Origin of the sequence: Paramixta manurensis (assembly GCF_013285385.1) — a bacterium.
Lineage (GTDB): Bacteria > Pseudomonadota > Gammaproteobacteria > Enterobacterales > Enterobacteriaceae > Paramixta > Paramixta manurensis.
Genome location: NZ_CP054212.1, coordinates 744,586 through 859,928 on the forward strand (window position 1 = coordinate 744,586; position 115,343 = coordinate 859,928).

The 115,343-nt window shown below is 52.7% G+C and carries 102 protein-coding genes, 2 pseudogenes and 1 other annotated feature (2 of these 105 only partly in view); of the genes and pseudogenes, 73 read left to right on the forward strand and 31 right to left on the reverse strand.

Going from position 1 to position 115,343, the window contains the following annotated elements:
• The 25 genes and pseudogenes from tssE to PMPD1_RS03800 form a co-directional block, all read left to right on the forward strand.
• A protein-coding gene (gene tssE / locus PMPD1_RS03680; protein ID WP_173632761.1) for a type VI secretion system baseplate subunit TssE crosses the window boundary here: on the forward strand, positions 1-293 show its 3' portion. Its footprint begins 286 nt before the window's first position; only the last 293 of its 579 coding nucleotides appear in the window; its start codon lies off the left edge, out of view; it ends in the stop codon at positions 291-293.
• 2 nt (positions 294-295) lie between these two features.
• Positions 296-2,170, forward strand: a complete 1,875-nt coding sequence (tssF, locus tag PMPD1_RS03685) for a type VI secretion system baseplate subunit TssF (protein WP_173632762.1) — start codon at positions 296-298, stop codon at positions 2,168-2,170.
• Positions 2,167-3,228, forward strand: a complete 1,062-nt coding sequence (gene tssG, locus PMPD1_RS03690) for a type VI secretion system baseplate subunit TssG (protein WP_173632763.1) — start codon at positions 2,167-2,169, stop codon at positions 3,226-3,228. The genes tssF and tssG overlap by 4 nt, the downstream gene beginning before the upstream one ends.
• A 123-nt stretch (positions 3,229-3,351) precedes the next feature.
• Complete coding sequence (tssH, locus tag PMPD1_RS03695; protein ID WP_173632764.1) at positions 3,352-5,967, forward strand: type VI secretion system ATPase TssH; 2,616 nt, start codon at positions 3,352-3,354, stop codon at positions 5,965-5,967.
• A gap of 29 nt (positions 5,968-5,996) precedes the next feature.
• On the forward strand, positions 5,997-7,481 hold the full coding sequence (locus PMPD1_RS03700) for a serine/threonine protein kinase (RefSeq protein ID WP_173632765.1): 1,485 nt from the start codon (positions 5,997-5,999) through the stop codon (positions 7,479-7,481).
• A gap of 50 nt (positions 7,482-7,531) precedes the next feature.
• Positions 7,532-10,003: a type VI secretion system tip protein TssI/VgrG gene (gene tssI / locus PMPD1_RS03705; RefSeq protein ID WP_173632766.1), complete on the forward strand. Its 2,472-nt coding sequence runs from the start codon at positions 7,532-7,534 to the stop codon at positions 10,001-10,003.
• Positions 10,004-10,015: 12 nt separating this feature from the next.
• Positions 10,016-10,399: a hypothetical protein gene (locus PMPD1_RS03710; RefSeq protein WP_173632767.1), complete on the forward strand. Its 384-nt coding sequence runs from the start codon at positions 10,016-10,018 to the stop codon at positions 10,397-10,399.
• A 369-nt stretch (positions 10,400-10,768) separates the two neighbouring features.
• Positions 10,769-11,134: an immunity protein Tsi6 family protein gene (locus tag PMPD1_RS03715; protein ID WP_173632768.1), complete on the forward strand. Its 366-nt coding sequence runs from the start codon at positions 10,769-10,771 to the stop codon at positions 11,132-11,134.
• A gap of 54 nt (positions 11,135-11,188) precedes the next feature.
• On the forward strand, positions 11,189-11,473 hold the full coding sequence (locus tag PMPD1_RS03720; protein WP_173632769.1) for a hypothetical protein: 285 nt from the start codon (positions 11,189-11,191) through the stop codon (positions 11,471-11,473).
• Positions 11,427-11,960, forward strand: a complete 534-nt coding sequence (locus PMPD1_RS03725) for a hypothetical protein (protein WP_173632770.1) — start codon at positions 11,427-11,429, stop codon at positions 11,958-11,960. Before PMPD1_RS03720 ends, PMPD1_RS03725 begins: the two co-directional genes overlap by 47 nt.
• 42 nt (positions 11,961-12,002) lie before the next feature.
• Positions 12,003-12,356 carry a hypothetical protein gene (locus PMPD1_RS03730; RefSeq protein WP_173632771.1) on the forward strand — a complete coding sequence of 118 codons (354 nt, stop codon included), beginning with the start codon at positions 12,003-12,005 and terminating at the stop codon, positions 12,354-12,356.
• A gap of 176 nt (positions 12,357-12,532) precedes the next feature.
• Entirely contained in the window at positions 12,533-13,306 is a 774-nt protein-coding gene (locus PMPD1_RS03735; protein ID WP_354292777.1) for an Ivy family c-type lysozyme inhibitor, read from the forward strand.
• Between the two features lie 408 nt (positions 13,307-13,714).
• A complete protein-coding gene (locus PMPD1_RS03740; RefSeq protein ID WP_173632772.1) occupies positions 13,715-14,185 on the forward strand; it encodes a hypothetical protein in 471 nt (156 codons plus the stop codon).
• Positions 14,151-14,411 carry a hypothetical protein gene (locus PMPD1_RS03745; RefSeq protein WP_173632773.1) on the forward strand — a complete coding sequence of 87 codons (261 nt, stop codon included), beginning with the start codon at positions 14,151-14,153 and terminating at the stop codon, positions 14,409-14,411. Before PMPD1_RS03740 ends, PMPD1_RS03745 begins: the two co-directional genes overlap by 35 nt.
• A 32-nt stretch (positions 14,412-14,443) precedes the next feature.
• Positions 14,444-14,983, forward strand: coding sequence for a hypothetical protein (locus PMPD1_RS03750; protein ID WP_173632774.1), 540 nt, complete (start codon positions 14,444-14,446; stop codon positions 14,981-14,983).
• A 148-nt stretch (positions 14,984-15,131) separates the two neighbouring features.
• Complete coding sequence (locus PMPD1_RS03755; RefSeq protein WP_173632775.1) at positions 15,132-15,572, forward strand: DcrB-related protein; 441 nt, start codon at positions 15,132-15,134, stop codon at positions 15,570-15,572.
• A gap of 3 nt (positions 15,573-15,575) precedes the next feature.
• Positions 15,576-19,988, forward strand: a complete 4,413-nt coding sequence (locus PMPD1_RS03760; RefSeq protein ID WP_354292779.1) for an RHS repeat-associated core domain-containing protein — start codon at positions 15,576-15,578, stop codon at positions 19,986-19,988.
• A 34-nt stretch (positions 19,989-20,022) separates the two neighbouring features.
• Positions 20,023-20,385 (forward strand): SMI1/KNR4 family protein, encoded by a 363-nt coding sequence (locus PMPD1_RS03765; protein WP_173632776.1) that lies wholly within the window; start codon positions 20,023-20,025, stop codon positions 20,383-20,385.
• A gap of 229 nt (positions 20,386-20,614) precedes the next feature.
• A pseudogene (locus tag PMPD1_RS22850) lies at positions 20,615-21,603 on the forward strand (RHS repeat domain-containing protein); the annotation flags it as partial.
• Positions 21,600-21,986 carry a hypothetical protein gene (locus PMPD1_RS03775; RefSeq protein ID WP_173632777.1) on the forward strand — a complete coding sequence of 129 codons (387 nt, stop codon included), beginning with the start codon at positions 21,600-21,602 and terminating at the stop codon, positions 21,984-21,986. The pseudogene PMPD1_RS22850 and the gene PMPD1_RS03775, both read left to right, overlap by 4 nt.
• Before the next feature lie 502 nt (positions 21,987-22,488).
• Positions 22,489-22,704 (forward strand): hypothetical protein, encoded by a 216-nt coding sequence (locus PMPD1_RS03780; RefSeq protein WP_173632778.1) that lies wholly within the window; start codon positions 22,489-22,491, stop codon positions 22,702-22,704.
• A 390-nt stretch (positions 22,705-23,094) separates the two neighbouring features.
• The gene (locus tag PMPD1_RS03785; RefSeq protein WP_173632779.1) at positions 23,095-23,376 is read left to right on the forward strand and encodes a hypothetical protein; all 282 of its coding nucleotides are present in this window, start codon (positions 23,095-23,097) and stop codon (positions 23,374-23,376) included.
• A gap of 285 nt (positions 23,377-23,661) precedes the next feature.
• Entirely contained in the window at positions 23,662-23,889 is a 228-nt protein-coding gene (locus tag PMPD1_RS03790; protein ID WP_173632780.1) for an Imm74 family immunity protein, read from the forward strand.
• 106 nt (positions 23,890-23,995) lie between these two features.
• Positions 23,996-25,063 carry an ADP-ribosylarginine hydrolase Tri1 gene (gene tri1 / locus PMPD1_RS03795; protein WP_173632781.1) on the forward strand — a complete coding sequence of 356 codons (1,068 nt, stop codon included), beginning with the start codon at positions 23,996-23,998 and terminating at the stop codon, positions 25,061-25,063.
• Positions 25,064-25,233: 170 nt separating this feature from the next.
• Positions 25,234-25,494, forward strand: coding sequence for a hypothetical protein (locus PMPD1_RS03800; RefSeq protein WP_173632782.1), 261 nt, complete (start codon positions 25,234-25,236; stop codon positions 25,492-25,494).
• A 236-nt stretch (positions 25,495-25,730) separates the two neighbouring features.
• On the opposite strand, the gene PMPD1_RS03805 is transcribed toward PMPD1_RS03800, so the two are convergent.
• Positions 25,731-26,839 (reverse strand): IS3 family transposase gene (locus tag PMPD1_RS03805; RefSeq protein ID WP_173632783.1). Its coding sequence is split into 2 segments (ribosomal slippage): positions 25,731-26,578 and positions 26,578-26,839, totalling 1,110 coding nucleotides; the frame shifts between segments, so codons are not numbered across the junction.
• A gap of 147 nt (positions 26,840-26,986) precedes the next feature.
• On the opposite strand from PMPD1_RS03805, the gene tri1 (PMPD1_RS03810) reads away from it, so the two are divergent.
• Both tri1 (PMPD1_RS03810) and PMPD1_RS22855 read left to right on the forward strand, forming a co-directional pair.
• Positions 26,987-28,084, forward strand: a complete 1,098-nt coding sequence (tri1, locus tag PMPD1_RS03810) for an ADP-ribosylarginine hydrolase Tri1 (RefSeq protein WP_173632784.1) — start codon at positions 26,987-26,989, stop codon at positions 28,082-28,084.
• Between the two features lie 98 nt (positions 28,085-28,182).
• Positions 28,183-28,374 (forward strand): annotated as a pseudogene (locus PMPD1_RS22855) (hypothetical protein); the annotation flags it as partial.
• A gap of 137 nt (positions 28,375-28,511) precedes the next feature.
• On the opposite strand, the gene PMPD1_RS03815 reads toward PMPD1_RS22855, so the two are convergent.
• Both PMPD1_RS03815 and PMPD1_RS03820 read right to left on the reverse strand, forming a co-directional pair.
• Positions 28,512-29,390 carry an MBL fold metallo-hydrolase gene (locus PMPD1_RS03815; RefSeq protein WP_173632785.1) on the reverse strand — a complete coding sequence of 293 codons (879 nt, stop codon included), beginning with the start codon at positions 29,388-29,390 and terminating at the stop codon, positions 28,512-28,514.
• A gap of 92 nt (positions 29,391-29,482) precedes the next feature.
• On the reverse strand, positions 29,483-29,911 hold the full coding sequence (locus PMPD1_RS03820; protein ID WP_173632786.1) for a TOBE domain-containing protein: 429 nt from the start codon (positions 29,909-29,911) through the stop codon (positions 29,483-29,485).
• 470 nt (positions 29,912-30,381) lie between these two features.
• Between PMPD1_RS03820 and PMPD1_RS03825 the strand changes: the two genes are divergently transcribed.
• The 11 genes from PMPD1_RS03825 to deoD all read left to right on the forward strand — a co-directional run bounded on the left by PMPD1_RS03825 (position 30,382) and on the right by deoD (position 40,560).
• The gene (locus PMPD1_RS03825; protein ID WP_173632787.1) at positions 30,382-30,810 is read left to right on the forward strand and encodes a lipoprotein; all 429 of its coding nucleotides are present in this window, start codon (positions 30,382-30,384) and stop codon (positions 30,808-30,810) included.
• Between the two features lie 187 nt (positions 30,811-30,997).
• Positions 30,998-32,587, forward strand: a complete 1,590-nt coding sequence (gene prfC / locus PMPD1_RS03830; protein ID WP_173632788.1) for a peptide chain release factor 3 — start codon at positions 30,998-31,000, stop codon at positions 32,585-32,587.
• Positions 32,588-32,857: 270 nt separating this feature from the next.
• On the forward strand, positions 32,858-33,472 hold the full coding sequence (osmY, locus tag PMPD1_RS03835; protein ID WP_173632789.1) for a molecular chaperone OsmY: 615 nt from the start codon (positions 32,858-32,860) through the stop codon (positions 33,470-33,472).
• A 132-nt stretch (positions 33,473-33,604) separates the two neighbouring features.
• Positions 33,605-33,766, forward strand: a complete 162-nt coding sequence (locus PMPD1_RS03840) for a DUF1328 domain-containing protein (protein WP_173632790.1) — start codon at positions 33,605-33,607, stop codon at positions 33,764-33,766.
• 41 nt (positions 33,767-33,807) lie between these two features.
• Positions 33,808-33,993 carry a CsbD family protein gene (locus tag PMPD1_RS03845; RefSeq protein WP_173632791.1) on the forward strand — a complete coding sequence of 62 codons (186 nt, stop codon included), beginning with the start codon at positions 33,808-33,810 and terminating at the stop codon, positions 33,991-33,993.
• A 10-nt stretch (positions 33,994-34,003) separates the two neighbouring features.
• Positions 34,004-35,074: a patatin-like phospholipase family protein gene (locus PMPD1_RS03850; RefSeq protein ID WP_173632792.1), complete on the forward strand. Its 1,071-nt coding sequence runs from the start codon at positions 34,004-34,006 to the stop codon at positions 35,072-35,074.
• Positions 35,071-35,841: a TatD family hydrolase gene (locus PMPD1_RS03855; protein ID WP_173632793.1), complete on the forward strand. Its 771-nt coding sequence runs from the start codon at positions 35,071-35,073 to the stop codon at positions 35,839-35,841. Before PMPD1_RS03850 ends, PMPD1_RS03855 begins: the two co-directional genes overlap by 4 nt.
• Before the next feature lie 379 nt (positions 35,842-36,220).
• A complete protein-coding gene (deoC, locus tag PMPD1_RS03860; protein ID WP_173632794.1) occupies positions 36,221-37,000 on the forward strand; it encodes a deoxyribose-phosphate aldolase in 780 nt (259 codons plus the stop codon).
• 99 nt (positions 37,001-37,099) lie between these two features.
• A complete protein-coding gene (gene deoA / locus PMPD1_RS03865; RefSeq protein WP_173632795.1) occupies positions 37,100-38,422 on the forward strand; it encodes a thymidine phosphorylase in 1,323 nt (440 codons plus the stop codon).
• A gap of 118 nt (positions 38,423-38,540) precedes the next feature.
• Positions 38,541-39,764, forward strand: coding sequence for a phosphopentomutase (gene deoB, locus PMPD1_RS03870; protein WP_173632796.1), 1,224 nt, complete (start codon positions 38,541-38,543; stop codon positions 39,762-39,764).
• Positions 39,765-39,834: 70 nt separating this feature from the next.
• Positions 39,835-40,560: a purine-nucleoside phosphorylase gene (gene deoD, locus PMPD1_RS03875; RefSeq protein WP_173632797.1), complete on the forward strand. Its 726-nt coding sequence runs from the start codon at positions 39,835-39,837 to the stop codon at positions 40,558-40,560.
• Between the two features lie 78 nt (positions 40,561-40,638).
• On the opposite strand, the gene PMPD1_RS03880 is transcribed toward deoD, so the two are convergent.
• On the reverse strand, positions 40,639-41,292 hold the full coding sequence (locus PMPD1_RS03880) for a YtjB family periplasmic protein (RefSeq protein ID WP_173632798.1): 654 nt from the start codon (positions 41,290-41,292) through the stop codon (positions 40,639-40,641).
• 128 nt (positions 41,293-41,420) lie between these two features.
• On the opposite strand from PMPD1_RS03880, the gene serB reads away from it, so the two are divergent.
• From serB to nadR, 3 genes are read left to right on the forward strand one after another with little or no spacing between them, the layout of a single operon-like run.
• Positions 41,421-42,398, forward strand: a complete 978-nt coding sequence (gene serB / locus PMPD1_RS03885) for a phosphoserine phosphatase (RefSeq protein WP_173632799.1) — start codon at positions 41,421-41,423, stop codon at positions 42,396-42,398.
• 13 nt (positions 42,399-42,411) lie between these two features.
• On the forward strand, positions 42,412-43,794 hold the full coding sequence (gene radA / locus PMPD1_RS03890) for a DNA repair protein RadA (RefSeq protein ID WP_173632800.1): 1,383 nt from the start codon (positions 42,412-42,414) through the stop codon (positions 43,792-43,794).
• Positions 43,795-43,819: 25 nt separating this feature from the next.
• A complete protein-coding gene (gene nadR / locus PMPD1_RS03895) occupies positions 43,820-45,052 on the forward strand; it encodes a multifunctional transcriptional regulator/nicotinamide-nucleotide adenylyltransferase/ribosylnicotinamide kinase NadR (protein ID WP_173632801.1) in 1,233 nt (410 codons plus the stop codon).
• A 40-nt stretch (positions 45,053-45,092) separates the two neighbouring features.
• On the opposite strand, the gene PMPD1_RS03900 is transcribed toward nadR, so the two are convergent.
• Positions 45,093-46,094 carry a zinc-binding alcohol dehydrogenase family protein gene (locus PMPD1_RS03900; protein ID WP_173632802.1) on the reverse strand — a complete coding sequence of 334 codons (1,002 nt, stop codon included), beginning with the start codon at positions 46,092-46,094 and terminating at the stop codon, positions 45,093-45,095.
• A 98-nt stretch (positions 46,095-46,192) separates the two neighbouring features.
• On the opposite strand from PMPD1_RS03900, the gene PMPD1_RS03905 reads away from it, so the two are divergent.
• Positions 46,193-47,086 (forward strand): LysR family transcriptional regulator, encoded by an 894-nt coding sequence (locus tag PMPD1_RS03905; RefSeq protein ID WP_435529710.1) that lies wholly within the window; start codon positions 46,193-46,195, stop codon positions 47,084-47,086.
• Between the two features lie 49 nt (positions 47,087-47,135).
• Here PMPD1_RS03905 and ettA read toward each other — a convergent pair whose 3' ends face one another.
• The gene (gene ettA, locus PMPD1_RS03910; RefSeq protein ID WP_173632803.1) at positions 47,136-48,803 is read right to left on the reverse strand and encodes an energy-dependent translational throttle protein EttA; all 1,668 of its coding nucleotides are present in this window, start codon (positions 48,801-48,803) and stop codon (positions 47,136-47,138) included.
• Between the two features lie 204 nt (positions 48,804-49,007).
• Between ettA and PMPD1_RS03915 the strand changes: the two genes are divergently transcribed.
• Positions 49,008-49,955 (forward strand): 2-hydroxyacid dehydrogenase, encoded by a 948-nt coding sequence (locus PMPD1_RS03915; protein ID WP_173632804.1) that lies wholly within the window; start codon positions 49,008-49,010, stop codon positions 49,953-49,955.
• Between the two features lie 15 nt (positions 49,956-49,970).
• Here the strand turns inward: PMPD1_RS03915 and deoR are convergent, their stop codons facing one another.
• Entirely contained in the window at positions 49,971-50,738 is a 768-nt protein-coding gene (gene deoR / locus PMPD1_RS03920) for a DNA-binding transcriptional repressor DeoR (protein ID WP_173632805.1), read from the reverse strand.
• Between the two features lie 270 nt (positions 50,739-51,008).
• Here deoR and rbsK point away from each other — a divergent pair, with 270 nt between their 5' ends.
• Genes rbsK through PMPD1_RS03935 form a run of 3 tightly spaced genes read left to right on the forward strand, consistent with a single transcriptional unit; the run spans position 51,009 to position 54,276 of the window.
• A complete protein-coding gene (gene rbsK, locus PMPD1_RS03925; protein ID WP_173632806.1) occupies positions 51,009-51,923 on the forward strand; it encodes a ribokinase in 915 nt (304 codons plus the stop codon).
• A 14-nt stretch (positions 51,924-51,937) separates the two neighbouring features.
• The gene (gene fucP, locus PMPD1_RS03930; RefSeq protein WP_173632807.1) at positions 51,938-53,263 is read left to right on the forward strand and encodes an L-fucose:H+ symporter permease; all 1,326 of its coding nucleotides are present in this window, start codon (positions 51,938-51,940) and stop codon (positions 53,261-53,263) included.
• The gene (locus tag PMPD1_RS03935; RefSeq protein ID WP_173632808.1) at positions 53,260-54,276 is read left to right on the forward strand and encodes an aldose 1-epimerase family protein; all 1,017 of its coding nucleotides are present in this window, start codon (positions 53,260-53,262) and stop codon (positions 54,274-54,276) included. Before fucP ends, PMPD1_RS03935 begins: the two co-directional genes overlap by 4 nt.
• Before the next feature lie 372 nt (positions 54,277-54,648).
• On the opposite strand, the gene urtE is transcribed toward PMPD1_RS03935, so the two are convergent.
• From urtE to atzF, 8 genes are all read right to left on the reverse strand, one after another.
• Positions 54,649-55,347 (reverse strand): urea ABC transporter ATP-binding subunit UrtE, encoded by a 699-nt coding sequence (gene urtE, locus PMPD1_RS03940; protein ID WP_173632809.1) that lies wholly within the window; start codon positions 55,345-55,347, stop codon positions 54,649-54,651.
• Positions 55,348-55,349: 2 nt separating this feature from the next.
• The gene (gene urtD, locus PMPD1_RS03945) at positions 55,350-56,141 is read right to left on the reverse strand and encodes an urea ABC transporter ATP-binding protein UrtD (RefSeq protein WP_173632810.1); all 792 of its coding nucleotides are present in this window, start codon (positions 56,139-56,141) and stop codon (positions 55,350-55,352) included.
• Positions 56,134-57,210, reverse strand: coding sequence for an urea ABC transporter permease subunit UrtC (gene urtC / locus PMPD1_RS03950; protein WP_173632811.1), 1,077 nt, complete (start codon positions 57,208-57,210; stop codon positions 56,134-56,136). The genes urtD and urtC overlap by 8 nt, the downstream gene beginning before the upstream one ends.
• Entirely contained in the window at positions 57,210-58,775 is a 1,566-nt protein-coding gene (gene urtB, locus PMPD1_RS03955; protein WP_173632812.1) for an urea ABC transporter permease subunit UrtB, read from the reverse strand. The genes urtC and urtB overlap by 1 nt, the downstream gene beginning before the upstream one ends.
• A 66-nt stretch (positions 58,776-58,841) precedes the next feature.
• Positions 58,842-60,110: an urea ABC transporter substrate-binding protein gene (gene urtA, locus PMPD1_RS03960; RefSeq protein ID WP_173632813.1), complete on the reverse strand. Its 1,269-nt coding sequence runs from the start codon at positions 60,108-60,110 to the stop codon at positions 58,842-58,844.
• A gap of 29 nt (positions 60,111-60,139) precedes the next feature.
• Positions 60,140-60,850 carry a GntR family transcriptional regulator gene (locus tag PMPD1_RS03965; RefSeq protein ID WP_173632814.1) on the reverse strand — a complete coding sequence of 237 codons (711 nt, stop codon included), beginning with the start codon at positions 60,848-60,850 and terminating at the stop codon, positions 60,140-60,142.
• A 10-nt stretch (positions 60,851-60,860) separates the two neighbouring features.
• Positions 60,861-64,478 (reverse strand): urea carboxylase, encoded by a 3,618-nt coding sequence (gene uca, locus PMPD1_RS03970; protein WP_173632815.1) that lies wholly within the window; start codon positions 64,476-64,478, stop codon positions 60,861-60,863.
• Complete coding sequence (gene atzF, locus PMPD1_RS03975) at positions 64,471-66,270, reverse strand: allophanate hydrolase (protein ID WP_173632816.1); 1,800 nt, start codon at positions 66,268-66,270, stop codon at positions 64,471-64,473. Before atzF ends, uca begins: the two co-directional genes overlap by 8 nt.
• Before the next feature lie 289 nt (positions 66,271-66,559).
• Between atzF and sltY the strand changes: the two genes are divergently transcribed.
• Both sltY and trpR read left to right on the forward strand, forming a co-directional pair.
• A complete protein-coding gene (gene sltY, locus PMPD1_RS03980) occupies positions 66,560-68,479 on the forward strand; it encodes a murein transglycosylase (protein WP_173636109.1) in 1,920 nt (639 codons plus the stop codon).
• Positions 68,480-68,522: 43 nt separating this feature from the next.
• Positions 68,523-68,855 (forward strand): trp operon repressor, encoded by a 333-nt coding sequence (gene trpR, locus PMPD1_RS03985; RefSeq protein ID WP_173632817.1) that lies wholly within the window; start codon positions 68,523-68,525, stop codon positions 68,853-68,855.
• A 3-nt stretch (positions 68,856-68,858) separates the two neighbouring features.
• Here trpR and yjjX read toward each other — a convergent pair whose 3' ends face one another.
• The gene (gene yjjX / locus PMPD1_RS03990) at positions 68,859-69,398 is read right to left on the reverse strand and encodes an inosine/xanthosine triphosphatase (protein WP_173632818.1); all 540 of its coding nucleotides are present in this window, start codon (positions 69,396-69,398) and stop codon (positions 68,859-68,861) included.
• Between the two features lie 50 nt (positions 69,399-69,448).
• On the opposite strand from yjjX, the gene gpmB reads away from it, so the two are divergent.
• Positions 69,449-70,096, forward strand: coding sequence for a 2,3-diphosphoglycerate-dependent phosphoglycerate mutase GpmB (gpmB, locus tag PMPD1_RS03995; RefSeq protein ID WP_173632819.1), 648 nt, complete (start codon positions 69,449-69,451; stop codon positions 70,094-70,096).
• A 60-nt stretch (positions 70,097-70,156) separates the two neighbouring features.
• On the opposite strand, the gene robA is transcribed toward gpmB, so the two are convergent.
• Entirely contained in the window at positions 70,157-71,041 is an 885-nt protein-coding gene (gene robA, locus PMPD1_RS04000; RefSeq protein WP_173632820.1) for an MDR efflux pump AcrAB transcriptional activator RobA, read from the reverse strand.
• 204 nt (positions 71,042-71,245) lie between these two features.
• Here robA and creA point away from each other — a divergent pair, with 204 nt between their 5' ends.
• Entirely contained in the window at positions 71,246-71,716 is a 471-nt protein-coding gene (creA, locus tag PMPD1_RS04005; protein WP_173632821.1) for a protein CreA, read from the forward strand.
• Positions 71,717-71,781: 65 nt separating this feature from the next.
• On the opposite strand, the gene arcA is transcribed toward creA, so the two are convergent.
• Entirely contained in the window at positions 71,782-72,498 is a 717-nt protein-coding gene (gene arcA / locus PMPD1_RS04010; protein ID WP_173632822.1) for a two-component system response regulator ArcA, read from the reverse strand.
• A 619-nt stretch (positions 72,499-73,117) separates the two neighbouring features.
• Here arcA and PMPD1_RS04015 point away from each other — a divergent pair.
• The 5 genes from PMPD1_RS04015 (at position 73,118) to thrC (ending at position 78,849) form a co-directional block, all read left to right on the forward strand.
• Positions 73,118-73,816 (forward strand): tRNA/rRNA methyltransferase, encoded by a 699-nt coding sequence (locus PMPD1_RS04015; RefSeq protein ID WP_173632823.1) that lies wholly within the window; start codon positions 73,118-73,120, stop codon positions 73,814-73,816.
• A 193-nt stretch (positions 73,817-74,009) separates the two neighbouring features.
• On the forward strand, positions 74,010-74,081 hold the full coding sequence (thrL, locus tag PMPD1_RS22680) for a thr operon leader peptide (protein ID WP_354292873.1): 72 nt from the start codon (positions 74,010-74,012) through the stop codon (positions 74,079-74,081).
• Positions 74,017-74,139, forward strand: a sequence feature (Thr leader region). It overlaps the preceding gene by 65 nt.
• Positions 74,140-74,165: 26 nt before the next feature.
• Positions 74,166-76,628: a bifunctional aspartate kinase/homoserine dehydrogenase I gene (thrA, locus tag PMPD1_RS04025; protein ID WP_173632825.1), complete on the forward strand. Its 2,463-nt coding sequence runs from the start codon at positions 74,166-74,168 to the stop codon at positions 76,626-76,628.
• 2 nt (positions 76,629-76,630) lie between these two features.
• Positions 76,631-77,566 carry a homoserine kinase gene (thrB, locus tag PMPD1_RS04030; protein WP_173636110.1) on the forward strand — a complete coding sequence of 312 codons (936 nt, stop codon included), beginning with the start codon at positions 76,631-76,633 and terminating at the stop codon, positions 77,564-77,566.
• Positions 77,563-78,849 (forward strand): threonine synthase, encoded by a 1,287-nt coding sequence (gene thrC, locus PMPD1_RS04035; RefSeq protein WP_173632826.1) that lies wholly within the window; start codon positions 77,563-77,565, stop codon positions 78,847-78,849. The genes thrB and thrC overlap by 4 nt, the downstream gene beginning before the upstream one ends.
• Before the next feature lie 60 nt (positions 78,850-78,909).
• On the opposite strand, the gene PMPD1_RS04040 is transcribed toward thrC, so the two are convergent.
• The 3 genes from PMPD1_RS04040 to yaaA form a co-directional block, all read right to left on the reverse strand.
• Positions 78,910-80,436 (reverse strand): hypothetical protein, encoded by a 1,527-nt coding sequence (locus PMPD1_RS04040; RefSeq protein WP_173632827.1) that lies wholly within the window; start codon positions 80,434-80,436, stop codon positions 78,910-78,912.
• Positions 80,437-80,439: 3 nt separating this feature from the next.
• Complete coding sequence (locus PMPD1_RS04045) at positions 80,440-81,405, reverse strand: CesT family type III secretion system chaperone (RefSeq protein ID WP_173632828.1); 966 nt, start codon at positions 81,403-81,405, stop codon at positions 80,440-80,442.
• 231 nt (positions 81,406-81,636) lie between these two features.
• Complete coding sequence (gene yaaA / locus PMPD1_RS04050) at positions 81,637-82,413, reverse strand: peroxide stress protein YaaA (protein WP_173632829.1); 777 nt, start codon at positions 82,411-82,413, stop codon at positions 81,637-81,639.
• Between the two features lie 213 nt (positions 82,414-82,626).
• Here yaaA and tal point away from each other — a divergent pair, with 213 nt between their 5' ends.
• The 6 genes from tal (at position 82,627) to nhaA (ending at position 90,341) form a co-directional block, all read left to right on the forward strand.
• Positions 82,627-83,580, forward strand: coding sequence for a transaldolase (gene tal, locus PMPD1_RS04055; protein ID WP_173632830.1), 954 nt, complete (start codon positions 82,627-82,629; stop codon positions 83,578-83,580).
• Positions 83,581-83,719: 139 nt separating this feature from the next.
• Positions 83,720-84,307, forward strand: a complete 588-nt coding sequence (gene mog, locus PMPD1_RS04060) for a molybdopterin adenylyltransferase (protein ID WP_173632831.1) — start codon at positions 83,720-83,722, stop codon at positions 84,305-84,307.
• A gap of 51 nt (positions 84,308-84,358) precedes the next feature.
• Positions 84,359-85,660 carry an MFS transporter gene (locus tag PMPD1_RS04065; RefSeq protein ID WP_173632832.1) on the forward strand — a complete coding sequence of 434 codons (1,302 nt, stop codon included), beginning with the start codon at positions 84,359-84,361 and terminating at the stop codon, positions 85,658-85,660.
• Positions 85,661-85,837: 177 nt separating this feature from the next.
• Positions 85,838-87,751, forward strand: a complete 1,914-nt coding sequence (gene dnaK, locus PMPD1_RS04070; protein WP_173632833.1) for a molecular chaperone DnaK — start codon at positions 85,838-85,840, stop codon at positions 87,749-87,751.
• Between the two features lie 106 nt (positions 87,752-87,857).
• Positions 87,858-89,000, forward strand: coding sequence for a molecular chaperone DnaJ (dnaJ, locus tag PMPD1_RS04075; RefSeq protein ID WP_173632834.1), 1,143 nt, complete (start codon positions 87,858-87,860; stop codon positions 88,998-89,000).
• Positions 89,001-89,180: 180 nt separating this feature from the next.
• Positions 89,181-90,341 (forward strand): Na+/H+ antiporter NhaA, encoded by a 1,161-nt coding sequence (gene nhaA / locus PMPD1_RS04080; RefSeq protein ID WP_173632835.1) that lies wholly within the window; start codon positions 89,181-89,183, stop codon positions 90,339-90,341.
• A 100-nt stretch (positions 90,342-90,441) separates the two neighbouring features.
• Here nhaA and rpsT read toward each other — a convergent pair whose 3' ends face one another.
• Entirely contained in the window at positions 90,442-90,705 is a 264-nt protein-coding gene (rpsT, locus tag PMPD1_RS04085; protein WP_173632836.1) for a 30S ribosomal protein S20, read from the reverse strand.
• A gap of 319 nt (positions 90,706-91,024) precedes the next feature.
• On the opposite strand from rpsT, the gene ribF reads away from it, so the two are divergent.
• The 9 genes from ribF to carB all read left to right on the forward strand — a co-directional run bounded on the left by ribF (position 91,025) and on the right by carB (position 103,157).
• Positions 91,025-91,963, forward strand: a complete 939-nt coding sequence (gene ribF / locus PMPD1_RS04090; RefSeq protein WP_173632837.1) for a bifunctional riboflavin kinase/FAD synthetase — start codon at positions 91,025-91,027, stop codon at positions 91,961-91,963.
• A gap of 27 nt (positions 91,964-91,990) precedes the next feature.
• Positions 91,991-94,807, forward strand: coding sequence for an isoleucine--tRNA ligase (gene ileS, locus PMPD1_RS04095; protein ID WP_173632838.1), 2,817 nt, complete (start codon positions 91,991-91,993; stop codon positions 94,805-94,807).
• Positions 94,807-95,313, forward strand: coding sequence for a signal peptidase II (lspA, locus tag PMPD1_RS04100; protein WP_173632839.1), 507 nt, complete (start codon positions 94,807-94,809; stop codon positions 95,311-95,313). The genes ileS and lspA overlap by 1 nt, the downstream gene beginning before the upstream one ends.
• A 3-nt stretch (positions 95,314-95,316) precedes the next feature.
• On the forward strand, positions 95,317-95,787 hold the full coding sequence (fkpB, locus tag PMPD1_RS04105; RefSeq protein ID WP_173632840.1) for an FKBP-type peptidyl-prolyl cis-trans isomerase: 471 nt from the start codon (positions 95,317-95,319) through the stop codon (positions 95,785-95,787).
• Entirely contained in the window at positions 95,768-96,721 is a 954-nt protein-coding gene (ispH, locus tag PMPD1_RS04110; protein WP_173632841.1) for a 4-hydroxy-3-methylbut-2-enyl diphosphate reductase, read from the forward strand. The genes fkpB and ispH overlap by 20 nt, the downstream gene beginning before the upstream one ends.
• A 280-nt stretch (positions 96,722-97,001) precedes the next feature.
• Positions 97,002-97,277, forward strand: a complete 276-nt coding sequence (locus PMPD1_RS04115) for a hypothetical protein (RefSeq protein ID WP_173632842.1) — start codon at positions 97,002-97,004, stop codon at positions 97,275-97,277.
• Positions 97,278-97,487: 210 nt separating this feature from the next.
• Positions 97,488-98,300: a 4-hydroxy-tetrahydrodipicolinate reductase gene (gene dapB / locus PMPD1_RS04120; protein ID WP_173632843.1), complete on the forward strand. Its 813-nt coding sequence runs from the start codon at positions 97,488-97,490 to the stop codon at positions 98,298-98,300.
• Positions 98,301-98,769: 469 nt separating this feature from the next.
• Complete coding sequence (gene carA / locus PMPD1_RS04125) at positions 98,770-99,918, forward strand: glutamine-hydrolyzing carbamoyl-phosphate synthase small subunit (RefSeq protein ID WP_173632844.1); 1,149 nt, start codon at positions 98,770-98,772, stop codon at positions 99,916-99,918.
• 14 nt (positions 99,919-99,932) lie between these two features.
• On the forward strand, positions 99,933-103,157 hold the full coding sequence (gene carB / locus PMPD1_RS04130) for a carbamoyl-phosphate synthase large subunit (RefSeq protein WP_173632845.1): 3,225 nt from the start codon (positions 99,933-99,935) through the stop codon (positions 103,155-103,157).
• A gap of 44 nt (positions 103,158-103,201) precedes the next feature.
• Here the strand turns inward: carB and PMPD1_RS04135 are convergent, their stop codons facing one another.
• Complete coding sequence (locus PMPD1_RS04135; RefSeq protein WP_173632846.1) at positions 103,202-104,404, reverse strand: ROK family protein; 1,203 nt, start codon at positions 104,402-104,404, stop codon at positions 103,202-103,204.
• A 154-nt stretch (positions 104,405-104,558) separates the two neighbouring features.
• Here PMPD1_RS04135 and PMPD1_RS04140 point away from each other — a divergent pair, with 154 nt between their 5' ends.
• Positions 104,559-106,007 carry a sugar porter family MFS transporter gene (locus PMPD1_RS04140; RefSeq protein ID WP_354292782.1) on the forward strand — a complete coding sequence of 483 codons (1,449 nt, stop codon included), beginning with the start codon at positions 104,559-104,561 and terminating at the stop codon, positions 106,005-106,007.
• 46 nt (positions 106,008-106,053) lie between these two features.
• Here the strand turns inward: PMPD1_RS04140 and PMPD1_RS04145 are convergent, their stop codons facing one another.
• Positions 106,054-106,668 (reverse strand): LysE family translocator, encoded by a 615-nt coding sequence (locus tag PMPD1_RS04145; RefSeq protein WP_173632848.1) that lies wholly within the window; start codon positions 106,666-106,668, stop codon positions 106,054-106,056.
• Between the two features lie 190 nt (positions 106,669-106,858).
• Between PMPD1_RS04145 and folA the strand changes: the two genes are divergently transcribed.
• The gene (folA, locus tag PMPD1_RS04150) at positions 106,859-107,341 is read left to right on the forward strand and encodes a type 3 dihydrofolate reductase (protein WP_173632849.1); all 483 of its coding nucleotides are present in this window, start codon (positions 106,859-106,861) and stop codon (positions 107,339-107,341) included.
• Positions 107,342-107,369: 28 nt separating this feature from the next.
• On the opposite strand, the gene apaH is transcribed toward folA, so the two are convergent.
• From apaH to lptD, 6 genes are read right to left on the reverse strand one after another with little or no spacing between them, the layout of a single operon-like run.
• Positions 107,370-108,203: a bis(5'-nucleosyl)-tetraphosphatase (symmetrical) ApaH gene (gene apaH, locus PMPD1_RS04155; RefSeq protein WP_173632850.1), complete on the reverse strand. Its 834-nt coding sequence runs from the start codon at positions 108,201-108,203 to the stop codon at positions 107,370-107,372.
• A gap of 51 nt (positions 108,204-108,254) precedes the next feature.
• On the reverse strand, positions 108,255-108,632 hold the full coding sequence (gene apaG, locus PMPD1_RS04160) for a Co2+/Mg2+ efflux facilitator ApaG/CorD (protein WP_173632851.1): 378 nt from the start codon (positions 108,630-108,632) through the stop codon (positions 108,255-108,257).
• Positions 108,633-108,635: 3 nt separating this feature from the next.
• A complete protein-coding gene (gene rsmA / locus PMPD1_RS04165) occupies positions 108,636-109,457 on the reverse strand; it encodes a 16S rRNA (adenine(1518)-N(6)/adenine(1519)-N(6))-dimethyltransferase RsmA (RefSeq protein WP_173632852.1) in 822 nt (273 codons plus the stop codon).
• On the reverse strand, positions 109,450-110,442 hold the full coding sequence (gene pdxA, locus PMPD1_RS04170; RefSeq protein WP_173632853.1) for a 4-hydroxythreonine-4-phosphate dehydrogenase PdxA: 993 nt from the start codon (positions 110,440-110,442) through the stop codon (positions 109,450-109,452). Before pdxA ends, rsmA begins: the two co-directional genes overlap by 8 nt.
• A complete protein-coding gene (gene surA / locus PMPD1_RS04175; RefSeq protein ID WP_173632854.1) occupies positions 110,432-111,727 on the reverse strand; it encodes a peptidylprolyl isomerase SurA in 1,296 nt (431 codons plus the stop codon). Before surA ends, pdxA begins: the two co-directional genes overlap by 11 nt.
• A gap of 54 nt (positions 111,728-111,781) precedes the next feature.
• Positions 111,782-114,205 (reverse strand): LPS assembly protein LptD, encoded by a 2,424-nt coding sequence (gene lptD / locus PMPD1_RS04180; protein WP_173632855.1) that lies wholly within the window; start codon positions 114,203-114,205, stop codon positions 111,782-111,784.
• 204 nt (positions 114,206-114,409) lie between these two features.
• Here lptD and djlA point away from each other — a divergent pair, with 204 nt between their 5' ends.
• Positions 114,410-115,237 carry a co-chaperone DjlA gene (gene djlA, locus PMPD1_RS04185; protein ID WP_173632856.1) on the forward strand — a complete coding sequence of 276 codons (828 nt, stop codon included), beginning with the start codon at positions 114,410-114,412 and terminating at the stop codon, positions 115,235-115,237.
• 41 nt (positions 115,238-115,278) lie between these two features.
• Here the strand turns inward: djlA and rluA are convergent, their stop codons facing one another.
• Positions 115,279-115,343, reverse strand: partial view of a bifunctional tRNA pseudouridine(32) synthase/23S rRNA pseudouridine(746) synthase RluA gene (gene rluA / locus PMPD1_RS04190; RefSeq protein WP_173632857.1) — the end only. 589 nt of this gene lie beyond the right edge of the window; 65 of the gene's 654 nt are visible here — the last part of the coding sequence; its start codon lies off the right edge, out of view — the gene reads right to left on this strand; its stop codon occupies positions 115,279-115,281.

The window sequence follows — 115,343 nt, forward strand, 5'->3', positions numbered from 1 at the left end:
GTTCGGCATGGAATTTTGGTGTCGCGCCGCTGGCTGGTCAGCGTATGTCCGACATTGAATGGCAAGACATTCAGCGTAAGTTGACCGAGGCGATTATCAATTTCGAGCCACGTATTTTGCCGCAAGGGTTACAGGTCCGCTGTGTTTCTGACACCGGTTCGCTGGAACTGCATAACGTGTTATCCATTGAAATCAAAGGCCGCCTGTGGTGTGTACCGTATCCACTGGAATTTCTGTTCCGCACCGACGTTGACCTGGAAAACGGTCACTTTGAGCTAAAAGAAGTAGGTTAAGCATGGACAGTAAACTGCTCGATTATTACAACCGTGAACTGGCGTATCTGCGCGAGATGGGCGCGGAGTTTGCCGAGCGCTATCCCAAAGTGGCAGGGCGTTTGGGCATGCGAGGGATTGAGGTTGCCGATCCGTACGTTGAGCGGCTAATGGAAGGCGTTGCCTTTTTGACCTCACGCGTGCAGCTCAAAATGGATGCCGAGTTCCCGCGTTTTTCGCAGCGCTTACTGGAAATGATCGCGCCAAATTACCTGGCGCCGACGCCATCAATGGCGATTGCCGAGATTCATCCAGACAGCAATAAAGGGGATATTACCCAAGGGTTTGTGGTTCCGCGCGGCACCATGATGGATAGCCAAACGCTGAAAAAAAATGGTGTGACCTGTAGCTACACCACCGCGCACGATGTCACTTTGCTGCCGCTGAGCATTAAGCAAGTGGAGTTGGGCGGCGTCCCGGCTGATATTCCATTGGGCCAGCTTGGGCTAAGCCAGCGTGGCGCGGTGAGCGCGCTACGTATCCGCCTGACATGTGATGATTCCACGACGCTTGATCATGTTGATTTCGACCAACTGGTGTTCTTCCTCAGTGGCCCGGATATTCAGGCGCTGAAGTTGTTGGAATTGGTGATGGAACATCAGGTTGGCATCTTCTGCCAGACGGTTAATAAACAGCCGCGTCGGGTGGTATTGCCGGATGGCGCGCTCAGGCAAGAGGGGTTCGAACCGGAGCAGGCGCTGTTACCGGACGATTTGCGTAATTTCGATGGCTATCGTCTATTGCAAGAGTATTTCGCTTTCCCGGCCCGTTTTCAGTTCCTGAGCATTAGCCAACTGCGCCCGATCCTCAAACAGGCGCAGGGCATTCGGGAGTTTGAAATCATCGTGCTGCTGGATAAGACCGACGCCGCGCTGGAACGTGTGGTGGATGCCAGCCATTTAGCCTTGCATTGCACGCCGGTGATTAACCTGTTCCCCAAAGTGGCGGAACGGAAAAAAATTAGCGCCAGCCAACACGAATACCATCTGGTGGTCGACAATATTCGCCCACTCGATTACGAAATTTTCTCGGTACAAAAACTGTATGCCAGTAGCGACGAACGCCGCGAAGAGCAGGTGTTTCGCCCCTTCTGGAGCACTTTTAGCCGCGATGGCGGTGATTTCGGCGCCTATTTTTCGGTTCGACGCGAACAGCGTACGCTCTCGGAACATGCGCAGCGGTATGGTACGCGCACCGGTTATATCGGTTCCGAAGTGTTTCTCTCGCTGGTGGATGAACGCCATTCACCGTGGCAGGAAGAGTTGCGCTATTTAACCGCCGATGTCATGTGCACCAGCCGCGACCTGCCGTTAATGCTGTTACAGCAAGAGCAAGGTAACTTTCTGCTACCGGACTCGGTGCCCTCCAGCAAGCTGACGATGCGTAAAGGCCCAACGCCACCGCGTCCTGCGCTGGCGGAAGGATTAACAACGTGGCGGTTGATCAGCCAGTTGCAAATGAACTACTTAAGCCTGATGGACGGTGACGATGGCAGCGGTGCCGCCGCATTGCGCCAGCTTCTTGGGTTGTATGCTAACCTCGCCGAAGCGCCGGTCGCCCGGCAGATTGAGGGGATCAGGCATTGCGTACTCAAACCGGTTCATCGTCGGGTGCCGGAGCCTGGGCCGATTGTGTTCGCGCGCGGGATTGGTATTGAGCTAAACGTGGATGAGCAGGCTTTCTCTGGTTCCAGTCCGTGGTTACTGGGCAGCGTGCTGGAGCGGGTGTTTTCACGTTTGGTGGCGGCAAACTCGTTTACTGAAATGACGCTAACCAGCCAGCAACGTGGCGATGTCGGTTACTGGCCGCCGCGGATGGGCAAAAGGGCGCTGATATGAGTGAAACCGTCAGCCATCAACAATGGCAAGTGCGCGCCTTAAAACGTTTACCGGATGCCTTTTGGCTGGCGTTAAAAGAGACGCCGTGGCGCTATGATCTGTTCCAACTGTTACGCCGTATTGATGCGCAGGGCGGAGAAAAATATCCGCTCGGTCGCGCGCCACAGCCACGTCATGAGCCGTTACGCCTGGGACAAGAGCCTTCGCTGGCTTTTGCGCCCTCGACGCTTGCCAGCGTGCGGCAGCGCGAAAACAGCCCGCTGCACGAGGTGTCGATTTTTAGTTTTGGCTTGTTCGGGCCGAATGGGCCGCTGCCGATCCATATGACCGAGTATGCGCGTGAGCGTATTTATCATCATCAGGATACCAGCCTGACGGCGTTTGCCGATCTGTTTCATCATCGCTTAACGCTGCTGTTTTATCGCGCCTGGGCCGATGCGCAGCCCACGGTCTCGCTTGATCGTGCCGATGGTCAGCGTTTTGACCACTATCTGGCTAGCCTGATTGGCATGGGGCAACCGGGTCAACTGGCAAAGGGCAGCCTGAGCGAGCACGCACGCTTTATGTTGGCGGGTCACTTAACCCGCCATGGCCGCGATGCGGAAGGATTGCAAAAAATTTTGCGGCACTATTTCAAGGTGCCGGTAACGTTAGTGGAAAACGTCCCGCAATGGCTGCCGCTGAGCAGCCGCGAACGCGCCCGTTTAGGTGCCGGACGTCGGATGCCGCGTTTGGGTGAATCATCATTTCTTGGCGTAGCGGTACGCGATATCCAGCATAAATTACGCATTGAACTGGGGCCGCTCTCCGGCGCGAACTACCGTCGCTTCCTGCCCGGCCAACCGTGGGCTGAACAGCTACGTGATTGGGTGCGGCAATATTTAGGCATTGAGTATGTTTGGGAAGTGCGGCTGGTATTGGATGCCGATGATGTACAGGGCGTTAAGTTAGGCGGCGATGCGCAACTGGGGTTTAGCAGCTGGCTCGGCACCCAGCCGATACCGCAACCGCGTAGTGACTTAACCTTTAGCCCGGAACCGCGTGAAACACTGCAATAATCGTCGCTCAGGCTTTGCTACCGACGGTTTTATTTCTCTAACCCTTGTTTTCCTCTGTCTATTATTTCGTTATTAATCAGATATTTTTAGGCGCCCTTAACGCTAACTTCAACGAGATCAACCATGTCAGAAATCAGCCGCGCCGTACTCTTCGGCAAATTGGACACGCTGTTATTTACTTCTCTGGAAAGCGCGACGGCCTTTTGTAAGCTGCGCGGTAATCCGTATGTTGAATTGGTTCACTGGTTACACCAACTGATGCAGCAACAGGATGGCGATCTTCAGCACCTCATCCGCCATTTTTCGCTGGATGAAGAAGCGCTAACGCGCGACATTGTTGCGGCGCTCGATCGCCTGCCGCGCGGTGCCAGCGCGGTATCCGATCTCTCTGAACATATTGATAGCGCGGTGGAGCGTGCATGGGTATACGGCTCGTTGAAATTTGGCGTCGGGCAGATCCGTGGCGGTCATTTACTGATTGGTATCCTGAAAACCTTCAATTTGGCGAACGTCCTGAAAGGGATCTCTGGTCAGTTCAACCGGATTAGCGCCGACGCATTGCTGGAACAATTTGATACCGTGTTCGGCAACAGCAAAGAAGCGCAGCAGGTGAGCGGGCAACCGGCAGAAAACCCTTCGGCCGCGCCGCAGCAAAAAGGCACGCTGGCGCAATATGCGCAGGATCTCACCGCGCGGGCGCGGGCAGGCAAAATTGATCCGGTAGCCGGACGCGACGAAGAGATTCGCCAGATGGTGGATATTTTGATGCGCCGTCGGCAAAACAACCCTTTGCTGACTGGTGAAGCTGGCGTCGGCAAAACCGCGGTGGTGGAAGGGCTAGCGCTGCGCATCGCGGCAGGCGATGTGCCTGCGCCGTTGCAGGAGGTACAGCTCTGGCTACTGGATATTGGGATGTTACAAGCCGGTGCTGGCATGAAGGGCGAGTTTGAAGCGCGGCTACAGGCGTTGATCAACGAAGTGCAGTCCAGCCCGATCCCGATCATCCTGTTTATTGATGAAATCCATACGCTGGTCGGCGCGGGCGGCCAGCAGGGAACCGGCGACGCCGCCAACCTGCTTAAACCGGCGCTGGCGCGCGGGCAGTTACGCACCATCGGCGCCACCACATGGGCGGAGTACAAAAAGTACATTGAAAAGGATCCGGCATTAACGCGCCGCTTCCAGACGGTACAAGTGCACGAGCCTGACGAAGATAAAGCGTTGCTAATGCTCCGGAGCACCGTCAGCCCGTTAGAAACACATCACCGCGTGCTGCTGTTGGATGAAGCGGTAAGCGCGGCGGTAAAACTCTCTCATCGTTACATTCCTGCCCGTCAGTTACCGGATAAAGCGGTCGCGTTGTTGGATACCGCCTGCGCCCGCGTGGCGGTTAGCCAGAGCGCACAGCCGCCGCAACTGGAAGATTGCTTGCACCGGATTGCCGCGCTGGAAATTGAGTTGGGCATTGCCGAGCGTGAAGCAAAAGTGGCGATTGGCGACCCTGCCCGTGTAGAAGCCATTAACGCGCAACTGACCGCCCTGGCGACGGAGCGTGATGCATTAACCGCTCGCTGGCAACAGGAACGTGAACTGGTGGATGGCATTATTGCCCTGCGCGCGCAATTGCACGACGAACAGGTTGATGACCCGGCGACGGTGCATCAGGCGCTGGCGGAAAAACAGCAGCAATTGAGCCAATTGCAGGGCGAAGCGCCCTTATTGTTTGCCGCCGTGGATGCCAACGTGGTAGCGGCAGTGGTCTCCGACTGGACCGGCATTCCGCTGGGACGCATGGTGAAAAATGAAATCGATGCGGTGCTCAGCCTGGCCGATACGCTAAATGAGCGGGTTATTGGTCAGCGCCACGGTCTGGACCTGATCGCGAAACGGGTGCGCACCTCACGGGCGCGGCTGGATGATCCGAACAAGCCGGTTGGCGTGTTTATGCTGTGCGGCCCTTCCGGCGTTGGGAAAACCGAAACCGCATTAGCATTGGCGGAAACCCTGTATGGCGGCGAGCAGAACATCATTACCATTAATATGAGCGAATTCCAGGAAGCACATACCGTTTCTACCCTGAAAGGGGCGCCGCCGGGCTACGTTGGCTATGGTGAAGGCGGCGTGTTAACCGAGGCGGTACGCCGTCGCCCTTATAGCGTGGTGTTACTGGATGAGATCGAGAAAGCGCACCCGGACGTGCATGAAATTTTCTTCCAGGTGTTTGATAAAGGCTGGATGGAGGATGGCGAAGGGCGCCATATCGATTTCCGCAATACCATCATCATTCTTACTTCGAATGTTGGTACGCAATTAATCAGCGCCATGTGTGCTGACCCGGAATTAATGCCGGAGCCGGAAGCGTTAACCACTGCGCTACGTCCGCCATTGTTGGAGGTCTTCCCGCCAGCTTTGTTGGGGCGTTTGTTAGTGGTGCCTTATTACCCATTAAGCGATACGGTGCTGGCAAATATTGTGCGTCTCCAGTTGCGACGTGTGCAGCGCCGCCTGGAAGAAAACCACGGTATCGTATCGGAAGTGGACGAAAGCGTGATTGCGCAAATCGTCCAACGCTGTACCGAAGTGGAGTCGGGCGGACGTATGGTCGACGCCATTCTTACTAATACCCTGCTGCCGCAAATGAGCCAGATGCTGCTTTCCGCCAGCGCGCGTGACGAAAAATATCGCCGCCTGCGTGTGACGTTGGAGCAGGGTGAGTTTCAGTGTCAGTTTGAGGCGTGAAGCCATTAGCTATCAGAGAGTTGTCCATCATGTCGGAACACGATAACAATCGGACTGTCCCCAACGCGTTACCGGTTGGGTACCGTTTCAATGAATTTGAAATTAAGGAAGTGATTGGTGGCGGCGGTTTCGGGATCGTTTATCGCGCCTGGGATCATCAACTGGAACGGACTATTGCGATCAAAGAGTTCATGCCGGCTTCGCTGGCGGTGCGCAATGACGATCTGACGCTGGTTCTGCGCAGTGAGCGTTTTAGCAAAACGTTCCACGCCGGGCTGAACAGCTTTATTCAGGAGGCGCGTCTGCTGGCGCGTTTTAACCATCCTAATCTGCTGCATGTGCTGCGTTTCTGGGTACAGAATGACACCGCCTATATGGGGACGGTGTTTTACAGCGGCACTACGTTATCCAATTTACAGCAACAACATCCTGAATTAATTGATGAAACCTGGATTCGGCGGCTGCTACCGCCGCTGTTTGGCGCCATCAATATTATCCATCAGGAAGGCTATCTCCACCGCGATATTTCGCTGGATAATATCCAAATCCAGGATAATGGCATTCCGGTTCTATTGGATTTCGGCTCCGCGCGTCAGACGATTGGTAACTTGTCTGATGAAACCGAAACCATGCTGCGGCCGGGGTTTGCGCCGATTGAGCAATATAGCGATAACAATGAGAACGAGCAGGGGCCATGGACCGATATCTATGCCCTCGGCGCAGTGTTACATACGCTGATTACCGGCGCGCCGCCACCGGTAAGTGTGGTGCGCAGTATTGAAGATAACTATAAACCGTTAGCGGAACTGCGCCCGACCGGCTATTCGTTACCGCTGTTGCACGCGGTTGATCGCGCCCTGGCGTTGAAACCGGAAGATCGCCCGCAATCCGTTGATGCCCTGGCGGCGTTAATGGAGCTTTCACCCTCCGATCTGAACGATATTTTGCATATCAAAGTGGATGGCCCTGGCACCATGTTGGTGCCGGTTGAACCGGAATCGTCGGTAACGGAAGGGGCTAAGCCCTCCACGCTGAAACGCTTTATGTTACCAGGGCTGGTGGCCGCCGGTGTACTGGTTGGCGTGGGCGTTGGCGCGTTGATTGCCGGTGGCGATAGCGGCGAAGAAGGGAAGACGGCAGAGGTTGCAACCGCACCGGCTGAAAACCCGGTAGCGCAATCCAGCGCGCCGGCACAGAGTGCGTCGAACGCACCGGCAGCCAGCCAAACGCAGGAGACCGCCTCTCAACCGGTATCCACGGCACAGCAGCCGCCGAAAGAGGCGCCGCCGCCGCCGCCCGCTCCGATCGCGCAGGTTTATGTAAAACTGCACCCCGGGGATGAAATGTCGTTAAACGGCAATCAGCAAGCGGCGGTTCCGGCCCCTAACGGGTTCGCGTCATTGCAACTGCCGCCGGGCGAATACCAATTTACCATCTCGAACCAGGGCCAGACGCGGGAACAAAAAATCAATATTGACCGCGAAGGGGTGTGGCTAATCAATCCACACGGTTAGTCATCAGTGCCCGGCATTACGCCGGGCCTTTTTGATCATGGACATTAGATATGTTTTCACGCATCACAGCACAGCTTCCGGTCGACGGGCTGCTTTTCTGGAAACTGGAGGGCACCGAGTCGCTCTCGGCCCCGTACGCCCTGACGGTTACCCTGCTGGGCAGCGACGCGCGCATTGAGCGTAAGGCGCTGCTCGGCCAGCCGGTCACCCTGACCATCCCCACGCAGTCGCTGCTCAGCGAACGCTACCTTAACGGCAAAATCACCCGCGTGGCGGTCAGCAGCCGTGAGCTCTCCGGCACGCGCTACGCGGTGTACGAGCTGACGGTGGAGCCGGACGTGTGGCCGATGCTGCGCGACCGCAACCTGCGCATCTTCCAGGGCCAGACGGTGCCGCAAATCATCAAAACGCTGCTCGGGGAGTATAACGTCACGGTGGAGGACCGGCTGACCGGGCAGTACCGCCTGTGGGAGTACTGCGTGCAGTACCAGGAGAGCAGCTTCGCGTTTATCAGCCGGCTGATGGAGCTGGAGGGGATTTACTACTTCTTCCGCCATGAGCAGGAGCGTAACGTGATGGTGCTGGCGGATTCGGCGCAGCAGCACCGTCCGTTTGCCGGTTACGAAAGCATTCCTTACCACGTGACGCCGTCGGGCGGAACGACGGATGAGGAGGGCATCGGGCGGTGGTCGCCGGAGGACCGGGTGACGCCGGGGATTTACAGCCTCGACGACTATGACTTCCGCAAGCCGAACGCGTGGATGCTGCAGGCGCGGCAGAACCCGGCGTCGCCACAGCCGGGGCAGATAGACGTGTACGACTGGCCGGGGCGTTTCACCGAGCACGGTCACGGCGAGTTTTACGCGCGGATACGGCAGGAGCAGTGGCAGGCGGAGCATCAGCAAATCAGCGGCGTGGGCACCGCCATGGGCCTGGCGCCGGGGCACACCTTCACGCTGGTGAACGCGCCGTACCCGGGCGACAACGGCGAGTACCTGATAACCTCGGCGACCTACGGGTTTGAGGAGAACCGCTACGCCAGCGGCGGGGAGGGGACGACGGCGCACGAAACGACGTTTACGGTTATCCCGTCGGAGGTGACCTTCCGGGCGGCGGCGGCGACGCCGTGGCCGAAGACGCACGGCCCGCAGACGGCGAAGGTGGTGGGGCCGCAGGGGGAATCCATCTGGACGGACAAATACGGTCGCATCAAGGTGAAGTTTCACTGGGACCGTCTGGCGAAGGGTGACGACACCAGTTCGTGCTGGGTGCGGGTGTCAAGCGCGTGGGCGGGCCAGGGTTTCGGCGGGGTGCAGATACCGCGGGTGAACGATGAGGTGGTGATAGACTTCATCAACGGCGACCCGGACCGTCCGCTGGTGACGGGGCGGGTGTACAACGAGGCGAGCATGCCGCCGTGGTCGCTGCCGGCGGCGGCGACGCAGATGGGTTTTCTGAGCCGGTCGAAGGACGGAACGCCGGAGAACGCCAACGCGCTGCGCTTTGAGGACAGGAAGGGGGCGGAGCAGGTGTGGGTGCAGGCGGAGCGGAACCTGGACACGCAGGTGAAGCACGACGCCAGCCGCAGCATCGGGAACAACCACACGCACTTTGTCGGCGCGAATGAAGAGCAGCGGGTGGTGGCAAATCAGATGCAGGCGGTGAAGGGCGGTCGCGAAATTCTGACCGGTCGGGGCAAGCTGGACGCGGCGGTGGAGGAGTACGTGCTGGCGTCGGGCACCACGCTGCGGCTGGTGTGCGGCAGGAGCGCGATAGAGCTGCAGGCGGGCGGTCAGATAAACCTGGTGGGGACCGGCTTTAACCTGTTTGTGGAGGGGGACGGGCATATCACCACCAGCGGCGGCAGGCTGCACCTGAACACGGCGGGGGCGAAGCCGGGGACCGGGGCGCCGGGCGACGGTCATAAAGGGGATATTCAGGCGGCGGTGGCGTCAAAGTTTACCCCGGAGAAGGCGGGGAAAGCGGTAGCGGCTCCTGCGCCGGCGGCAGCGCCTGCTCCGCAGAAAGCACAAGCGGCGTCCGTCGGTAATCTCCAGGCTGGAGAACGGAAGCGACCAAAACACGTGCAAAAGTTTATTGATGATAACCTTGAAGCTGCTAAAAAAACTCAAGCGGATTGGGGAGTGCCTGTATCTGTTACCTTGGCACAATCAGCGCAGGAAACAGGCTGGGGTAAACATGTTAAAAATAATGCTTGGTTTGGTATTAAAGGTAAATCCCCAATGGGAAATAGTAGTGCGTTTAAAACATCAGAAGTTATTGATGGGAAGAGAATATCAATAACTGATAACTTTCGAGCATATAAGGATTATGCTGAATCGGCAGATGATTATGGGCGATTTTTAAATGGTAATCCACGTTATAAAGCAGCCTTTGATCATCTTACTGAACCCAATAGATTTGTCGATGAAGTAGCTAAAGCCGGGTATGCTACCGATCCTAATTATGCTAGAAGTCTTAAAGGTATAATTAGCTCACAACATTTAACAGATTTTGATTGATGGAGGCAGTTGATGTCAAAAAGAATTTTTTTTGGTTTTTTCTTCGTGATGCTATATTTATTTAATACACCCACCTATAGTGACACTGGAAAAAATTCTGTACTATCGTCAAATCAGCAAAGCCGGGAAGATGCTGTGGTGCTGGCAGTACACCAGGCAATTCGCGATAACAAACTCACCACCTTGCGAGATCACTGTCTGGCTTATGATTATGATGATGTTTCTGATATGGAATTTTACTTTGTCGATGTACGAGAGGATAAGCGGTATGCTATTTGTGGCGGCGATCCTGATGTCTCAGTTCATTTATTCAGATTTAAAGTTTCCAGAAATGATTATACATTATTTACCGATGCCGGTTCGGTGGACGGAACTTTCCATGCAATTGATAAGTAATACCTGGCAGGGACTTTGACGAGTTGAAAGATATGATGTGAAAGTTTTCTTTTAACTTTTTTAGTAGGACAGATTTCGATTGTTTTATTCAATGTGAGTGATAAGGGAAATACATTTTATACCCTAAATAATTCGAGTTACAGGAAGGCAGTAAGAGAAAGAGTCCTGATAAGCTTATTGAGGTCATGTAATTCGGGTGAGTAACTGCGGCTAATACACCTGCAGCTTGAAGAATGGTAGGTTTAGATATGCATGAATAGGATTTTAATAACCCATTGACTATAAAGGCATGATGAAATCATAATTACTAATGCCAGTTCTTATGTTGTTTTGGATAAAAATGGTTGAAAAATAGAGGTCAATGAAGAAATGATTGTTAGAGAGGTCATTGCAGAGGGAAATTATACCGCAATTGACTATGTTAATGATGCTATCGATGTGCTTCAGAGTCGCCTGGTAAAAAAACCTACCTTTGCATTATATATAATGGCATTCGAACAAGTAAAGTGCGTTAAAAATATCTTATTGGAAGTTGAAAAGGATAAGTCCAAACTTCATACCATGAATCTTGGTGTTTTAGCATCAAAAGAATTTGACACCACCGATCCTGAACTTGCACAGAGCTTATCAAATGTTAATTACATAGCATCGCAAGTGGGACAAGGGCTGAAAGTTATCCTTCCTCATCAGATAGATCCTGAATATAAAAAGAGAAAGAAGAGATGTAGTAAATAATGCTTTTCAGCTTTGAAAATAAAAAGATCGTCATTAACATCGAAAGATTCCTTTTTGGATAGTGCATCAAGTGATGAAGGTGCTGCTACGTTGAATAATATTAAAGTACAGAGAGAGATTTTGAAAAATGGAGGTGCAGACATTGGGACTGCAGGTAACCCAGCGAATCAACCTTCCTATAACAGAATTTTTAATGCACTAGAATATGAGAAAATTAGTGAGGTTCAGGCACGGTCAAAAATAGGGAGAATCTTTGGGAAGGGGGAATTAACCTCTAATACAGGACAGTACTATGAAGATTATTATAGCGGATGGTATGATAAGCACTATGCGAAATAGTTTTTTATTATTTTGTTGTTTTTTCTTTACAGGCTATGCTGAGGGGGATCGCATGAAAGGCTTTAATATATGGTCGTTTATTGAGGGAATGCAAACCAGAGCCACTGAGCTGGATGGTGATAGTATCAAAAAGCTTCCCTTTCCTATCTTTTTAGATCATGAAAATAAATATACCGCCTTCTATAAAGGAAAGGATTTTAAACTAGACGATGGAAATAATATATCTTCAATAGATATTCGGCTGTCTAAAGAGAAAAGTGAAACACCAGCTTTTATTGCATTTGAAATATCGGGTGAGTGTATTACTCTCGATGAACTAAAAAAGAAGTATAAGCCATTAGAGCTTAGTTCCTATCCCAGCGGGAATTCAAATGATGAGGTTACTGCTTACACTTACCATAAAAATGAAAAACAAACGCTCTCGTTTGGATTTAAGCAAACTGATCCTTCGTGTCTGCATACAGTGGTGATTGATAGTGACGAGTAAGACTGCGTTTTTATTTATATTAAGGTGTAAAGGCTGGTATGAATGAGAATATTTGTAGTATTAACGACTTTTTTATTGGTTTCTTTTAATTGCTTTTCGCAAACTCAGTGTGAAGAAAAAGATAATCTTGCGCAGCAAAAAGGAGTCCGCTTCGATAGTTATAATAATGGCTTCAGTGTCACTGGTCATGGACGGCTCTACTTTTACTCAGCACCTGATGTTGCATGCAAAAATAAAGATACATTTATTGTGCCTGGAGACGTGGTTAACGCGTATCTTGATTTTAATGGCTATTATTCTGTTATGTATTTCAGGGGGGATGGTAGTCAGGTTGAGGGATGGGTTAAGAGCAGCAGGTTAAAAGAGAATGGTACCGGAAATGGTCCAAAGCAGTAATTGTTATTTTTATTGAACGTGCAGATGAAGCCTTTTCTTTATTCCTTTTTTCTGGTGTTTAATGTATTAGTTAACGTAAATGAGCGACGATTTATTTTAATGCCTCTCTACTCTCCATGCCCGGTGTGAGAATCAGAGAATGGGATCTTTTTTTTTGTTGATGATTAACAATCGATATGACTAAATTTCTTATCAGGATGTTTGTTATTTATTTTTTTATGCTACCTTTTTCCTCTTGGGCTGCGGGGGAAGATACATTAGCAAAGTACAATTCTTTTGATACCGTCTCCGGACTATTAGAAAATAATCAATATAAAAAGCAGCTGCAAGCACTACTTGGCGCAGATTTCAGTACTTTTTATAATAATTTTGATGTAATCGCTGCCCCTCATGAGACTACCGGGAAAGGGTTATTTGTTGAAGGGTGGCTGCAAGACCTACGGTTGGAAAATGCTTCTGCGATGGTGATTCAGCCTGACGGTAAACTTTATACTGCGTGGGTTGTGCCTGGAAATGAAAAAATTGAATACCGAACCAATGATAGTCAATCAAAAGGGATTCAGTCTGACCTTTTAGCATGGTCAAAACGGTTTACGAATTTGACTTTTAATGAAAAAACGTATCCTGCAGGGTTTATAGATAAAGAACCCAAAACTCGCCATCTTGATACGGCAAAATTTAATGTTAAGGTGACGCTGCAGTGTAATGTTGATAATAAAGTGTGCGATCGGGCTGTGTATGAAGGAACACGAAAGTCAGATGGTGCAAAGCTAATATTGAAGGGTAAGGTTATTCGTGCGACCTGTGATGAAGTCATTTGCCCGATAAATTCTTATGAGTTTAAAAATAAAAATACAACCTATATGCTGGAAACGGTATCACCCGCACTGGTGGTTATTGTAAACAATAAAATGGTACTTAACGAAAAAGGCTCCTGGTCAGATAACTAAATTAAACATCACTCAGGGGACTTTTTTTAAATTTTTTCAGAAAAAATGGTTTTCACATGATTAAAGTTTTATTTTTATCCTAATTAAATTTTTATTTTCCCACTTCTGCATGGAATCAATAAGAACAGTGATGGTAAATAAAAAGTGAGATATGTTTTCTTTGTGAAGATATGAAAGGATAGGTGTAACAACCTGATCGGTAAGAATAAGCCGCGTGTGGCGATGGTGCCGAAGTCTACTTCTTCGAAGGAAGAGAACAGCAGTAGCAATTTTAACGTCTCTAATCGCATTGAATGATGCTCTCAAGTGATGTTGAAATGATGATAATGAAAAAAATCCAAATATCTCCGCTATGTTTATTCTGGATGGCAGGACTAAAAAATTAGAATGAACAAGAGGATGTTGAATATGAGTAAAAAAGGACGAGCCTTGATGGTGAAAAAGAACGTTTGTTATTTTTTACTTTTATTTGTAATGTCCTGTGTACAAGCAAAAGAAGTTTATCATTTCGAACCTGAAATAGTTACGGTTGTTGGAACGGTAACTTTGAAAAAATTTCCAGGTCCACCTAACTATGGAGAAGGGCCAGATGATAAGAAAGTAGATGTACCTATTCTTTTGCTACCACAGGCTATTGATGTTGTCGCTCGTCCTGACGCTACGGATGATAACCCTGACAGCGAAACTGAGAAAAATGTAGGCGAGATGCAAATTATACTTCCCGATCAGCCTGTTAGGCTAAAGGGTTGCATTGCATTGACCGGAACATTGATGCATCAAGTGACTGCCGGGCACTATACGTCGGTGCTTATCGTAATGAAGTCAGCAAAACCAGGAAGACGCTGTGGTACTAGCAGTACACCAGGCCATTCGCGATAACAAACTCACCACCTTGCGCGACCATTGTCTGGCTTATGATTATGATGATGTGTCTGATAAATTATTTTACCTTGTCGATGTACGAGAAAATAAGCGCTACGCTATTTGCGGTGGCGCGCCTGATGTCTCGGTTCATTTATTCAGGTTTAAAGTTTCCAAAAGGGATTATGCATTATCTACTGATGCCGGTTCGGTAGATGGAACTCTTCATACAGTTAAGCAGTAATATCTGGCTGGGGCTTCGAAACGTTGAATAATATGAAATGTTTTATTTTATCACTGATGATGGGATTCACCCCGGTCATCGTTAGTGCCGCTACGCCTGCGCTTTCCGGGGATGATTTCAGCGTTAGTATTAATAAACATATTTTTGCTTTGGGTGAACAGTGGGATGAAAAATCGGGCACGCTTGCAGGTCAGGAAGTGAATAGCAACTTCATTGGTGAAATGCCCGTTGGTGAGAGTGTTTACAGATTTTATCAACATAATTATGCACACTTTTCATTATACAGCTCCAATCTCTATTGGGATAAAGAGAAAAGAAGCATCGACGATTATATTCTTTCACAGATAACACTTCTGTCTGCAGACGTTAAGACCTTTAGAGATGTGGCTATCGGCTCATCTGCAGAATCGTTGATGCGTAAATATGGGCAAGGAAAAATTGATAAAAGTGATGGTGAGTATTGGATTGAATACGTACATCAAGATAAGCAGATTTCTTTTCAAATAGAAAATGGACGGGTTGTCAGTATTATAATGATCATATTAATCGATGATGTTACGCCTTCTGAATAAAGAATAAGTTGCACATGTAAAAATAGGCTTTATTTCCTGCTGTTTATTCGAACAGGCTGGATTTCAAAATTTTAATTTACCGGCGAGCGAACAGATGTTTACCGCCGCCTGAATAACTTTCCCGACGACTTTTTATGACGAGCACACTATGAAATATACCCTCCAGGAAGGATCTTTCTCCCTTTATCAAAGCGACTGGCTAGATAACAGTATGAATATTCTGCGTGACGATGCTAACGGTATTTCCGTGGTTATCAGCCGTGGACCAATCCCTGCTGACAGCGATTTCGAACAAGAATTCCACCGACAGTGGGATACGCTACGTCCGCAGATGGGGCAATTAAAACAATCTCCGTTCGAGCGCGTGAGTGTGGGAGAAAACCACCAGACTCGCGGCGTCGAAGTGACCAGCGAATATCAGCGCAACGGGCAGCAACTATTTCAGCATCAGTTAGCGGTACAAGCAATTGATAAGCCCTACATGCTGGTTTTTACTTACTCCGCGCTGCGTCCGTTTAATGATGAAGACGCACAACGTTGGCAAAACCTGAAAGATTCTTTGGCATTGGTACCGGTGCAGGACGTTTAATCCATGGATAATCACGCGGCGCGTAAGGATGACGACCTCATCCATTCCAGTATTTTCGCGGACATCACCAGCATTGTAGCGGAAGGTGCGGCCTATGCGGTTATCGGCGCTGCCGTGGGCGCAGCGGCGGCGGCTGCCGCACCGTTAGCCGGTGCCGGTGCCGTGGCTGCCGGTCTGGCCGCCGTGGGCTCCAGTTGCTTACTCAGCGGCATTATCGGCGGCGTGCTGGCGAACCTGACCGGCGTGGCGGATGACATTTCCGCTGCTGCTTCCGGGCTTGGCAACTTCCTCTTCCCACCGTCGGTCAGCGGCAAGATAACCAGCGGAGCGGTTAATGTATTAACCAACGGTAAACAGGCTGCGCGGGCGGCGGGTAAAGCGCCGGATGCCAGAACGCCGCCGCCGGAACCACAATCCCCGCTCAGTTTTCTCGACTACGGACGTGAACTGTTGGGCGCCGCCGGGCAGATAGCCAGTTCCTTCTGGCAACCGGTGGTCGCCGGTCCGGCGGCGGGCGCCTCGCCACTGCAGCAGGACACCATTTCCTGTGAAAAACACTCTGGCCCGCAGTATCTGGCGGAAGGTTCGTCAACGGTGTTGATTAACGGACAGCCAGCGGTGCGCGCCAGGGATCGCTCTACCTGTGAAGCGACGGTATCAGACGAGGTTTCGCCGGACGTGGTTATTGGCGGCAATGCGGTGGTGGTGCGTGAGATAAAAAGCGGCAAAACGCCGGGGCTGGCACTGGCGATGATGATATTGCCGCTGCTGCGTGGTCGACCGGGGCAGGTGCTGAAAAATATGCCCTGCGCGCTGGCAGGCGCCATCGGCGGTATGGCGGCGGACATGGCCGTCAACGCGGCATTTTCCTCGTTCTACCCGGTTCATGCCGCCACCGGCGTTAAGGTGCTGAATGATGATAACGATCTCGACTTCAGCCTGCCGGGGCGTTTTCCGCTGCGCTGGCAGCGCAACTACAACAGCCTGACGACGCGCGAAGGGTTGTTTGGTCGCGGCTGGGCGACGCTGTTCGATACTTACCTGGAACTGAATGGCGACGAAGCCACGCTGTACGACGAGACCGGGCGCGAACTGCGTTTTCAGCTCCCGGAGGTACGCGAGCCGCTATACAGCCTGAGTGAAGGGCTGATTATCCGGCGCGGGCCGGACGGCGCGCTGGTGATTGCCGACGATGATGGCAGCCGCTGGTGCCTCTATCGCCCAACGCGACATAACCCAGCGGTGCTGCGACTGGCTTCGGTCAGCGATGAGTATGCCAACGGGCTGGAACTGTCGTATGACGAAGCGGGGCGTCTGGTACGTCTCCATGATGCGCCCTGCGCCATTGACGTCACGCTGCACTACGAAGACACCCGCCATCCGCGCTGCGTGACCGCGCTGTCGCACTTTGACGGTGAGCGGCACTGGCCGCTAATGCGTTACGGCTATGACGGACACGGCCAACTGGCGACGGTCACCGATGCGGCGGAGGTGACCACCCGCGCGTTTCGTTACAACGATCAGCAACTGATGGTCTGGCACCGACTACCGGGCGGGCTGGAGAGCGAGTACCGCTGGGCGCATTTCGACCACTGGCGGGTAATCGAAAACCGCACCAGTACCGGTGACGGCTGCCGCATGGATTATGACCTTGATGCCGGGCTAACCACTGTCACCACTTATGATGGTGAAACCCGCCAGCATTATCAGAACGCGCAGGCACTGGTTACGCGCTTCGTTGACGAGCGCGGTGCAAGCTGGCTGTTTGACTGGGATGAGAACGAACAGCTTATCGCCACCACCGACCCACTCGGTAATACCGTACGCTACCGCTACGATGACGCCGGAAATCGCGTTGAGGAAATCGACGCAGACCATAACACCCGCGCCACGCAATGGCTGGCGCACCGTGCGTTACCCACGGCCGTAACGGAGGCCGATGGGGCCACCACACGTTTTTATTACGACGAGCGCCATGCGCTTTCACAGGTGGTACTGCCGGGTGGCGGCAGCGAACGCTTTGAGCGTGATGAATATGGTCAGGTCACGGCGCAGACCGATGCGGCGGGCGGCGTTCGCCGCCTGGAGTACAACGAGGCGGGGCAGGTGATCCGCGCCACAGATTGTTCCGGTTATACCACGCGCTACCGCTATCATCCGCTGGGCTGGCTGCTGGCAGAAATTACCGCCAACGGCGAGGAAACGCGCTATGAGTATGACGCCGCCGGTCGTCCGGTCGCGTTGTACCGGCCCGAGAACTGGCAGGAGACGCTGGAGTGGAGCCCACAGGGATTGCCGCTGGCGCACCATGCGGCGGACGGCAGGCGCAGCGAGTTCCGCTATGATGCCGCCGGTCGCCTGACCGCCACCCGCAATCCGCAGGGGCATGAGGTGCAGCGCGAGTACGACAATCGTGGACGCATGACGGCGCTGGTCAATGAAAACGGCGAGCGCTACGGTTTTAACTGGGGTAAGGGGTCGTTGCTGGAAGTGGAGACCGGGCTGGATGGTACGGTGACCCACTACGGATATGATGCCTGTGGGCGCACCGTCAGCCGTACCTTTGCTTACGGCACGCCGGACGCTTTCAGTCATCATTTTCGCTACGATCCACGCGGTATTTTGATCGCCCGCGCCACGCCGGAGGCGGAGACACGCTGGCAGGTTTCGGCAACCGGGCAACTGCTGCAGGCCTCGGTGCATCCGGCACTGGGCGACGGCGTCTACACCCGTGCGGCAGATCAGACGGTTCGGTTTGAGTATGATCCTTCCGGCGCGCTTATTGCCGAAGAAGGGGAGAACGGGCGCGTCGGGTATCAGTATGATGCGCTGGGCAACCGCACCGCCGTCACACTGCCAGACGGCCGACAGTTAAAGCAGCTTTACTATGGCAGCGGGCATCTGCTGAGCATTGCGCTGGACGGCCTGCCGGTCAGCGACTTTACCCGGGATACCCTGCACCGCGAGCTGAGCCGCAGCCAGGGTACGTTAACCAGCCGCAGCGGCTATGACCGGCTGGGGCGTTTACAGCAGCGCGATGTGTTCGCCGGACAGGCGCAGCGTCCGGCGCCGCGTCACTGGTCACGGCACTGGGACTACGACTATCGCAATAACCTGATACGGGAAGAGCAGGACGATAACCCGTTTAGCTGGCGGCGCTGGCAGTACGACAGCGCCGGGCGGCTGCTGAAGCAGGACGGGGCGCAACCGGACCATGAACAGTGGTCGTGGGACGCGGCTTCCAATCCGCAGGATGGAGGCGTGGCGCCGGTACGGCACAACCGGGTGACGCGGCTGAACGGCATTCACTGGCGTTATGACGCCTTCGGACGCGTTGCGGAGAAGGATAACGGGCGGGAGACGTGGCATTACCGCTATGACAGCGAGCACCGGCTGAGCGAGGTGGTGCACCGCACGCGTGGACGCGACCGGCCAGAGACCCACGTCAGCTTCCGCTACGACCCGCTGGGACGGCGCATCAGTAAAAGTCGCTGGCAGGCGCAGCACGGTCAGCGTCAGGGACGGGTACGCACCACGCGGTTCGTGTGGGAAGGGATGCGGCTGCTGCAGGAGATTCATGATGAGGTGCCGCTGACCTACGTGTATGCGGACCAGGGCAGCTATGAGCCGCTGGCGCGGATTGACGGCGTGAGCCAGCCGGAGATTTACTGGTTCCACTGTGCGCCGAACGGCATGCCGGAGCGGCTGACGGACACAGAGGGAGAGGTTCGGTGGCACGGCCACAACAGCGCGTGGGGCAAACTGCTGCGCGAGGAGCGGCTGAATGGCCCCGGTTACGCACAGAACCTGCGCATGCAGGGACAGTACCTGGACCGTGAGACCGGGTTACATTACAATTTATTCCGTTATTACGACCCGGACTGTGGGCGCTTCACGCAGCCGGACCCGATAGGGCTGGCGGGCGGGATAAATCTGTACCAGTATGCGCCGAATGCGCTGGGCTGGGTGGACCCGTGGGGGTTGATGAAATGTAGTGCTCCAAATGGTTACAAAAGTGGAGATGTCGATCCTCACGGAAAACTATCTCCGGGAGTTAATCGTGCAGTAGGGCATAAAAACAGTAAAGCTGATGGTTTTGTTCAAAGTCACCACCCTATTCAGGACGCATGGGCCAAGAAAAGAATTAATGATTATCAAAGAAATTCTGCTCCTGCAACGCTACTAAAATCGTCATCTGGTAGCCCGCATGCAGCTATCAGTACTGCACAGCGTGCCCGAAGAGCTGCAACTGGTGGCTGGGATACAACCCTGAAGCAAGAATTTAATATTAGCTATAAAGAAATGTTAGACGCTGGCGTGCCTACTAATCAGGCCCGTAAATCTCTCGGTGATGCATTTAAATATTTTGATAGACTCAGAGAAAGCAACATGGGCAATCCGTTCTTTGACATTTGATATGCTGTCGCATGAAATCAAGAGGTAACTAGTTGTGAATAAAAATGAAATTTTAGATGAGCTTAAGGTTGTCGAGAATAGTCTTAATATCAAGCTTCCAAATAAATACAAACAGTTCTCATCTGAGGAAGTAAAAGATATAGATGCTTACGAAATCCAGACAAGTCAGGGAAATACTGTATATATTTATAATTACAAAGACCTTTTAGAACGAAACGAAACATACACCATACAAGATGTTGAACCAGATTATTTATTAATAGGCCAAGATGGTGACCTTGGTTATTTTATAAATGTGAAAGATAATAGTGAACTCATCTATAGCTTAGATCTGGGCGCTCTTGGAAGTCTGGATATGGATGAAGAAGCTAAAGATATTTATGATTTAAGATCCTGATCCCAATAAAATATGATAAATAAAAGCCGGAAGCGATCCTAATGATATTGTCGGCTTTTTTACTTTTAACCGTCAGTTGTGTCTATACCACAATCAGTAGCAGACAACCTTCTTTGACCGTCACCGGACCATCGATGTTAAATTCCGCTTCCCTGAGCAAGTCGCCCTTAAAATGCAGGTCGGTATATTGCGGTCACTTTTTAAACGCCCGCACTGCGCCGTAGGTGGAGACCCGCTGGAACGGCGCATCAGTAAAAGTCGCTGGCAGGCGCAGCACGGTCAGCGTCAGGGGCGGGTACGCACCACGCGGTTCGTATGGGAAGGGATGCGGCTGCTGCAGGAGATTCATGATGAGGTGCCGCTGACCTACGTGTATACGGACCAGGGCAGCTATGAGCCGCTGGCGCGGATTGACGGCGTGAGCCAGCCGGAGATTTACTGGTTTCACTGTGCGCCGAACGGTATGCCGGAGCGGCTGACGGACGCGGAGGGTGAGGTTCGCTGGCACGGCCACAACAGTGCGTGGGGCAAACTGCTGCGCGAGGAGCGGCTGAACGGCCCCGGTTACGCACAGAACCAGCGCATGCTGGGACAGTACCTGGACCGTGACAAATTTGTCTGGAACAAATTTGAACAGCGCATAAGCGCTGGCCCCGAAGGGGTGAGCCTCATGGATGAGGCGAGTATTCCGGGTTACATTACAATTTATTCCGTTATTACGACCCGGACTGTGGGCGCTTCACGCAGCCGGACCCGATAGGGCTGGCAGGCGGGATCAACCTGTACCAGTATGCGCCGAATGCGTTGGGCTGGGTGGATCCTTGGGGGTTGATGAAGTGTGAAAGCAGCAGACCAACTAAACGCTTGCCTCCACATGTTGAAGGTGAATATTTATACAGGGGAATTCATCGAGGCCATCCAGACGAAGCTAATGCTCTTAAGGGACGTGTTACTCCTGGTAATATAAAGTCAAAAATTACTGAAGAAGAGCACAACACTGGCGAATTATCAGCAAACAGTCCTTTTACGTCATGGACAAGGGATCCTGATATTGCCAGAAAATTTGCTAAAGATGATGGTGTGATCTTAAGGGTCAGGACTGGTGCGCCTAAAGAAGGGGCTGGTTGGTCATGGGCATGGTCACCAGATAAATACTACGAGCAAGAAGTCCTCCTTAGAGGGCCTCGAAGCGGAGATATTGAGGTGTTCTTGCCATGAAAAAAAACACTTATGAACAATCAATTTTGTATTCCATATCACCAAGTCTTCTACGGCAATATATTGTATTAGATGATGTAAAAAATTTGCGTCTAATAGAAAAAGATCGCAGAAGGGCTATTGAAGAAATAGATATTCATATTGAGAATGTCCGAAAGAATAATAGTGATATAATTGGTTACTCACTACTTAAAAAAAATCTTGAATCTAGTTCTGATGAAACTGTTTATATTTTAAGTGGTTATGACATGAAATACGGATTTGATTTATATTTGGATAAATCAAAGTCACATCCTATTGGTGTTGCAATAATAAAACTTAGAATAAAAAGTGAAGAAGAGTTGAAATGGGAAAGAGAGGTGCTAGGTATTAAGCATTCCTGAATTAGAGCTGGAAGCGATCCCCATGATCCTTCCGGCTTTTGTTTCAGCTGCCAGCCCGGGACCGCAGCGACAGTTATTGGATCTGCTCAATCCCCCGCTCCTGCTGTTCAAGCCAAGTCTACTCCTGTCGCCGCCGGATCCACGGAAAAAAACGACGGGTAGATCAGCTGAGGGTACCGCTACGACAGCGAACATCGTTGACGGAAGTGACCGGTCAGTCTCGGGACCGCAACAAACCTCACACACAGGTGAGCTTCCGCTACGATCCACAGAGATGCTGCATCAGTAACCTCGGGAGATTTAGGGGATCTGTCAGTAAGGATTGACATATCTAATCCGCAAGGACTAAGGATGCTTTCAGGAAACGACCCCGGGGCAAATGAATTTTGGTTGCCCGAAAGGAAAACGTCCGGTGGAATACCTGAAGCGGTTATTAATCAAACTTCTGTAACTGATGCTGTGATTCAACCCATTGTGAAAAAGTAACGTATAAAGATCATGTATGGTTAAGGTGATATTTAGTGGCTATGGAATTGACATAATAGAAAATAATGGCATTTTTTATATTAAATATGACGATGGTGGTTTAATTAGTAAAGATATTGAATCAGAGATTATAAAAGAAGAAGCTATTAAAGCTCAATTGAGTTCTAAAGATGCTTCTGAAATAATTATTTTAACTCAAAAAAGAGACAAAATTAATCTGCCAAAAATTTAGATATATACTGATTATGAGAAATCCCTGCTCTGTATATGCGTTTGAGGACTGGCGGGCGGGATAAATCTGTACCAGTATGCGCCGAATGCGCTGGGGTTCGTGAGGAGGGGAATTGTAAGAATATCTGGAATGATTTCCAGAGTAGATCAAATAACATTCTCAAAGGAAGATCGGATTGTCGCTATGGCGGAGGCGTTTTTTGAGCACGCACCTATTTATACTTAATATCGTGGCAGAGGAGAAGGTACTTCTTAGATGTTATTGCGGAGCAACTAATAGTTTAGCGCTATTAACAAATAATCGGTTATCTACGGCTCAATGGATTATTGTGATAGCAGAGAAATAAAATATTAAATCGAAACTCATTAATATTACTTGAGGACAATGATTATGTCTGGATTAGAACAATATTACGCCGGAGATAAAAAATGGAAAAGTTATGTGGATTTTTATGCTGAAGATTATTTAGATGATAATGCTCGCTTACTTTCTGAAAAGCTAAATGGACATTTGGATCTGGCCATCATTATCTACGGTAAAAGAGGGATTAAAGAAGCTTTTTGGTGGATAGAGCAAGAGGTTCCGGCATTAGAAGGCATTAAGCCACTCGATTGTCTTCAGACTCCCGAATTACTCAACCGTCTTCGCGAATGTGTAATGCGTATGCCATAAATCTGATAAAAAACCGGAAGCGATCCCCGTGATCCTCCTGGCTTTTATTTTAGCCACCAGCCTGAGCCAATAACACCAGCGCCTGCTGCCGGGTGTGCTCAATCTCCCGCTTCTATTGTTCAAGCCGTTCCTGCTCCTGTCTCAGTTGGGTCTCCTCGCAACTGTCGGGGATCAGCATCAGACAGCCGTCCAGCACCTTCAGGCTCACATTATTTCCGTTTCATCCCATGCAAAAAGTTTCTGTCTATGGATTACGATGTAAGTGATATGCAATAGAAGGTTAAAATGAAAATTACTGGTACCCGTTCTTATATTGTCCTGGATGAAAATGGACGAAAAATCAAGGTGAAAGGTGAAATGATTGTTGGCGGATTTATTGCAGATGTTTCATCCATGAAAAAGTTTGAGCCGCCTTATGAAAATGAAGTGCTGACAGAGGGGATAAAGCGTGATTATATTGATAAGACCATCAAAAAAACTACTGGGACTCATATGGTTATTACATTTGAATAAAATTTGTTGATAAAAATTATCAGCAGAAGGTTCGTTAAGATTAGTCTAAAGTACGTTAATGTATTGATGAAGATAGCATGAAAGTAATTTATTTTAAGGGATTGTAATGATTGATCTACATACAGATGACAGCATTATCAATCGGTATGCAGAGCGTTATCATCATCTTTTACCCGTCAGTACCAGAAAACAGCAGCGCAGTATTGATGGAAATGAGAACGAAATCCCTTCATTTCGTTGGGACGCAAGTGTGTTGCAAATTAACGCTAAAGAAGATGCATTGAATAAAGCTAAGGGAAGCTTTTTGGGGTTAGCTGTCGGCGATGCGATTGGTACAACTTTAGAATTCACAGAAAGAGATAGTCATCACGTTTCTGACATGGTTGGTGGAGGACCTTTTCGCTTGAAGGCTGGCGAATGGACAGATGATACCTCAATGGCGATATGTTTAGCTGAGGCATGCCTGGAATCTGGCCGAATGGACGTCACTTCATTTAGGAAGAAATTAGTTGAATGGTATAAAAAAGGCGTAAATAGTGTCAATGGTCGCTGTTTTGATATTGGAATGACAACGCGTTATGCGTTAGAACAATATTTACTCCATGGTGAGTCATGGTTTGGGAACACAGAAAAAAGTACGGCGGGTAACGCAGGGATTATCAGGCAATCACCTGTCGTTATTTTTAATTGGCGTTCTCTTGAACGAATTTATTTCGATACCAAAGCGCAGAGTATGGCTACACATTGTGCAGCAGAGTCTATTTCTTCCTGCAATTATTTAGGCCTTTTATTGCATATGTTAATCAATGGTTATTCGAAAAATGATACTTTCTCTCCTCATGTATTTCCCTCCACGGCTAGGGTGCTAATTATTAATGCTGGTGAGTATAAAGAAAAGAAAAGGAATGAAATAAGATCAAGCGGGTATGTAATTGACACACTGGAAGCTGCAATATGGGCTGTCTGGAATACGAATAATTTTCGTGACGCGATTTTACTGGCAGCAAACTTAGGTGATGACGCTGATAGCGTTGCTGCAACTGCGGGTCAGTTAGCGGGAGCGCTTTATGGAATGTCTGGTATCCCTGAAGAATGGTTAAACAAACTAGCAGAAAAAGAACGATTAGAGTTACTTGCTAATAAATTATTTGTACAAGGCGAAAATAGAATATAAGCATGGTGCCGGGATGAAGTTCTGCTTTCTTCATTCTTGTGGTCTATATGTGATAGAAAGATATAAAAAAATTGGTAAGCATGAATACCTTGCTTGGTAATGATGATGGGAACACTTTATACTCATGGTTATCAGTAAAGATCATATACTTGTAGTAAGTGAAGGTCATCATGAAGCTGAAGAAAATAATTGTTAACCCATGGGGTTTCACACTTTATAAAAGAGATGACAATAGCTATATTTTAAAAGTAATGTTTAGTGAAGGAGATTATAAGGTTGATGTTGCCAGATACTTCATTATCAAAGCTGATGAGATTGGTCATACTGAAGATTTGGATAATGTAAAAAAATTATCAGAGCGTATCAGAAATGATTACGAATCCAATAAGGATAGAGAAATTAGTAAGGAAAAGTTTAATATCATGACTTGATTTTTTAAAAGTAACGAAAGCTATAAATAAAATCAAGGTGAAATGTAATTAAATTTTTTTAGGCGTGATAGATAGTTGCGCCTACTATTGTTATACGATCGTCTGAGTTGCAGTGCGGGAATGTATAAAATAACGCTATAGGAATGTACTTTTTTTCATACCAACTATATTACTCATCAGAGAGAGCCTGACCCTGACCCCGAATATGTTCCAGTCATAATCAGGAATAACCGGCCTCATGTTGGTTGCATATTCTGGCAACCGGTAGATTTCTCGGCGAATTCAGATGGCGTCATCCAGCCCAGCGCAGAATGAGGACGCCTCTGGTTATAGTGTATGCGCCAGGCTTCGATTTTGCACCGTGCATCCTCCAGCGACATGAACCAGTTTTCGTTCAGGCACTCCTGTCGCAGCCTGCCGTTGAACGACTCCACTGTGGCATTATCCGTTGGCGTTCCCGGTCGTGAGAAGTCTATACGGATCCCTCGCTCATATACCCACTTGTCCAGCATTTTTCCTGCAAATTCAGAGCCGTTATCGGTTTTCAGCACCTGTGGTAAAGGACGTCTGAGCGCAATGGTGTTCAGCATTTCTGCCACTTCTGTTGAACGCAAATTCTGGCCCACGCAGATCCCCAGACATTCGCGCGTGTAGAGATCGATTACCGTCAGCAGGCGCAGCCGCCGACCGTCAAACAACGCATCGGAGACAAAATCCATACCCCATACGTGGTTGGGATACAGCCCCTGCGGCTGGGGCTGACGTTTCAGCGCAGATTTATTGCGGCGGGGGCGTTTTAGTCGCAGCGACAGCCCCTGCTCACGGTAGAGCCGGTAGATGCGCTTGTGATTATCGCGCCAGCCTTCCCGCCTGAGCATCACGTGAACCCTGCGGTAGCCATAGTGGACCCGGGTTTCGGTGATCTCCCTGATACGAAGGCGGAGCGCGCTGTCGTCTGCCGCCACAGAGCGGTAGCGGAAAGAGCTGCGGCTGATCCGTAGCGCAAAACAGACCTGCCGCTCGCTGGCCCCGTAACGTGCCTGCAGGTCACGGACCCATTCGCGCAGACGCGACAGCGTCAGTTCTTTTTTGCCAGCACATCCTGCAGCATGGCCTTGTCGAGGCTGAGATCGGCAACCAGCTTCTTCAGCCTGAGATTCTCTTCTTCAAGCTGCCGCATGTGCTTCAGCTCAGAAGGGGAAATCCCGCCGTATTTTTTTCGCCAGGTGTAAAACGTGGCATCGGAGATGCCCAACTTACGGCAGACTTCGGGCACGCTCGTACCCAGTTCGGCCTGTTTCAGGGCAAAGACAATCTGCTCTTCGGTGAATCGTGACTTTTTCATCGGCACAACCTCCGCTCAGGGGAGTCATTATCATGCCGGAATTCTGTTTCTGAATGGAGCAGGATTTTGGGTCAGGGTCAAGCCTGAATATGAAAAGAAAAGGAGATATAGTAAATAATCTTTTGCAACTTTAAAAATGAGAGTCAAATGATCGATTTACGTACTGATGAATATCAATTAGAGATCTACGCAGAAAAATATAAGCATCTAATTCCTGTAACCTCCGACGAGGTACAGAAAAGAATGGAGTTTGATTATACTGTTCCCGTGTCTCAGCCTACGTTTGAACAACAACAAAAACGAGCAACCTGGGACCAGTCATTGAGTCAGATTATAAGTGACACAAAGGCTATGGATAAAGCCAAAGGCGCTTTAGTGGGGCTGGCAATTGGCGATGCTGTGGGCACAACCCTCGAGTTTCTTCCGCGAGATAAAGCATATGTTAATGATATGGTGGGGGGAGGGCCATTTAATTTGCAGCCGGGCGAGTGGACTGATGATACTTCGATGGCCCTTTGCCTTGCTGAAACCTATCTTGAATCTGGCCGTATGAGTACTCCCTTATTCCGGAGAAAACTGGTTCGTTGGTATAAACAGGGCGAAAACAGCTCTAATGGCGTTTGTTTTGATATAGGTAATACCACTTGTCATGCATTGCATGAATTTTTAGCAAAGGGTGATGCCTGGTATGGAAATACCGGAGCAGAAACGGCAGGTAATGCGGGCATTATAAGACAAGCACCTGTTTCTATTTTCAGAAGAAAATCATTTTACAGAACCTTTCGGGAATCGAAGTCCCAAAGTATGGCAACACATTGCGCTGCTGAATCAATGAGCAGTTGTCAATATCTTGGCTTGTTATTACACTATTTATTAAACGGTTATACGAAAGAAGAGACGTTTTCCCCCCATGTGTTTCCTTCGCCAGTAAGATTATTACTCATTAACGCTGGAGAATATAAACAGAAGTCGCGCGATCAAATTAGATCGAGCGGATATGTAATCGACACCCTCGAAGCGGCATTATGGGCTGTATGGCATACCGACAACTTTCGTGATGCTATTTTACTTGCAGCTAATTTAGCCGATGATGCTGACAGCGTTGCTGCGACGGCCGGTCAGTTAGCCGGAGCATTATATGGTTACTCGGCTATTCCACATGAATGGCTGCGTAAACTTGTTCAGCAAGAGCGAATTTCATCTTTGGCGGAGCAGTTATTTAAACTGGCTCCTGAGGACGATTGATTTTTTTGGATTAGATCTATTTAATTATTTTCTAAGAAGGTGTGGTTATTACTTAATAGATCCAATTGGCGTAAGTCAGAGCTTTTTAAATTAATCAGCAAGCGGCGGTTCCGGCCCCTAACGGGTTCGCGTCATTGCAACTGCCGCCGGGCGAATACCAATTTACCCTCTCGAACCAGGGCCAGGCGCCTTCAGCAGTTATGGCGCATTTGAAAGAGCAAGAAAAAATAAATTTCCCCTACCAGGTAATTAAGTGGCGCTCGCTACATGATTATGACGTACTCCATTAGGGGTAAAACGCTTTTATTGAACGTTACGCACAAGCGTGTTTGGCTGAGTATGACTGATCTCTTCCCTTTAAACTGTGCCAGCGTAATCGCCCGATGAGACGATTACGCCATACCCTTTCCGACAAAAAACTCTACCACTACTCCGCAGCCTGAAAGGCGTAATGGTCGCCTTTAGCCACAATATAGCCGACACCCGGGAAAGGGAAATGCGGAGCAAAAATCAGCTCATGGTCTGCCGCCAGTTTTGCCAGCAGCGCTTTACGGTTAGCAATCCCTTCAGCGCGATCATTATCATAAGCAATCGCCCACTCTGGTTTCGCAAGAGAAACGATGGCGCTGTGCGCCGAATCACCAATATCTAACAGGCGCGCTTTACCGGAAGTAACCTGGTAACCAACGTGTCCTGGCGTATGGCCCGGCAGGGAAACCGATTTGATGCCTGGCAGCACCTGGTCACCCGGCTGGAAGGTTTTAACCTGTGGCTGAATAATTTTTACTAACGCAGCCATTTTGGGCATGGTTTGCAGCCAAGCCCAATCCGGTGCCGAGATCTGTACCGTAGCATTGGCAAATGCTTGCTTGCCATCCGCCGTCACCAGCCCGCCGATATGGTCGCCGTGAACATGCGTGATCAGAACATCGGTAATCTGCTCAGGCTGGTAGCCCGCTTTCTCCAGGCTTGTTACCAACTGACCATGAACGGCAGGCCCAAGACCGGTATCCAGCAGAATATTTTTTTGGCCGTCTTTAATCAGCAAACCATCCACGCTGAGTTTAATACTCTCTGTCGGTGCGCCAGCGTTCGACAAGACATCCGCTACCGCCTTTTCCCCCACGCTCACGCCCACCACTTTGGCATCATTGGCAAGAAAGTTGTCCTTATCATGGAGCGCCGTTACCTGCAGTTTACCCACTTGAAAGGTTTTGAATGCCGGGGCATTGGCCGCCACGCTATCTGCCAGCGCGAAGGAGCAGTAACAGGCCGCAAGAAGGCCCGACACAATCAATTTTTTCATTATCAACGCTCTCCTGAATTAACCTGCAATGCGTGTTTTTAGTGCCTTATTAGCCTGCAAAATGGTGTTTGGTGAACAGGTAAACAACGGTATCACTTTTTAACTGCGACCATAACGGAAGAGGCTTTCACCAGCGCCACCAGGCGGCTCCCCGCCTTAAGCGCCATCTCCTCAGCCGCTTCATTTGTGACCCCTGCGGTTAACTCAAAACCGGCATCGGTTTGAACCTGTACGGTGGTATTAACCGCGCCTTCCTGAACCGTTTTAACCGTGCCTGGAAACTGGTTGCGGGCTGAGAACTGGTAACCGCACTCCTCACTCGCCAGAATGACCCACGGCGCTTTAATCAGGGCGATAGCCTGTTTGCCATTGACCAACCCCAACGCCTCTTTACTGGTGCGGGTGACAACGGCAACCAGCTTGCCTCCACCGTTTAGCGTTAATTCTATTTCGTCATTAACTGCGCCATCCGTGACGTTGCTGATGATACCGGCTAACTGATTACGAGCTGAAATGGTCATAGCGCTTCCTGTTGTGGCTTAAAAATAAAAGAGTATGTCAAACATAGGGCGAGTCGCTATGGTTTCCTGGTAATTTTCTGAGGTGTATTCGAATACCTTGGCTGATGCGAATAAATAGGCCGCGTTTGATAACCATTGGTTTGCACTATAAGCCGGAGGCTATCCGCATTTTCAAGGCAATTGATTAATTAACTCCATCATTAATCAACGCTTTTTCGCTTTCACCGTTTCGAACGCAGATGAAACCCCTATTATTCCCGTTATTCTCTGCCGTTCTCATTAAGACCGGTCTGACGTAATCTTTACACTTAATTCAAAACTATTTCTTAATAATCAGTGGGTAACAAACAACCGTTTTTTGCCACGAGATAAAGTGTTGGCGAATGTTAGTTTATGTGTTAAATATTTGTTTTATTCGTCGTCGTCTGGCTACGGTATCAGAACTAACTCTATAAAAAATCGAGGAAAAAATGAAAAAAGTCATATTGGGGTTGTTAATGGTGCTCACGCTTTCCGCCTGTTCCGGCGGTATGATGGGCGGAGAAGATAAATACAGCACAACGTATATCAAGTCACATATTGTGGAAGGCAAAACCACCAAATCTGAAGTTCAGGGGCTGTACGGCGTGCCTGATTCCAATTCAGAAAGCGCGTATGGCACCACCTGGCGGTTCAACAAAAACGGCGATATGAAAGATGCGTCAAGCCTTGCCGGGTACATCCCGGGCGCCAGTGCGATCACCAGTGCGCTTGGCATGGCGGACACCGCTTCCTCGGCGTCTGACAGTTACAATAAGGTTCAGGCCAAACGTAGCGGTAACTCGGCGATCACCCACGGTAGTTCACTTTACATCACCTTTAACCGCAGTGGCGTGGTGGATTACTGGAGCCTTGATTAAGCCTGTTGCGGTAAAAAAGCTCGCTGCGGCGAGCTTTTTTATTGCGTTTTTCCGGCGAGAAAAGCGGCATTTCACATTGTTAAACCGCTTCGGATCGGCGAAAATGCCGGCCATTGTGATTAATCGTCTGTGGTTTATGCCATGCGCACCGCGCGGCGGGACACAGCTTCAAGACCAGAAGACCTCCATGTCAAATGCTCCTTTTATGCAAGAAGTGGCGCGTCGCCGCACTTTTGCCATTATTTCGCACCCCGATGCCGGTAAAACCACCATCACCGAGAAAGTGTTGCTGTTCGGGCAGGCTATCCAGACTGCCGGTACGGTAAAAGGCCGTGGCTCTAATCAACATGCAAAGTCAGACTGGATGGAGATGGAGAAGCAGCGCGGTATCTCTATTACTACCTCGGTAATGCAGTTTCCCTACCGTGAAAGTCTGGTCAACCTGCTGGATACCCCAGGCCATGAAGACTTCTCGGAAGATACTTACCGCACACTAACCGCAGTGGACTGCTGCCTGATGGTGATTGATGCGGCTAAAGGTGTTGAAGATCGTACCCGTAAGTTGATGGAAGTGACTCGCCTGCGTGACACGCCGATCCTCACCTTTATGAACAAGCTGGATCGCGATATTCGTGATCCGATGGAGTTGCTGGATGAGGTTGAAAGCGAGCTGAAGATCGCTTGTGCGCCTATCACTTGGCCGATCGGCTGCGGTAAGTTGTTTAAAGGGGTTTACCATCTCTATAACGATGAAACCTACCTGTATCAGAGCGGCAAAGGCCACACTATCCAGGAAGTGCGTATTGTTAAAGGGCTGCATAATCCGGAGTTAGATAGCGCAGTGGGCGAAGATCTTGCCGCGCAACTGCGTGAAGAGCTGGAACTGGTGCAGGGCGCCTCGCATGAGTTTGAGCAGGAAGCGTTTCTGAACGGTGAGCTCTCGCCGGTCTTTTTCGGCACCGCGCTGGGTAACTTCGGCGTTGACCATATGCTGGATGGCCTGGTGTCTTGGGCGCCAACGCCGATGCCGCGTAAGACGGATGAGCGCACTGTTGAAGCGAAAGAAGAGAAGTTCACCGGCTTCGTGTTTAAAATTCAAGCCAATATGGACCCAAAACACCGTGACCGCGTGGCATTTATGCGTGTGGTGTCCGGCAAATATGAAAAAGGGATGAAGCTGCGCCAGGTGCGTACCGGTAAAGATGTGGTGATTGCCGATGCGTTAACCTTTATGGCGGGTGACCGCGCGCATGTTGAAGAGGCCTATCCGGGGGACATTATCGGGTTGCATAATCACGGCACCATCCAGATTGGCGATACCTTTACCCAAGGTGAAAATATCAAATTCACCGGTATTCCTAACTTTGCGCCTGAACTGTTCCGTCGCATCCGACTGCGCGATCCATTGAAGCAGAAACAACTGTTAAAAGGGCTGGTGCAACTCTCGGAAGAGGGGGCGGTGCAGGTGTTTCGCCCGGTGACCAATAACGATTTGATCGTTGGCGCGGTCGGGGTGCTACAGTTTGATGTGGTGGTGGCGCGTTTAAAAAGCGAATATAACGTTGAGGCTATTTATGAGTCGGTCAACGTCTCCACTGCCCGTTGGGTTGAATGTAATGATGCGAAGAAATTCGACGAGTTTCAGCGTAAAAATGAAGTTAACCTGGCGCTGGATGGCGGCGATAATCTGACCTATATCGCGCCGACCATGGTTAACCTGAACATTACCCAGGAACGCTACCCTGACGTGGTGTTCCGCAAAACACGCGAGCACTAATCGCGCCGGGCGGGAGCCTTCCCGCCCGTTTCTCTTCGCAACACCCCTCAGTTTGTTACAGACTCCTCTTAAAAACCCTTCATTTTTTCGCTTTTGCCTGTTTTTAAACCAAAAAAAGCTACCGAGTCCAGATTGTTGACTATGATTAAGCAGTCAGATGCACACAGTTCGGGCACAACGTACCGATTATGTCGGTTTTAATCCGTTACGCCGTTTGTAACGGTAACCCCCGCGGTTGCGGGAGGATAATCAGTGAGAAGGAAGATATCGATGAACAAGACTACGATGGCAAAAACGTTGATGGCGGTAATGGTAGGTTCAGCGCTGTTGAGTGGTTCCGCATTGGCGGAGAGCACCATTATGCAGAAAGCACAGGCCACCGCCGACAATACCGGTTCGAAAATCGATAGCTCTATGAAAAAAGTCGATGGCTTTATGGATGACAGCACGGTTACTGCCAAAGCGAAAGCGGCATTAGTTGATGATGCTGCGATTAAAAGTACCGACATCTCAGTGAACACCCATCAAGGCGTGGTGACGTTAAGTGGCTTTGTCACCTCTCAGGACCAGGCGGAAAAAGCGGTTGCCTTGGTGAAAAACGTGCAGGGCGTGAAATCCGTGAGTGACAAACTGCACGTTAAAGACGGTAAAAATGCCTCAATGAAGGGGTATGCAGGAGACGCGGCAACGACCAGTGAAATTAAAGCTAAACTATTAGCTGATGACATCGTGCCGTCGCGTAAGGTGAAAGTGGAAACCAATGATGGCGTGGTTCAGCTTTCCGGCTCGGTAGATAGTCAAGCGCAGTCATCGCGTGCGGAAGGAATCGCTAAAGCGATTGAAGGTGTGAAGAGCGTTAAGAACGATCTAAGCGTTAAACAGTAAGGTGATGAGTGACGCCGAACTTTTAGGCATCACCTTGATCCGTAAAAGAGAGAAGGTTCACGGGGTGGTTTTTTTCCGTTGAATTGAATGAGACACGCAGTTCGATTTTTCACTATGGTAAAGGAGAGGCTTATGTTCCGTTGGGGCATTATATTTCTTGTGATCGCGCTGATCGCAGCAGCATTAGGTTTTGGTGGTTTGGCTGGTACCGCAGCATGGGCGGCAAAAATTGTCTTCGTTGTTGGTATTATACTGTTCCTCATCAGCCTGTTTACCGGGCGTAAACGACCCTAGATCGGATTGCTAATCTGATTCACGTTGTACGGAGGCCAGTCATGAATAGCGACATTGTTGTTGGCAAATGGAAACAATTAAAAGGCCAAATGACGCAGTGGTGGGCAGAATGGTTTGATGATGATTCTGCCTGGATGACAGGGAACAATGACTGGCTCTCCGGGATCCTGCAAGAGGATTACGGAAAACGGCAAGAAGGGGTATCCTCAGAAGAAACACCACACTGAGGATCGCCGGTTGGGTACACGTATTCCTGTCACGCTCGGTACTATCGAGCCACTTGCACTGAAGCCTTTCCGGCCAGGGAAAATTGCCCTGGTCTGTGAAGGCGGCGGCCAACGCGGTATTTTTACCGCTGGCGTGCTGGATGAATTCCAGCGTGCGCAATTCAATCCCTTTCATCTGATGTTTGGCACCTCTGCCGGTGCGCAAAATCTCTCGGCTTATGTTTGTGGGCAAATGGGCTACGCCCGCCGTGTGATTACGCGTTACACCACCAATAAACTATTTTTTGATCCGTTACGCTTTGTGCGTGGCGGGCATCTTATCGATCTTGATTGGTTGATAGAGATCACTTCGCAAGAGTTCCCGCTCTCCATAGCTAAGGCCGAAACGCTATTTGCCGCCGGGAAAGAGTTCTATATGTGTGCTTGTCGCAGCGATGATTACACGCCTGGCTATTTCGCGCCAACGGCCGATACCTGGCTCAATATCATTAAAGCTTCAAGCGCGATTCCGGGCTTTTATCGTCCCGGCGTCGAGTTGGACGGTATTGGTTACCTTGATGGCGGCATCAGCGATGCGATTCCGGTGCGCGAAGCGGCACGGCGCGGCGCAGATACTATTGTGGTGATCCGTACCGTGCCTTCGCAAATGTATTACACGCCGCAATGGGTAAAGCGCATGGAGCGCTGGTTGGGTGAAAGTGCGCTACAGCCGCTGGTCAACATCCTGCAATTGCATGAGAAGAGCTATCACGAGATCCAGCAATTTATTGAGCAGCCGCCGGGGCGGCTGCGTATTATTGAAATTTATCCGCCCAAACCGCTCGCCAGTAGCGTACTGGGTAGCCGTATTGCATCACTGAATCAGGATTATCACTTAGGGCGTCGTTGTGGGCGCTATTTCCTCGCGACTTTAGGGCAATGGCTGAGTGAGGGCGATCGCGAGTCGTTTATCCGCCATCATCCGATTACGCCGCCCGCGCCGGTTGCGAATGAGCCGGACAGCGCCCCGATTATCCTCGACCCGGTAGCGGGTGATATTGTGGGCAATGATGCAAATTATGATGAAGATTCACTGGCATGACCTTTGTCGATACCCACTGCCATTTTGACTTCCCGCCATTTAGCGGGGATGAAGCAGCCAGCCTGGCGCAAGCACAGCAGGCTGGCGTCGAGAAGGTTATCGTACCTGCGGTGGATGCCTCGCGTTTTCAAACTGTGCTGTCGTTAGCGGAACAACATGCGCCGCTGTATGCTGCGCTTGGTCTGCACCCAATGGCGGTTGCCGTCCATAATGATGCCAGCCTGGCGTTACTGGAGCAGCATCTACGGCAGGGTTCAGAAAAGCTGGTGGCGATTGGTGAGATCGGGCTTGATCTGTATATGGAAAATCCGCTGTTTGAAAAACAACAGGCCTTGCTGGATGCCCAACTGCGTCTGGCGCGCGAGTACCAGTTGCCGGTGATTCTGCATTCACGGCGCACGCACGATAAATTAGCCATGCATTTACGTCGTATCGAGGTGCCTCGTCGTGGCGTGGTGCACGGTTTTGCCGGGAGCTTACAGCAGGCGCAGGCATTTATTGATGCCGGTTATGCGATTGGCGTCGGTGGGACTATCACCTATCCGCGCGCTACTAAAACCCGCACCACTATCGCTAAGCTCCCTCTGTCCGCCTTATTACTGGAAACCGATGCGCCAGACATGCCACTCAACGGTTTTCAGGGGCAACCCAATCGACCCGAGCGCATCCGTAACGTTTGGCAGATATTATGCGAACTGCGTACGGAAACACCGGAAACGCTGGCGAATGCGCTGCGTGAAAATACGCGCCGGGTATTTGCTCTGTAGGCGTATTTCCTCGCTTACCTCTCCTTTTTTTCATCTTGATGCATTTTTCCCTATGACGCTGGCTGAATAATGTTAGAATTATAACATTATCGTGATAGCCGATTATCATCTGCCCTAACGGTGTCGTCTGGCCCGCACGGGCAGCGATTAAATGTGATGTTAGTCACGATTGGTTTTTAGTATCGACAGCTGTTTCTTAATTAAATGTGATTGTGAGCACGGTAATGGGGGCGGGCAAAACGTTAGAATAGTAACATTCTGGCGAGTTAGCTCGCTTTTCGCGGTGAGATGGATCTCAACGACTCTTCATGGAACCAAGGCCTCGTGTTGAGTATCCCATTGTTGGAAAGCTCACTGAAATTGTTTACCGGAGAGTACCATGACTGATGTTACCGCTGCGGCGCTGCGCGCGCTCAAATTGATGGATCTGACGACTTTGAATGATGATGACACCGACGCGAAAGTGATTGCGTTGTGCCATCAGGCCAAATCCCCCGCAGGCAATACTGCGGCTATCTGTATCTATCCTCGTTTTATTCCGGTGGCCCGCAAAGCCTTGCGTGAACAGGGAACGCCGGAGATTCGTATCGCGACCGTGACCAATTTTCCGCATGGCAATGATGATATTGATATTGCGTTGGCGGAGACGCGCGCCGCTATCGCCTATGGCGCCGATGAGGTTGACGTGGTGTTTCCGTACCGCGCGTTGATTGCCGGTAATACGCAGGTGGGTTTTGAGCTGGTGAAAGCCTGTAAAGAAGCTTGTGCGCAAGCTAACGTGTTGCTGAAAGTGATTATTGAAACCGGTGAGTTAAAACAAGAAGCGTTGATTCGTCAGGCCTCTGAAATTGCGATTGAGGCTGGCGCCGATTTTATTAAAACCTCTACCGGTAAGGTGCCGGTTAATGCGACGCCGGAAGTGGCGCAGATCATGATGAGCGTGATCCGGGATAAGGGTGTGCAGGCGAGCGTTGGTTTCAAACCGGCGGGCGGTGTGCGTACCGCTGATGATGCCGCACTCTATCTGAAACTGGCCGATGATATTCTCGGCAGTGAGTGGGCCGATGCGCGTCATTTCCGTTTTGGCGCTTCCAGCCTGCTGGCGAGTTTGCTGAACGCGGCCGGTTACCAGAGCGCCGCCAGCGACAGTAAATACTAATCTGCCACCCAGGTAAACGTTCATCCGACGCGGTGGGCGTTTACCGGGTTTGACCGACTTTTTCTCGCCTTGACCGATTCGATTAAACAGGGGGTTACCTTGTTTTTGCCACAAGAAATTATCCGTAAAAAACGTGACGGCCACGCATTAAAGGAAGACGAAATTCGTTTCTTTATTAATGGGGTACGTGACAACACCGTTTCCGAAGGCCAAATCGCCGCGCTGGCGATGACCATCTGGTTCCATGATATGTCGTTGCCTGAACGTGTTGCGTTGACCATGGCGATGCGTGACTCTGGCAGCGTGTTGAACTGGGGCAGCCTCAATCTTAATGGGCCAGTGGTGGATAAACATTCAACCGGCGGCGTGGGGGATGTAACCTCGCTAATGCTAGGCCCGATGGTTGCGGCCTGCGGCGGCTATGTGCCGATGATTTCCGGGCGCGGTCTCGGTCATACCGGTGGAACGCTGGATAAACTGGAAGCGATTCCCGGCTTCGATATTTTCCCGAGCGATGATGCCTTCCGCCGCATCATTAAAGAGGTTGGCGTGGCGATTATTGGGCAGACCAATTCGCTGGCGCCAGCGGACAAACGTTTTTATGCGACGCGCGATATTACCGCCACTGTTGATTCGATCCCGCTGATTACCGCCTCCATTTTGGCGAAAAAACTGGCCGAAGGGTTGGATGCGTTGGTGATGGACGTCAAAGTGGGATCGGGTGCGTTTATGCCAACCTTTGCGCAGTCAGAACAACTGGCGCAAGCGATTGTTGGCGTGGCAAATGGCGCAGGCTGTAAAACAACGGCCTTGCTCACCGATATGAATCAAGTGTTGGCCTCCAGCGCCGGTAATGCGCTGGAAGTCCGTGAAGCGGTGCAGTTCCTGACCGGCGTTTACCGTAATCCGCGGTTGTTAGAAGTGACGCTGGCGCTTTGTAGCGAAATGCTGCAATCCGGTGGGCTCGCGAAAGATGATGCCGATGCGCGCCGCCAACTCCAGGCGGTATTAGATAACGGCAAGGCCGCCGAGGTGTTTGCCCGCATGGTCGCCGCTCAACAAGGGCCAGTCGATTTTATCGAAAAGCTCGATCATTACTTACCGGCGCCAATGCTGAGCAAAGCCGTTTACGCCGACCGTTCAGGGATTGTCAGTTCAATGGATACCCGCGCCTTGGGCATGGCGGTCGTCGCCATGGGCGGCGGGCGCCGCCGCGCCAGCGACACCATTGATTACAGTGTTGGGTTGAGCGAAATGGCGCAGTTAGGTGAGGTCGTCGATCAACAACGCCCACTGGCAGTGATTCATGCCGCCACTGAAACGCAGTGGCAAGAGGCGGCACAGGCGGTGAAAGCGGCAGTAACGATAGGTGCCGAAGCCGCGCCAGAAACACCGGTTATCTATCGCAGAATTACGCAATAAGCGTCATCTGGTCGTCATTCTTTCGCTCAGCGCCTACCCGCAACGCGAATGATTTAGGGTATACTGTTCTGATCGCTTTTTTTTAAATTCTCATCGCGTTTACGCGCAGGAGACTTGCATGAAACGTGCATTTATCATGGTGTTGGATTCCTTCGGGATCGGCGCCAGTAAGGACGCCGACACGTTCGGCGATAAAGGCTCAGATACGCTCGGTCACATTGCTGAAGCGTGTTTTAACGGTGAGGCGGATAAAGGCCGTAAAGGCCCGCTAAACCTGCCGAATTTGACCGCGTTAGGTTTGGGGAAAGCGGCGGAAGAATCCACCGGTAAATTCCCGCCGGGGCTGGATAAAAATGCCGAAATTATCGGTGCTTATGCTTACGCCAGCGAACTCTCATCCGGTAAAGATACCCCGTCAGGGCACTGGGAAATCGCCGGAGTGCCGGTACTGTTTGATTGGGGCTACTTTAGCGACAAAGAGAACAGCTTCCCACAAGAACTGCTGGATAAATTAGTCGAACGCGCCGGTTTGCCGGGTTACCTCGGTAACTGCCACTCCTCCGGTACCGTGATCCTCGATCAGTTGGGTGAGGAGCATATGAAAACCGGCAAGCCGATTTTTTACACCTCGGCGGATTCGGTGTTCCAGATTGCCTGCCACGAAGAAACGTTCGGGCTTGATCGTTTGTATGAGCTGTGTGAGATTGCGCGTGAAGAGCTGACCGAAGGCGGCTACAACATTGGCCGCGTTATTGCGCGCCCGTTTGTTGGCGATAAACCCGGTCACTTTGAACGTACCGGTAACCGTCACGATCTGGCGGTTGAGCCGCCGTCTCCTACCATCCTGAAAAAGCTGGTGGATGAGCAAAATGGCGAAGTGATTTCGGTTGGTAAGATCGCGGATATTTACGCACAAGTGGGTATCACCAAAAAAGTGAAAGCCACCGGGTTAGATGCGTTGTTCGATGCGACAATCAAAGAGATGGCGTCGGCGCCGGATAATTCGATTGTTTTCACCAACTTTGTGGATTTTGACTCCGCGTGGGGCCATCGTCGCGATGTTGCCGGTTACGCTGGTGGGCTGGAGTTGTTCGACCGTCGTTTACCAGAACTGATGGCGCTGGTGAAAGAGGGCGATATTCTGATTCTGACTGCCGATCACGGTTGCGATCCCACTTGGCAGGGTACCGATCATACGCGCGAGCATATTCCGGTACTGATCTACGGCCCACAGGTGAAACCAGGTTCGCTGGGTTACCGTGATACCTTTGCCGACATCGGCCAGACGGTGGCGAAATATTTTGGCCTTTCCGCTATGGAATACGGCAAAAGCATGCTGTAACGCGGTATGCATTTCTCTTTTTCGGGGCCGTTAAATCCGGCTCCGACATTTATCTTCAAGGAATAACATTATGGCAACGCCTCATATTAACGCTGAACTCGGTGATTTCGCGGACGTGGTACTGATGCCGGGCGATCCGTTGCGCGCCAAACATATCGCGGAAAACTTTTTAGAGAACGCGGTCGAAGTGAATAACGTGCGTGGCATGCTGGGTTTTACCGGAACCTATAAAGGCCGTAAGATCTCGGTGATGGGCCACGGCATGGGGATCCCATCCTGCTCCATTTATGCGCGTGAGCTGATTGTGGACTTTGGCGTGAAGAAGATTATTCGCGTGGGTTCCTGTGGCGCGGTGCGGGATGACGTTAAGCTGCGTGATGTGGTGATTGGCATGGGCGCCTGTACCGATTCGAAAGTGAACCGTCTGCGTTTTAAAGACCATGATTTTGCGGCGATTGCCGATTTCGATATGGTGCGTAACGCAGTCGATGCGGCGGCGGCACAGAATATTCCGGCGCGCGTAGGTAATATTTTCTCCGCTGATTTGTTCTACACGCCAGATGCCGATATGTTTCAGGTGATGAAGAAGTACGGAATTTTGGGCGTAGAAATGGAAGCTGCCGGGATTTATGGCGTGGTTGCCGAGTTGCAGGAGGAGTACGGTTGTAAGGCGTTGACCATTTGTACCGTTTCCGATCATATTCTGCGTCATGAAGCGACGACCGCCGCCGAGCGTCAGACGACGTTCAGCGAAATGATCCATATTGCGTTGGAGTCCGTGCTGTTGGGCGATTAATTCGCTCGCCGTTCAGGCGAGAGAAACGCCGTTGGTTTTGCAGCAACGCCGAAACCGTGAAAGCCTCTCCAAGAGAGACTATTGCGGCGACGGCGTACTCTCATCATCCTCATCTTCCTTCACCGGATTACTGGCCGTCAGCAAAAACGGCGACTGCTGCCAACGCGTACGCCGATCGCGCAGCAACGTCCGGCTCAAAATAATGCCAATCGCCAGCGCCAGCAACATCATCAAACGCAACACATTGGTGGTATTGTCCACCTGACGCGCATCGGTCACCAACACATGCGTATCCAGCGTCACGCGCAAAAAACCGAGCGGCCCATCGCGATTGGCCAACGGTTGAACTATCTGATGGTTGAAGTAGCTACCGGCGCGTTTACCGTCCAACGCTAACCGATCACGCACGCTTATGCCTTCGCCGCTGGTGGCGATCTGTGTACCGTCGGCGTCATAAACCGCCGCGTCGAGAATACGGCTATGATCGGTCATTTGCTGCAACAGCGCTTCGATCTGCGCGCGGTTATCGTCGCTATTGTCCATCAATGGCGTTAGGCTAAAGGCGACCTGTTTGGTCAGCGTGCGCGCCAGATCCTCGACCTGCCCGGACCGCGCCATTTGGTGACCCATGCTGAACCATGAAGCGCCCTGCATCAACACCACCAGCAGTGCCAGGCAAATCAGCACAATGACCGTGCGATGCAGACGAAATTTCAGTTTGGCTTTAGCCATCTTTAACCTTCAAACTTTGTGAACAGGGCCGCGCCTGTTTTCGACACTTTATGTTGCCAGAAGCGCGGCTTACAAGGTAGCCTCTTGCGTGGTTTTATCGTGGTTAAAATGTCCTTACAGGAGCTGTAATGCCTAATCGTCTGACCTGGTGCGATCTCCCTTCCGATGTCTCTCTCTGGCCGGGGCTACCCCTTTCACTGAGCGGTGATGAAGTCATGCCGCTGGATTACCGTGCCGGGCGTACCGGATGGCTGCTGTACGGGCGCCAGCTTGATAAACAGCGGTTGACCGATTATCAGCACCAACTTGGCGCGGCGATGGTGATTGTCAGCGCCTGGTGTGTGGATGACTATCAGGTTATTCGCCTGGCGGGCTCTCTGACGCCGCGTGCCAGCAAATTAGCGCATCAGGCTGGGCTGGATGTCGCGCCGCTCGGTAAAATTCCACATCTGAAAACGCCTGGTTTGCTGGTGATGGATATGGACTCAACCGCGATTCAGATTGAATGTATTGATGAAATCGCCAAACTGGCGGGGTGCGGCGAGCGTGTCGCAGAAGTGACCGAGCGCGCAATGCGTGGCGAGCTGGATTTTTCCGCTAGCCTGCGTGAGCGCGTGGCGACACTGGCTGGCGCCGACGCCGATATTCTACGTCAGGTGCGCGACCAGATGCCGTTAATGCCCGGCTTAACCACATTAGTACAGAAATTACAGGCGTTAGGATGGCAGGTGGCGATTGCCTCCGGCGGCTTTACCTGGTTTGCCGAATACCTGCGCGATAAACTCCATCTCGCCGCGGTGGCCGCCAATGAATTGGTTATCCGCGACGGTAAATTAACCGGCGAAGTGTATGGCCCGATTGTGGATGCGCAATATAAAGCGGATACGCTGTTAAAATTAGCCGATAAGTTTGACATCGCCGCCGGGCAAACTGTTGCCATTGGCGACGGTGCAAATGACCTGTTAATGATTCAGGCATCGGCGTTGGGGATTGCCTATCACGCGAAGCCGAAAGTCAATGAACAGGCTGAAGTGATCATCCGTCATGCGGATTTAATGGGGGTATTCTGTATTCTCAGCGGCAGCCTGATCCACGAAGAGCGTTAACTAAGGAATTACTTTGGCAAAAGCGGTAAAACGCGCCTTCGTATGCAACGAATGTGGCGCAGACTATCCGCGTTGGCAGGGGCAATGCAGCGCCTGCCACGCCTGGAACACCATTACTGAAGTACGCCTCGCCGCTTCACCGACGGTGGCGCGCAACGAGCGGCTGGCAGGTTATGCGGGCAGTGCCGGAACCAGCCGCGTGCAAAAATTGTCGGAAATCAGCCTCGAAGCCTTGCCGCGCTTCTCCACCGGTTTTAAAGAGTTTGACCGCGTGCTGGGCGGCGGCGTAGTGCCGGGGAGCGCCATTTTGATCGGCGGTAACCCTGGCGCCGGGAAAAGTACGCTGCTGCTGCAAACGCTGTGCCGCCTGGCGCAGGAGATGAAAACGCTGTATGTCACCGGGGAAGAGTCCCTGCAACAGGTCGCGATGCGGGCGCATCGCCTTGGGTTACCGGCAGACAACCTGAATATGCTGTCAGAAACCAGTATTGAGCAAATCTGCCTGATCGCCGAGCAAGAACAACCCAAATTGATGGTGATTGATTCTATTCAGGTGATGCATATGGCGGATATTCAATCTTCACCCGGCAGTGTGGCGCAGGTGCGTGAAACCGCCGCGTATCTGACGCGCTTCGCGAAAACGCGCGGCGTGGCGATTGTGATGGTGGGGCATGTGACGAAAGATGGCTCACTGGCCGGCCCAAAAGTGCTGGAACACTGTATTGACTGCTCGGTGTTGCTGGACGGCGATGCAGATTCGCGTTATCGCACCCTACGCAGCCATAAAAACCGCTTCGGGGCGGTGAATGAACTGGGCGTATTCGCCATGACCGAGCAAGGCATGCGCGAAGTCAGCAACCCGTCGGCGATTTTTCTCTCACGCGGCGATGAAGTGACCTCCGGTAGTTCGGTGATGGTGCTGTGGGAAGGAACACGCCCACTGCTGGTAGAAATCCAGGCGCTGGTTGATCACTCCATGATGGGCAATCCGCGTCGGGTTGCGGTTGGTCTTGAACAAAACCGGTTGGCGATTCTGCTGGCGGTGTTGCATCGCCACGGCGGCTTGCAGATGGCCGATCAGGACGTGTTTGTCAACGTGGTCGGCGGGGTAAAGGTGACGGAAACCAGCGCCGATCTGGCATTGATGTTATCGATGGTTTCCAGCCTGCGTGACCGACCGTTGCCGCAGGACTTGGTGGTGTTTGGCGAAGTTGGGCTGGCAGGGGAAATCCGCCCGGTACCCAGCGGGCAGGAGCGTATTTCGGAAGCGGCGAAGCACGGGTTCCGTCGCGCCATCGTTCCGGCGGCTAACGTACCGAAAAAACCGCCGGAAAATATGAAGGTCTACGGCGTGAAAAAACTGGCGGATGCGCTGGCGATTTTGGATGATTTATAGCGGGTAGCCTTAGGGAGGGCAGTTCATGTCGACATTTGAGTATTTGAAAAACGCGATCCGCCAACAGGGGCATACCCTGCAACAGGTCGCCGATGCCAGCGGCATGACCAAGGGCTATCTGAGCCAGTTGCTAAATGCCAAAATCAAAAGTCCGAGCGCGCAAAAACTGGAAGCGCTGCATCGCTACCTGGGGCTGGAGTTCCCGCGCCGTGAAAAAACCGTCGGCGTGGTGTTTGGCAAGTTTTATCCGCTGCATACCGGCCATATTTACCTGATCCAGCGCGCCTGTAGCCAGGTTGACGAACTGCATATCGTGATGGGCTACGATGAACCGCGTGACCGTCAACTGTTTGAAGATAGCGCGATGTCGCAGCAGCCCACTGTGAGCGATCGGCTCCGTTGGCTGTTACAGACCTTTAAATACCAGAAAAACATCCGTATTCATGCCTTCAATGAAGAGGGAATGGAACCCTATCCACACGGGTGGGATGTCTGGAGCACCGGCATTAGCGCGTTTATGGCGCAGCAGGGGATCGCGCCAAACCGGGTCTATACCAGCGAGGAGCTTGATGCCCCGCAGTTTCTGGCCCATTTGGGTATTGAAGCGGTGGTGGTCGATCCGCGCCGCTCTTTTATGAATATCAGCGGCGCGCAGATACGTCAGGATCCATTCCGCTACTGGGAATATATCCCCACCGAGGTCAAACCGTTTTTTGTGCGTACCGTGGCGGTGTTGGGCGGAGAATCCAGCGGCAAGTCAACGCTGGTGAACAAGCTGGCGAATATCTTTAACACCACCAGCGCCTGGGAATATGGCCGGGATTATGTGTTTTCACACCTCGGCGGCGATGAGATGGCGCTCCAGTATTCTGACTACGATAAAATTGCGTTAGGGCAGGCGCAATATATCGATTTTGCGGTGAAGTACGCCAATAAGGTGGCGTTTATTGATACCGATTTTGTCACTACGCAGGCGTTTTGCAAGAAATACGAAGGACGTGAACATCCCTTTGTGCAGGCATTGATCGATGAATACCGTTTCGATCTGGTGATCCTGATGGAGAACAATGTGCCTTGGATCGCGGATGGTTTACGCAGCCTCGGCAGCTCGGTTGATCGTAAAGAGTTCCAGAACTTGCTGGTGGCGTTGTTGGAAGAGAACCAGGTGGATTACGTTCATGTCGAAGAGAACGACTACGATGCGCGCTTTCTGCGCTGCGTTGAGCTCGTAAAGGCGATGTTAGGGGATCAACCCTAGAGGCAGGGAAGGGCTGGATGCTGCCAGCCCTTCAGCAAACTTAGTACGCAATCACCACTTTGCCGCGCATATGACCTTCCAACACGCGTTTATGCGCTTCATTCAGCGTCTCTACACTCAGCCCTTGCAAGGTTTCATTCAGCGTAGTGGTTATTTTCCCGGCATCCAGTAACCCGGCCACCTCATCCAGAATTTCTCCCTGCCGTGCAATATCCGGCGTGGTATACATGCTGCGGGTATACATAAATTCGAAATGCAATGCGGCGCTTTTCAGTTTTAACTGATCCATGCTCAGCGGGTGTTCATTTTCAACAATGGTACAAATATGCCCCTGCGGCGCAATCAGTTGGCTCATCGCCTGCCAGTGTCCATCGGTATCGTTCAGACAGAAAATATAATCAACCTGCTTAATTCCCTCTTTTTCCAACTCGCCGACCATATCCTGATAATTCACGATCAGGTCAGCGCCGCGATCGCGGCACCATTGCGCCGAGTCAGGACGTGAAGCGGTGGCAATAATTTTTACCTTGCTATGTAGCTTAGCGAAAGGGATCGCCAGCGAACCGACGCCGCCTGCGCCGCCAACGATCAGCAGGGTTTGATCTGCGGTTGCTTGCTGCAGATTTAAGCGCTCAAAAAGGCCTTCCCAGGCGGTTAGCGCGGTGAGCGGAATGGCCGCCGCCGCTGCCCAGTCCAGCGATTTCGGTTTATGACCGACAATACGCGCATCAATCAGTTGATGGGTACTGTTACTGCCCGGACGGGTAATATCTCCGGCGTAATAGACTTCATCGCCAGCTTTAAAGCCGCTGACTTTACTGCCGGTTTCCAGCACCACGCCGCTGGCATCCCAGCCGAGGATACGCGGCTGTTGCAGACCATTTTTCTGCGCGCCTTTATGTACTTTGGTATCCACCGGGTTGACCGAGGCGGCTTTCACTTCAACCAGCAGGTCATATTCACCGGGCGTCGGTTTTTCCGGCTGAATTTCAATAAACTGTTGCGGTTTTTCAGGATTGATCGCGATGGCTCTAATATTCATGGGGCTTCTCCTTAATAGATAGCCTTAGTGTAGAACCTTCCGACTAAGGTGATAAGATGGACAATGAATCACACAGTGTTCATGTAAGGTGAACAATAATGTTTAAACGATTACAGGATATGGCGCTGTTTGCGCTGGTGGCGGAATGCGGTAGTTTTACCGCGGCGGCGCGACGGGCGGGATTGCCGAAATCCAGCGTCAGTCAGCGCATTAGCCAGTTAGAACAAACGCTGGGCCTACGTCTATTGAACCGCACCACGCGTCAGCTTAACCTGACGTTTGCCGGCGAGCGCTACCTGATCCATTGTCAGGAGATTATGCAAGCCAGCGAACGGGCGGATCAGGCCATTGAACGATTGCGCGCCAATCCCAGTGGTCGCCTGCGCATCACCAGCCCGGCCGGAATTGGCGCGACCTTGCTGGCACGTTGCAATGCGGAGTTTCAGCGCCGGTTTCCCGATGTGACGCTGGAAGTGTCGGTGTCTGATGATATTCGCGATCTGGTGCAGGAGGGGTTTGATGTGGCGCTACGTACCGGTAAACCGCAGGACTCTTCATTAATTGGCCGTCGCGTGGGGTATTGTCAACGCCAATTGGTGGCCTCTGCGCACTACCTGGCGCAGCATCCGGCAATTGAGCATCCTCAACAACTGGCTGAACACCGCTGTATTGCGCATCGCGCCTGGACGGAATGGCTGCTAAAACGCCAGGACGCCTATTATCGCTGGTTGCTGCCACCTTCCCATCTGACCGATAACCTGGTTTATGCGCGTGAATGTGCGCTGGGTGATGCCGGAATTACGCTGTTACCGCGTTTCTTAACACATGATTTGCTTGCGCAGCGGCGGTTGGTGGAAGTGTTGCCGGAGTGGGAAGTGGAGGGGAATGAACTGTGGCTGGTCTATCCGGGACGGAAATTAAATTCACCGGCGCTGGCGACCTTTGTTGATTTCGCCTTACGTTCGCCGGTGTTTACTGAGTTTTATCGTTAACAAACCGAAAATCAGGGCGAGGTTACCTCACCCTGAAGACGGCAGAAACTTACTTCGCCATACGCTTATATTTCATGCGTTTCGGCTCCAAAGCCTCCGCGCCCAGCGTGCGTTTTTTGTACTCTTCATATTCGGTAAAGTTACCTTCGAAGAATTCAATTTTACCTTCATCTTGATAATCCAGAATATGGGTCGCGATACGGTCAAGGAACCAACGGTCATGCGAAATAACCATGGCGCAGCCAGGGAACTCCAGCAGGGCGTTTTCTAGCGCACGCAGCGTCTCAATATCCAAATCGTTGGTCGGTTCATCCAGCAGCAGCATGTTTCCGCCAACCTGCAGCAGTTTTGCCAGGTGCAGACGACCGCGCTCACCACCAGACAACTCGCCAACGTGTTTACCCTGGTCAGTCCCTTTGAAGTTAAAACGGCCAACATAAGCGCGGCTCGGCATTTCGGTGCTGCCAATGCGCATAATGTCCTGGCCGCCAGAGACTTCTTCCCAGACGGTTTTGCTGTTGTCCATTGAGTCACGGAACTGATCGACCGAGGCCAGTTTCACGGTTTCACCGAGATCGATGGTGCCACTATCGGGTTGTTCCTGTTCCGAAAGCATACGGAACAGCGTTGATTTACCGGCGCCGTTAGGGCCGATGATGCCAACGATCGCCCCTTTTGGGATAGCGAATGACAGATTATCGATCAACACGCGATCGCCGTAAGACTTGGTCAGATTAGTGACTTCCAGCACTTTGTCACCCAGACGCGGCCCCGGTGGAATAAACAGTTCGCTGGTTTCATTACGTTTCTGATATTCGGTGCTGTTCAACTCTTCAAAGCGTGCCAGACGGGCTTTACCCTTCGACTGACGGCCTTTTGCGCCTTGACGCACCCACTCCAGCTCTTTCTCAATCGATTTACGGCGTGCCGCTTCTGCTGAGGCTTCTTGCGCCAAACGCTGATCTTTCTGCTCCAGCCATGAGGAGTAGTTACCTTCCCACGGAATCCCTTCGCCGCGATCCAGCTCCAGAATCCAGCCCGCCACGTTATCCAGGAAGTAACGGTCATGGGTAATGGCCACCACGGTGCCTTCGAAATCGTGCAGGAAGCGTTCCAGCCAGGCGACGGATTCGGCGTCAAGGTGGTTGGTCGGTTCGTCAAGCAGCAGCATGTCTGGCTTTTCCAGCAGCAGACGGCAAATGGCGACGCGACGACGTTCACCACCGGATAAATTAGCGATTTTGGCATCCCAATCTGGCAGGCGCAGCGCATCGGCGGCGCGATCCAGTTGCGTATTCAGGTTATGACCGTCATGCGCCTGGATAATCTCTTCCAGCTTACCTTGCTCGGCAGCCAACTTATCAAAATCGGCATCCGGCTCGGCGTACAGCGCATATACTTCATCAAGACGTTTCAGCGCGCCAACTACTTCAGCCACCGCTTCCTCGACCGATTCGCGTACCGTATGCGCCATATTGAGCTGCGGCTCCTGCGGCAAGTAGCCAATTTTGATACCAGGCTGAGGACGCGCCTCGCCTTCAATATCTTTATCAATACCGGCCATAATGCGCAGCAGCGTTGACTTACCGGCACCGTTCAGGCCCAGTACGCCAATTTTCGCGCCAGGGAAAAAACTGAGAGATATGTTCTTTAAAATGTGTCGCTTCGGCGGAACCACTTTGCCGACGCGATGCATGGAATAGACGAATTGAGCCACGTTGAAAAGAGCCTCTTGGAGTCTGTGTTGTCGTTGGGGCGAACCGCCCACTCAGATGACGAAGTTTAGCTGTTTTCCCTGCTTAATCACAGCTGATAACCCGATGATTATTCTGTATCCGACGTGTTTGTGGCATAAGCGTTTGATTTATGCGCATCCCAATGTCTATGCTGATTTTTTTACCGCCAAACCGGGAGGGTAACGATGCGGGTGCTGATTGCAGCAGATGAGAACCAGTGGGGCGAGATTATTGCGCAATTGCGCACGGCGCTGCCGGATGTTGAATTCGTCGCCTCGGCGCATCAGGCCACACAGAGCCTGGCGGGGTTTGAGGTGCTGGTACCCGGCATGAGCCGCGTCGACGCCGCGTTGCTGGCGACATCCGACCGTCTGCGGTTAATTCAGCAGGCGGGCGCCGGGATGGAGCGGATTGATATTGACGCCGCCGGGCAACGCGGCATCGCGGTCGCTAATGTCCCCTCGGAAAGCTCAGGGAACGCCGATGCGGTGGCGGAGCTGGGCGTATGGATGATCATCGGCCTGGCGCGGCAGACGTGGACGCTACCGGCTCAATTTGCCGCCCAACGCATGGGAGAACCTATCGGGTTGGGGCTGACCGGCAAAACTGTCGGGTTAGTCGGGCTGGGCGGCATCGGGCAGGCATTAGCCGCCAGGCTAACGGCATTCGGCGTGCGGCTAATTGGCGTCAAACGCCAGGCCGATGCTGAGTTTGCCCGTCGGCATCAGCTTGACTGGCTGGGAACCATGGAACAGTTACCGGAACTGCTGGCGCAGGCGGATTTTGTGGTATTAAGCCTGCCGGAAAATGCGCAGACACACCATATTATTGACGCGCAAGCCCTGGCGCAGATGCCGCCGGGACGTTTTCTGGTCAATCTGGGGCGCGGTGGTTTGATTGATAAAAACGCACTACTGGCCGCGCTGGAAAGCCAGCATCTTGCTGGCGTTGGGTTGGATGTTTTCTGGCAGGAACCGCCGGACCCGCTCGACCCGCTGTTTCACTATCCGGTCATCGCCACGCCGCATATTGCCGGCGTTACCGATATTTCTCAGCGCGGCAATGTGGACATAATGTGCGAAAACTTACGGCGGCTACGTGATGGAGAAACGGTGCTTTACCGCCAGATTTAGCCCACGGTTTGCCGGTTATGACGGCAGCAGAACCGACACGCCGCTCTCCTGCAACAGTTTCTGCAGCGCTTTGGGCGGCGCATTGTCGCTAACCAATTGGGTAAACAGCGCCGCTTCGCCAATCCGCGCCGGTAGGACTTTGCCAAATTTACTGCTATCAGCCACCAGTACCCGACGACGCGCGCGCTGGAGGGCGTGGTGCTTCATTTGTAACTCGTTGATGTTATAACAGGTGACACCCTGTTCAATATCGATACCCGCAGCGGAGATAAACGCCAGCGTCGGACAAATATCCTCCAGCACATGATGAGGGCCGAAGGGCGTAAATACCGCGTTGTCAGCATGAAACTCACCGCCACTCAAAATCACCGTGCAGGCTCGCTTTTCTTTTAGCGCCAAAAACGTATTGATCGCGCAGCAAATTGCGGTAAACGGTAAATCATCCTCAATGGCGTCAATCAGGTACGGCATAGTGGTGCCGCAATCGAAAAACACCGTGTCATTCGCCTCAATTAACGCGGCGGCAACGCGTGCCAACTGCTGCTTTTTACTGACGTTATGTGACTGTTGATCGGAAACGAAATAGTGCCCCTGATGGTTTTTCGGATCGCTAACAATATAGCCACCCAGTAACACCACCGAAGAGGGTTGTTCGTTTAAATCCCGACGGATGGTCATTTCCGATACGCCAAGCAACTGTGCGGCATCTTTCAAATGGATCTTGTCGATACGCTTTAGTGCTTGCGCCAGCTTATTCACTCGCTCGTCGCGCCGGGTTTCCATGATGATTTACCTTAACGTGAATGTCCTTTGCCGGAGGCGGCGGTATCCGCCTCGCCGGTCGGATGGATAACGATATTACCTTTAATGGGATCGTGGCGTAAACCTCACCGAGGCCGTTTCGCTTTGTTAAAATAATAACACCTTATCTCTACTTATTGCGCCTGATTAGTTTTTTCTAGCTGGGATTGTTGTCACAAAAATAACTTAATTGCGTTGTTATTGTGACTATAACAACATTTAATGGCGCTTAATTAGCCAGGGGAGAACGTTATGGATATTGCGGTTATTGGGTCCAACATGGTGGATCTCATTACCTACACCAATCAAATGCCAAAAGCCGGTGAAACGTTGGAAGCGCCGGACTTTGCAATTGGCTGCGGCGGTAAGGGCGCCAATCAGGCGGTGGCGGCGGCGAGGCTCGGCGCAAAAGTGATGATGGTCAGTAAAGTTGGTGAGGATCTGTTTGCGGAAAATACCGTTAACAACCTCCAGCGCGCTGGCGTCGACACGCGCCATGTCACCGTGGCGGCGGGCACCTCAAGCGGGGTCGCGCCGATTTTTGTCGATGATCAATCGCAAAACCGTATTTTGATCATTAAGGGGGCGAATAACCACCTGTCGGCCGCCGATATTGATGCAGCGGCGGATGAACTGAAAGCGTGCAAGCTCTTGGTTCTGCAACTCGAAGTACCGCTGCCGGTAGTCTATTACGCCATTGATTTCGCTAACCAGCACGGCATTCCGGTCATTCTTAACCCGGCGCCAGCAGTAGCCGGGTTGGATATTGATTACGCGTGTCGTTGCGATTTTTTTATGCCGAACGAAACCGAGCTCGAAATCCTTACCGGCCTGCCGGTTGTCACCGAAGAGGACGTTTTGCGCGCCGGGCAGAAGCTGCTGGGGCACGGACTGAAAAACTTGATCATCACATTGGGGAGTCGTGGTTCGCTGTGGATGCAGGGCGACCATTGCCACTCAGTGGCCGCGACGCCGGTCAAGGCAGTAGACACCAGCGGCGCAGGCGATGCGTTTATCGGCTGTTTTGCCCATTATCTGGTGCAAGACGGCGATATTCCCCGTGCGATGGCGTTAGCGTCGGCGTTTGCCGCCTGTAGCGTCACCGGGCGCGGAACCCAACGTTCCTATCCAGATATGGATACCTTTCAGCGTTTTCTAAACGTTTAACCGAGGAGACGCGTATGCGCCAGAATCTTGTGCAGCAACCCGACGGCTATTTAAATAAGACCCCGCTGTTTCAGTTTATTTTGCTCTCCTGTCTGTTTCCGCTATGGGGCTGTGCCGCTAGTCTGAATGATATTTTGATCACCCAGTTTAAAAGCGTGTTCGCGTTAAGCGACTTTGCCAGTGCGCTGGTACAAAGTGCGTTTTATGGCGGTTACTTTCTGATTGCGATCCCCGCCTCGCTGGTGATCCGCAAAAGCAGCTATAAGATTGCTATCTTGACCGGCCTGGTGCTGTATATCGTTGGTTGTGTGATGTTCTATCCGGCCTCGCATATGGCGACCTATACCATGTTCCTGGCGGCGATTTTCGCCATTGCGATTGGGCTGAGTTTTCTCGAAACCGCCGCCAATACCTATAGCTCAATGATCGGGCATCGCGACCACGCGACGCTGCGGCTTAATATCAGCCAGACCTTTTATCCGATCGGCGCTTTAATGGGGATCGTGCTGGGGAAATATTTGGTCTTTCAGGACGGCAACAGTCTGATGAGCCAAATGGCAGGCATGTCGGCGGAGCAGGCACATCAGTTCCGCCTGACGATGCTCGAACATACGCTGGAACCTTATAAATATTTGGTGATGGTGCTGGTGGTGGTAATGCTGCTGTTTCTGTTTACGCGTTATCCGCATTGTAAACCGCAAAGCGCCGGGCAACCGCGCCCTTCACTGGGCGAAACGTTCCGCTATCTGGCGAAGAACCGCCACTTTAAACGTGGGATTGTGACGCAATTTCTCTACGTGGGGATGCAGGTCGCCGTGTGGTCTTTCACCATTCGCCTTGCGCTTAACCTGGGCGCCACCAACGAGCGCAACGCCTCTAACTTTATGATTTATAGCTTTATCTGCTTCTTTATCGGTAAGTTTGTCGCCAACTTCCTGATGACCCGTTTCCGGGCGGAGAAAGTGTTGATCGCCTACTCGGTGATTGGCGTGGCAACACTGGCCTATGTGATGCTGATGCCTAACTTTACCGCGGTTTATGCAGCGGTGTTCGTTAGCGTGCTGTTTGGCCCGTGTTGGGCGACCATTTATGCCGGTACCTTGGCGACGGTCGAGAATAAATATACCGAAGTGGCTGGCGCGTTTATCGTGATGGCGATTGTTGGCGCGGCGTTTGTACCCGCTTTGCAGGGGCTGGTTTCCGATAAGCTGGGTTCAATGCAATTGGCGTTTGGCGTTTCGCTGCTGTGTTTTGCCTGGGTTGGCTTCTACTTCTGGGGCGAGTTACGGCATAACAGACAGCCTGCCGCCCACGGGCAGTTGGCGGAGAATGCGCGATGAAAACCACCTTACCACTGTATCGCGCGCAGTTTCAGGAACAGCCCTGTGTCCTACTGGAGAATGACCAGTTTAAAATTGAGCTGTTTCGCTATCCTTCAGGGATTGAAGCGATAAAAATCAGTAATCAGCGGGGCAGTGTGATTGCCTTGCCATGGTATGGGCAGATGGTGTGGGATGCGACCTTTGATGGCCAGACTCTCACCATGGGTAACGGCTTTAAGCAGCCGTTACCCGGCAAGGATATTATTGATACCTATGGCTGTTTTGCTTTTCACTCCGGGCTATTAGCCAGCGGCTGCCCGGCGGAAGATGATAACCATCCGTTACATGGTGAAATGGCCTGCGCTCGAATGGATCGCGCCTGGCTGGTGTTAGAAGAGCAGCAGGTTACGCTGCAGGGTGAAACGGAATATATCAAAGGCTTTGGGCATCATTATCTTGCCGAGCCATCAATAGGCTTAGCGGCAGATGTGCCACGCCTGACTATCGCGATGCGGGTTACCAACCTGGCGGGTCACGCAATGCCGCTACAATACATGTGCCATATGAATTACGCCTATGTTGAAAATGGCACCTTTAGCCAGTCGATTCCGGCCACCGCTTTTCAGCTTCGTACTTCTATTCCGGCGCATGTTAAGCCAACGCCGCGCTGGCTGTCGTACACGCGTGAGCTGCAACAATCGGCGCAAGATTTTACCTGCCTGGATAAACCAGAGATGTACGATCCGGAGATCGTCTTTTTTGCTGATGATCTGGCGCAGTATGGCGACCAGGCCGAATTCCGGTTGCACTCGCCGCAAGGGTTTAGTTTCGTTACCCGTTTTGATACCGCGCAGTTTAACTCGGCGACCCGCTGGATCCTGCATAATGCCGATCAGCAGGTGGCGGCATTTGTGTTACCGGCTACCTGCCGCCCGGAAGGGTTTAACGCTGCGCAGCGGGCGGGGACGTTAATTACGCTGGCGCCGGGCGAGCAGCGCGAGTTTTGGGTTGAGACGGGGTTAGATTGCTGACGGCGTTGGTTTTTCAGATTTCAGCAACGGCTGTAAATCCAGCCTCCCTTTAGGTCAACGGTGTTCCGGCCACCGCTCCGCGTCGGGCGGGTTAAGGGGAAACGCACCTTTCCCCTTAACAATCCCGCGTGCCGCTGGTCCTCACGCCGCGCGTTGCGCGGTTCCCTCAGGTTTCACTCCGGCCTGCCGGACTGCCCGGGACGTGACGTCCTGTCCCGCCCGGCCTTGTGGCGGCGTCCTGCCGCCTCATCCTGGCCTTCACTCAACCTTCGGCGCTGCGGATGGCGGACACAGGATGCTCACCGTAACGCTGGTGCAAATGTTTGGGTGTTGACCTTCCCGAGGCATTAGCGCCGCTGACCTGGCGCCCCCCTAAATCGCCACCAACCCACGCACGCCATCCACCTCCATATCGACACCGCGCCCGCGCTGGACGATTTCCCCGCGCGACATCACCATATACTGATCCGCCAGTTCGGCGGCAAAATCATAAAACTGCTCCACCAGCAAGATAGCCATATCGCCACGCCGCGCCAACTGCCGAATCACCGAACCAATCTCTTTGATCACCGAGGGCTGAATCCCCTCGGTCGGCTCATCAAGAATCAGCAACTGCGGTCGGCTCGCCAGGGCGCGACCAATCGCTAACTGCTGTTGCTGACCGCCGGAAAGGTCGCCGCCGCGCCGCTGTTTCATTGCCTGTAACACCGGAAAAAGCTGATAAATCTCCGCCGATACGGTTTTCGCTTCCGCCGCGCGATACCGCGACAACCCCATCAGCAGGTTCTCCTCCACTGTCAACCGGGGAAAGATTTCACGGCCCTGCGGCACATACGCGATACCGGCACGAACGCGCTGGTGCGGTTTCCAGGCGTTAATGGGGTTGTCCTGCCAGCGAATCTCGCCGGATTTGGCGGGAATTAGCCCCATCAGACATTTTAACAATGTCGTTTTGCCAACGCCGTTACGCCCCAATAAGCAAGTGATCTCGCCCGGCTGGGCGCTAAAAGAGAGGCCACGCAGGATATGGCTGCCGCCGTAAAACTGATTCAATTCCGTTACCTGTAACATGATTAGCGCCCCAGATACACATCGATAACTTGTTCGTTGGCTTGCACTTCACGCAACGATCCTTCGGCTAATACTTGCCCCTGATGCAGCACGGTAACCCGATCGGCAATGGTTTCCACAAAGCCCATATCATGCTCCACCACCATCAGAGAGTGCTTTCCGGCAAGCTGACGGAACAACTCGGCGGTATAGTCGGTTTCCGCGTCGGTCATGCCTGCCGCCGGTTCATCCAGCAGCAGTAGATGCGGCTCCTGCACTAGCAGCATGCCAATTTCGAGAAACTGTTTTTGACCGTGGGAAAGGCGTCCGGCTAAACGATCGCGTTCGCTGCCGAGACGTAGCAGTTTGAGCACTTCATTAATCCTGTCTTGTTGCTCGCCATCTAACCTGGCACGCAGGCTGGCCCACACCGATTTCTCGGTTTTTAGCGCGATTTCGAGGTTTTCAAACACGCTGAGCGCTTCAAACACCGTGGGTTTTTGAAACTTACGCCCAATCCCGGCACGCGCGATTTCTACCGGCGAGAGCCGCGTCAGATCGGTATCCTGGTCGTAGAAAACCTTACCGCTATTCGGGCGCGTTTTGCCGGTAATCACATCCATCAGGGTGGTTTTACCGGCGCCATTCGGGCCAATGACGCAACGCAACTCACCTACGCCAATTTCCAGCGACAGATCGGTCAAAGCGCGGAAACCCTCAAAAGAGACATTGATCGCGCTCAGTTGTAACACCGGATCGGTTTGCTGGCGGTGCCTGTCGGCCAAGTGCGGTTGGGTAAATAATTGATCAGTCATGTTTCCTCCTGCGTAGCAGGCCAATCACGCCGCGTGGTAAAAACAGCGTAACGAGAATGAACATCAGCCCGAGAAAAAACAGCCAGTATTCGGGAAACGCGACGGTGAACCAGCTTTTTGCGCCATTAACCAGCGCAGCGCCCAACAGCGGGCCAATTAAGGTTCCGCGTCCGCCCAGCGCCACCCAAATTGCCGCTTCAATCGAATTGGTCGGCGACATCTCGCCGGGGTTAATAATCCCGACCTGCGGCACGTAGAGCGCGCCCGCCAGCCCGCACAATACCGCAGAGAGCGTCCAGACAAACAGCTTAAAGCCACGCGGATCATAGCCACAGAACATCAGGCGATTCTCTGCGTCGCGCACGGCGGTGAGAACCCGACCAAATTTACTGCGTGCCAGCGCAAAGCCGAGCGCCAGGCTTGCCAGCAAAAGGACCACTGTCGCGATAAACAGACCGATACGGGTGCCGGTCGCCGTCACCGAAAAGCCAAGCAGGGTGGTGAAGCCGGTAAAGCCGTTATTACCGCCGAAGCCGGTTTCGTTACGGAAGAACAGCAGCATCCCGGCCCAGGTTAATGCCTGCGTCATGATCGAGAAATAGACCCCTTTAATTTTTGAGCGAAAGGCAAAAAAACCAAACGCCAGTGCCAGTAAACCCGGCACCAAAATAATCAGGCACAAGGCCCAGGCGAAATGCTCGCTACCTTGCCAAAACCACGGCAACTGATCCCATGATAAAAAGGACATAAACGCCGGTAATCCGCTACCGGCGGCTTGGCGCATCAGATACATGCCCATCGCATAGCCGCCGAGGGCGAAAAACAGCCCATGACCAAGCGACAGTAAACCGGCATAGCCCCAAACCAAATCGAGCGCGACGGCAACCACCGCATAGCAGAGAATTTTGCCGACCAGCGTCAGGGTATACACCGAGAGCGCCAGCGGGTTATCTGCCGGCAGCAGAGCCAGAAACGGTAACAAGATCAGCGCTATCACGGCCAGTGCGCCAAGGCTGAGCGTCAGGCGCGGCGCTTTACGCGCCACGGCGAGTGTCATGGGTTGCGTCATCAGTCAATCACCCGTCCTTTAACTGCGAACAGCCCCTGTGGCCGTTTCTGAATAAACAGGATAATCAGCGCCAGAATCAAAATTTTGCCCAGTACCGCGCCAATCTGCGGCTCCAGTATTTTATTCAGGATACCGAGCCCAAACGCGGCGCACACCGTTCCGATTAGTTGCCCGACGCCGCCCAGCACCACCACCAAAAATGAGTCGATAATATAGCCCTGACCCAGCTCCGGGCCGACATTGCCCAGTTGCGATAGCGCCACGCCGCCCAATCCGGCAATGCCGGAACCGAGGCCGAATGCCAACATATCGACGCGCCCGGTCGGTACCCCGCAGCAATCGGCCATTGCACGATTTTGCGTCACCGCGCGCACATTCATACCGAGACGGGTTTTATTCAGTAGCAGCCAGGTGAGCGCCAGTATGCCAACCACAAACAGGATGACGGCGATACGGTTCCATGGCAGCACCAGATTCGGCAGCAATTGCAGGCCGCCGGAAAGCCATGGCGGGTTGGCGACTTCAAGGTTCTGTGCGCCAAATAGCATGCGAACCAGTTGAATCAGCATCAGGCTAATTCCCCAAGTGGCAAGCAGCGTCTCCAGCGGGCGACCGTACAGATGACGAATCACCGTGCGCTCCAACAACATGCCCACCAGCGCGGTAAGCAGGAACGCCGCCGGGAGCGCCAATAACGGATACCAGGCCAGCCACTCTGGCGCCAGCCGTTGAAACAGGCTCTGCACCAGCCAAGTGGCATAGGCGCCCAGCATCAGCATTTCGCCATGCGCCATATTGATCACTCCGAGCAGACCGTAAGTAATCGCCAGCCCCAGCGCCGCCAGCAGTAAGATAGAGCCGAGTGACAGGCCGCTGAACGCCTGCCCAAGCAGGTCGCCCCACATTAGGCGATGTTTAATCTGTTGCAAGCTATTGGCCGCCGCCGCGCGTACCGCCGCATCGGGTTCATGCTGTGGCTGTATCATCTGTTGCAGGCTGGCTTGCATATCAGGATCGCTGGTTTCGCCCAGTAATTTGACCGCCTGTAAACGCACCTGCGGGTTGCTATCGTTTAATTGCAGATTGGCGACGACCATTGCCAGCGTGGCATGAACCTCTGGCGTTTTTTCCAGCGCCAGACGCTGCGCCAGGAAGGGGAGTTGATCGGCGGCGGCTTCGTTCTGTAGCGTATGCGCGGCGCGCAGGCGCGTGGCGCTATCCGGGCTGACCAATTGCTGAGCGGCGAGGGCGCTGGCGACCAGGATCCGTAATCGATTATTGATAAACAGTTTTTTGAGGTTGCCAGACGGCTGTGCGTCGCCATCCAGCGCGATCAATTGGCCAGCCTGACGGCGAAACGGCTGCTTGTGCTGGTCAACCATCACCGATTCATCATGCAGCGCCTCAAGGAGTGGAAGACGAGCGGGATCGGGTGCTGCCGCCCAGTGTTGTAACAAGGTGGCCTGTTGGGCGCGGCTGGCGGCGGCAAAATCGGTCGCCGGGCCAGCTTGCGCCGCAAAAGGCGCACTGATCAACAGAACCAGCATCACAATCAGTCGCATCATGGAATTACCTTCGACGAAAAGCGGGACGGCGGTGGTTTGCGCATCCCGCGGGTTATCAGATTTGGATTACTGGGTGGTTTTTACCGGATAATCCGGCTTTTTATCGTTACCGGGAATGTAGGGGCTCCAGGGCTGCGCGCGCACCGGCTGATCGGTCTGCCACACCACATTGAACTGGCCGTTGTCCTCAATTTCACCAATCATCACCGGCTTATGCAGATGATGGTTGGTTTTATCCATCGTTAACGTAAAGCCATCCGGCGCGGCAAAGGTTTGACCGGCCATTGCGGCGCGAACTTTATCCACATCGGTGGTGCCGGCTTTCTCTACCGCCTGCGCCCACATATGAATGCCAACATAGGTTGCCTCCATTGGGTCATTAGTGACGACGGTGTCGGCATTCGGTAGGTGATGGGCTTTGGCGTAAGCTTTATACGCGGCGACGAATTTAGCGTTGGCCGGGTTATCAACTGACTCAAAGTAGTTCCACGCCGCCAGGTTACCCACCAGCGGTTTGGTATCAATGCCGCGTAACTCCTCTTCGCCCACCGAGAAGGCCACCACCGGTACATCGGTCGCTTTAATGCCTTGGTTGGCTAACTCTTTATAGAACGGAACGTTGGAGTCGCCGTTAATGGTCGAAACCACCGCGGTTTTACCGCCAGCGGCGAATTTCTTAATATTGGCAACAATGGTTTGATAGTCGCTGTAACCGAACGGGGTATAAACTTCTTGAATATCTTTATCTTGCACGCCTTTTGAGTGCAGGAACGCCCGCAGAATTTTATTGGTAGTGCGTGGATAGACATAGTCGGTGCCGAGCAGGAAGAAGCGTTTCGCGCCGCCGCCATCTTCGCTCATCAGATATTCCACCGCCGGAATCGCCTGTTGGTTTGGCGCCGCGCCGGTATAGAACACGTTAGGCGACATCTCTTCGCCTTCATATTGCACCGGATAGAATAATAAGCCGTTTAATTCTTCAAATACCGGCAAGACCGATTTGCGCGAAACCGACGTCCAGCAGCCAAATACCGCCGCCACTTTATCTTGGGTCAGTAATTGGCGCGCTTTTTCGGCGAACAGCGGCCAGTTAGAGGCCGGATCTACTACTACCGGCTCAAGCTTTTTGCCCAGCACGCCGCCGCTGGCATTAATTTCATCAATGGTCATCAATGCCACATCTTTCAGCGGCGTTTCGGAAATCGCCATGGTGCCGGAGAGGGAATGCATAATGCCGACTTTAATGGTATCCGCCGCTTGCGCGCCAAATGCCAACCCCATGCTGATTACCGTGGCGGAGAGTGCGAACGCCTTAAGCAAACTACGTCTTTTCATCGTTGAGCCCCTAAAAAGTATTGAATGCGTTATGGTGAAACCGGTTGAAGCCTTGCCTGTTGCAGCATATGGAGTGTGATTTTTCTGACTTCTGCCTTACTCACCGAAATGTGATCGGTCAGAATGCGTTGTGCCTCCTCGGTCTGTTGTTTTAATACCGCCCGCAAAATGGCGGCGTGCTCGCTATAGGTGGCATCGATCCGATCCTCACGGGTAAAATCAAGGTGGCGGATAATGCGGATCTTTTCGGTTAATTCGGCATGAATACGCGCCATTTCACTGTTACCGGCGGCGGCGACCAGCGCCATATGGAACGCTTCGTCGTGGCGTGAAACCGTTTTGCCGTCGGCCAGTCGTGCGGTGTCTATCCAGAAGGTGTTTAACTCCGCCAACAGTTCAGCGCAGCGTCCCGGCGCCATCCCGCATAGGCGTCGAACGGCTTCACGTTCCAGCACGATGCGCAGGTCGTATAACTCTTCAAAATACGCAAAGTCGAACGGGCGCACCTGCCAGCCGCTGCGAAACCACACTTCGACATAACCTTCGCGTTCCAGCCAGAACAGCGCCTGACGGACCGGCGTGCGGCTGACCGCCATCCGCTCGGCGATTTCGCTCTCGCTAAAACGATCGCCCGGCATGAGGCGAAACTCGAAAATGTCGTTCTTTAGCGTTTGGTAGATACGTTCAGCCAGTACCTCAGGCCGCCCTTTACTGCGTTTTTGCTGAAAGTCGGTAGTCATATCCGGCTCCTTATTCCAGCCACAGTAGGGCATCGCCAGGGCTTACCGGACGACCAGGTTGGCAGGCGATGCGTTTTACGCGCCCGGCCTGCGGCGCATGGATGGCTAGCTCCATTTTCATCGCTTCGACGATAATGATGGGCTGCCCGGCATCGACGGTGTCGCCCGCTTGCACCAGGATTTTCCAGATGTTGCCGTTCAGATCGGCGTTGATCGCCAATGCATTTTCATCCGCCTCTGGCGCTAATGGCGTCTCTTCGCTCATCAATGGCGCATCTTGTTCTTCCTGCTGCCAGCGCGCGACTTCGTTTTCAAACGCGGCGGACTGACGTTGACGAAATGCTGCAATATCGTCGGCGTGCTCGCTGAGGAAACGCTGATGCTGCGCAAAATCAAACGGTGTCTCTTCAATACGAATGGTGGCGCGTCCTTCACGGAAATCGTCACGCAGAACGTCGAGTTCAGCCTCGCTGACCGGGTAAAAGCGCACCTGATCGAAGAAGCGCAGCAGCCACGGTTGGTTGGGGGCGAACTGGTCGTTTTTCAGGAACTTATTCCAGATAGGCAGTGTTCGACCGACCAGTTGATAGCCGCCGGGCGAATCCATGCCGTAGATGCACATATACATGCCGCCAATGCCGACCGTTCCCTCGGCGGTAAAGGTGCGTGCCGGATTATATTTCGAGCTCAGCAGACGATGGCGTGGGTCGACAGGCACCGCGCAGGGCGCGCCGAGGTAGACGTCGCCAAGGCCGAGAATCAGATAGCTGGCGTCAAAGATGATGTCGCGCACCGCTTCACGGGAAGGCAGGCCGTTAATGCGTTGAATAAAATCGACGTTGTTGGGTAGCCAAGGCGCATTAGCGCGTACCGTCTCCTGATAACGATTCACCGCGCCGAGCGTTGCGCTATCTTCAAACGCCATCGGCAGGTAAACCGTGCGCGAAGGAACCTGCATCTGGCTCACGTCGCCAAGCCCGGTTTCCAGCGTTAGTAAGTGCTGAATTAACGCACGTTGGTGTAGTGTGCGGCTGTCATAACGGATTTGCAGCGAGCGTACGCCGGGAGAGAGTTCTTCAATGCCCGGTAACGCGGCGGCGCGTAATGCCTCCATTAACAGATACACGCGTAGACGCAGCGCCAGATCGAGCACGTTATCGCCATATTCGATCAATACGTAGTTATCGCCCGCCTGACGATAAACGGTGGCAGGGCGTGAGTCAGAGGCCGCGAGCGCGGCGAGGAGTGTCGCCGATCCGTACTGGTTTTCCGCCAATGAGGGGATTGGGAAACGTGCGGTATGTACCGCCGTCAGCGTTTCGATGCTCTGATTTTGCGCCTGTTCTAATGCTTGTGCTTCTTCAAAACTGATCGGATGAAAGCGAATACGATCGCCCGGTTTGACCTGGCCGACTTTCCACAATTCCGCTTTAGCGATGGTGACCGGGCAGACGAAGCCGCCGAGGCTTGGCCCATCGCGGGTGAGGATCACTGGCGAGTCACCGGTAAAATTAACCGCACCGATGGCATATTCACAGTCATGCACGTTGGAGGGGTGCAGACCCGCCTCGCCGCCATTGGCGCGTGTCCAGCTCGGTTTCGGGCCTGACAGGCGCACGCCAAGGCGGTTGGAGTTGTAGTGTACCTGCCATTCGCTGGCGAAAAATTCGTCAATCGAAGCCTGAGTAAAGAAATCCGGCGCGCCGTGCGGGCCATAAAGCACGCCGATGCGCCATTGGTCGCCATAAACCGGGATCAGGGCTGGATCGAGCGGCTGGGGCGCGCTGACCGGCGCTGGCGTGGTGCAGGCGGCAATTTCAGGCCGGGAAATGGGCAGCATATCGGCAACCCGCAGCGTCCGTCCGGCATGGCCGCCAAACTGACCGAGCGCAAAGGTTGAACGGCTACCAAGATAGCAGGGGACATCAAAGCCGTTACGTACCGCCAGATAGGTCCGGCAGCCGGATTGCGCCCGCCCGAGCGTTAAGGTTTGCCCGGCGTTAACCGTTACTGGTTGCCACCAGGCAACGGGCGCGCCATCGAGATCGGCGCCGCATTCCGCGCCGGTCAGGGCAATTAGCGCGGGGTGGTGAAAGCGGAGCGTTGGCCCCTGTAAAGTGAACTCCAGCCCGGCGGCCTGTTGATCGTTACCAACGATACGGTTGGCGAAGCGGAAAGCCAGGTCATCCATCGGGCCGGAGGGTGGAACGCCAATATCCCAATAACCGAGGCGACCAGGATAATCCTGGATGCTGCTCCAGGTGCCGGGATTGATCACTTCAATCACCGGGGCGGAGGGGAGAAAACTGTCTAACATCCGCGTCCAGACTTGGCCGCTGGCGAAGGCATCGGTGGCAATAATTTGGCGTAAATAGTCGAGATTCGTGGCAATGCCGTGTAGGCGGGTTTCATTCAGTGCCCGCTGCATTTTCGCCAAAGCGGCGGTACGGGTATCGGCATGAACGATCAATTTAGCGATCATCGGATCGTAAAATGTTGACACTTCCGTGCCGGTGCTGACCCAGCCATCAACGCGTACCGAGGGCGGGAAAGCCACTTCGGTTAGCACGCCGGGCGCTGGCTGGAAATTCTTCAGCGGATCTTCAGCATACAGGCGCACTTCAATGGCGACGCCTTGCGGCGCTTGCGCCATCCGCTGCCAGTCTGGCGCTTCGCCCGCCGCGACGCGCAGCATACACTCTACCAGGTCGATACCGGTGACGCATTCGGTCACCGGATGCTCGACCTGTAGCCGGGTGTTAACCTCAAGGAAGAAGAACTCATCGCGCTCGGCGTCGTAGATATACTCTACGGTTCCGGCGCTGCGATAGTTGACTCGCTCGCCAAGCTTGACCGCCGAGGCCAGCAGAGCGCGGCGTGTTGCCTCCGGCAAACCCGGCGCTGGCGTTTCTTCTACTACTTTTTGGTTGCGGCGTTGCAGAGAGCAGTCACGCTCACCGAGAGCAATGACTTTACCGTTGCCATCGCCAAAGACTTGTACTTCCACATGGCGGGCGCGGTCAATGCAGCGTTCCAGAAACACGCCCGCATCGCTAAAGAATTGCTCGCCGAGGCGGCGCACGCTTTCCCAGGCATTCCGTAATGCTTCGGCGTCAGCACAGCGAGTGAGACCAATACCGCCGCCACCGGCGGTGCTTTTCAACATAACCGGATAACCGATACGGTCAGCGGCGGTTAGCGCTTCCTCTAGTGAGGCGAGCAGCGCGGTGCCTGGCGTCATCGGCACTCCGGCTTCCGCCGCCAGTTCACGCGCACGGTGTTTTAAACCAAATTCGCCGATTTGCTGCGAGGTGGGGCCAATAAACACAATCCCTTCTCGTTCACAGGCGGCGGCAAACGGCAAACTTTCAGATAAAAAACCGTAACCGGGCCAAATGGCTTGCGCGCCGCTGGTTTTCGCCGCCGTGAGAATTTTGTCGATGGATAAATAGCTGTCGCTGGCTTTCTCGCCGCCTAATGCGAGGGCAATATCGGCGTCTTTAACATGCTGCGCATTTTTATCGGCGTCGGAATAGACCGCCACACTGGTGATGCCCAGCCGTTTTAGCGTGCGAATGGCGCGGCAGGCGATTTCACCCCGGTTGGCAATTAAGACGGTGTTAAACATGGGCACTCTCCTTACGGGCCAGCCAGTTACGCCAGCCGCCAAATTCGGTGATATCGGTGGCATCGCTCAGCGCCGCCGGTTCGCAAATAAACCCTTTTACCCGGCGTCCATCGGCCAGTTCGAGCGTGCCGATACCAAGCGGCGCGGGGATTTCGGCGACAAACTCACCAAAGCGCGCCAGTGGGATATCCCACAGTTCAACGGTAATTGGCGCACCGCTTTGCGCTTTTGCCAGGCCGGGTTTGGCCGGTTGCGTATTGGCGAGGGCATACAGGCGATAGCAGGCGGCGGTGCGGGTTTCTTCGACCCATACCGCCTGGCGTTGGGTTAACTGATGGTTCAGCGGCATACCGGTGAGGTGGGCGCCGACCACCGCCAGGCGGACATGTTGTGTGGAGAGAGGCAGTGAGGCGGCATTGGGCTGTGGTTGCCGGGTAGCGCCGAGTGGCAGTTGAAGCTGCGCCTGCCAGCCTACGCCAAATGCGGCTAACGCCCGATCGTGCCAGGCTGGCGCGATCAGCGTAATACCTGCCGGTAAGCCATCCTCACGGAAGGGGGCCGGGAGCGCCAGCGCCGCCAGGTCGGCCAGGTTAGTGAAATTGGTATAGGTACCGAACTGCGAGTTAAAACGTACCGGCTGCTGTTTCATCTCTTGCAGGGTATGAATGGTGGGGGCGGTAGGCACCACCAACGCGTCAAATGGCGCCAGGGTTTGCTGGATTTGGCGGGAGAGTTCTGCCCGTAAGTATTCTGCTTTAAACGCCTCTACCGCGCTGTAGTCGTTGCCGCTGGCGACAATGCTGTGGACGACCGGATCCATCTGTTCCGGCTGTTGTAGCATCGCGCCGACCGCAACGGTTCGTTCCGCCACCCACGGGCCAGCATAAAGTTGCTCCGCCAACTGATGAAACGGTGTAAAATCAATTGGATGTAGCGACGCGCCGCTGAGCCGTAATTGCGCCAGCGCCTGTTCCCACGCCTTTTCCGCCGGTTTATCATCGAAAAATTCCATCTGCGCCGGAATGGCGAAACGCGGCTGCTGCGCCAGCGTCGCCGGGGCCAGCGCAGGGTTGGGACGTGAATAGGCATCCGTTGCGTCATAACCTCCGGCAATCTCAGCAACCTGCCAGGCATCTTCTACCGTTAACGCAAACACCGACAAGGTATCGTTTAACCGGCAGGCGGGAACCACGCCGCTGGCGGACAACCAGCCTTTGGTGGGTTTAAGGCCGACAATATTGTTGAACCCGGCCGGAACCCGCCCGGAGCCAGCGGTGTCGGTACCGAGTGCGAAACCCACCAGGCCACGCGCCACCACTGAAGCGGAACCGGAACTGGAGCCGCCGCTCACATAATCGGGATGAAACGCGTTGCTTACCGCGCCATAAGGGGAGCGCGTACCGACCAGGCCGGTGGCGAACTGATCGAGGTTAGTTTTGCCGATCACCACCGCGCCGGCGGCTTTCAGTTTGGCGACCGCAACGGCGTCGTTTTCGGCGGTATAAGCGAAAGCCGGGCAGGCGGCAGTGGTCGGCCAACCGGCAACGTCAATATTATCCTTCACCGCGAACGGAACACCGAACAACGGCAATGAGGCCGGGTTTTCGCGCCAGCTTGCCAGCAGCGGTTCAATTTGCGCCTGTAACTGCGCGGGAGTTGCCAGATAAATCCAAGCGTTATCGTGACGATCGAGGGCGGCGAGATGTTCCACCAGCGTGGTTGCTACCGCTTCCGCATTCTGTTGATGATGTTGCCGCCATGCGCATAACGTGTAACCGGTCATTGATGCCATAGTGTTGAATTCCGTTCGGTATACAAGATGGCATTCAACAGAGCAAAGGCTGTGCCATGTTTTTAACTGTTTGTTTTAAATTAATTTAATGGCGGTCATAAGTTTTTGTGATGGTTTTTTGCACAGTAGCGGCGCAGCCGCTGAACAATTCCGGTGCGCCGCGCAGAGGGTTCATCCAGGTAAATTTTGTGAAGAACATGGCATGAGACCGTATGCCTGGTTAGCATGAAGGGAGCCGGGCATGCAGCCGGGGTGAAAGATAAAGAGGAGAGCGCGAGTGAGAATCAGGGTGGATAAGTGGCGTAACTGGATAGCAGGAGTCTGTCTGATCACCGTGGCGAGTAGCGCCTGGGCTGATTCGCTGGAAGCGCAGCGCGATCGCTATCAGCAAATTAAACAAGCCTGGGACAATAAGCAGATGGATACGGTTGAGCAGTTGATGCCGACTTTAAGAGATTATCCGCTCTATCCCTACCTGGAATATCGTCTGCTGGCGCAAGACCTGAATAATGAAACCAGCCTGGCGGTGAGCAACTTTATTCAGCGCTACCCAACCTTGCCGCCGGTGCGGACGCTCTCATCGCGCTTTGTTAATGAACTGGCGCGTCGGCAAGACTGGGTAGGGTTATTGGCCTTTAGCCCGAATCAACCGACGCCGGTCGCGGCGCGTTGCAATTGGTATTACGCCAAACTGATGACCGGGCAGCAGCAGGCCGCCTGGGAGGGCGCAAAAACCATTTGGTTGCGCGGGAGTTCGTTACCGGAGGCGTGTGATAAGTTATTTACCGCCTGGCAGGGAGCCGGGCAGCAAACGGCGTTGGTGACATTGGCGCGCATGCGTTTAGCGATGGATAGCGGGAATACCAGCCTGGTTAATTTCCTCGCGAAGCAGCTACCGGCGGATTATCAAACTATTGCCGGGGCGACCATGGCGCTACAAAACGATCCGGAAACCCTGGAGTCGTTCGCGCGTGCAGTCGGGCCAACGGATTTTACTCGCCAGGCGAGTTTCTCCGCCTTTACGCGCCTGGCACGCCAGGATGTGGAAAATGCGCGTCTATTGATTCCGCTGGTGGTGCGTTTGCAAAAAATGAACCCGGAAGAAGAGCAGGCCATGAAAGAAGCGGTCGCCTGGCGGTTGATGGGTAACGATACCACCTCAGAGCAAGCGACCTGGCGCGATAACGTAGTAATGAACAGCGAATCGACGTCGTTAATTGAACGACGCGTGCGTATGGCGTTGGGGAATAACGATCGCCGTGGATTGAATACCTGGATTGCCCGTCTGCCGGTGGAGGCGAAAGAGAAAGATGAGTGGCAATACTGGCAGGCCGATTTGCTGATTGAACAAGGGCGTAAAGCCGAGGCTGACGAGATCCTACGTAAGTTAATGCAGGAGCGTGGCTTTTACCCGATGGTTGCCGCGCAACGGCTTGGCGTGGATTATCCGCTACGCGTCGATGCGTCGCCGAAGCCGGATGACAGTGTTGAGCGCGGTGCCGAGATTGCCCGTGTACGCGAGCTGATGTACTGGGGCATGGATAATCTGGCACGGAGCGAATGGTCATACCTGGTTGCCAGCAAGACGCCGTCGCAGCAGCAAATGTTGGCGCGCTATGCGTTTGAGCATGACTGGTGGGATCTGAGCGTCCAGGCGACGATTGGCGGCAAACTGTGGAATAACTTGCGTGAGCGTTTCCCGCTGGCGTGGGAAGATAACTTTTCGCGTTATACCGAAGGTAAATCAATTCCGCCAAGCTATGCGATGGCGATAGCCCGGCAGGAGAGCGCATGGAACCCGAAAGCGCGCTCCCCGGTAGGCGCTGCGGGTTTGATGCAGGTAATGCCAGCGACCGCCGACCATACCGTGAAGGTGTATGGTATTCCCGGCTATCTCAACAGTAGCCAACTGTTCGATCCGCAAACCAATATTCAAATTGGTACTCAGTATCTTGAGTCGGTCTATCAGCAGTTTGGTCAAAACCGCATTTATGCCTCCGCCGCGTATAACGCCGGGCCGTCGCGCGTAAGAACCTGGCGAGGGAACAGCGCAGGCCGCCTGGATGCGATAGCGTTTATCGAAACCATTCCATTCTCGGAAACGCGCGGCTATGTGAAGAATGTGTTGGCCTATGATGCCTACTACCGTCACTTTATGGGTAAGTCGGACAAAATCATTGTCGATAGCGAGTGGCGAGAGCGTTATTGATTATGCTATTCTTCCGTACTCGCTAATGAGTACGGAAGCCCCCATGACGCAACATCCCCCGGTTCCGGTCACCGAAGAGCCGCACAATCAAGACTGGCAGCGCTTTGTTGAGCTAATGCGGCAAGCCTTTGCCGATGAGCTCTCTTTGCCACTCTTGCAGTTAATGATGACGCCTGATGAACGTGAGGCGTTCGGCACGCGTTTGCGCATCATTGAGGAGTTGATCCGGGGTGATATGAGCCAGCGCGAGTTGAAAAACGAGCTGGGCGTCGGCATCGCGACCATTACGCGAGGTTCGAACAGTCTGCGCGCCGCGCCGCCCGCGTTGAAAAAATGGCTGGAAGTACGGTTGTTGCAGGAGGGCGAGAAACGCTAAGCCCTAAGCCTGTATGCCTGAAGTAGGACGGGTATAAATCTCATTATGGAAAGGGCACAACGCCAGCACCAACGCCTGATGATAGACACTGCTACGGCTCAGAACCCCGTTAGTAAAGGCACCAATCGCACCGCCCTGATGTTTGATATTTGCAATCCCGGTTAACTGCGCCATCTCTTCACCCAGCTCGCGCCCGGCGGCGATACCGGCTAATACGATGGGTGGTAGGGTAAAGCTGGCAGAGCGTGACTCTCCGCGCTGTTTGCGATCTTCAATCACCATCCACGCAAAGGCATTGTCTGCCTCGATCCCGGCTTCCACCGCGACCCAAAAATCAGCTTCAGGGCGAACCTGGCGGGCATTCATTACGCGCTGACGTGCGCCAGTTCTCGTTTCGAGATCGGTTAAGGGCTGCGCCGCAACGCCACTGTCGACCTCGACCCCCTCAATATGGCAGGATCCTTCTCCGAAAACATCGCTGAATGCCTGAGAAATCGCGCTAATTTTTGCCGGGTTGATGGTAGCAGCGACAACATGGTACATAATTGTTTGAACCTTCTACGCAAATTTGTCGCAGTATAACGGAAAAAAGCATGTTACAGGTCTATCTTGTTCGCCACGGGGAAACGGTTTGGAATGCGGCGAGACGTATTCAGGGACAGTCAGACAGCGCGCTGACGGAAAAGGGAGAACAGCAGGCGCAGCAGGTGGGCGATCGCGTCAAGTCATTGGGGATAACGCATGTGATCGCCAGCGATTTAGGGCGCACGCGCCGTACAGCGGAAATTATTGCCGATGCCTGCGGTTGCCCGGTCACGCTTGATGCACGGCTGCGTGAGCTCAATATGGGCGTGCTGGAGCAACGCCCGATCGATTCTTTGAGCGAAGAAGAGGAAAGCTGGCGCCAAACGCTGGTGAACGGGACCGTTGATGGTCGTATCCCTCAGGGGGAATCAATGGCTGAATTGGCGGCACGTATGCAAGAGGCGTTAAATGCCTGCCTGGAACTGCCCGCCGGCAGCCGTCCACTGCTCGTGAGCCACGGTATGGCGCTGGGCGCACTGGTTAGCACTATCCTTGGGTTACCTGCTCACGCCGAGCGCCGCCTGCGCTTGCGCAATTGCTCCATTTCACGCGTGGACCACCAACACAGCGCCTGGCTCGCCTCCGGCTGGATCGTTGAAACCGCTGGCGATGTTTCACATCTGGATTTACCGGCGTTGGACGAGTTACAGCGTTAAGTTGGCTGATGAACCGTGGGTCAGGCATGCCTGACCTCTACGGTAGGTGTGCGGCGAGCGTTATTCGGCAGACGCGGTGCGGCGAATGGGAATTAAATATTCGCAGCGAATTTCCTTCGGGGGCTCCGAGCGTTTTTTCCCGCCATGGGTATAAAAGCGCTCAATATCCTGACCCTGACGGCGCGTCAGTTGCAAGGTCGGCATACAGGTGCCATAGAGTTGCAGAATAAACTCCTGCAGCTCGTTACGCGGCCCGTCAAAGGTAAACTGCACATAGTCACCCGCTTCCAGCAACACCGTTTGGGTGGATTGCATGGTTTTCGCCAACTGGTCAGATAACACCGCCGTGGTGTAAAGAATCTCTTGCTCGTCATCTTTTTCCTGACTCGGCCTGACCTGATGCAAACCATACAACACTGGCGGTACCGTATCGGTTTCCAACAAAAACTGCTGCCAGAAATGGATACGCATCTCATCGCGATAACGCGAGATTTGCTCCAGTGTGCAAGTATAACTTTGCGTCTGCCCCAGTAGCACCGTTTCCGGCAACGTCACATAGGTCGGCTCAGGCGGCGTGTAGTCACCCAGGCGGATTGGCGGACGTAAACCAAACGAATTCCAGTCGGAAGCGCGGCGATACCACGCCGGCGTTTGGTTAAACTGTTTTTTAAATGCACGGGTAAATGTTTGTTGTGAGTCAAAGCGGTATTGCAATGCAATATCAAGTATCGGACGGCTGGTTAAGCGCAGTGCGACAGCGGCTTTTGACAAGCGACGCGCACGAATATAGGCGCCAATCGCGTGTCCAGTGACCTCTTTAAACATTCTTTGCAGGTGCCATTTTGAATAACCTGCTTTTGCCGCCACGTTATCTAGTGACAGGGGCTGATCCAAATGGCTCTCCAGCCAGACAAGCAAATCGCGAATGATACCGGCTTGGTCCATAAAACGTCCTCTTCGTACACAAATTGGCGCAGGGAAAGAAAGTCGACGAATAATAGCACTAAAAAGCCAAAAAATAGTGGCGGTTTTGTTTGTTCGAATGTGCTATATCAGCGCGCGTTAGCGACAGAATAGTGGGTGTTAACGCAAATGTCGTACATTAGCGTACCTTACAATGTCATCTATTTCACTTGCAATGGTAACGATATGACAATAAGAAGCATGATAATAATCACTTCCGTAATTTTCGCAACGTTTACCGCTCGCGCCGAGGTGGTAGGCTCGGTGGATACGGTGTTCAAGGTGTTTGGCCCCGATCATAAGATTGTGGTCGAAGCCTTCGATGATCCGGACGTAAAAAATGTAACCTGTTATATCAGCCGGGCAAAAACCGGCGGTATCAAGGGCGGACTCGGTTTAGCGGAGGATACTTCCGATGCGGCAATTTCCTGTCAGCAAGTCGGGCCGGTTGAGCTTAACGACAACATCGCCAAAGGCAAAACAGAGGGCGAGGTCGTGTTCCGCAAGCGCACTTCGCTGGTTTTCAAGAAACTGCAGGTCGTGCGCTTTTACGATAAAAAACGCAATGCGTTAATCTACTTAACCTATTCCGATAAAGTGGTGGATGGTTCGCCGAAGAATGCATTGAGCGCGGTGCCGATTATACCGTGGAAATAACAAAAGCCCGGAACAGGGCTTTTGGTTTGCACTGAAGAGGCCGGAAACGGCCTCTTCAGGCGTGGTTATTCCTGAAGATCGCCGCAGAAACGGTAGCCTTCACCGTGAATGGTGGCGATAATTTCAGGCGTATCCGGCGTGGATTCAAAATGCTTACGAATACGGCGGATAGTCACATCAACGGTGCGGTCGTGCGGTTTCAACTCACGGCCGGTCATCTTTTTCAGTAGATCGGCACGGGTTTGGATTTTGCCCGGATTCTCGCAGAAATGGAGCATGGCACGGAATTCACTACGTGGCAGCTTATAGTGATCGCCCTGCGGGCTGATTAAAGAGCGACTGTTAATATCCAGTTCCCACCCGTTAAATTTATAGCTTTCTACCAGCTTGCGTTCTTCACCGGTCGCCGCCAAATTCATGGTGCGGGAAAGCAGGTTACGGGCGCGAATGGTTAACTCACGCGGGTTAAACGGTTTAGTAATATAGTCATCAGCACCGATCTCTAAACCGAGAATTTTATCCACTTCGTTATCCCGGCCAGTGAGGAACATTAAGGCTACATTTGCCTGTTCGCGTAGTTCACGCGCCAGCAGCAGGCCGTTTTTACCGGGAAGGTTGATGTCCATAATCACCAGGTTGACATCATTCTCAGTAAGAACTTGATGCATTTCAGCACCGTCTGTTGCTTCATAGACCATGTAGCCTTCGGCCTCAAAAATACTTTTGAGAGTATTACGAGTTACTAATTCGTCTTCAACGATAAGTATGTGCGGGGTCTGCATGTGTTCGCTACCTAAAATTGCCAACAAATCGAAAACAGGAGGTACAAGGGTTAACGTGCGCGATTCGGGAAGCTGACCTCGTCGGAGAGTTAACCGATGTACAGAATTATGTTCTTGATGCACCATCCATCAACGTCAACAACATTATTAGCTCAGCCATAAGGATGAATCCTGCATACCCCGGCTTGCCAAAACGGCGTATATCCTAACTGTATTAACACCAACATAACAGCACAGACCACAACCGTTAAGCATTAAAACAACGCTTCGTTGACTTATATCAAGTCCAAGTGTAGCACGTTAAGGCTTTTGTGAAAAATCCTCCACATAATGCCAGCTTAGCTCACAAATATAACCCTGACTTCCCGTCTCTTTCGGTAAAAAATGGATTAGTTTTTTTAGAGGGAAATGATAATTATCCTTATGATTATTTTGGTTTATTTATGGATATTTTGTTCTTACTGTCATTATTGATAAAAAAACGGGTGAAATGGCTTATTTCATCTGTTAACTCGTCATTTTTCCCAATGTTACTTATTTGTTAAATAAATGATTCTGTTATTTAACATGTTGTCGTGTCAAAGTATTCGCCAATTGTTTAGTCACATTCAGGGTAGTCATGCGTTTTCCTCTTATCCTTGTCTCTCCAGCCCGGGCAGAAAACATCGGTGCGGCGGCCCGCGCGATGAAAACGATGGGGTTTTCCGAATTACGGATTGTGCAAAGTCAGGCTTGGCAAGAACCGGCAGCACGGCGCGTTGCGCATGGAGCGGGTGATATTATTGATAATATTCGCCATTTCGAAACGCTCGCCGACGCGTTGGCCGATATTGATTTCTCAGTCGCCACGACCGCACGTAGCCGGGCGAAGTTTCGTTATTACGCAACGCCGGGGCAGGTAGAAACCCTTTTGCGCGAAAAACAGGCCTGGTGCGGTAGCCTGGCGCTGGTTTTTGGTCGTGAAGATAGCGGCCTGACTAACGAAGAACTGGACCAGGTTGATCTATTGACCGGGATTCCAATGGCGCAAGATTATCCCTCGCTCAACTTAGGTCAGGCGGTGATGGTGTACTGTTACCAACTGGCTTCGCTGCTTCAGGTTCAGCCTCAACGGGCTCCGGGCGCTGATGCCGGGCAATTGCTGGCGTTACGGCAACGCATTGATCGGCTACTTTTTCGGCTCAATGTTGAGGATGATGAGAAGTTGGCGGATTGGGTACAACAACGGCTTGGTTTGTTGGAGCAACGTGACAGCGCCATGCTGCATCGTTTATTGCATGACATTGAAAAAAATTTGCCAGATAAAAATTCGGCATAAAATTAATATCGCAGTGAGAGATACCAGTAAAATTGGTTGAAATAAACGATTGAGTTTTAGATGAGGAAGGAAAGCGTAGCAGCCGCCAGGGGCGCGTAAGGGCGCCATTGATAAAAAAATTGACTTGGCCGGCGCTTTGCTTTACTTCTGGAAAGCAGACAGACATGAAAAAACAGACAGACGAAAAATCTCAATGCGTACAAATAGCCTGAACACCATCACTATTATTACCACCACCATTACCACAGGTAACGGTGCGGGCTGACGCATACAGGAAAAAGAAAAAAAGAAGCCCGCACCTAAACAGTGCGGGCTTTTTTTTCGGCATAAATTCAGGAGAGTTTTAAACATGCGAGTGCTGAAATTCGGCGGAACCTCAGTAGCGAATGCGGAGCGCTTTTTACGCGTTGCCGACATTCTTGAAAGTAATGCGCAACAAGGACAGGTGGCAACGGTACTCTCTGCGCCCGCGAAGATTACCAATCATCTGGTGGCGATGATTGAAAAAACCATCAGTGGCCAGGATGCCGTACCGAATATCAGCGACGCCGAACGTATCTTTGCCGATTTGTTGCGCGGTTTGGCAGATGCGCAGCCGGGCTTTGCTTTTGACCGCCTGAAAAGCGTGGTAGAGCAGGAGTTTGCCGAGCTAAAGCAGGTATTGCATGGGATCAGTTTGTTAGGACAATGCCCGGATAGCGTCAATGCGGCGATTATTTGCCGTGGCGAAAAACTCTCTATTGCCATTATGGAAGCCTTATTACAGGCGCGCGGCTACGCCGTCAGCGTGATAGACCCGGTTGAGAAGCTGTTGGCGGTAGGGCACTATCTTGATTCAACGGTCGATATTCCCGAATCGACACGCCGCATTGCCGCGAGTCAGATCCCGGCGGAAAATATGATCCTGATGGCTGGTTTTACCGCCGGTAACGATCGGGGCGAGTTGGTGGTTCTGGGGCGGAATGGTTCCGACTACTCCGCCGCGGTGTTGGCCGCCTGCCTGCGTGCCGACTGTTGCGAAATTTGGACCGATGTTGACGGGGTGTACACCTGCGATCCGCGCCAGGTACCCGATGCGCGCTTGCTGAAATCCATGTCTTATCAGGAGGCGATGGAGTTATCCTACTTCGGCGCTAAAGTGTTGCATCCGCGTACCATCACTCCAATCGCGCAATTCCAAATTCCCTGTCTGATCAAGAATACCGCCAATCCACAAGCGCCCGGCACCTTGATTGGCGGCGATAGCGCAGGGGATGAAAGCCCGGTTAAAGGGATTACCAACCTGAATAATATGGCGATGTTTAACGTCTCCGGCCCCGGCATGAAAGGAATGGTGGGAATGGCTGCGCGTGTGTTTGCCGCCATGTCGCGCGCCGGAATCTCAGTCGTCCTGATTACCCAATCCTCGTCGGAATACAGCATCAGTTTCTGCGTGCCGCAGAGTGAACAGGTTCGTGCGCGGCGAGTATTGGAAGAGGAGTTCTATCTGGAACTGAAGGATGGCCTGCTGGAGCCGCTGGATGTGATGGAGCGTTTAGCGGTAATCTCCGTTGTCGGCGATAACATGCGCACCCAACGCGGGATCTCGGCAAAATTCTTCTCGGCGTTGGCGCGCGCCAATATCAATATTGTGGCGATTGCGCAGGGCTCATCAGAACGTTCTATCTCGGTGGTGGTTAACAACGACGAAGTCACCACTGGCGTACGCGTGGTTCATCAGATGCTGTTTAATACCGATCAGGTGATTGAGGTGTTTGTGGTCGGTGTTGGCGGTGTCGGCGGCGCGTTGCTTGACCAACTCCATCGTCAGCAGGCTTGGCTGAAAAAGAAACATATCGACTTGCGGGTTTGCGGTATCGCCAACTCCAGAGCGTTGCTGACCAATGTTCACGGCATTGGGCTGGAAAACTGGAAAGAGGCGTTACTGGAGGCGAAAGAGCCGTTTAATTTAGGCCGCCTGATCCGTTTGGTTAAAGAGTATCATTTGCTCAACCCGGTAATTGTTGATTGTACCTCAAGCCAGGCGGTCGCCGATCAATATGCTGATTTTCTTGCCGATGGTTTCCACGTGGTTACGCCGAACAAAAAGGCTAACACCTCCTCATGGAATTACTATCAGCAAATGCGGGCGGCAGCGGCCAAATCACGCCGCAAATTCCTCTACGATACCAACGTCGGCGCTGGGTTACCGGTGATTGAAAACCTGCAAAACTTGCTGAATGCAGGCGATGAATTGATTAAATTCACCGGGATCCTTTCTGGCTCGCTATCGTTTATTTTCGGCAAGCTGGACGAAGGCGTTTCGCTATCGGAAGCGACGCGTTTGGCGCGTGAGATGGGCTTTACCGAGCCGGACCCGCGCGATGACCTGTCCGGCATGGATGTGGCGCGCAAGCTGTTGATTTTAGCCCGTGAAGCCGGTTATCAGCTTGAGCTAAAAGATATTGAGATTGAGCCACTCTTACCGACCAGCTTTACCGAGATCGCTGAAGTGGAAACGTTTATGCAGCGCTTGCCGGAGCTGGATGATGCCTTCGCTGCCCGCGTTGCTACTGCGCGTGATGAAGGGAAAGTGTTACGTTTTGTCGGTGCGATTGAAGAAGGCGGTGTCTGTAAGGTAAAAATTGATGCCGTTGATGGCAACGATCCGCTGTATAAAGTGAAAAATGGCGAGAATGCGTTGGCTTTCTATAGCCGTTATTACCAACCGATTCCGTTGGTGTTACGCGGTTACGGCGCCGGTAACGATGTGACGGCGGCGGGCGTTTTTGCCGATCTGTTACGTACGCTGTCATGGAAGTTGGGAGTTTAATGATGGTAAAAATTTATGCACCGGCCTCAATTGGCAACGTTAGCGTCGGCTTCGATGTGTTGGGCGCCGCGGTGTCGCCGGTGGATGGCTCGTTATTGGGCGATTGCGTAACGGTCGAAGCGGCTGATCAATTTAGCCTGGTAAACAAAGGGCGGTTTGTCAGTAAATTGCCGTCAGCCACTCATGAGAATATCGTTTATCAATGCTGGGAGCGTTTTTGCCAGGCGATAGGCCAAACCGTGCCGGTGGCGATGACGCTGGAAAAAAACATGCCGATCGGGTCCGGCCTTGGTTCAAGTGCTTGTTCGGTAGTGGCTGGTTTAATGGCGATGAATGAGTTCTGTGGGAAGCCGCTGAATGACACGGCGTTACTGACCCTGATGGGCGAGCTGGAAGGGCGTATTTCCGGCAGCGTACACTATGATAATGTCGCTCCCTGCTTTCTCGGCGGCATGCAATTAATGTTGGAAGAAAACGGCATCATCAGCCAACAGGTGCCAGGCTTTGACCAGTGGCTGTGGGTAATGGCGTATCCGGGGATTAAAGTCTCGACCGCTGAAGCGCGCGCGATTTTACCGGCGCAGTACCGAAAAGAAGACTGTATTCAACACGGTCGTTATTTAGCGGGGTTTATTCACGCGTGCCATACGCAGCAGCCTGCGTTAGCGGCGAAATTAATGCGTGATGTTATCGCCGAACCGTACCGTACCCGGCTGTTGCCGGGCTTTGCTGAAGCGCGGCAGGCGGCGCAAGATATTGGCGCGCTGGCCTGTGGCATTTCCGGTTCCGGGCCGACGCTTTTTGCGGTCTGTGACAACGGTGATACCGCCCAGCGTATGGCAGACTGGCTGAGCCAGAATTACCTGCAAAATGAAGAAGGCTTCGTCCATATTTGTCGTCTCGATACGGCAGGCGCACGTAAACAGGATACCGAATGAAACTCTACAATCTAAAGGATCATAACCAACAGGTTAGCTTTGCTCAGGCGGTAAAACAGGGGCTAGGAAACCAGCAAGGGCTGTTTTTCCCGCTCGAACTGCCGGAATTTGAACTTACCGATATTGATGCGATGCTGGAGTTGGATTTTGTCACGCGTAGCAGCAAAATCCTCGCGGCATTTATCGGCGATGAAATCTCCCCTCATCAACTTCAGGAACGGGTGAAGCAGGCTTTTGCCTTCCCGGCACCGGTCGCGAAGGTTACCGGGGATATCGCTTGCCTGGAGTTATTCCACGGCCCCACGCTGGCGTTTAAAGATTTTGGCGGCCGTTTTATGGCGCAAATGCTCTCTTATATCAGCGGCGCCGATGAGCAAATCACCATTCTGACGGCGACCTCAGGCGACACGGGCGCAGCGGTTGCCCATGCGTTTTACGGTATGGAAAATGTGCGGGTCGTGATCCTCTATCCGCAGGGCAAAATCAGCCCGTTGCAGGAAAAACTGTTCTGTACTCTTGGCGGTAACATCCAGACCATTGCTATTGATGGCGATTTTGACGCCTGCCAGGCTTTGGTGAAACAAGCCTTTGATGATGAAGCGTTGAAACAGGCCATTGGTCTGAACTCGGCGAACTCCATCAACATTAGCCGTCTGCTGGCCCAGGTTTGTTACTATTTCGAAGCGGTAGCGCAACTGCCGCAGGAACAGCGCAACCAACTGGTCATTTCGGTACCGAGCGGGAACTTTGGCGATTTGACCGCCGGGCTACTGGCGAAATCGCTGGGCCTACCGGTGAAACGGTTTATTGCCGCGACCAATGCGAATGATACCGTGCCGCGTTTTCTGGCCGAGGGCGAATGGCGTCCTAACGCTACGGTCGCAACGCTTTCTAATGCAATGGATGTCAGTCAGCCAAATAACTGGCCGCGCGTTGAAGAACTGTTCCGCCGTAAAACCTGGCGTTTGAAAGACTTAGGATTTGGCGCCGTTGACGATGAAACCACCCGCGCTTCAATGCGTGAATTAGCGGAATTGGGTTATCTGTCCGAACCTCATGCGGCGATTGCCTACCGTGTATTACGCGATCAACTGCGAGAAGGGGAGTACGGCCTGTTTCTCGGAACCGCACATCCGGCGAAATTCAAAGAGAGCGTCGAAGAGATTCTTGACCAGACGCTGCCGCTGCCGGATGCGTTGGCTGAACGTGCTGAGTTGCCTCTGCTGTCACATCAGATGGCGCCTGAGTTTGCCAGCCTGCGTGCGTTCTTACTGAATCAGTAAAGCGAAAAACTCCGCCAGCGTGCGTTGGCGGAGTAACTTTTCTCTCCGGTTGCTGGCGCCTCAAATATTGAGAAACGAAGTATTCGGATCGTTCGGCACCTCATCAATACTGCTGGTTTCTGAATCAGACTCCAGATCAAGAAACGACCTTTGGTTAGCATTTTCGACGGCGGCAGGGGGCTGGCCGGAAGTGGGCGCGGGCGTTGCAGGCGCCGGTGTGGCGGCAACCGCGGCACGCACTTTCGCATGCGCCTGATACGTTTGGTTAACCATTTTATAGGTCAATCCAAACGCGGCGGCACTGCCCGCATTGCCCAATAAACTCGACAACGCGGACGGGACATCGCCATGGGCGACCCGGCTGGCGATTTGCTGCGCCGCTAGCGTGATGCCATTAGCGAAATTATTCCAGCTTAGGCGCGCCACGGAGTGATCCAGTAGACGGCCATAATCTTTCAACGGCAATGAGGCGGCGAATTTCTGCGTATCGCCCACTTGCTTAGTGTCATAGTGTTTGCCGAGGAAGGCATCGGTGACTTCAATCAAGGTATTACATGCCGCTCGCAGGCCGGAAACCACGGTGGCTAATTGATGCAACTCTTTGCCTGATAGCAGCTCTCCGGCGGCATTGCGCAGTTCCGGCCCGGAAACCGAGTAGCCCTTTGGCAACGCCAGTTGGATGAGTGCGTCTTGCATTAGCCCCATATTCAGCGTCATGACGGTATACCAGGCCCCGTTGATGGCCATATGCGGATCGTTAACCCCAAAGGTCGGTTTGCCTTGGGTGGAGCCGGTTAAACTGACGGAAGCCTGCAAGGATTCGCGTGAGGCGGCATAGAGCAGATTACGGATTTGCGAACTGATGATGCGGGTAGTTAACCCGTGATTACCGCTGATAGCGCCCGCCAGCGATAGGCCGGTATTGATCAACTCAGCAGCAATTTGTTGGCCGGTTACCCGCTGTGAATTGGCGCGCTGTGTGGCAACGAGGGCTTCCCACTCTTGTGGTTTATCGCGTTGGAGAATTTCCGCATGCTCCGGGCTAAGCCCAAAGTGTCCTCTGACGGCAACCTGATTATGTTGCGGATCGCGCTCGATGCGCGGCTCACGTACCGCGTAATGCGCGGCGATACTGGCGGCAGAAATGCACACCTGCAAAGTGACCGCCGCCGCCGGACTTTTCTGCGTCAAGTGCGGCAACATGAGGTTATAGGCTTCAATAAACGCCTCTTCACGCATTAACGTTGGGCCACCACAGGTGAGCATCTGCTGCAATACGTGTCCGCTAAGTGCGCCCCAGGCGCGGTTCTGCAGCGGTGCGCCGACAAATTTCCCCAGTGAAAGTCCGGCACTTTTGGCACCGCTCAGCGTGGCGTTGCCAGCCCAGGCCACGCCTTTCATGGTGGTTGCCGCGCCGGAGCGAATGCCGCCGGGCAGTTGCGAAAACAGCGTGGCGGCATCGCTGGCAATCCGCGCCGCGCGTCCAGGCGGCGCCGGACGAGGCCCACTCTCCAGATCGCCATGCGGACCTTGATGGCGCACTGTCATGGGAATAAATTCAGGGCGATTATTGATGGCATTGTTCATGGTTTACCTCGTGGTTGCGGCGGCGGAAGGGGAGAGATCGCAGGCGGTTGCCAGCGTCATAAAATCGGCCAGCCAACCGGCGATGTCATTGGCGTTAAGCGCCTGGCTATCCAGACGAGAGAGGAGGCTGACGCCAGAAGAGGAGAGGGAAAAGGCACACTGCGAGAGCGCCATCAATTCACTGTTCGCGCGGAGCAGTTCGGGATGCATTTTTTCTTCGCTGAAACGCGCAGAGACTGCTGTCGCGATCAATAAATGCCGCTCATCGCCATCACCCAGCAAGGTGATTTGCCGTTCGGGAAAATCAATCGCGCAGAGGCAGCCATCGTAAACGCTGAGCCTGGCAGCAGGCCCGAGTACCTCACAGACTTGGGTCATTAGCGGCACATGCCATGTCTTGAGCATTGCTTGCTCCATTAGCCGGTCGTCGGGCGATGATGGCTGGTGTTGCGCCGGTGACGCGGCAGGTTGCGCGGGTGGTTTTAGCTCAAGCAATAAATCGGTCAGGCTAGAGGCGAGGGTATTAAAGTCGTTCAAACAGGCGGCAAGTTGCCCGGCGTCTTCTGGCGAATCAAACGGTAAGGGTTTGGTGAGTATGGCGTTACCGCCGTTATCGATGCCGAAGCTGCTACCGTTCATCGCCATCGCAACATCATTGCTGCGTAACAAGGCGTGATGCCATACCGTCGGATGGAGTTCCCCCGGTGGCGGCAGGTAACCTAGCGCCAGCCAGAACGGGACGGGTTCGTGGCGCAAACAGACCATCACCACGGTTAGCGCATCCAGCGTGATACGCCCTTCGGCGGCGAACCGCGCGGCCTGTGTATGACTCACGCCATAATGCAGCGCCGCCTGAAGTAGCCACTCCTTCGCCTCGGGCGGTAACGGGTTATCCCATGTTGCGGCAGTGGATTGATGACGCTGATGCAATACTGAGTTAAGTGCCTGATTGCCAGGTTGCCGATACATAACCACCTCATTCCTTACGGTTTTATGACGTAACGCTGTTTCTGTATTGATTCAGCGGAGATGGTTCGGCGCACGGCGAAGTTATACGATTTCCGTATGGGATGCGAGGTGAGTGAAAATTAAAAACGTGATAAAACAGCAGGATGAAGAGCGAAACATCAAACCGGCTTATGACGGTGAGCGCGAACGCAAACCGCCATCAGACATCAAGTTCGATAGTTTACCCTCGGGCTAGCGTGCTTCCGGGCGTTTAAACACTAATTCATTGTCGGTACTTTCCGCCGCGGAATAGACGTAACCTTCCAGATCAAACTGTTGGAGCTGCGCGGTTTTTTTCAGGCGATTTTGAATGATATAGCGGCTCATTAGCCCGCGCGCTTTTTTGGCATAAAAGCTAATGACCTTAAATTTACCGTTTTTCTCATCCAGAAAAACCGGCTTGATCAGACGTGCGTTGAGCTTCTTCGGCTTCACCGCTTTGAAATACTCATCGGAAGCCAGGTTAACTAAAACCTCATCGCCCTGTTCAGCCAACGCGTGATTCAGCATCTCGGTCAGCGTGTCGCCCCAGAAACTATACAGATCGTGACCGGCTGGGTTGGCCAGTTTTATCCCCATCTCCAGGCGGTAAGGCTGCATTAAATCGAGCGGGCGCAGTAGGCCATATAGGCCGGAAAGCATACGTAAGTGCTGTTGAGCGAACGCAAAATCTTGCTGGCTAAAGTCTTGCGCTGCCAGCCCGGTGTAGACATCGCCTTTAAACGCCAGGATCGCTTGACGCGCGTTTTCCGGCGAGAAGGGCGGTTGCCAGTCATTAAACCGCTCAGCATTCAGGTGCGCTAACTTATCGCTGATGCCCATCAACGAACTGATTTCTGCCGGCGTGAGTTTGCGCGCAATTTCAATCAACTGTTGTGATTTTTCTAACAGTGCCGGTTGCGTAAATTGCTGTGTCGGCAGCGGGCTTTCATAGTCCAGCGTCTTGGCCGGAGAAATGATCATTAACATGGTGGTTCCTTACGTTAACTACGCAGGTTATCGTCTGTTTTCCTGGTTTTGCGCGCCAAGTTTAGCAAAAAAGCCTGAAGGACAGGCAAATCATTGCCATCAGTAACAGCGATGGGTTTCGCGGCACGCACTTGTTGCACGCCGGGTTGCGCGTGATATTATCGCAACAGGCATTTTACAACCTGACAGTCACATTTAAGAGAATCTACAACCATGACGGACAAACTTAGTTCCCTGCGTCAGCTAACCACCGTTGTAGCCGATACAGGCGATATCGCAGCGATGAAGCTGTACCAACCCCAGGATGCTACTACTAACCCTTCCCTGATCCTGAACGCCGCACAAATTCCTGAATATCGTAAACTGATTGATGAAGCGATCGCGTGGGCGCGCCAGCAGAGCAGTGATAAAACAGCCCAGGTCGCGTTTGCGTCCGATAAACTGGCGGTTAACATTGGCCTGGAAATTCTGAAACTGGTGCCGGGTCGTATTTCAACCGAAGTTGATGCGCGCCTTTCTTACGACACCGAAGGCAGCATCGCCAAAGCGCGTAGCCTGATCAAGCTGTATAACGATGCCGGGATCAGCAATGATCGCATCCTGATCAAACTGGCTTCAACCTGGCAGGGCATTCGTGCCGCCGAACAGTTGGAAAAAGAGGGTATCAACTGTAACCTGACGCTGCTGTTCTCCTTTGCTCAGGCTCGCGCTTGCGCGGAAGCCGGTGTGTTCCTGATCTCTCCGTTTGTGGGCCGTATTCTTGACTGGTACAAAGCCAATACGGATAAAAAAGAGTACGCGCCGCATGAAGATCCGGGCGTGGTTTCGGTCAGTGAAATCTATGAATATTACAAGCAGCATGGCTATGAAACCGTGGTGATGGGCGCCAGCTTCCGTAATGTCGGTGAAATTCTGGAACTGGCGGGCTGCGATCGCTTGACCATTTCACCTTCGTTGCTGAAAGAGCTGGCGGAGAGCGAAGGCACCGTTGAACGTAAACTGACCTTCCAGGGTGAAGTGAAAGCCCGCCCGGCGAAAATGACCGAGTCTGAGTTCCTGTGGCAGCATAATCAGGACCCGATGGCGGTAGACAAACTGGCTCAAGGCATCCGCAACTTCGCGGTTGACCAGGGCAAACTTGAGAAGATGATTGCCGACCTGCTGTAATCCTTCCGACGTGGCCGGTCTGCGGCCACGTTTTCCTGTTTTATGCATCTCCCGCTTACGTGTATTATCCTTGCCATTGACCCTCTGTAAAACGCGCTGCTTCTGTTCGGTAGGCCGTTAACACTCAGTGAATAACAGCATGAATATATTACGTATAGGATTAGTTTCCGTTTCTGACCGCGCCGCGAATGGGATTTATCAGGATGAAGGTATTCCTGCCTTACAGGCGTGGTTAGAACAGGCGTTGACCACGCCGTTTGAGATTGAAACGCGTCTGGTTCCCGATGAGCAGCCGATGATTGAACAAGCCTTGTGTGAGTTGGTTGACGAGCGTTTCTGTCAGTTAGTGCTGACCACTGGCGGAACCGGGCCAGCACGGCGAGATGTTACGCCCGATGCCACCTTAGCGGTGGCCGATCGTGAAATGCCGGGTTTTGGCGAGCAGATGCGGCAAATCAGCCTCAATTTTGTGCCAACCGCCATTCTTTCACGCCAGGTCGGCGTTATCCGCAAGCAGTCGCTAATTCTCAATTTGCCCGGCCAACCTAAATCAATCAAAGAAACGCTGGAAGGTTTGAAAGATGCCGAAGGCGCAACGCGAGTTGCGGGGATTTTCGCCAGCGTGCCTTATTGCATCCAATTGTTGGAGGGGCCCTATATCGAGACTGATGACCAGGTTGTCGCCGCGTTCCGTCCGAAAAGTGCCCGTCGCCCGCCACAAGCGTAATGCGTCAGCCGCCAGCTATGCCTGAAGGCTTCTCTGCGCAAAGGAATAATAATGCCATCATCACTGCATCACCGGTTGTCTCGTCAGGATTATAAAACGCTGTCGTTGGCCGCCCTGGGTGGCGCACTCGAGTTTTACGATTTTATTATTTATGTTTTTTTCGCGGCGGTGATTGGCGAACGCTTTTTCCCGGCCGATGTTCCCGATTGGTTACGCCAGGTCCAAACATTTGGGATTTTCGCCGCCGGTTATCTGGCGCGTCCGCTGGGTGGCATGATAATGGCGCACTTTGGCGACCGCGTGGGGCGCAAGAAGATGTTTAGCCTCAGCATTTTGTTAATGGCGTTACCGACGCTGGCGATAGGATTATTACCAACCTGGCAAACGTTGGGCGTTGCCGCCCCGTTGTTGCTCCTGGTAATGCGCGTCTTGCAGGGCGCCGCGATTGGCGGCGAAGTGCCGGGAGCGTGGGTGTTTGTCGCGGAACATGTGCCGGAAAAACGGATTGGCTTCGCTTGCGGTACGCTAACCGCGGGTCTAACGGCTGGTATTTTACTGGGCTCGCTGGTTGCCACGGTGATCAATTCCACTCTGAGCGCCAGCGTGATTAGTGACATTGGCTGGCGTATTCCTTTTTTTCTCGGCGGTATCTTTGGTTTAGTGGCGATGTATTTACGCCGCTGGTTGCAGGAAACCCCGGTCTTCCAACAGTTGAAGGCACGCGAGGCGCTGTCGAAAACGCTGCCGCTGAAGGCGGTGTTACTCAGCCATAAGCGCGGAGTGGCGCTTTCAATGTTGCTCACGTGGCTGCTTTCCGCCTGCATTGTGGTGGTGATCCTGATGGCGCCGGCTTTACTACAAAAACAGCAGGGAATTCCGGCGGCGTTAACGCTACAGGCAAATAGTTTGGCGACGGTTATGTTGCTGGCAGGCTGTATTTTATCCGGCCTGATTGTTGATCGTTGGGGCGCGGCATTAACGTTAGGCATTGGAAGTATTTTACTGGCGATAGGCAGCACACTCTTTTTTTACTGCGCGGCGTGGGGCAGCGGATATTTATTCGCTACCTATGCCATCGCCGGGTTAAGCGTTGGCGTGGTCGGGGTGGTGCCATTTGTGATGGTTCGGGCTTTTCCGGCGGCGGTACGTTTCAGCGGCATCTCTTTTTCATACAACCTTTCTTATGCCATCTTTGGCGGATTAACGCCGATTGTCGTGACCTTATTAATCAAAACCACGCCGATGGCGCCAGCCTGGTATGTGCTGGCGCTGGCCATGATGGGCGCGCTACTCGGGCTATGGCTGGCGGGCAATAAACGCCATCTTCCGTTATTGCGTGCATTGGATCATTAGCGTGTGGAAAATTTTTTTCATTTTTAACCCTTGATGCGCTGTAAAGCGGCCCCATTTAGTTCTCATCCAGCGTTGTGGAACGTAAAAAAAGCGTTGGCGGATGCTTGAATCCGGGTAATTCGCCCGCATAACAGGTTCACAGCCGATTGACAAAGAATTTAAGTGGGAGACGTTTAGATGGGTAAGATTATTGGTATTGACCTGGGTACAACCAACTCTTGTGTTGCGATTATGGATGGCGGAAAAGCACGCGTGCTGGAGAATGCCGAGGGCGATCGTACCACGCCTTCAATTATTGCATACACCCAGGATGGTGAGACGCTGGTCGGCCAACCGGCTAAACGTCAGGCCGTTACCAACCCGCAGAACACACTGTTCGCCATTAAGCGCCTGATTGGTCGTCGCTTCCAGGACGAAGAAGTACAGCGTGATATTAAAATCATGCCGTACAAAATTACCGGTGCCGACAATGGCGATGCCTGGCTGGATGTGAAAGGCCAAAAAATGGCACCGCCGCAGATTTCAGCCGAAGTGCTGAAGAAAATGAAGAAAACGGCGGAAGATTTCCTTGGTGAGCCGGTAACCGAAGCGGTTATTACCGTACCGGCTTACTTTAATGATGCACAACGTCAGGCAACCAAAGATGCGGGTCGTATCGCAGGTTTGGACGTAAAACGTATCATTAACGAACCGACCGCTGCCGCGCTGGCTTATGGCCTGGATAAAGGCCAGGGCAACCGTACCATTGCGGTTTATGACCTCGGCGGCGGTACTTTTGATATTTCAATTATCGAAATCGACGAAGTAGAAGGCGAAAAAACCTTCGAAGTCCTGGCAACCAACGGTGATACTCACCTCGGTGGTGAAGACTTCGATAGCCGTTTGATTAATTACCTGGTAGCGGAGTTTAAGAAAGATCAGGGTATCGATCTGCATAACGATCCGCTGGCGATGCAGCGTCTGAAAGAAGCGGCAGAAAAAGCGAAAATCGAACTTTCTTCTGCTCAGCAGACCGACGTTAACCTGCCATATATCACCGCAGATGCGACTGGCCCGAAACACCTGAACATCAAGGTGACCCGTGCCAAACTGGAATCGCTGGTGGAAGATCTGGTAACGCGTTCTATTGAGCCGCTGAAAGTGGCGTTGCAGGATGCCGGTCTGTCGGTTTCCGATATCAATGACGTGATTCTGGTGGGTGGTCAAACTCGTATGCCAATGGTGCAGTCCAAAGTGGCTGAGTTCTTTGGTAAAGAGCCGCGTAAAGACGTCAACCCGGATGAAGCGGTTGCCGTCGGCGCAGCCGTACAGGGTGGCGTACTGGCAGGCGATGTGAAAGATGTGCTGTTGCTGGACGTAACGCCGCTGTCGCTGGGTATCGAAACCATGGGTGGCGTGATGACGTCGCTGATTACCAAAAACACTACTATCCCGACTAAGCACAGCCAGGTGTTCTCTACGGCGGAAGATAATCAATCTGCGGTAACCATCCATGTGCTTCAGGGTGAGCGTAAACGCGCGGCGGATAACAAATCGCTGGGGCAGTTTAATCTCGACGGTATTCAGGCCGCACCGCGCGGTATGCCGCAGATTGAAGTGACCTTTGACATTGATGCCGACGGTATTCTGCATGTTTCCGCGAAAGATAAAAACAGCGGTAAAGAGCAGAAAATCACCATCAAGGCTTCTTCTGGCTTGAACGATGAAGAAATCGAAAAAATGGTGCGTGATGCAGAAGCCAATGCTGAGTCAGACCGTAAGTTTGAAGAGCTGGTCCAGACCCGTAACCAAGGCGATCAGATCGCCCACAGTACGCGTAAACAACTGGAAGAAGCCGGTGACAAACTCTCTGCGGAAGATAAAGCACCGATCGAGTCTGCGCTGAGCGAACTGGAAACCGCGCTGAAAGGCGAAGATAAAGCAGAGATCGACGCCAAGATGCAGGCGCTGATGCAGGCGTCCGAAAAACTGATGCAATTTGCTCAACAGCAGGCTCAGGCGGGCGCAGCAGATGCCGGTGACGCGACGGCGAAAGCGGAAGACGACGTGGTTGACGCTGAGTTCGAAGAAGTTAAAGACAACAAAAAATAATTGCCCTGATCGGGCGCGGCGGTTGCCCTGACAACCGCTGGTAACCAGCACGGGCGTCGGAGTTTCTCCACGCCCGTGCACGCATGTTAAGGGCAGGACAACCATAATGGCGAAAAAAGACTATTACGAGATTTTAGGCGTTCCGAAGTCTGCGGATGAGCGTGAAATCAAAAAGGCCTATAAACGCCTGGCAATGAAATATCACCCTGACCGCAACCAGGGAAATAAAGACGCCGAAACCCAGTTTAAAGAGGTTAAGGAAGCTTACGAAATTCTGACCGATGCGCAGAAGCGCGCGGCCTACGATCAGTATGGCCATGCCGCGTTTGAACAAGGTGGCATGGGCGGCGGTGGTTTTGGCGGCGGCTTCGGCGGCGGCGGTGCCGATTTCAGCGATATCTTTGGCGACGTATTTGGCGATATTTTCGGGGGAGGACGTCGTCAGCGTGCTGCCCGTGGTGCCGATTTACGCTACAACATGGAACTAACGCTGGAAGAAGCGGTACGCGGCGTGACCAAAGAGATCCGCATTCCAACGCTACAAGAGTGTGATGTTTGCCACGGCAGCGGGGCAAAAGCAGGCACGCAACCGCAGACTTGCCCAACCTGTCATGGCGCGGGTCAAGTGCAAATGCGTCAGGGGTTCTTTACCGTCCAACAGGCGTGTCCGACTTGTCACGGACGTGGCTCAATCATTAAAGATCCTTGTAACGCTTGCCACGGCCATGGCCGGGTAGAAAAATCGAAAACGTTGTCGGTCAAAATCCCGGCAGGCGTTGATACCGGTGACCGCATTCGCCTCAGTGGCGAGGGTGAAGCCGGGGAACATGGCGCCCCGGCAGGCGATCTGTACGTTCAGGTTTCAGTGAAGAAACACCCAATCTTTGAACGTGAAGATAATAATCTGTACTGCGAAGTACCGATCAATTTCGCGATGGCGGCCTTGGGCGGCGAGATCGAAGTACCGACACTGGATGGCCGCGTGAAACTCAAAGTTCCGGTCGAAACGCAAACCGGTAAGCTGTTCCGTATGCGCGGAAAAGGCGTGAAGTCGGTACGTGGCGGCAGCCAGGGAGATTTGTTGTGTCGGGTGGTGGTGGAAACGCCGGTCAACCTGAATGATAAACAGAAAGCCCTGCTGCGCGAGTTGGAAGAGAGTTTTGGCGGCCCGGGCAGTGAGAAAAACAGCCCGCGTTCGAAAACCTTTTTCGACGGCGTGAAAAAATTCTTTGATGATTTAACCCGTTAAGTTTGTTTCCGGGCGCAATGCGTTGCGCCCGTTTATTTCTTTTTCCCCCTCAATTGCAGTCGCGCCTTTTCCTGTCCAATCCTAACTTTTCTGAATAATTTGTTTTTTCCATCACGCTAAACTCTTTATGCTATGCCACTAAATGAAGGATTTACGATTAAGGGAAAAGGTAACCCATCGATGATAGCTCAGATAAAACGCGTATTAGGCAATGAAGCGACCGGCGGCGTGGTGCTGATTTTAGCGGCTGCGTTGGCGATGTTGCTGGCTAACACGACGGAGACGAAAGCGGCATATCAGGCATTTTTAGACGCGCCGGTTGCGTTTCATTTTGGCCCGTTGGCGATCGATAAAAATGTGTTGCTCTGGGTTAATGACGCGCTAATGGCGCTGTTTTTTTTGGCTATTGGGCTCGAAGTTAAACGTGAAATGGTGGAAGGCGCGCTGGCCAGCCGCGAGCAGGCGGTGTTCCCACTGATTGCCGCGCTGGGCGGGATGGTGGCACCGGCGCTGGTGTTCCTCGCTTTTAACGGCCATGACGTGGTAACGCGCAACGGGTGGGCGATTCCTTCTGCGACGGATATTGCGTTTGCACTCGGTATTTTGGCATTACTCGGTAGTCGGGTTCCGCCAGTGCTGAAGGTTTTCTTGCTGACGTTGGCGGTAGTGGATGATTTGGGCGCGATTGTGATTATCGCCCTGTTCTATACCCACCAATTGTCGCTAAGCGCGTTGGCGGTAGCCGCTGCCGCTATCGTAGTGCTGGCGGTACTTAATCGTTGCCGAGTGCGTCATACCGCACTGTATTTGTTGGTGGGGATGGTGTTGTGGGTTGCGATCCTGAAATCGGGCGTCCACGCTACCCTGGCGGGTGTCATCGTGGGTTTCTTTATTCCGACGGCGCAGCAGGAGGGTGATTCTCCGGCGAAACGTTTAGAACACGGATTAGTGCCATGGGTGAGTTGGTTTATTTTACCGCTGTTCGCGTTTGCCAACGCGGGCGTTTCACTCAGCGGTATTTCAGCGAGTGATATTGCCTCCCGGCTACCGCTTGGCATCGTGTTGGGGTTGTTGGTGGGGAAACCGCTGGGGATTACGGTGTTCTGCTGGCTGGCGGTAAAACTGCGTATAGCGCGGCTGCCGGCAGGATGCGGAATCAAGGATATTGCGGCGGTTGGCGTGTTATGCGGTATCGGCTTCACCATGTCGATTTTTATCGCCTCACTGGCCTATGGCGATGCGCATCCGGCCTTTATCACGTTGGCAAAGTTAGGGATCTTATCCGGTTCGATAATTTCGGCCATTCTCGGGTTTATTTTACTGCGCTGGCGGTTGAAGTAAGCGGCGGGGCACGGCGGCTTACTTTAGCCGCCTGGCGTGCAGGCATAAAAAAACCGGCGTTAAGCCGGTTTTTTCACAAAGCGATTCAGCAAGCCGGCAATTAAGCCAGTTTGTTGATCTGTGCAGTCAGGTTTGATTTATGACGTGCCGCTTTGTTTTTGTGGATCAGACCTTTAGCAGCCTGACGGTCCACGATTGGTTGCATTTCGTTAAATGCTTTCTGTGCAGCTTCTTTGTCGCCAGCTGCGATAGCCGCGTATACTTTCTTAACGAAAGTACGCATCATGGAACGACGGCTTGCGTTATGCTTGCGGCGCTTCTCAGATGTTACGGCGCGTTTCTTAGCTGATTTGATATTAGCCAAGGTCCAACTCCCAAATGTGTTCTATGAGGACAAATCAAAGGCCGAGGACTATGCCTTTTCAACCTTCTTTTGTCAATGGATTTGTGCAAATAAGCGCCGTTTGAAAAACAACGCCTGGTTACGTATTTGATGGCGCAAGATTCTACCAGCTTCGCATCAGCGAATACAGCTTTTCGCGACAAAAAAACCGCTTTAGCGGCAACCCTCCTCTGCTGGCGAAAGAAAACCTCTGTTGAAACAGGGAAAGCGGCATTCCACGGGTTAACCTTGGCCGCTGTACAAGGTATAATCCGCCGATTTCCACAAAATTGAGTCAGCCATGAAGCTTATACGCGGCATACATAATATCAGGGAGCAGCATCGCGGCTGTGTGCTGACCATTGGTAATTTTGATGGGGTACACCGCGGCCATCAGGCGCTGTTAGCACGTCTGTGCGAAGAGGGGCGGCGTCTGGGGCTACCTGTGATGGTGATGCTGTTCGAACCGCAGCCGCTGGAGTTATTCGCGGCGGACAAAGCGCCTGCCCGCCTGACCCGGCTGCGTGAGAAAATAAAATATCTCTCTGAAGCGGGCGTCGACGCCGTACTGTGCGTGCGTTTCGATCGGCGTTTTGCGGCTATCACCGCGCAAAGCTTTGTGGCCGATCTGCTGGTCGACAAATTGGGTGTGAAATTCCTCGCGGTGGGTGATGATTTCCGCTTTGGCGCTGGTCGTCAGGGGGATTTCCTGTTATTACAAAAAGCGGGCGTTGAATATGGCTTTGATGTCATCAGTACGCAAACCTTTTGTGATGGCGGTAAACGCATCAGCAGCACGGCGGTGCGCCAGGCGTTGGCAGAAGACGCGTTAACGCAAGCGGCCGCCCTCTTAGGGCATCCTTTTGCGATTTCTGGTCGGGTGGTGCACGGCGATGCTTTAGGGCGCACCATCGGTTTCCCCACTGCCAACCTACCGTTGCGGCGTTATCTTTCGCCGGTTAAGGGCGTGTACGCGGTAGAAGTCTATGGCTTAGGGGAAAAACCGTTGCCAGGCGTAGCGAATATCGGCACCCGTCCAACCGTTGCCGGGCTGCGCCAACAGTTAGAGGTTCATTTGCTGGATGTTGCAATGGACCTGTACGGTCGCCATATCGATGTGGTGCTTCGTCAAAAAATACGTAACGAGCAGCGCTTTGCTTCACTGGACGCGCTGAAAGAGCAAATTGCTAAAGATGTGGTGACGGCTCGAAATTTCTTCGGGTTGAACAACGCGCTTTAAGAACCGAAATACGGAACCGAGAATCTGATGAGTGACTATAAATCTACCCTGAATTTGCCGGAAACGGGGTTCCCGATGCGCGGCGATTTAGCTAAGCGCGAACCGGGAATGCTGCAACGTTGGTATGATGACAACCTTTACGGCATCATCCGCGCGGCCAAAAAAGGGAAAAAAACCTTTATTCTGCATGATGGCCCTCCTTACGCGAACGGCAGCATTCATATTGGTCACTCGGTTAATAAGATTCTGAAAGACATTATCGTTAAGTCGAAAGGCATGGCTGGGTTTGACTCGCCTTATGTGCCGGGTTGGGACTGCCACGGTTTGCCGATCGAACATAAAGTTGAGCAAACCATCGGTAAGCCGGGTGAAAAAGTCAGCGCCGCAGAGTTTCGCGAAGCCTGCCGTAAATATGCCGCTGAGCAGGTGGAAGGGCAGAAGAAAGACTTTGTTCGTCTTGGCGTGTTGGGCGATTGGGATCGTCCTTACCTGACGATGGATTTTAAGACTGAAGCCAACATTATCCGTGCGCTGGGTAAAATCATCGGTAACGGCCACCTGCATAAAGGGGCAAAACCGGTACATTGGTGCCTGGATTGTCGTTCGGCGCTGGCTGAAGCGGAAGTCGAATATTACGATAAAACATCCCCTTCAATTGATGTGATGTTTACTGCGTTGGATGCTGAAGCGGTAAAAGCGAAGTTCGGCGCGGCGCAAGTTAATGGCCCGGTGGCGCTGGTTATTTGGACCACTACGCCGTGGACGATGCCCGCTAACCGCGCTATTTCACTGCATCCGGAGTTCATCTATCAACTGGTGCAGATTGAAGGCCATGCGCTAATTCTGGCGAAAGACTTGGTTGAAAGCGTGATGAAGCGCGCCGGTATTGCGTCGTGGACAGTGTTGGGCGAAACCAGCGGCGCGGCGCTTGAGCTGATGCGTTTCCAGCATCCATTCCTTGCGTTGGACGTGCCGGTAGTATTAGGCGAACACGTTACGCTGGAGGCGGGTACTGGTGCGGTTCATACCGCGCCCGGTCATGGCCCTGATGACTATGTTATCGGGCAGAAATATGGCCTCGAAACCGCCAACCCGGTGGGGCCGGATGGCTGCTATTTACCGGGGACCTGGCCAACGTTAGATGGCGTTAATGTGTTCAAAGCTAACGATATGATTGTGGCGTTGCTGCGTGAAAAAGGCGCGCTGCTGCATGTCGAAAAAATGCTGCACAGCTATCCGCATTGCTGGCGTCATAAAACCCCGATTATTTTCCGCGCGACGCCGCAATGGTTCATCAGTATGGATCAGAAAGGTCTGCGCGCGCAGTCGCTGAAAGAGATCAAGGGCGTTCAGTGGATCCCGGATTGGGGGCAGGCGCGTATTGAGTCAATGGTGGCGAACCGTCCAGACTGGTGTATCTCACGTCAGCGTACCTGGGGCGTGCCAATGGCGCTGTTCGTGCATAAAGAGACCGAACAACTGCATCCAAATACGCTGGCGCTGATGGAGGAGGTGGCGCTGCGCGTTGAGCAAGACGGCATTCAGGCGTGGTGGGATCTTGACCCGCGCGACCTGATGGGGGATGACGCTGAAAATTATGTGAAAGTGCCGGATACGCTGGATGTCTGGTTTGATTCCGGTTCAACCAGCTACTCGGTAGTGGATGCCCGTCCGGAATTTGCCGGCCATGCGCCGGATATGTATCTGGAGGGCTCGGATCAGCATCGTGGCTGGTTTATGTCTTCACTGATGATTTCTACCGCGATGAAGGGCAAAGCGCCGTATCGCCAGGTACTGACGCACGGCTTTACCGTTGACGGGCAGGGCCGCAAAATGTCCAAATCGATCGGTAACACCGTCAGCCCGCAGGATGTAATGAATAAGCTGGGTGCGGATATTCTGCGTCTGTGGGTGGCCTCAACCGATTACTCTGGCGAAATGGCGGTTTCTGACGAGATTTTGAAACGCTCTGCCGACGCTTATCGCCGTATCCGTAATACCGCGCGCTTTTTGCTGGCTAACCTTAATGGCTTCAACCCGGAAACCGATGCGGTTAAACCGGAGGAGATGGTGGTGCTGGATCGTTGGGCGGTAGGGCGTGCGCAAGCGGCGCAAGCCGATATTGTTGCGTCCTATGAGAGTTACGATTTCCATGAGGTGATCCAGCGCTTGATGCAGTTCTGCTCAATCGAAATGGGGTCGTTCTATCTCGACATTATTAAAGATCGCCAGTACACCGCGAAAGAGGATGGTTTGGCACGCCGTAGTTGCCAGACGGCACTTTGGTATATTGCCGAAGCGTTAGTGCGGTGGATGGCACCCATCATGTCGTTTACGGCGGATGAAATCTGGAGTTATCTGCCGGGCAAACGTGCACAGTATGTGTTCACTGAAGAGTGGTTTGACGGGTTGTTCGGCCTGGCCGAAAACGAGCCGCTGAATGATGCGTACTGGGCGGAGTTATTGAAGGTGCGTGGCGAAGTGAACAAAGTGATTGAGCAGGCGCGCACGGACAAACGCGTCGGCGGGTCGCTGGAAGCCACCGTAACGCTGTATGCCGATGCGGCGCTGGCGGAAAAACTACGTAGCCTTGGCGATGAGTTACGCTTTGTGTTGCTGACTTCTGGCGCACAAGTGGCGGATTACGCTCAGGCACCGGAAGAGGCGCAGCAGAGTGAGTTGGTGAAAGGTCTGAAAATTGTGCTGCATAAGGCAGAAGGAGAGAAATGCCCACGTTGTTGGCATTACACTACCGATGTTGGCCAAAATGCGGAGCATGCAGAGATTTGCGGTCGCTGTTTCACTAACGTAGCCGGTAACGGCGAAGAGCGTAAGTTTGCCTAATGCGTAAGCCACTTTTATCAACCGGATTGCGCTGGCTATGGCTGGTGCTGGTGGTGATTGGCGTCGATTTCGCCAGTAAGCAGTGGGTGATGAGTCACCTGATGCTGCATGAAACGATGCCGGTCATGCCTTTCTTTAATTTGTTTTACGCGCACAACTACGGGGCGGCGTTTAGCTTCCTCGCGGATAAAGGCGGTTGGCAGCGCTGGTTCTTTGCCGGTATTGCTATCGCCATTGTGGTGGCGCTAATGGCGGTGATGTATCGCACATCGGCCCAACAGAAACTGAACAACATTGCCTACGCGTTGATTATCGGCGGCGCGTTAGGCAACCTGTTTGATCGCGCCTGGCACGGTTTTGTGGTCGATTTTATCGACTTCTATATTGGTGGTTGGCATTTCGCTACCTTCAATATTGCCGACTGCGGCATCTGTATTGGTGCGGCGTTGATTGTGCTGGAAGGCTTTTTTACGCCTTCCGGCAAACAGGCTAAGCAAAAAGGGTAGGTCATGACGGATTCTGTACAGCGTGATAGCGCAGTGCTGGTGCACTTCACCTTGAAGCTGGAAGATGGCTCCACGGCGGAATCGACGCGCGCAAATGGTAAGCCCGCGTTATTTCGTTTGGGCGATGGCAGTCTGTCTGACGGACTTGAGCAGCATCTTATTGGGCTAAAAGTGGCGGACAAACTGGCGTTTGATCTGCCGCCGGAAGACGCGTTTGGCATCGCCAGCCCGGATATGATTCAATATTTTTCCCGCCGTGAGTTCATCCAGGCAGGCGAACCGGAAATTGGCGCCATCATGCTGTTCACTGCGATGGACGGCAGTGAAATGCCGGGCGTGATCCGGGGTATTTCCGGTGACTCTATCACGGTGGATTTCAATCACCCGCTGGCAGGCCAAACCGTTCACTTTGAGATTGAGGTACTGGAGATTGATCCGGTACTGGAGGAGACGCATGCAAATCCTGTTGGCTAATCCACGCGGCTTTTGCGCGGGCGTTGACCGCGCGATCAGCATCGTTGAACGCGCGCTGGAGATGTACGGCGCGCCAATCTATGTGCGGCACGAAGTGGTGCATAACCGCTATGTGGTTAATAGCCTGCGTGAGCGCGGCGCTATCTTTATTGAAGAGATTGCGGAAGTTCCCGATGGCTCTATCCTCATCTTTTCTGCGCACGGCGTTTCTCAGGCGGTACGCGCTGAAGCAAAAGCGCGTGATTTGACCATGTTGTTTGACGCGACTTGTCCGTTGGTGACCAAAGTGCATATGGAAGTGGCGCGTGCCAGCCGCAAAGGGACTGAGGCAATTTTAATTGGTCATGCTGGTCACCCGGAAGTAGAAGGCACTATGGGGCAGTACAGTAACCCGGAAGGGGGCATGTATCTGGTGGAGGCACCGGAGGATGTGTATAAATTGCAGGTGAAAAATGAAAACAACCTGTGTTTTATGACGCAAACCACACTCTCAGTGGATGACACTTCAGATGTGATTGATGCACTGCGCGATCGCTTCCCGAAAATTATCGGTCCGCGTAAAGATGATATTTGCTATGCCACGACCAACCGCCAGGAAGCGGTACGAACCTTGGCACAAGACGCTGATGTGGTACTGGTGGTCGGCTCAAAGAACTCTTCCAATTCCAACCGGTTAGCGGAGCTGGCGCAACGTGCCGGTAAACTGGCGCGGCTGATTGATTCGGCGGAGGATATTCAGGAAGAGTGGATCAAAGGCGTAAACTGCGTTGGCGTCACCGCCGGTGCCTCGGCGCCGGACATTTTGGTGCAGGATGTGATTAAGCGTCTGCGTGAGTTCGGTGGCGAAGCGGCCATCGAACTGAGCGGGCGCGAAGAAAATATCGTGTTTGAAGTGCCGAAAGAACTGCGGGTAGATATACGCGAAGTTCAGTAATGTATATGGCGTGCCGCCGGTACGCCTGATATTTTTCCCACTGCTTTACTCCTCTCTTTATCAGTATCTTAATTCCTCACCTTTTTGTGCCTTTTTATTTTCTTAGTTGAAAATCATCATATTTATTACTGCTTGTTCTGAAAAATAAAATAAAACAGGATTTAATAAAAAAAATTTATAATATTAACCCTGCTTGACGATTAGTGAGGTTCTGCTACCTCCGTTGGAAATGAGACGTTAATGCAAACAATATTACTGAAAAATTTCAAAGGAGATTGAAATGAGAGAGTTACATCAGCAAGAAATTGAACAAGTTGGTGGAGGAATGTTTGTTGTTTGCTGTGTTATTCCTGCCGTCATCGGGATTGCAGTCGTTGGGATTGCAGTCGTCGGGGCGGCCGTGATTGGGGCGGGAATGATGATGGCAGGTACTGGCGCCGGAGTGGTCGTTACCAGTATGTTTCTGGCAGCGTTAGCCAGCAGAGAGGGAGGGGAGTCTGGTGGTAACGGCGGCGGCATAACTATGGATATGTCAGGCCACGCCGCTGGTCACTAACTCTTCCCTGTTGAATAAACTTTGGCACTACGTTGTGTAGTGCCATCTTCGTATGTTTTTCCATTGTGTCTCTATCATAGCTTTTACTGATAATCTGCCGGTTCTGGCATAAAATTCTTATTATTGGATTTTAGTTGTGGCGCAAATGTAACCTCATGGTTAACCTGATTGGGCTTCGAATGCATAAAATACGTTTAGGAATGAATAATTATGAATGAAATCCGCATCGCGATCGTAGGTGCGCCTGGCAGAATGGGACGGCAGTTAATTCAGGCGACACAGCAGGCGGAAGGCGTACGTTTAGGTGCGGCATTGGCGCGTAAAGGCTCTTCATTAATTGGTAGTGATGCCGGTGAATTGGCGGGGGTCGGTAATTTGGGCGTGCCGGTGAGCGATAGTCTGACCGCAGTGGCTGATGATTTCGATATTCTTATCGATTTTACCCGTCCGGAAGCCACACTCGACTACCTGGCGTTTTGCCGGGCGCATCATAAAGGCATGGTTATTGGCACCACCGGTTTTGATGAGGCCGGCAAGCACGCTATCAGTGAGGCGGCGCAAGAGATCGCTATTGTTTTCGCCGCTAACTTTAGCGTTGGAGTCAACCTGTTACTAAAATTGCTGGAACAAACCGCCAGAGTCATGGGGGACTACGCGGATATTGAAATTATTGAGGCTCACCATCGGCACAAAGTTGATGCTCCCTCAGGCACGGCACTGGCAATGGGGGAAGCGATTGCCGGAGCAATGCAATGGGATTTGAATGAGCATGCGGTTTATGAGCGGGTTGGGCATACCGGCGAGCGTAAGCCGCAGACCATCGGATTTGCCACCGTTCGGGCCGGCGACATTGTTGGTGAGCATACTGCATTGTTTGCCGATATTGGCGAGCGGATTGAGATAAGCCACAAGGCTTCCAGTCGAATGACCTTTGCAAAAGGCGCAGTTAAAGCCGCAGAATGGGTTTTTTCTCAGAAAAAAGGTCTTTTTAGTATGCGAGATGTGCTTAATCTTGAAGGGTAACCTGTGTTGTGAACCATCGTGATGTGGTTATTTCAATCATAATCCTTTGATTGGGTGGGCAATAAATTTATTGCCCTTTTTATTTTTTTATAAATGATGCTCCTGTATGGTTTTATGATTAAGATCCATTTTTTCAGTCTTTTTTAACGGTATTTAGTCGTTGGCTGACTATTTTTGACCAAGTGGTCCGGTTTTTTGCCTCTCCCTTCATGATTTTTCACTCATCTCATTAAGCAATCGGTTTTTCGACAGAGAAATGCGCTGTTTTTATGCTTGATGTTGTGTTTTTAACGTCAGAATGCCAAAAAAACATTAAAAACCCGCGCTAAGGGTAGACAAGTATCAGGCCGATCATTAGAATGCGCGCAATTTGCCGAAAATCGACCATTCAGGCGGTTTTTGCATTGATTTAGGCCCTTATTCTGAATTAATATGCAAATATTATGACTGATTATTCCTGGAGGACGTTTTGATTAAGTCAGCGCTTTTGGTTCTGGAAGACGGAACCCAATTCCACGGTCGGGCCATCGGGGCTACGGGGTCGGCAGTGGGGGAAGTCGTTTTCAACACTTCAATGACCGGTTATCAAGAAATCCTCACAGACCCTTCCTATTCCCGCCAGATCGTCACTCTTACTTATCCTCATATCGGCAATGTCGGCACTAACCCCGCTGACGATGAATCCTCCCAAGTTCACGCGCAAGGGCTGGTTATCCGTGACCTGCCGCTGATTGCCAGTAACTTTCGTAATGAAGAGGGGCTGTCTGCCTGGCTCCAGCGCCATAACATTGTCGCCATTGCCGATATCGATACCCGCAAGCTGACCCGTTTACTGCGTGAGAAAGGCGCTTTGAATGGCTGCATTATCGCAGGTGATGCGCCTGACGCTGAGCTGGCCTTGCAAAAGGCGCAGGCGTTTCCAGGCCTTAAGGGAATGGATTTGGCGAAGGAAGTGTCCACGCGCGAAACCTACACTTGGACGCAGGGAAGCTGGACGCTGGCAGAGGGGCTGCCTGCTCAGCAAAACCACGACCAATTGCCGTACCATGTTGTGGCTTACGATTATGGCGCTAAACGTAATATTTTACGTATGTTAGTGGATCGCGGCTGCCGCCTGACGATTGTGCCTGCCTGGACGCCAGCCGCAGAAGTACTGGCGCTGAATCCTGATGGCATTTTCCTCTCCAACGGGCCGGGCGATCCGGAACCCTGTGATTATGCGATTTCCGCGATTAAAACGTTTCTTGATACGGATATTCCCCTGTTTGGTATCTGTCTGGGTCATCAATTGTTAGCGTTGGCGAGCGGCGCTCATACCATCAAAATGAAACTCGGCCATCACGGCGGCAACCATCCGGTGAAAGATCTGGACGGTAATCGGGTAATGATTACCGCGCAGAACCACGGCTTTGCGGTGGATGATGCCAAATTACCTGATACGTTGCGTGTCACGCATATTTCACTGTTCGACCAGACGGTGCAGGGCATACATCGCACCGACAAAGCGGCATTCAGTTTTCAGGGGCACCCGGAAGCCAGCCCTGGCCCGCATGATGCCGCTCCCTTGTTCGATCACTTTATCGAACTGATTGAAGCATACCGTTCTACCGCCAAGTAATCAGGAGCCTGAAAATGCCAAAACGTAACGATATACAATCCATCCTGATCCTTGGTGCCGGTCCGATCGTTATCGGCCAGGCCTGTGAGTTTGACTATTCCGGCGCTCAGGCGTGTAAGGCGCTGCGTGAAGAGGGATATCGCGTCATTCTGGTGAATTCCAACCCAGCCACCATTATGACCGACCCGGAAATGGCGGATGCGACTTATATTGAGCCCATTCACTGGGAAGTGGTGCGCAAGATTATCGAAAAAGAGCGCCCGGATGCGGTGTTGCCAACCATGGGCGGCCAAACCGCGCTGAACTGTGCGCTGGAACTGGAGCGCCAGGGCGTGTTGGAGGAATTTGGCGTAACCATGATTGGCGCCACGGCGGATGCGATTGATAAAGCCGAAGATCGCCAGCGTTTTGATCAGGCGATGAAAAAAATCGGCCTCGAAACCGCGCGCTCCGGCATTGCGCATACGATGGAAGAAGCGCTGAAAGTGGCGGATGAGCTTGGCTTCCCTTGCATTATCCGTCCCTCTTTTACCATGGGCGGCACCGGCGGCGGCATTGCGTATAACCGTGAAGAGTTCGAAGAGATTTGCGAGCGTGGTCTGGATCTGTCACCCACCAATGAACTGTTGATTGATGAGTCGCTCATCGGCTGGAAAGAGTATGAAATGGAGGTGGTGCGCGATAAGAATGATAACTGCATCATCGTCTGTTCAATTGAAAACTTTGATCCGATGGGTATCCATACCGGCGACTCGATTACCGTTGCGCCAGCGCAAACGCTGACCGACAAAGAGTACCAGATCATGCGTAACGCCTCGATGGCGGTGTTGCGCGAAATCGGCGTTGAAACCGGCGGGTCTAACGTGCAGTTCGCGGTAAACCCGAAAAACGGCCGTTTGATTATTATTGAAATGAACCCACGCGTTTCACGCTCATCCGCGCTGGCATCAAAGGCGACCGGTTTCCCGATTGCGAAAGTGGCGGCAAAACTGGCGGTAGGATATACCCTTGATGAGCTGATGAACGATATTACCGGTGGGCGCACGCCAGCCTCGTTCGAACCCTCTATCGACTATGTCGTGACCAAAATCCCGCGTTTTAACTTCGAAAAGTTTGCCGGGGCGAATGACCGCTTAACCACCCAAATGAAGTCGGTTGGCGAAGTGATGGCGATTGGTCGTACGCTGCAAGAATCAATGCAGAAAGCGCTGCGTGGCCTGGAAGTGGGCGCGCATGGCTTTGATCCGCAAGTAGATCTGGAGGAGGCCGACGCCCTGACGCGTATTCGCCGCGAGCTGAAAGATGCTGGCGCAGAGCGCATTTGGTACGTGGCGGACGCTTTCCGCGCTGGTCTGTCGGTTGATGGTATTTTCAATCTCACCAATATTGACCGCTGGTTCCTGGTGCAAATTGAAGAGTTAGTGCGGCTGGAAGAGCAAGTCGCGCTCGAAGGGATCAACGGCCTGAATAAAGATTTCCTGTATACCCTGAAGCGTAAAGGTTTTGCCGATGTGCGCCTCGCCCAGTTGGCGGGCGTGTCGGAAGCGGAAATCCGTAAACTGCGCCATCAGTATGCGTTGCATCCGGTTTACAAACGCGTGGATACCTGTGCGGCGGAGTTCTCAACCGACACTGCGTATATGTACTCCACCTATGAAGAAGAGTGCGAAGCGAACCCGAACCAGGATCGTGAAAAAATCATGGTACTGGGTGGTGGTCCTAACCGTATCGGCCAGGGGATTGAGTTTGATTATTGCTGCGTACATGCGGCGCTGGCGCTGCGCGAAGACGGTTATGAAACCATTATGGTCAACTGTAACCCGGAAACCGTATCCACCGATTACGATACCTCTGACCGCCTCTACTTTGAGCCGGTAACGCTGGAGGATGTGCTGGAAATTGTACGTATTGAGCAACCGAAAGGGGTAATTGTTCAATACGGTGGGCAGACACCGCTGAAATTAGCGCGCGCGCTGGAAGCGGCAGGCGTGCCGGTCATCGGCACCAGCCCCGATGCGATTGACCGCGCGGAAGACCGCGAACGTTTCCAGCAGGCGGTTGATCGCCTCGGATTGAAACAGCCGGCGAACGCGACGGTTACCGCGCTAGAGCAGGCGGTAGAGAAGGCGGTTACTATCGGTTACCCGCTGGTGGTGCGCCCTTCGTATGTGCTGGGTGGCCGGGCGATGGAAATCGTTTACGACGAGCATGACCTAAAACGCTATTTCCAGACGGCAGTGTCGGTCTCCAACGAGGCACCGGTATTGCTGGACCGCTTCCTTGATGATGCGGTTGAAGTGGATGTCGATGCTATTTGCGATGGGGAACGGGTACTGATTGGCGGCATTATGGAACATATTGAACAGGCTGGGGTTCACTCCGGAGATTCTGCCTGCTCGCTACCTGCCTATACGCTGAGCGAAGATATCCAGAACGTCATGCGCCAGCAAGTGGAAAAACTGGCCTTTGAACTCTGCGTACGCGGCCTGATGAACGTGCAGTTTGCGGTCAAAGATAATGAAGTGTATCTGATTGAGGTCAACCCGCGTGCGGCGCGTACCGTACCGTTTGTCTCCAAAGCCACTGGCGTGCCGCTGGCAAAAGTCGCTGCGCGTGTGATGGCAGGTAAAACTCTGGCGGAGCAGGGCGTCACCAAAGAGGTGATCCCGCCGTATTACTCGGTAAAAGAAGTGGTGCTGCCGTTTAATAAATTCCAGGGTGTAGACCCCATTCTTGGCCCGGAAATGCGCTCTACCGGTGAAGTGATGGGGGTAGGCCGCACCTTTGCCGAAGCTTTCGCTAAGGCGATGTTGGGCGCGCAGTCCAACATGAAAAAGAGCGGTCGCGCGTTGTTGTCGGTACGCGAAGGGGATAAGAAACGCATTGTTGACTTGGCCGCGAAATTGCAAAAATTTGGCTTTGAGTTGGATGCCACGCACGGTACCGCTGTGGTGCTGGGTGAAGCAGGCATCAACCCGCGTCTGGTAAACAAAGTGCACGAAGGTCGCCCCCATATTCAGGACCGCCTGAAAAATGGGGAATATGCCTATATTGTTAATACCACGGCGGGGCGTCAGGCGATTGAGGATTCAAAACTGATTCGCCGCAGCGCACTGCAATATAAAGTGCATTATGACACCACGCTGAACGGCGGTTTTGCCACGGCGATGGCGTTAAACGCGGATCCGACGGAAAAAGTGATTTCCGTGCAGGAGATGCACGCGCAAATCAACGGATAAGCTATCCTGACATTCGCAAACGGCCTCAATAATGAGGCCGTTTTTTATTTCATCTGCGCCAACGTCTGTTCAACGTATAAGTACCCAATCCCCATTACCTGCTGCTGGCGCGTCAAATGCCCAAAACCAATATGGGTGGCTTGCGCACGGGTCTGATCCTGATGGTCGAACGGGTTAAATTTAGTCTGTTCAATAATGGTATTCAGCCACTGTTCGCCAAAACCGCAACTGCGTCCGTAGAGGTAAATTCGGTTAATATTCAAAATATTGAGGAAGTTATATAAGCTTAAGCCAATTGCCTGTGCCGCACGCGTGACCAGGGCGGTTAAGGTACTGTCGCCCTGATGATACAGCGCAATTAATTCAGCGGTGCGCGGCGTCCGTATTTCCTCTTGCGCGTCGCTTAACGGCTGCGTTGCCTTCAACTGGATGCGCGCCCGGCGTTTCAACGCCGAAAGTGAGGCAAGGGTCTCCAGGCAGCCATAGCGCCCACAAGAGCAGGCGCTACCGTCAATATCGACGATGGTGTGACCAATTTGCCCGCTGCCAAATAAGCTGCCACGGTAGATCTGCTGCTGAATAACAAAGGAGGAGCCAATACCGTAATCGACGTTGATGACGCAAAAATCCTGTTGATTGGCCGCATTTTGCCACTTTTCCGCCAGCGCCAGCATGACACAATCATTATCCAATAGGATTTCGGTTCCCAATTGCTCTTCCAGCAGATACTTGATTTCAATCGGCTGTTTCCACGGTGTTTGCGGCATATTTTGCGAGACACCGGTCTGCGGATTAACCTGGCCGTGTACCGAGAGGGCAATTTTCAACGGCGTAGCATGTTGTTGACGGTGTTGACGCCAGGTTTGCACAATTTCCTGTAACAGCGTTTCAGGTGTTGGGAGCGTGATAGCGCGTGAGACCAGTTCACCCTGCGGTACAATCAGGTTATTCACCACCACGCTTTCGATCAGGCTGGGCGAAACGTTGATACACAGAATCAGATGTGATGCGGGCGCAATGCGATAACTTCCTCCGCCAAGACCGCGACGATGCAAGTTTTCCGCATCGTGCTGCACCGCATGTTCCGCTAACAGTTCGTCCAGTATTTTCCCCACCGCCGGGATGGAGAGCTGCGACAGGCGCGCCAACGTTGATTTGCTGGCCACTTTCTCACGATACAGCAGCGCACAGAGAACCTGTTTGTTGTAATGACGCACGCGCTGGTTGTTCATTCCCTGCAGTGACATTTACTTAACTCCGTTAACTATATTGCGTGACAATCACGCTGCTCTGGACTGATTTTGTCATCCAGAATAGGCATAAAGCAACGTTCACTATGCATTGTGAATGCGGCGCCGAAAAATTACGCCTCTCGGGCGCGGGTGGAATAAGGAAAATGTCGTGAAGCAACCTACCTCTGAACTCAATATGTACTATGTCTGGACAATTTGTCTGGTAGCGGCCTGTGGCGGCTTATTGTTTGGTTATGACTGGGTGGTGATTGGCGGTGCCAAACCTTTTTATGAAGCTTATTTTGGTATTACCGATCCGGCGCTTTCCGGCTGGGCGATGAGTTCCGCGTTGGTAGGGTGCGTGTTCGGCGCGTTAATTTCTGGCCTGTTGGCCGACCGCTTCGGACGGAAAATCCCGCTGATTATCGCTGCCGTCACTTTTATCATCTCTGCGTGGGGAACGGCGGCCGCCGGTAATTTTGATGCTTTCGTCATTTACCGCATTGTCGGAGGAGTCGGTATTGGACTGGCGTCTGCGCTCTCGCCGATCTATATCGCGGAGGTCAGCCCGGCGGCGCAACGTGGACGGTTTGTAGCAATTAACCAACTGACCATTGTACTGGGCGTATTGGCGGCGCAACTTATCAACCTAGCTATTGCCGACCCGGTCGCGCCGGGTGCGACAGCCGCCGACCTGTTGGCGAGCTGGAATGGCCAAACCGGCTGGCGTTATATGTTTGGCGCGGAATTGGTGCCTGCCGTGCTGTTTTTGGTCCTGATGTTTGTGGTTCCCGAATCACCGCGTTGGTTGATGAAAATGAACCGGGCGGAAAAAGCGAAAAAAGTTCTGCAACGCATTGGTAGCGAATCTTATGCCAGTGACACGGTTGCTGAGATCCGCCAAACGCTGAACCAGCATGAGGCGAAAGTGCCGCTTTCGGCGCTATTCCGTGCTGATGTGCGTCCGATACTGATGGTGGGAATTGTGCTGGCGGTGTTTCAGCAATGGAGTGGTATCAATGTGATCTTTAACTACGCGCAGGAGATCTTTGCGTCTGCCGGGTTTGATATTAATGACACGCTGAAATCGATCGTCGCGACCGGCTTAATTAACCTGATCTTCACGCTGCTGGCGCTGCCGCTGGTGGATAAAGTGGGTCGCCGCCGCCTGATGCTGATTGGCGCCGGAGCGTTAACGGTAATTTATGGTTTAATGGCTGCCGCCTATGCCTACGGCCTGCTCGGGCTGCCGGTATTGTTGCTGGTGTTACTGGCGATCGCCATCTATGCGGTGACACTGGCGCCGGTGACGTGGGTACTGCTATCAGAGATTTTCCCCAATCGGGTTCGCGGTACGGCGATGGCATTGGGCACGTTTGCATTGTGGGTCGCCTGCTTTGTCCTGACCTATACCTTCCCGTTACTGAACGCCGGGTTAGGCGCATCAGGGAGTTTCCTGTTGTACGGTGGAATCTGCCTGTTCGGGACGCTTTACATCTGGCGCAAAGTACCGGAAACCAAAGGGGTCTCGCTGGAAGCGCTGGAGACACAGTTAACCGGCCAAACCGCGGCGGCCTCTCAACAAGAGAAGGTACATTCTACGTCGCATTCGCTGTAAGAGAAATGCCGCTTCCCCGCTCTGGCGCGGCGGGGAAGCCGGTGGTTTACGACAGCGCTACCTTGATACCTAGCGCGATTAGTACCCCACCCAGTAATTTATCAATCAGCTTTTGCGCTTTGGCGAGCCCACGCCGCACTGGCGCACTCTGGATCAGAAACACCAGTGTTGGCCACCACAGTACCGATAATCCCCAAATAATACCGGCATACCACAGTTTCTCGCCAAAGCCAGAGTGAACGCTCAGCACTTGGGTAAACACGGAAAGAAAGAATAGCGTGGCTTTCGGATTGAGCAGGTTGCACAGGTAACCCTGTAAAAAAGCGCGGGTCAGTGAGGTTTTCTCACGACCAACATTACTCAAATCCATTTTGCTATTACCGCGTGCCATCAGGGCTTGAAGGCCGACATAAATCAGATACGCCGCACCGGCATATTTTAACAGCATAAACAGCCACGGCGTGGTGGTGATCACTACCGCCAAGCCAGCGACACAATAGGTCATATGCGTCGCCACGCCGGAGATAACGCCAAGCGAAGTGACTAATGCCGTACCGCGCGAATAGCGTGCGGCGTTTTTAATGATCAGGAAAAAGTCGGGACCGGGGGAAAGCATCCCCAGCGTGGCAATGGTGGCGACGAATAAACTGGTTTCTAACATGACGCTATTCTGTGTTTAAAAATAAACAGCGAGTTTAGCATGCACAAGGGCGAATGGAGTGTCTAAAGTTTAAACAGAAGGTGGAAAAGAGGTATCAGGAAAACCTTTACGTAAAACCTTCACTCTCGCTATCGACGAAAGTTTCGCCTTTCCGTATGATGGCGCCAATTTTAGCCCCATAGAGTTTCATATGATGATAAGTCTGATCGCGGCTTTGGCAGCCGATCGCGTTATTGGGATGGAAAACGCAATGCCCTGGCATCTTCCCGCAGATTTAGCCTGGTTCAAGCGTAATACGTTAAATAAACCCGTCATTATGGGGCGTCTGACTTGGGAGTCACTCGGTCGCCCGTTGCCGGGACGGCAGAATATTGTGGTCAGCAGTCAACCGGGTCAGGCTGAAGGTGTGACTTGGGTGAGTTCACTGGATGCGGCGCTCAGCGCGGCCGGAGATGTGGAAGAGGTGATGGTGATTGGCGGCGGGCGGATTTATGAGCAGATGCTACCGCGTGCGGACCGCCTCTATCTGACGCATATTGATGCAGAAGTGGAGGGCGACACCCATTTCCCGGACTATGAGCCGGATGAGTGGCAGTCGACCTTTAGCGAGTTCCATGATGCGGATGAACAAAACTCACACAGTTACTGTTTTGAGATTTTAGACCGTCGTTAAGCTTACTGGTCCAGGCATGGCCTGGACCTTACGCATTTTCAATACTGCGTTCGCGGTTCGAGGGCTGGGTAAAATAGTGGTGGTCTTCAAAGCGAAGCAGGGTTAAATCACCGCCCCAGCAGCAGCCGGTATCCAGGCCGATAATGCCCTGTGGCGTTCCCTGGCCCTCTAACGAAGCCCAGTGGCCGAACACAATGGTGTAATCGCGCGCAACCGGGCCTTCAATAGCAAACCACGGTTTTAACGGCGGCGGGGCCGATTCCGGCGAGTCTTTACAAATCATATCCAGTTGGCCGTTCGGAAAGCAGTAACGCATACGCGTAAGCGCATTGGTGCTAAAGCGCAAACGCGCCAGCCCACTGAGTTCCGGTGACCAGTTATTCGGCATATCGCCATACATGGCGTTGAGAAACAGCGGATAACTATCGCTGGAGAGCACCGCTTCCACTTCGCGGGCGCAAATGCGTGCCGTTTCAATATCCCACTGCGGCGTGATGCCCGCATGCGCCATCACCAGCTTTTTCTCTTCATCTACCTGTAACAGCGGCTGGCGACGAAGCCAGTTCAGCAAAACGTCGGCATCCGGCGCTTCCAGCAACGGTGTCAGGCGATCCTTCGGCTTGTTGCGGCTAATACCGGCATACACTGCCAGAAGATGGAGATCATGATTGCCTAATACCATACGCACGCAGTCGCCCAGTGAACGCACGTAACGTAATACTTCCAGCGAGCCTGGCCCACGGGCGACCAAATCACCGGTTAACCACAGAGTGTCCTGTTGCGGATCAAAAGCGACCTGCGCTAACAACGATTGCAGTTCATCATAGCAACCGTGGATGTCGCCAATTAGGTATGTACTCATTCAAATCTTACCTGGAGGAAGCAGTAAACCCGGCAGTCGCCAGCGTTGACATTAATGGATATGCGTCTGGATCGCGAGACGGAACACCGGGATGTCGATGTGGAAAGTTTCGCCTTCCTCATCCACCATCACATAATGGCCCTGCATGGTACCCATTGGCGTTTCAAGGATCGCGCCGCTGGTGTACTGAAACTCGCTGCCGGGCGCAATATGCGGCTGTTCGCCGACCACGCCTTCGCCCTGCACTTCGGTTTCACGACCGTTGCCATTGGTAATCAGCCAATAGCGGCCTAACAGTTGCACCGGGTTGCGCCCCAGGTTGCGAATCGTAATGGTATAAGCGAAAACGTAGCGTTCTTCTTCCGGTAAGGATTGCGACTCCACGTAGGCACTTTGCACCTGTACACAAACCCGAGGCGATTCGATCATGGCTTACTTCTCCTGTGGATCAGGATGCGCGGTTAACCAGTTTGCTAACTGACAATACTGCGCGACAGAGATATTTTCCGCTCGCAACGTGGTATCAATCCCCATATCGTCCAGCGCTTCAATCGGGAATAAGTGCCCCAGACTATTGCGTAACGTTTTGCGTCGTTTACCAAACGCTTCGGTGGTAATACGGCTCAGCGCGCGAATATCGTTTACCGGATGCGGCAACGTTTCATAAGGCACCAGACGAACCACGGCAGAATCCACCTTTGGTGCCGGGGTAAATGACTCCGGCGGCACTTCCAGTACCGGAATGATTTGGCAGTAATATTGCGCCATTACGCTCAAACGCCCATAGGCCTTGCTTCCCGGCCCGGCGACCAGACGGTTGACCACTTCTTTTTGCAGCATAAAGTGCATGTCTTTGATAGCACGAGTATAGCTAAAAAGATGGAACATCAACGGTGTGGAAATGTTATACGGCAGGTTGCCAAATACCCGCAACGGTTGACCGCGTAGCTCTGCCAGTTCGGCAAAGTCGAAAGTCATGGCATCTTGCTGAAAAATGGTCAGTTTGGGGCCAAGGAACGGATGCGTTTGTAAACGAGCAGCAAGGTCGCGATCCAGTTCAATAACGGTTAACGCATCAATACGTTCACCAACAGGCTCGGTCAGCGCACCCAAGCCGGGGCCAATTTCAACCATTGCCTGGCCGGGTAAAGGGTGGATGGCAGACACGATGCTGTCAATAATATAGCTGTCGTTGAGGAAGTTTTGTCCAAAACGTTTGCGGGCAAAATGGCCCTGGTGGACGCGATTATTCATTACTGCTCTTAATCATGGTAATGGCGAGGTTAAGCGCCGTGATAAAGCTGCCCGCATCGGCGGTACCCTGGCCTGCCAGTTCCAGCGCGGTGCCATGGTCAACGGAAGTACGGATAAACGGCAGGCCGAGCGTGATATTCACCGCGCGACCAAAGCCCTGATATTTTAGCACCGGTAAGCCTTGATCGTGATACATCGCCAGTACCGCATCGGCTTCCTGCAGATATTTCGGTTGGAATAACGTATCCGCTGGCAACGGCCCGGTGAGCTTCATTCCTTGTTGGCGTAGCTCATTCAACGCCGGGATAATCGTATCGATCTCTTCGCGCCCCATATGGCCGCCTTCGCCAGCATGCGGGTTGAGGCCGCACACGAAAATATGGGGATCGCGAATACCGAATTTTTGCCGTAAGTCTTGGTGCAAAATCCCTATCACTTCATGCAGACTTTCCCGAGTAATCGCATCAGCGACCGCTTTCAATGGCAGGTGGGTGGTAGCCAGCGCCACGCGTAACCCTTCGGTTGCCAGCATCATCACCACGCGATCGCGGGCGGCACGCTCGGCAAAAAACTCGGTATGCCCGCTAAAGACAATACCGGCATCATTGATCACGCCTTTATGCACCGGGCCGGTGATCAAGGCGGCGAACTCGCCATTGAGGCAGCCATCGCAGGCGCGTGTCAGGGTTTCCAGCACATACTGGCTATTGGCGACGCATAATTCGCCTGCCCGCACCGGTTGTGCAAGCTCGACTGGCAGGACGGTCAGTGAACCAGCTTGCTGTGGTTGCGCCGCGACGCCGGGCTGATATTCGCGTAGCGCCAGCGGCACGCCCAGCATGGTTGCGCGTTCGCGTAACAAAGAGGGCGATGCGCACACCACCAGTTCAACCGGCCAGTCACGCTGCGCCAGTTGAACGATGAGGTCGGGACCAATCCCGGCGGGTTCGCCGGGCGTGATCGCTACACGGTGATTACTGTGCATTATTATCAAGGATCTTCACGTAAGCGGCAGCGCGTTGTTCCTGCATCCAGGTTTGCGCTTCCTCGGCGAATTTACGGTTGAACAGCAGGCGATAAGCCCGCTCTTTTTGCGCCGCATCGGTTTTATCAACCTGACGTGTATCCAGCAATTGAATCAAATGCCAGCCAAAAGAGGAGTGAATCGGTTGGCTCATTTCACCTTTATTCAGACGCAGCAATGCATCACGGAATGCCGGATCGAAAACTTCTGGCGAAGTCCAGCCTAAGTCACCGCCCTGATTCGCTGAACCCGGATCGTCGGAAAGCTGTTTTGCCGCCGCGGCGAAAGAGGTTTTACCGCTCTTAATATCGGCGGCGATCTGCAACAGTTTCTGGCGTGCCTGATCGTCAGTCAATACCGGTGAAGGTTTGAGCAAAATATGGCGGGCGTGAACTTCGGTGACCGAAATATTTTGGCTCTCGCCGCGTAAATCATTCACTTTCAAAATATGGAAACCGACGCCAGAACGAATTGGGCCAACAATATCGCCTTTTTTCGCCGTGCTGAGCGCCTGAGCGAACAGCGTCGGCAACTCTTCGATTTTACCCCAGCCCATATTGCCGCCTTTCAGCGCCTGCGGGTCGGCCGAATAGGTTACCGCCAGCTTACCGAAATCTGCGCCGCCTTTAATTTCGCCAACCAGTTGTTTTGCTAACGCTTCCTGATCATCCACCTGCTGCTGCGTCGGGTTTTCCGACAGCGGTAACAGGATATGGCTCAAGTTTAATTCTGTACCCTGGGTATTTTGCGCGGCCATTTGCTTCGCGAGCGTATCCACCTCTTGCGGCAGGATAGTCACGCGGCGACGTACTTCGTTATTCCGCACTTCGGCAATCTGCATCTCTTTGCGGATCTGCTCGCGGTAGGTGTTGTAGTTCATGCCGTCATAAGCCAGGCGGCTGCGCATTTCATCCAATGACATATGATTCTGCGCCGCAATATTGGCGATGGCTTGGTCAAGTTGCTGGTCGGTGATTTGCACCCCCATCTGCTTGCCCATTTGCAGAATAATGTTGTCCATAATCTGACGTTCAATAATTTGATGGCGCAGCGTATTGTCATCTGGCAACTGTTGCCCGGCTTGTTGAGCCTGCGACTTCACGGTTTGCATCATGCCATCAACGTCACTTTCTAAAACCACACCGTTATTCACTACGGCGGCAACTTTATCAACGACTTGTGGGGCTGCGATCGCGGTGTTGGCGACAATCGCCACACCCAGTATCAGCATTCTCCAGTTCTTCATACTTTTTCCATTCTTCTTTCCGCACTGCGGGTTTGCATGTCAAACATTACAACATCAGAAAGCGCGCTGGTAAGGCAGAATGCCTTCACGCAGCATTTCGTTAGTACCAAGACCGTAGTTCGGACTCAGGCCACGTAACTCAATGTTGAACGAGATTTGGTTGTCATATTCACTGCCGTTATTTTCAAAGCCGTTAAGCTTACGCTGGTAGCCGACGCGAATGGCGTAACAACAGGAGTTGTATTGCACACCCACTAACTGCTCAGCAGGCTGGTTGGCCTTGGTGTCGTAGTAGTACGCGCCTATCACGGACCAGGCATCGGCAATTGGCCAGCTTGCGGTTACACCCACTTGTGAAATACCGTCTTTAAAAATCGGGTTATTCAAAATACTTTGTTGCGTCTGCACGCTTTGCGTGTAGTCCAGCGCCCTTGCGACATATTCCGGGCTGCTATAACGATAATTCAGTTGCACCATCCGGTCTGCATCACGGCGGTACTCCAGCACCGCGTTACCCTGAGCGATATCATCCAAACGGGTATCGTATTGTAAGCCGCCGCGCGCGCCCCAACGATCGCTTATCTTCCAGTAGGTATCGCCGGCCCACACCAGGCTACCGGTATCATCCTGATCGTCGATACTCTCAATCCCAACACGCGAAGGGGTGAACGAGTAGATTTGACCTATGGACACGTTAAAACGTTCCACTAAATCTTGATCATAAATACGTGAGGTGATGCCGGTCGCGACTTGGTTCGCTGACGCGATGCGATCGAGGCCGCTGTAGGTGCGGTCACGGAACAGACCGGTGTAGTCAGTTTGCAGCAGCGTGGAGTCATAGGCTTGGATATGGCTCTGATCGCGGAACGGCGTATACAGATACTGCACGCGCGGTTCGACGGTTTGCGTGTAGCCTTCGGACCAATCCATATTGCGCTCAAACACCATCTTACCGTCAACTTTGAATTGCGGCATGACGCGGTTGACTGACTCTTTTAACTGATTGTCTTTATTTCCACTGAGAGAGTTAAAGAAATCAACATCGCTCTGCTGATAGTGGGTCGCTAACAGTTTCGCTTCGGTATTAATGCTGCCCCAGTCATTAGCCAGCGGCAGATTAATGGTTGGCTCAAGGTGTAAACGCACCGCGTCCGGGAGATCATGGTTTACGTTGCTAAACTGAACCGCCTGGGCGTACAGATGCGTGTCGAACGGGCCGACATCGTTCTGATAGTAGTTAAAATCAAACTGTGGCCGCGCACGATAAACGTTTTTCGACTGATTGATATTAAAGACCTGGAAGTCCTTGGTCGAAACAGTGGCGTCCCAGTTAGTATCGGCATAACCGGCGCTGAATTTTTGTGTGGCATAGCCATCGGTCGATGAATAATATTTCGAATCCAAATCATTGAAGTAATAAGGATCGCTGACCTTGGTATAGTTAGCGTTAAAACGCCAGTGCTGATCGTACACGCCGGAGTGACGCCAGTAGAATAACCAACGGTTAGAGTCATCATCGCGGTCAAGCCCACGGTCAGGCGCATCACGCTTAAATTGTTGGTCCGACGGCAGATAATCAAACTCAACCAAGCCCGCGCCTGCCTGAGTCAGGTAACGGAATTCGTTTTGCCACTGAAGGCCGCGGCGGCTCATATAGTTGGGTGTGATGGTGGCGTCAAACTGCGGCGCGATGTTCCAGTAATAGGGCAGCGTGAATTGAAAACCGTCTTTATTACCGTATTTCGCACTCGGGATCAGAAAACCGGAACGGCGGCGATCGCCAATCGGCAATTGCAGATAAGGGCTGTAAAAGACCGGCACCGAACCTATCTTAAAGCGTGCGTTCCAAATTTCGGCCACTTCTTCTTGCCGATCCTGAATCACTTCCGAACCGACCACGCTCCAGCTATTGGAGCCGGGTAAACAGGAGGTGAACGAACCGTTTTCTAAAATGGTATACCGATTATTGCCGCGTAATTTCATCTGGTCGGCAATGCCGCGCCCCTGACGCCCTACCAATTGATAGTCACCATTCCAAACGTTGGTATCTTTGGTGTTCAGGTTAGACCACGCTTTCGGACCTTTCAGGATGACCTGATTATCGTCATAGTGCACATTACCTAACGCATCCACGGTACGCGTTGGCGTGGTTTGCCCCGCCGCCTGACGCTGGTGAAGTTGCACCTCGTCAGACTGCAACCGGCTATTACCTTGCTGAACGTCAACTTTCCCGTTAAACACCGCGTCATTCGGGTAGTTACCTTTTACGCGGTCGGCATTGATGGTAACCGGCAGTTGATTAGAATCCCCCTGTACCAGCGGTCGATTGTAATTAGGTACGCCTAGCATACATTGCGACATTAAGTCGTCGGCAAAGGATTGCTGACTGTAGAGGGCTGCGCCGATCATCGTGGCCAGCAAAGTAGGTATACGTTTTTTCATACGCGGTATCGAGAATTCCGTGATAACTGGCATCATGCCTACAAACGGTCAGAGACTAACTTACTCAACTGCGTTGCGCTAGTGTTAATCCTGTACTCGCGATAGTTCAAGTTGCCAGTGTGATGGCGGCAACTCTCTTTACGGTGAGCACCTTCTGTCCGCGTTGCCGTTAGGCAGTAAGATAAATGACAGGTATGATAATGCAATTTTGAGCCTTCGGCATGGCGAATTGAGGAGTATATGCGCTATTGGGGAAAAGTAATTGGTTTGGTGCTCGGTTTACTCTCCGGCACCGGCTTCTGGGGAATCGCGCTGGGCCTGCTTTTCGGTCATTTAATTGATAAAGCGCGCGCCTCACAAGGGCAGGGATATTTTGCGAATCAGCATACCCGCCAAACGCTGTTTTTCCGCACCACTTTCCAGGTTATGGGGCATTTAACCAAATCAAAAGGGCGGGTGACGGAGGCAGATATCCAGATTGCTTCGGCATTTATGGAACGTATGCAATTGCATGGGCAGGCGAGAACCGCGGCGCAGCAGGCGTTTCGTGAAGGCAAGCAGGGCGATTATCCGCTGCGTAATAAGTTGCGTGAACTGCGCAGCGCCTGCTTTGGTCGCTTCGATCTGATTAGGATGTTTCTGGAAATACAGATTCAGGCGGCGTTTGCCGATGGCTCTTTACATCCGAATGAACGCCAGGTGCTGTATGTGATTGCCGAAGAGTTAGGGATCTCACGTACCCAGTTCGATCAGTTTCTACGCATGATGGAAGGCGGCCAACAGTTTGGCGGCGCCGGTTATGGTTACGGCGGCGGTTCTTCTCAGGGCGGGTTCCGCCAGGCGCAACGTGGGCCAACGCTGGATGATGCCTGTAATGTTTTGGGCGTGAAGCGTAGCGATGATAATGCCACGATTAAACGCGCTTACCGTAAGCTGATGAGCGAACACCATCCTGATAAGCTAGTCGCAAAAGGGTTACCGCCGGAAATGATGGAGATGGCGAAGCAAAAGGCGCAGGAAATTCAGTCTGCCTATGATCTGATTCGTAAAGAGAAAGGGTTCAAATAAAGTGGTTACAGGGGCGGTTCGCCCCTGTAATCCCCACCTCATCAAAACTCTGCCGGTTGCCGAAACGTCATAGGACTGCCGTACTGCGGATGGGTAATGGTGAGGC

What these genes read in the sequence shown, in the direction of transcription:
- surA (WP_173632854.1), bottom strand. Translation starts at nt 111,727, where the DNA reads ATGAAGAACTGGAGAATGCTGATACTGGGTGTGGCGATTGTCGCCAAC.
- tri1 (WP_173632781.1), top strand. Translation starts at nt 23,996, where the DNA reads ATGATTGATCTACATACAGATGACAGCATTATCAATCGGTATGCAGAG.
- PMPD1_RS03750 (WP_173632774.1), top strand. Translation starts at nt 14,444, where the DNA reads ATGAAATGTTTTATTTTATCACTGATGATGGGATTCACCCCGGTCATC.
- ribF (WP_173632837.1), top strand. Translation starts at nt 91,025, where the DNA reads ATGAAGCTTATACGCGGCATACATAATATCAGGGAGCAGCATCGCGGC.
- dnaJ (WP_173632834.1), top strand. Translation starts at nt 87,858, where the DNA reads ATGGCGAAAAAAGACTATTACGAGATTTTAGGCGTTCCGAAGTCTGCG.
- PMPD1_RS03905 (WP_435529710.1), top strand. Translation starts at nt 46,193, where the DNA reads ATGTTTAAACGATTACAGGATATGGCGCTGTTTGCGCTGGTGGCGGAA.
- PMPD1_RS03790 (WP_173632780.1), top strand. Translation starts at nt 23,662, where the DNA reads ATGAAAATTACTGGTACCCGTTCTTATATTGTCCTGGATGAAAATGGA.
- tssG (WP_173632763.1), top strand. Translation starts at nt 2,167, where the DNA reads ATGAGTGAAACCGTCAGCCATCAACAATGGCAAGTGCGCGCCTTAAAA.
- carB (WP_173632845.1), top strand. Translation starts at nt 99,933, where the DNA reads ATGCCAAAACGTAACGATATACAATCCATCCTGATCCTTGGTGCCGGT.
- atzF (WP_173632816.1), bottom strand. Translation starts at nt 66,270, where the DNA reads ATGGCATCAATGACCGGTTACACGTTATGCGCATGGCGGCAACATCAT.
- PMPD1_RS04145 (WP_173632848.1), bottom strand. Translation starts at nt 106,668, where the DNA reads ATGTTAGAAACCAGTTTATTCGTCGCCACCATTGCCACGCTGGGGATG.
- PMPD1_RS03725 (WP_173632770.1), top strand. Translation starts at nt 11,427, where the DNA reads ATGAAGATTATTATAGCGGATGGTATGATAAGCACTATGCGAAATAGT.
- PMPD1_RS03730 (WP_173632771.1), top strand. Translation starts at nt 12,003, where the DNA reads ATGAGAATATTTGTAGTATTAACGACTTTTTTATTGGTTTCTTTTAAT.
- PMPD1_RS03800 (WP_173632782.1), top strand. Translation starts at nt 25,234, where the DNA reads ATGAAGCTGAAGAAAATAATTGTTAACCCATGGGGTTTCACACTTTAT.
- PMPD1_RS03880 (WP_173632798.1), bottom strand. Translation starts at nt 41,292, where the DNA reads ATGGCTAAAGCCAAACTGAAATTTCGTCTGCATCGCACGGTCATTGTG.
- PMPD1_RS03820 (WP_173632786.1), bottom strand. Translation starts at nt 29,911, where the DNA reads ATGACCATTTCAGCTCGTAATCAGTTAGCCGGTATCATCAGCAACGTC.
- PMPD1_RS04135 (WP_173632846.1), bottom strand. Translation starts at nt 104,404, where the DNA reads ATGTCACTGCAGGGAATGAACAACCAGCGCGTGCGTCATTACAACAAA.
- serB (WP_173632799.1), top strand. Translation starts at nt 41,421, where the DNA reads ATGCCTAATCGTCTGACCTGGTGCGATCTCCCTTCCGATGTCTCTCTC.
- yaaA (WP_173632829.1), bottom strand. Translation starts at nt 82,413, where the DNA reads ATGTTAATGATCATTTCTCCGGCCAAGACGCTGGACTATGAAAGCCCG.
- urtD (WP_173632810.1), bottom strand. Translation starts at nt 56,141, where the DNA reads ATGACTGATCAATTATTTACCCAACCGCACTTGGCCGACAGGCACCGC.
- tal (WP_173632830.1), top strand. Translation starts at nt 82,627, where the DNA reads ATGACGGACAAACTTAGTTCCCTGCGTCAGCTAACCACCGTTGTAGCC.
- PMPD1_RS04015 (WP_173632823.1), top strand. Translation starts at nt 73,118, where the DNA reads ATGCGTTTTCCTCTTATCCTTGTCTCTCCAGCCCGGGCAGAAAACATC.
- fucP (WP_173632807.1), top strand. Translation starts at nt 51,938, where the DNA reads ATGCGCCAGAATCTTGTGCAGCAACCCGACGGCTATTTAAATAAGACC.
- urtA (WP_173632813.1), bottom strand. Translation starts at nt 60,110, where the DNA reads ATGAAAAGACGTAGTTTGCTTAAGGCGTTCGCACTCTCCGCCACGGTA.
- PMPD1_RS03700 (WP_173632765.1), top strand. Translation starts at nt 5,997, where the DNA reads ATGTCGGAACACGATAACAATCGGACTGTCCCCAACGCGTTACCGGTT.
- urtB (WP_173632812.1), bottom strand. Translation starts at nt 58,775, where the DNA reads ATGATGCGACTGATTGTGATGCTGGTTCTGTTGATCAGTGCGCCTTTT.
- folA (WP_173632849.1), top strand. Translation starts at nt 106,859, where the DNA reads ATGATGATAAGTCTGATCGCGGCTTTGGCAGCCGATCGCGTTATTGGG.
- apaG (WP_173632851.1), bottom strand. Translation starts at nt 108,632, where the DNA reads ATGATCGAATCGCCTCGGGTTTGTGTACAGGTGCAAAGTGCCTACGTG.
- apaH (WP_173632850.1), bottom strand. Translation starts at nt 108,203, where the DNA reads ATGAGTACATACCTAATTGGCGACATCCACGGTTGCTATGATGAACTG.
- thrC (WP_173632826.1), top strand. Translation starts at nt 77,563, where the DNA reads ATGAAACTCTACAATCTAAAGGATCATAACCAACAGGTTAGCTTTGCT.
- PMPD1_RS03965 (WP_173632814.1), bottom strand. Translation starts at nt 60,850, where the DNA reads ATGACTACCGACTTTCAGCAAAAACGCAGTAAAGGGCGGCCTGAGGTA.
- deoD (WP_173632797.1), top strand. Translation starts at nt 39,835, where the DNA reads ATGGCAACGCCTCATATTAACGCTGAACTCGGTGATTTCGCGGACGTG.
- PMPD1_RS03735 (WP_354292777.1), top strand. Translation starts at nt 12,533, where the DNA reads ATGACTAAATTTCTTATCAGGATGTTTGTTATTTATTTTTTTATGCTA.
- urtC (WP_173632811.1), bottom strand. Translation starts at nt 57,210, where the DNA reads ATGACGCAACCCATGACACTCGCCGTGGCGCGTAAAGCGCCGCGCCTG.
- PMPD1_RS03935 (WP_173632808.1), top strand. Translation starts at nt 53,260, where the DNA reads ATGAAAACCACCTTACCACTGTATCGCGCGCAGTTTCAGGAACAGCCC.
- ileS (WP_173632838.1), top strand. Translation starts at nt 91,991, where the DNA reads ATGAGTGACTATAAATCTACCCTGAATTTGCCGGAAACGGGGTTCCCG.
- PMPD1_RS03740 (WP_173632772.1), top strand. Translation starts at nt 13,715, where the DNA reads ATGAGTAAAAAAGGACGAGCCTTGATGGTGAAAAAGAACGTTTGTTAT.
- fkpB (WP_173632840.1), top strand. Translation starts at nt 95,317, where the DNA reads ATGACGGATTCTGTACAGCGTGATAGCGCAGTGCTGGTGCACTTCACC.
- rsmA (WP_173632852.1), bottom strand. Translation starts at nt 109,457, where the DNA reads ATGAATAATCGCGTCCACCAGGGCCATTTTGCCCGCAAACGTTTTGGA.
- osmY (WP_173632789.1), top strand. Translation starts at nt 32,858, where the DNA reads ATGAACAAGACTACGATGGCAAAAACGTTGATGGCGGTAATGGTAGGT.
- pdxA (WP_173632853.1), bottom strand. Translation starts at nt 110,442, where the DNA reads ATGCACAGTAATCACCGTGTAGCGATCACGCCCGGCGAACCCGCCGGG.
- PMPD1_RS03755 (WP_173632775.1), top strand. Translation starts at nt 15,132, where the DNA reads ATGAAATATACCCTCCAGGAAGGATCTTTCTCCCTTTATCAAAGCGAC.
- PMPD1_RS03785 (WP_173632779.1), top strand. Translation starts at nt 23,095, where the DNA reads ATGTCTGGATTAGAACAATATTACGCCGGAGATAAAAAATGGAAAAGT.
- djlA (WP_173632856.1), top strand. Translation starts at nt 114,410, where the DNA reads ATGCGCTATTGGGGAAAAGTAATTGGTTTGGTGCTCGGTTTACTCTCC.
- trpR (WP_173632817.1), top strand. Translation starts at nt 68,523, where the DNA reads ATGACGCAACATCCCCCGGTTCCGGTCACCGAAGAGCCGCACAATCAA.
- PMPD1_RS04115 (WP_173632842.1), top strand. Translation starts at nt 97,002, where the DNA reads ATGAGAGAGTTACATCAGCAAGAAATTGAACAAGTTGGTGGAGGAATG.
- arcA (WP_173632822.1), bottom strand. Translation starts at nt 72,498, where the DNA reads ATGCAGACCCCGCACATACTTATCGTTGAAGACGAATTAGTAACTCGT.
- PMPD1_RS03715 (WP_173632768.1), top strand. Translation starts at nt 10,769, where the DNA reads ATGATTGTTAGAGAGGTCATTGCAGAGGGAAATTATACCGCAATTGAC.
- dapB (WP_173632843.1), top strand. Translation starts at nt 97,488, where the DNA reads ATGAATGAAATCCGCATCGCGATCGTAGGTGCGCCTGGCAGAATGGGA.
- PMPD1_RS03815 (WP_173632785.1), bottom strand. Translation starts at nt 29,390, where the DNA reads ATGAAAAAATTGATTGTGTCGGGCCTTCTTGCGGCCTGTTACTGCTCC.
- tssI (WP_173632766.1), top strand. Translation starts at nt 7,532, where the DNA reads ATGTTTTCACGCATCACAGCACAGCTTCCGGTCGACGGGCTGCTTTTC.
- PMPD1_RS03780 (WP_173632778.1), top strand. Translation starts at nt 22,489, where the DNA reads ATGGTTAAGGTGATATTTAGTGGCTATGGAATTGACATAATAGAAAAT.
- PMPD1_RS03900 (WP_173632802.1), bottom strand. Translation starts at nt 46,094, where the DNA reads ATGAATATTAGAGCCATCGCGATCAATCCTGAAAAACCGCAACAGTTT.
- urtE (WP_173632809.1), bottom strand. Translation starts at nt 55,347, where the DNA reads ATGTTACAGGTAACGGAATTGAATCAGTTTTACGGCGGCAGCCATATC.
- mog (WP_173632831.1), top strand. Translation starts at nt 83,720, where the DNA reads ATGAATATATTACGTATAGGATTAGTTTCCGTTTCTGACCGCGCCGCG.
- lptD (WP_173632855.1), bottom strand. Translation starts at nt 114,205, where the DNA reads ATGATGCCAGTTATCACGGAATTCTCGATACCGCGTATGAAAAAACGT.
- thrB (WP_173636110.1), top strand. Translation starts at nt 76,631, where the DNA reads ATGGTAAAAATTTATGCACCGGCCTCAATTGGCAACGTTAGCGTCGGC.
- deoB (WP_173632796.1), top strand. Translation starts at nt 38,541, where the DNA reads ATGAAACGTGCATTTATCATGGTGTTGGATTCCTTCGGGATCGGCGCC.
- thrA (WP_173632825.1), top strand. Translation starts at nt 74,166, where the DNA reads ATGCGAGTGCTGAAATTCGGCGGAACCTCAGTAGCGAATGCGGAGCGC.
- nadR (WP_173632801.1), top strand. Translation starts at nt 43,820, where the DNA reads ATGTCGACATTTGAGTATTTGAAAAACGCGATCCGCCAACAGGGGCAT.
- deoC (WP_173632794.1), top strand. Translation starts at nt 36,221, where the DNA reads ATGACTGATGTTACCGCTGCGGCGCTGCGCGCGCTCAAATTGATGGAT.
- PMPD1_RS03915 (WP_173632804.1), top strand. Translation starts at nt 49,008, where the DNA reads ATGCGGGTGCTGATTGCAGCAGATGAGAACCAGTGGGGCGAGATTATT.
- prfC (WP_173632788.1), top strand. Translation starts at nt 30,998, where the DNA reads ATGTCAAATGCTCCTTTTATGCAAGAAGTGGCGCGTCGCCGCACTTTT.
- PMPD1_RS03855 (WP_173632793.1), top strand. Translation starts at nt 35,071, where the DNA reads ATGACCTTTGTCGATACCCACTGCCATTTTGACTTCCCGCCATTTAGC.
- PMPD1_RS04045 (WP_173632828.1), bottom strand. Translation starts at nt 81,405, where the DNA reads ATGTATCGGCAACCTGGCAATCAGGCACTTAACTCAGTATTGCATCAG.
- PMPD1_RS03710 (WP_173632767.1), top strand. Translation starts at nt 10,016, where the DNA reads ATGTCAAAAAGAATTTTTTTTGGTTTTTTCTTCGTGATGCTATATTTA.
- PMPD1_RS03840 (WP_173632790.1), top strand. Translation starts at nt 33,605, where the DNA reads ATGTTCCGTTGGGGCATTATATTTCTTGTGATCGCGCTGATCGCAGCA.
- nhaA (WP_173632835.1), top strand. Translation starts at nt 89,181, where the DNA reads ATGATAGCTCAGATAAAACGCGTATTAGGCAATGAAGCGACCGGCGGC.
- PMPD1_RS04065 (WP_173632832.1), top strand. Translation starts at nt 84,359, where the DNA reads ATGCCATCATCACTGCATCACCGGTTGTCTCGTCAGGATTATAAAACG.
- creA (WP_173632821.1), top strand. Translation starts at nt 71,246, where the DNA reads ATGACAATAAGAAGCATGATAATAATCACTTCCGTAATTTTCGCAACG.
- PMPD1_RS03760 (WP_354292779.1), top strand. Translation starts at nt 15,576, where the DNA reads ATGGATAATCACGCGGCGCGTAAGGATGACGACCTCATCCATTCCAGT.
- tri1 (WP_173632784.1), top strand. Translation starts at nt 26,987, where the DNA reads ATGATCGATTTACGTACTGATGAATATCAATTAGAGATCTACGCAGAA.
- dnaK (WP_173632833.1), top strand. Translation starts at nt 85,838, where the DNA reads ATGGGTAAGATTATTGGTATTGACCTGGGTACAACCAACTCTTGTGTT.
- deoR (WP_173632805.1), bottom strand. Translation starts at nt 50,738, where the DNA reads ATGGAAACCCGGCGCGACGAGCGAGTGAATAAGCTGGCGCAAGCACTA.
- ispH (WP_173632841.1), top strand. Translation starts at nt 95,768, where the DNA reads ATGCAAATCCTGTTGGCTAATCCACGCGGCTTTTGCGCGGGCGTTGAC.
- uca (WP_173632815.1), bottom strand. Translation starts at nt 64,478, where the DNA reads ATGTTTAACACCGTCTTAATTGCCAACCGGGGTGAAATCGCCTGCCGC.
- yjjX (WP_173632818.1), bottom strand. Translation starts at nt 69,398, where the DNA reads ATGTACCATGTTGTCGCTGCTACCATCAACCCGGCAAAAATTAGCGCG.
- tssF (WP_173632762.1), top strand. Translation starts at nt 296, where the DNA reads ATGGACAGTAAACTGCTCGATTATTACAACCGTGAACTGGCGTATCTG.
- PMPD1_RS03775 (WP_173632777.1), top strand. Translation starts at nt 21,600, where the DNA reads ATGAAAAAAAACACTTATGAACAATCAATTTTGTATTCCATATCACCA.
- tssH (WP_173632764.1), top strand. Translation starts at nt 3,352, where the DNA reads ATGTCAGAAATCAGCCGCGCCGTACTCTTCGGCAAATTGGACACGCTG.
- PMPD1_RS03845 (WP_173632791.1), top strand. Translation starts at nt 33,808, where the DNA reads ATGAATAGCGACATTGTTGTTGGCAAATGGAAACAATTAAAAGGCCAA.
- robA (WP_173632820.1), bottom strand. Translation starts at nt 71,041, where the DNA reads ATGGACCAAGCCGGTATCATTCGCGATTTGCTTGTCTGGCTGGAGAGC.
- rbsK (WP_173632806.1), top strand. Translation starts at nt 51,009, where the DNA reads ATGGATATTGCGGTTATTGGGTCCAACATGGTGGATCTCATTACCTAC.
- PMPD1_RS04040 (WP_173632827.1), bottom strand. Translation starts at nt 80,436, where the DNA reads ATGAACAATGCCATCAATAATCGCCCTGAATTTATTCCCATGACAGTG.
- PMPD1_RS03825 (WP_173632787.1), top strand. Translation starts at nt 30,382, where the DNA reads ATGAAAAAAGTCATATTGGGGTTGTTAATGGTGCTCACGCTTTCCGCC.
- gpmB (WP_173632819.1), top strand. Translation starts at nt 69,449, where the DNA reads ATGTTACAGGTCTATCTTGTTCGCCACGGGGAAACGGTTTGGAATGCG.
- lspA (WP_173632839.1), top strand. Translation starts at nt 94,807, where the DNA reads ATGCGTAAGCCACTTTTATCAACCGGATTGCGCTGGCTATGGCTGGTG.